The organism is Erwinia sp. HDF1-3R (genome assembly GCF_039621855.1).
GTDB lineage: Bacteria > Pseudomonadota > Gammaproteobacteria > Enterobacterales > Enterobacteriaceae > Erwinia.
The window spans coordinates 2,067,862-2,183,204 of the sequence record NZ_CP155071.1 but is presented as its reverse complement, the minus strand read 5'-3'; the positions used below and the strand labels follow the sequence as shown (position 1 = coordinate 2,183,204).

At 54.3% G+C, this 115,343-nt stretch carries 102 protein-coding genes, 3 tRNA genes and 6 pseudogenes (2 of these 111 only partly in view); 50 read left to right on the top strand and 61 right to left on the bottom strand.

All coding sequences use genetic code 11. The annotated features are described in order from the left end of the window. The 3 genes from AAGR22_RS10070 to rnt form a co-directional block, all read left to right on the top strand. Positions 1 to 65, top strand: partial view of an alkene reductase gene (locus AAGR22_RS10070; RefSeq protein ID WP_067703605.1) — the 3' portion only. It extends 1,039 nt beyond the left edge of the window; the window shows 65 of its 1,104 coding nt (coding positions 1,040-1,104); its start codon lies beyond the left edge, outside the window; the stop codon is at positions 63 to 65. A 135-nt stretch (positions 66 to 200) separates the two neighbouring features. Then, positions 201 to 608: a lactoylglutathione lyase gene (gene gloA / locus AAGR22_RS10065; protein WP_067703602.1), complete on the top strand. Its 408-nt coding sequence runs from the start codon at positions 201 to 203 to the stop codon at positions 606 to 608. A 104-nt stretch (positions 609 to 712) separates the two neighbouring features. After that, positions 713 to 1,363, top strand: a complete 651-nt coding sequence (gene rnt / locus AAGR22_RS10060; protein WP_067703599.1) for a ribonuclease T — start codon at positions 713 to 715, stop codon at positions 1,361 to 1,363. 46 nt (positions 1,364 to 1,409) lie between these two features. Here the strand turns inward: rnt and AAGR22_RS10055 are convergent, their stop codons facing one another. After that, positions 1,410 to 1,748 carry a Grx4 family monothiol glutaredoxin gene (locus AAGR22_RS10055; RefSeq protein WP_067703596.1) on the bottom strand — a complete coding sequence of 113 codons (339 nt, stop codon included), beginning with the start codon at positions 1,746 to 1,748 and terminating at the stop codon, positions 1,410 to 1,412. A gap of 379 nt (positions 1,749 to 2,127) precedes the next feature. Between AAGR22_RS10055 and AAGR22_RS10050 the strand changes: the two genes are divergently transcribed. Both AAGR22_RS10050 and AAGR22_RS10045 read left to right on the top strand, forming a co-directional pair. After that, positions 2,128 to 2,958, top strand: coding sequence for a C40 family peptidase (locus tag AAGR22_RS10050; RefSeq protein WP_067703593.1), 831 nt, complete (start codon positions 2,128 to 2,130; stop codon positions 2,956 to 2,958). A 408-nt stretch (positions 2,959 to 3,366) separates the two neighbouring features. Beyond that, on the top strand, positions 3,367 to 4,179 hold the full coding sequence (locus AAGR22_RS10045; protein WP_345831405.1) for a hypothetical protein: 813 nt from the start codon (positions 3,367 to 3,369) through the stop codon (positions 4,177 to 4,179). A gap of 193 nt (positions 4,180 to 4,372) precedes the next feature. On the opposite strand, the gene AAGR22_RS10040 is transcribed toward AAGR22_RS10045, so the two are convergent. Further along, positions 4,373 to 4,462: a YnhF family membrane protein gene (locus AAGR22_RS10040; RefSeq protein ID WP_156484948.1), complete on the bottom strand. Its 90-nt coding sequence runs from the start codon at positions 4,460 to 4,462 to the stop codon at positions 4,373 to 4,375. 284 nt (positions 4,463 to 4,746) lie between these two features. Here AAGR22_RS10040 and purR point away from each other — a divergent pair, with 284 nt between their 5' ends. Continuing rightward, positions 4,747 to 5,772: an HTH-type transcriptional repressor PurR gene (purR, locus tag AAGR22_RS10035; protein WP_345831404.1), complete on the top strand. Its 1,026-nt coding sequence runs from the start codon at positions 4,747 to 4,749 to the stop codon at positions 5,770 to 5,772. A gap of 17 nt (positions 5,773 to 5,789) precedes the next feature. Here the strand turns inward: purR and punR are convergent, their stop codons facing one another. Continuing rightward, positions 5,790 to 6,707 carry a DNA-binding transcriptional activator PunR gene (punR, locus tag AAGR22_RS10030; RefSeq protein WP_345831403.1) on the bottom strand — a complete coding sequence of 306 codons (918 nt, stop codon included), beginning with the start codon at positions 6,705 to 6,707 and terminating at the stop codon, positions 5,790 to 5,792. Between the two features lie 113 nt (positions 6,708 to 6,820). Here punR and punC point away from each other — a divergent pair, with 113 nt between their 5' ends. Then, a complete protein-coding gene (punC, locus tag AAGR22_RS10025; RefSeq protein ID WP_067703581.1) occupies positions 6,821 to 8,011 on the top strand; it encodes a purine nucleoside transporter PunC in 1,191 nt (396 codons plus the stop codon). A 413-nt stretch (positions 8,012 to 8,424) separates the two neighbouring features. Continuing rightward, positions 8,425 to 9,573: a cyclopropane fatty acyl phospholipid synthase gene (gene cfa, locus AAGR22_RS10020; RefSeq protein ID WP_067703578.1), complete on the top strand. Its 1,149-nt coding sequence runs from the start codon at positions 8,425 to 8,427 to the stop codon at positions 9,571 to 9,573. A gap of 95 nt (positions 9,574 to 9,668) precedes the next feature. On the opposite strand, the gene AAGR22_RS10015 is transcribed toward cfa, so the two are convergent. Continuing rightward, entirely contained in the window at positions 9,669 to 10,325 is a 657-nt protein-coding gene (locus AAGR22_RS10015; RefSeq protein ID WP_345831402.1) for a riboflavin synthase subunit alpha, read from the bottom strand. A gap of 231 nt (positions 10,326 to 10,556) precedes the next feature. Between AAGR22_RS10015 and AAGR22_RS10010 the strand changes: the two genes are divergently transcribed. The 6 genes from AAGR22_RS10010 (at position 10,557) to AAGR22_RS09985 (ending at position 14,719) form a co-directional block, all read left to right on the top strand. Beyond that, positions 10,557 to 11,930: an MATE family efflux transporter gene (locus tag AAGR22_RS10010; RefSeq protein ID WP_345831401.1), complete on the top strand. Its 1,374-nt coding sequence runs from the start codon at positions 10,557 to 10,559 to the stop codon at positions 11,928 to 11,930. A gap of 148 nt (positions 11,931 to 12,078) precedes the next feature. Beyond that, positions 12,079 to 12,155, top strand: a tRNA-Val gene (locus AAGR22_RS10005). Between the two features lie 4 nt (positions 12,156 to 12,159). Then, positions 12,160 to 12,236, top strand: a tRNA-Val gene (locus AAGR22_RS10000). Positions 12,237 to 12,244: 8 nt separating this feature from the next. Beyond that, positions 12,245 to 12,321 (top strand) — tRNA-Val (locus AAGR22_RS09995). A 443-nt stretch (positions 12,322 to 12,764) separates the two neighbouring features. After that, positions 12,765 to 14,177: a pyruvate kinase PykF gene (gene pykF / locus AAGR22_RS09990; protein WP_345831400.1), complete on the top strand. Its 1,413-nt coding sequence runs from the start codon at positions 12,765 to 12,767 to the stop codon at positions 14,175 to 14,177. Between the two features lie 305 nt (positions 14,178 to 14,482). Further along, positions 14,483 to 14,719 (top strand): major outer membrane lipoprotein, encoded by a 237-nt coding sequence (locus tag AAGR22_RS09985; RefSeq protein ID WP_016169824.1) that lies wholly within the window; start codon positions 14,483 to 14,485, stop codon positions 14,717 to 14,719. A gap of 261 nt (positions 14,720 to 14,980) precedes the next feature. Here the strand turns inward: AAGR22_RS09985 and AAGR22_RS09980 are convergent, their stop codons facing one another. The 7 genes from AAGR22_RS09980 to sufA all read right to left on the bottom strand — a co-directional run bounded on the left by AAGR22_RS09980 (position 14,981) and on the right by sufA (position 21,701). Next, a complete protein-coding gene (locus tag AAGR22_RS09980; protein WP_345831399.1) occupies positions 14,981 to 15,976 on the bottom strand; it encodes a L,D-transpeptidase family protein in 996 nt (331 codons plus the stop codon). 72 nt (positions 15,977 to 16,048) lie between these two features. Continuing rightward, positions 16,049 to 16,465 (bottom strand): cysteine desulfuration protein SufE, encoded by a 417-nt coding sequence (gene sufE, locus AAGR22_RS09975; RefSeq protein WP_345831398.1) that lies wholly within the window; start codon positions 16,463 to 16,465, stop codon positions 16,049 to 16,051. 83 nt (positions 16,466 to 16,548) lie between these two features. Then, positions 16,549 to 17,772: a cysteine desulfurase SufS gene (gene sufS / locus AAGR22_RS09970; RefSeq protein ID WP_345831397.1), complete on the bottom strand. Its 1,224-nt coding sequence runs from the start codon at positions 17,770 to 17,772 to the stop codon at positions 16,549 to 16,551. Further along, complete coding sequence (sufD, locus tag AAGR22_RS09965) at positions 17,769 to 19,052, bottom strand: Fe-S cluster assembly protein SufD (RefSeq protein WP_345831396.1); 1,284 nt, start codon at positions 19,050 to 19,052, stop codon at positions 17,769 to 17,771. Before sufD ends, sufS begins: the two co-directional genes overlap by 4 nt. Further along, positions 19,027 to 19,773 (bottom strand): Fe-S cluster assembly ATPase SufC, encoded by a 747-nt coding sequence (gene sufC, locus AAGR22_RS09960; RefSeq protein ID WP_067703554.1) that lies wholly within the window; start codon positions 19,771 to 19,773, stop codon positions 19,027 to 19,029. Before sufC ends, sufD begins: the two co-directional genes overlap by 26 nt. Positions 19,774 to 19,830: 57 nt before the next feature. Then, on the bottom strand, positions 19,831 to 21,321 hold the full coding sequence (gene sufB, locus AAGR22_RS09955) for a Fe-S cluster assembly protein SufB (protein ID WP_345831395.1): 1,491 nt from the start codon (positions 21,319 to 21,321) through the stop codon (positions 19,831 to 19,833). 5 nt (positions 21,322 to 21,326) lie between these two features. Continuing rightward, complete coding sequence (gene sufA / locus AAGR22_RS09950; protein ID WP_067703548.1) at positions 21,327 to 21,701, bottom strand: Fe-S cluster assembly scaffold SufA; 375 nt, start codon at positions 21,699 to 21,701, stop codon at positions 21,327 to 21,329. Between the two features lie 393 nt (positions 21,702 to 22,094). Here sufA and AAGR22_RS09945 point away from each other — a divergent pair, with 393 nt between their 5' ends. After that, positions 22,095 to 22,499 carry a hypothetical protein gene (locus tag AAGR22_RS09945; RefSeq protein ID WP_067703545.1) on the top strand — a complete coding sequence of 135 codons (405 nt, stop codon included), beginning with the start codon at positions 22,095 to 22,097 and terminating at the stop codon, positions 22,497 to 22,499. Between the two features lie 132 nt (positions 22,500 to 22,631). Here the strand turns inward: AAGR22_RS09945 and AAGR22_RS09940 are convergent, their stop codons facing one another. Together AAGR22_RS09940 and AAGR22_RS09935 are read right to left on the bottom strand one after the other, a co-directional pair. Next, the gene (locus AAGR22_RS09940; RefSeq protein ID WP_345831394.1) at positions 22,632 to 23,063 is read right to left on the bottom strand and encodes a hotdog fold thioesterase; all 432 of its coding nucleotides are present in this window, start codon (positions 23,061 to 23,063) and stop codon (positions 22,632 to 22,634) included. After that, a complete protein-coding gene (locus tag AAGR22_RS09935) occupies positions 23,063 to 26,116 on the bottom strand; it encodes an FAD-binding and (Fe-S)-binding domain-containing protein (protein ID WP_067703541.1) in 3,054 nt (1,017 codons plus the stop codon). Before AAGR22_RS09935 ends, AAGR22_RS09940 begins: the two co-directional genes overlap by 1 nt. A 234-nt stretch (positions 26,117 to 26,350) precedes the next feature. On the opposite strand from AAGR22_RS09935, the gene ydiK reads away from it, so the two are divergent. Continuing rightward, complete coding sequence (gene ydiK, locus AAGR22_RS09930) at positions 26,351 to 27,475, top strand: AI-2E family transporter YdiK (protein WP_067703539.1); 1,125 nt, start codon at positions 26,351 to 26,353, stop codon at positions 27,473 to 27,475. 432 nt (positions 27,476 to 27,907) lie between these two features. Here ydiK and ppsA read toward each other — a convergent pair whose 3' ends face one another. Beyond that, a complete protein-coding gene (gene ppsA / locus AAGR22_RS09925; RefSeq protein WP_067703536.1) occupies positions 27,908 to 30,289 on the bottom strand; it encodes a phosphoenolpyruvate synthase in 2,382 nt (793 codons plus the stop codon). 475 nt (positions 30,290 to 30,764) lie between these two features. On the opposite strand from ppsA, the gene AAGR22_RS09920 reads away from it, so the two are divergent. Both AAGR22_RS09920 and AAGR22_RS09915 read left to right on the top strand, forming a co-directional pair. Next, positions 30,765 to 31,592 (top strand): pyruvate, water dikinase regulatory protein, encoded by an 828-nt coding sequence (locus AAGR22_RS09920; protein ID WP_067703533.1) that lies wholly within the window; start codon positions 30,765 to 30,767, stop codon positions 31,590 to 31,592. 171 nt (positions 31,593 to 31,763) lie between these two features. Then, positions 31,764 to 32,810 (top strand): 3-deoxy-7-phosphoheptulonate synthase, encoded by a 1,047-nt coding sequence (locus AAGR22_RS09915; RefSeq protein ID WP_067703530.1) that lies wholly within the window; start codon positions 31,764 to 31,766, stop codon positions 32,808 to 32,810. A gap of 1,099 nt (positions 32,811 to 33,909) precedes the next feature. Here AAGR22_RS09915 and AAGR22_RS09910 read toward each other — a convergent pair. The 17 genes and pseudogenes from AAGR22_RS09910 to AAGR22_RS09830 form a co-directional block, all read right to left on the bottom strand. Further along, entirely contained in the window at positions 33,910 to 34,137 is a 228-nt protein-coding gene (locus AAGR22_RS09910) for a hypothetical protein (protein ID WP_345831393.1), read from the bottom strand. A 981-nt stretch (positions 34,138 to 35,118) separates the two neighbouring features. Next, complete coding sequence (locus AAGR22_RS09905; RefSeq protein ID WP_345831392.1) at positions 35,119 to 36,558, bottom strand: protein adenylyltransferase SelO; 1,440 nt, start codon at positions 36,556 to 36,558, stop codon at positions 35,119 to 35,121. Positions 36,559 to 36,791: 233 nt separating this feature from the next. Continuing rightward, positions 36,792 to 37,532 carry an EAL domain-containing protein gene (locus AAGR22_RS09900; RefSeq protein ID WP_067703526.1) on the bottom strand — a complete coding sequence of 247 codons (741 nt, stop codon included), beginning with the start codon at positions 37,530 to 37,532 and terminating at the stop codon, positions 36,792 to 36,794. A 383-nt stretch (positions 37,533 to 37,915) separates the two neighbouring features. Continuing rightward, positions 37,916 to 38,374, bottom strand: coding sequence for an NlpC/P60 family protein (locus AAGR22_RS09895; protein WP_067703524.1), 459 nt, complete (start codon positions 38,372 to 38,374; stop codon positions 37,916 to 37,918). 74 nt (positions 38,375 to 38,448) lie between these two features. Then, positions 38,449 to 39,195 (bottom strand): vitamin B12 ABC transporter ATP-binding protein BtuD, encoded by a 747-nt coding sequence (gene btuD, locus AAGR22_RS09890; RefSeq protein ID WP_345831391.1) that lies wholly within the window; start codon positions 39,193 to 39,195, stop codon positions 38,449 to 38,451. Then, positions 39,196 to 39,741 (bottom strand): glutathione peroxidase, encoded by a 546-nt coding sequence (locus AAGR22_RS09885; RefSeq protein ID WP_067703519.1) that lies wholly within the window; start codon positions 39,739 to 39,741, stop codon positions 39,196 to 39,198. It abuts the gene before it with no gap. A gap of 40 nt (positions 39,742 to 39,781) precedes the next feature. Next, positions 39,782 to 40,765 (bottom strand): vitamin B12 ABC transporter permease BtuC, encoded by a 984-nt coding sequence (gene btuC / locus AAGR22_RS09880; RefSeq protein WP_345831390.1) that lies wholly within the window; start codon positions 40,763 to 40,765, stop codon positions 39,782 to 39,784. 84 nt (positions 40,766 to 40,849) lie between these two features. Continuing rightward, positions 40,850 to 41,149: an integration host factor subunit alpha gene (gene ihfA / locus AAGR22_RS09875; RefSeq protein ID WP_017802142.1), complete on the bottom strand. Its 300-nt coding sequence runs from the start codon at positions 41,147 to 41,149 to the stop codon at positions 40,850 to 40,852. Positions 41,150 to 41,153: 4 nt separating this feature from the next. Next, on the bottom strand, positions 41,154 to 43,541 hold the full coding sequence (gene pheT, locus AAGR22_RS09870) for a phenylalanine--tRNA ligase subunit beta (protein WP_345831389.1): 2,388 nt from the start codon (positions 43,539 to 43,541) through the stop codon (positions 41,154 to 41,156). Positions 43,542 to 43,556: 15 nt separating this feature from the next. After that, positions 43,557 to 44,540 carry a phenylalanine--tRNA ligase subunit alpha gene (pheS, locus tag AAGR22_RS09865; protein ID WP_067703510.1) on the bottom strand — a complete coding sequence of 328 codons (984 nt, stop codon included), beginning with the start codon at positions 44,538 to 44,540 and terminating at the stop codon, positions 43,557 to 43,559. Between the two features lie 151 nt (positions 44,541 to 44,691). Then, a pseudogene (locus AAGR22_RS09860) lies at positions 44,692 to 44,733 on the bottom strand (hypothetical protein). A 132-nt stretch (positions 44,734 to 44,865) separates the two neighbouring features. Continuing rightward, positions 44,866 to 45,222 carry a 50S ribosomal protein L20 gene (gene rplT / locus AAGR22_RS09855; RefSeq protein WP_013201905.1) on the bottom strand — a complete coding sequence of 119 codons (357 nt, stop codon included), beginning with the start codon at positions 45,220 to 45,222 and terminating at the stop codon, positions 44,866 to 44,868. Between the two features lie 63 nt (positions 45,223 to 45,285). After that, a complete protein-coding gene (rpmI, locus tag AAGR22_RS09850; protein ID WP_004157374.1) occupies positions 45,286 to 45,483 on the bottom strand; it encodes a 50S ribosomal protein L35 in 198 nt (65 codons plus the stop codon). Between the two features lie 97 nt (positions 45,484 to 45,580). Beyond that, positions 45,581 to 46,132: a translation initiation factor IF-3 gene (infC, locus tag AAGR22_RS09845; protein ID WP_073980966.1), complete on the bottom strand. Its 552-nt coding sequence runs from the start codon at positions 46,130 to 46,132 to the stop codon at positions 45,581 to 45,583. 3 nt (positions 46,133 to 46,135) lie between these two features. Then, positions 46,136 to 48,064 (bottom strand): threonine--tRNA ligase, encoded by a 1,929-nt coding sequence (gene thrS, locus AAGR22_RS09840; RefSeq protein WP_067703506.1) that lies wholly within the window; start codon positions 48,062 to 48,064, stop codon positions 46,136 to 46,138. Between the two features lie 331 nt (positions 48,065 to 48,395). Then, on the bottom strand, positions 48,396 to 49,151 hold the full coding sequence (locus AAGR22_RS09835) for a DUF481 domain-containing protein (RefSeq protein ID WP_067703503.1): 756 nt from the start codon (positions 49,149 to 49,151) through the stop codon (positions 48,396 to 48,398). A 360-nt stretch (positions 49,152 to 49,511) separates the two neighbouring features. Beyond that, the gene (locus tag AAGR22_RS09830) at positions 49,512 to 50,603 is read right to left on the bottom strand and encodes an ABC transporter substrate-binding protein (protein ID WP_345831577.1); all 1,092 of its coding nucleotides are present in this window, start codon (positions 50,601 to 50,603) and stop codon (positions 49,512 to 49,514) included. 176 nt (positions 50,604 to 50,779) lie between these two features. Between AAGR22_RS09830 and ghoS the strand changes: the two genes are divergently transcribed. Both ghoS and AAGR22_RS09820 read left to right on the top strand, forming a co-directional pair. Beyond that, entirely contained in the window at positions 50,780 to 51,070 is a 291-nt protein-coding gene (ghoS, locus tag AAGR22_RS09825; RefSeq protein WP_345831388.1) for a type V toxin-antitoxin system endoribonuclease antitoxin GhoS, read from the top strand. Positions 51,071 to 51,185: 115 nt separating this feature from the next. Further along, complete coding sequence (locus AAGR22_RS09820; RefSeq protein WP_067703497.1) at positions 51,186 to 52,070, top strand: fructosamine kinase family protein; 885 nt, start codon at positions 51,186 to 51,188, stop codon at positions 52,068 to 52,070. 92 nt (positions 52,071 to 52,162) lie between these two features. Here the strand turns inward: AAGR22_RS09820 and AAGR22_RS09815 are convergent, their stop codons facing one another. Next, a complete protein-coding gene (locus AAGR22_RS09815) occupies positions 52,163 to 52,702 on the bottom strand; it encodes a YniB family protein (protein ID WP_345831387.1) in 540 nt (179 codons plus the stop codon). A 161-nt stretch (positions 52,703 to 52,863) separates the two neighbouring features. Here AAGR22_RS09815 and hxpB point away from each other — a divergent pair, with 161 nt between their 5' ends. The 6 genes from hxpB (at position 52,864) to AAGR22_RS09785 (ending at position 60,612) form a co-directional block, all read left to right on the top strand. Further along, positions 52,864 to 53,550 (top strand): hexitol phosphatase HxpB, encoded by a 687-nt coding sequence (gene hxpB / locus AAGR22_RS09810; protein ID WP_067703492.1) that lies wholly within the window; start codon positions 52,864 to 52,866, stop codon positions 53,548 to 53,550. 105 nt (positions 53,551 to 53,655) lie between these two features. Beyond that, positions 53,656 to 54,246 carry a metal-dependent hydrolase gene (locus AAGR22_RS09805; RefSeq protein ID WP_067703490.1) on the top strand — a complete coding sequence of 197 codons (591 nt, stop codon included), beginning with the start codon at positions 53,656 to 53,658 and terminating at the stop codon, positions 54,244 to 54,246. A gap of 164 nt (positions 54,247 to 54,410) precedes the next feature. After that, positions 54,411 to 55,808: an L-cystine transporter gene (locus AAGR22_RS09800; RefSeq protein ID WP_345831386.1), complete on the top strand. Its 1,398-nt coding sequence runs from the start codon at positions 54,411 to 54,413 to the stop codon at positions 55,806 to 55,808. 242 nt (positions 55,809 to 56,050) lie between these two features. Then, positions 56,051 to 58,315, top strand: a complete 2,265-nt coding sequence (katE, locus tag AAGR22_RS09795; RefSeq protein ID WP_067703485.1) for a catalase HPII — start codon at positions 56,051 to 56,053, stop codon at positions 58,313 to 58,315. 419 nt (positions 58,316 to 58,734) lie between these two features. Continuing rightward, entirely contained in the window at positions 58,735 to 60,066 is a 1,332-nt protein-coding gene (locus AAGR22_RS09790) for an MFS transporter (protein ID WP_345831385.1), read from the top strand. Between the two features lie 129 nt (positions 60,067 to 60,195). Next, positions 60,196 to 60,612: a DUF6515 family protein gene (locus tag AAGR22_RS09785; RefSeq protein ID WP_067703479.1), complete on the top strand. Its 417-nt coding sequence runs from the start codon at positions 60,196 to 60,198 to the stop codon at positions 60,610 to 60,612. 61 nt (positions 60,613 to 60,673) lie between these two features. On the opposite strand, the gene osmE is transcribed toward AAGR22_RS09785, so the two are convergent. Then, complete coding sequence (osmE, locus tag AAGR22_RS09780; protein WP_067703476.1) at positions 60,674 to 61,009, bottom strand: osmotically-inducible lipoprotein OsmE; 336 nt, start codon at positions 61,007 to 61,009, stop codon at positions 60,674 to 60,676. A 242-nt stretch (positions 61,010 to 61,251) separates the two neighbouring features. Between osmE and nadE the strand changes: the two genes are divergently transcribed. After that, the gene (nadE, locus tag AAGR22_RS09775; RefSeq protein WP_067703473.1) at positions 61,252 to 62,079 is read left to right on the top strand and encodes an ammonia-dependent NAD(+) synthetase; all 828 of its coding nucleotides are present in this window, start codon (positions 61,252 to 61,254) and stop codon (positions 62,077 to 62,079) included. Between the two features lie 194 nt (positions 62,080 to 62,273). Beyond that, positions 62,274 to 63,137, top strand: a complete 864-nt coding sequence (cho, locus tag AAGR22_RS09770) for an excinuclease Cho (RefSeq protein ID WP_345831384.1) — start codon at positions 62,274 to 62,276, stop codon at positions 63,135 to 63,137. A gap of 99 nt (positions 63,138 to 63,236) precedes the next feature. Here cho and spy read toward each other — a convergent pair whose 3' ends face one another. The 8 genes from spy to AAGR22_RS09730 form a co-directional block, all read right to left on the bottom strand. Beyond that, positions 63,237 to 63,725, bottom strand: coding sequence for an ATP-independent periplasmic protein-refolding chaperone Spy (gene spy / locus AAGR22_RS09765; protein ID WP_345831576.1), 489 nt, complete (start codon positions 63,723 to 63,725; stop codon positions 63,237 to 63,239). Positions 63,726 to 64,034: 309 nt separating this feature from the next. Further along, positions 64,035 to 65,027: a succinylglutamate desuccinylase gene (astE, locus tag AAGR22_RS09760; protein ID WP_067703464.1), complete on the bottom strand. Its 993-nt coding sequence runs from the start codon at positions 65,025 to 65,027 to the stop codon at positions 64,035 to 64,037. Between the two features lie 84 nt (positions 65,028 to 65,111). Beyond that, positions 65,112 to 66,440 carry an N-succinylarginine dihydrolase gene (astB, locus tag AAGR22_RS09755; protein WP_067703460.1) on the bottom strand — a complete coding sequence of 443 codons (1,329 nt, stop codon included), beginning with the start codon at positions 66,438 to 66,440 and terminating at the stop codon, positions 65,112 to 65,114. Further along, complete coding sequence (gene astD, locus AAGR22_RS09750; RefSeq protein ID WP_345831383.1) at positions 66,437 to 67,906, bottom strand: succinylglutamate-semialdehyde dehydrogenase; 1,470 nt, start codon at positions 67,904 to 67,906, stop codon at positions 66,437 to 66,439. Before astD ends, astB begins: the two co-directional genes overlap by 4 nt. After that, a complete protein-coding gene (gene astA, locus AAGR22_RS09745) occupies positions 67,903 to 68,937 on the bottom strand; it encodes an arginine N-succinyltransferase (RefSeq protein ID WP_067703455.1) in 1,035 nt (344 codons plus the stop codon). Before astA ends, astD begins: the two co-directional genes overlap by 4 nt. After that, positions 68,934 to 70,154, bottom strand: a complete 1,221-nt coding sequence (locus AAGR22_RS09740; protein WP_345831382.1) for a bifunctional succinylornithine transaminase/acetylornithine transaminase — start codon at positions 70,152 to 70,154, stop codon at positions 68,934 to 68,936. Before AAGR22_RS09740 ends, astA begins: the two co-directional genes overlap by 4 nt. Positions 70,155 to 70,792: 638 nt before the next feature. Next, positions 70,793 to 71,698 (bottom strand): bestrophin family ion channel, encoded by a 906-nt coding sequence (locus AAGR22_RS09735; protein ID WP_067703446.1) that lies wholly within the window; start codon positions 71,696 to 71,698, stop codon positions 70,793 to 70,795. 275 nt (positions 71,699 to 71,973) lie between these two features. Then, a complete protein-coding gene (locus tag AAGR22_RS09730; protein WP_345831575.1) occupies positions 71,974 to 73,377 on the bottom strand; it encodes a YchO/YchP family invasin in 1,404 nt (467 codons plus the stop codon). A gap of 270 nt (positions 73,378 to 73,647) precedes the next feature. Here AAGR22_RS09730 and AAGR22_RS09725 point away from each other — a divergent pair, with 270 nt between their 5' ends. The 9 genes from AAGR22_RS09725 (at position 73,648) to AAGR22_RS09685 (ending at position 83,525) form a co-directional block, all read left to right on the top strand. Continuing rightward, positions 73,648 to 74,199 (top strand): YbhB/YbcL family Raf kinase inhibitor-like protein, encoded by a 552-nt coding sequence (locus AAGR22_RS09725; RefSeq protein WP_345831381.1) that lies wholly within the window; start codon positions 73,648 to 73,650, stop codon positions 74,197 to 74,199. A gap of 250 nt (positions 74,200 to 74,449) precedes the next feature. Next, positions 74,450 to 74,947: an SH3 domain-containing protein gene (locus tag AAGR22_RS09720; protein WP_156484947.1), complete on the top strand. Its 498-nt coding sequence runs from the start codon at positions 74,450 to 74,452 to the stop codon at positions 74,945 to 74,947. 114 nt (positions 74,948 to 75,061) lie between these two features. Continuing rightward, on the top strand, positions 75,062 to 76,291 hold the full coding sequence (gene icmH, locus AAGR22_RS09715; protein ID WP_345831380.1) for a type IVB secretion system protein IcmH/DotU: 1,230 nt from the start codon (positions 75,062 to 75,064) through the stop codon (positions 76,289 to 76,291). Next, complete coding sequence (tssM, locus tag AAGR22_RS09710) at positions 76,291 to 78,384, top strand: type VI secretion system membrane subunit TssM (protein ID WP_067703435.1); 2,094 nt, start codon at positions 76,291 to 76,293, stop codon at positions 78,382 to 78,384. Before icmH ends, tssM begins: the two co-directional genes overlap by 1 nt. A gap of 28 nt (positions 78,385 to 78,412) precedes the next feature. Continuing rightward, positions 78,413 to 79,111, top strand: coding sequence for a type VI secretion system-associated protein TagF (gene tagF, locus AAGR22_RS09705; protein WP_345831574.1), 699 nt, complete (start codon positions 78,413 to 78,415; stop codon positions 79,109 to 79,111). A 38-nt stretch (positions 79,112 to 79,149) separates the two neighbouring features. Continuing rightward, positions 79,150 to 80,322: a type VI secretion system-associated FHA domain protein TagH gene (tagH, locus tag AAGR22_RS09700; protein ID WP_067703432.1), complete on the top strand. Its 1,173-nt coding sequence runs from the start codon at positions 79,150 to 79,152 to the stop codon at positions 80,320 to 80,322. Next, positions 80,312 to 81,106 (top strand): PP2C family serine/threonine-protein phosphatase, encoded by a 795-nt coding sequence (locus AAGR22_RS09695; RefSeq protein WP_067703730.1) that lies wholly within the window; start codon positions 80,312 to 80,314, stop codon positions 81,104 to 81,106. The genes tagH and AAGR22_RS09695 overlap by 11 nt, the downstream gene beginning before the upstream one ends. Beyond that, on the top strand, positions 81,103 to 82,053 hold the full coding sequence (locus AAGR22_RS09690; RefSeq protein WP_067703429.1) for a hypothetical protein: 951 nt from the start codon (positions 81,103 to 81,105) through the stop codon (positions 82,051 to 82,053). The genes AAGR22_RS09695 and AAGR22_RS09690 overlap by 4 nt, the downstream gene beginning before the upstream one ends. A 23-nt stretch (positions 82,054 to 82,076) precedes the next feature. Next, positions 82,077 to 83,525, top strand: coding sequence for a serine/threonine-protein kinase (locus tag AAGR22_RS09685; RefSeq protein ID WP_067703426.1), 1,449 nt, complete (start codon positions 82,077 to 82,079; stop codon positions 83,523 to 83,525). Between the two features lie 12 nt (positions 83,526 to 83,537). Here the strand turns inward: AAGR22_RS09685 and AAGR22_RS09680 are convergent, their stop codons facing one another. Continuing rightward, on the bottom strand, positions 83,538 to 84,215 hold the full coding sequence (locus tag AAGR22_RS09680) for a gamma-glutamylcyclotransferase (protein ID WP_067703423.1): 678 nt from the start codon (positions 84,213 to 84,215) through the stop codon (positions 83,538 to 83,540). Positions 84,216 to 84,777: 562 nt separating this feature from the next. Here AAGR22_RS09680 and AAGR22_RS09675 point away from each other — a divergent pair. From AAGR22_RS09675 to AAGR22_RS09665, 3 genes are read left to right on the top strand one after another with little or no spacing between them, the layout of a single operon-like run. After that, on the top strand, positions 84,778 to 85,260 hold the full coding sequence (locus tag AAGR22_RS09675; RefSeq protein ID WP_345831379.1) for a type VI secretion system tube protein Hcp: 483 nt from the start codon (positions 84,778 to 84,780) through the stop codon (positions 85,258 to 85,260). A 25-nt stretch (positions 85,261 to 85,285) separates the two neighbouring features. Further along, the gene (locus AAGR22_RS09670) at positions 85,286 to 85,885 is read left to right on the top strand and encodes an N-acetylmuramoyl-L-alanine amidase (RefSeq protein WP_345831378.1); all 600 of its coding nucleotides are present in this window, start codon (positions 85,286 to 85,288) and stop codon (positions 85,883 to 85,885) included. Beyond that, positions 85,879 to 86,310, top strand: coding sequence for a hypothetical protein (locus tag AAGR22_RS09665; protein WP_345831377.1), 432 nt, complete (start codon positions 85,879 to 85,881; stop codon positions 86,308 to 86,310). Before AAGR22_RS09670 ends, AAGR22_RS09665 begins: the two co-directional genes overlap by 7 nt. A gap of 156 nt (positions 86,311 to 86,466) precedes the next feature. Here the strand turns inward: AAGR22_RS09665 and AAGR22_RS09660 are convergent, their stop codons facing one another. Both AAGR22_RS09660 and chaB read right to left on the bottom strand, forming a co-directional pair. Then, the gene (locus tag AAGR22_RS09660) at positions 86,467 to 87,675 is read right to left on the bottom strand and encodes an IS256 family transposase (protein WP_345831376.1); all 1,209 of its coding nucleotides are present in this window, start codon (positions 87,673 to 87,675) and stop codon (positions 86,467 to 86,469) included. A gap of 137 nt (positions 87,676 to 87,812) precedes the next feature. Then, positions 87,813 to 88,040 (bottom strand): putative cation transport regulator ChaB, encoded by a 228-nt coding sequence (gene chaB / locus AAGR22_RS09655; protein WP_345831375.1) that lies wholly within the window; start codon positions 88,038 to 88,040, stop codon positions 87,813 to 87,815. A gap of 393 nt (positions 88,041 to 88,433) precedes the next feature. Here chaB and chaA point away from each other — a divergent pair, with 393 nt between their 5' ends. Further along, a complete protein-coding gene (gene chaA, locus AAGR22_RS09650) occupies positions 88,434 to 89,525 on the top strand; it encodes a sodium-potassium/proton antiporter ChaA (RefSeq protein ID WP_345831374.1) in 1,092 nt (363 codons plus the stop codon). An 84-nt stretch (positions 89,526 to 89,609) separates the two neighbouring features. Here chaA and kdsA read toward each other — a convergent pair whose 3' ends face one another. The 6 genes from kdsA to hemA form a co-directional block, all read right to left on the bottom strand. Next, positions 89,610 to 90,464 (bottom strand): 3-deoxy-8-phosphooctulonate synthase, encoded by an 855-nt coding sequence (gene kdsA / locus AAGR22_RS09645; RefSeq protein ID WP_345831373.1) that lies wholly within the window; start codon positions 90,462 to 90,464, stop codon positions 89,610 to 89,612. Between the two features lie 87 nt (positions 90,465 to 90,551). Then, positions 90,552 to 91,361, bottom strand: a complete 810-nt coding sequence (sirB1, locus tag AAGR22_RS09640) for an invasion regulator SirB1 (RefSeq protein ID WP_067703406.1) — start codon at positions 91,359 to 91,361, stop codon at positions 90,552 to 90,554. Next, positions 91,358 to 91,756 carry a SirB2 family protein gene (locus AAGR22_RS09635; RefSeq protein ID WP_067703402.1) on the bottom strand — a complete coding sequence of 133 codons (399 nt, stop codon included), beginning with the start codon at positions 91,754 to 91,756 and terminating at the stop codon, positions 91,358 to 91,360. Before AAGR22_RS09635 ends, sirB1 begins: the two co-directional genes overlap by 4 nt. Positions 91,757 to 91,758: 2 nt before the next feature. Then, positions 91,759 to 92,601, bottom strand: a complete 843-nt coding sequence (gene prmC / locus AAGR22_RS09630; protein ID WP_345831372.1) for a peptide chain release factor N(5)-glutamine methyltransferase — start codon at positions 92,599 to 92,601, stop codon at positions 91,759 to 91,761. Then, positions 92,601 to 93,683 (bottom strand): peptide chain release factor 1, encoded by a 1,083-nt coding sequence (gene prfA, locus AAGR22_RS09625; RefSeq protein ID WP_067703396.1) that lies wholly within the window; start codon positions 93,681 to 93,683, stop codon positions 92,601 to 92,603. The genes prmC and prfA overlap by 1 nt, the downstream gene beginning before the upstream one ends. 38 nt (positions 93,684 to 93,721) lie before the next feature. Then, positions 93,722 to 94,978 (bottom strand): glutamyl-tRNA reductase, encoded by a 1,257-nt coding sequence (gene hemA / locus AAGR22_RS09620; RefSeq protein WP_067703392.1) that lies wholly within the window; start codon positions 94,976 to 94,978, stop codon positions 93,722 to 93,724. A gap of 225 nt (positions 94,979 to 95,203) precedes the next feature. On the opposite strand from hemA, the gene lolB reads away from it, so the two are divergent. From lolB to prs, 3 genes are all read left to right on the top strand, one after another. After that, positions 95,204 to 95,827: a lipoprotein insertase outer membrane protein LolB gene (lolB, locus tag AAGR22_RS09615; protein ID WP_345831371.1), complete on the top strand. Its 624-nt coding sequence runs from the start codon at positions 95,204 to 95,206 to the stop codon at positions 95,825 to 95,827. Further along, positions 95,824 to 96,717, top strand: a complete 894-nt coding sequence (gene ispE, locus AAGR22_RS09610) for a 4-(cytidine 5'-diphospho)-2-C-methyl-D-erythritol kinase (protein WP_345831370.1) — start codon at positions 95,824 to 95,826, stop codon at positions 96,715 to 96,717. Before lolB ends, ispE begins: the two co-directional genes overlap by 4 nt. 131 nt (positions 96,718 to 96,848) lie before the next feature. Continuing rightward, positions 96,849 to 97,796 (top strand): ribose-phosphate diphosphokinase, encoded by a 948-nt coding sequence (gene prs / locus AAGR22_RS09605; protein WP_156484946.1) that lies wholly within the window; start codon positions 96,849 to 96,851, stop codon positions 97,794 to 97,796. Between the two features lie 209 nt (positions 97,797 to 98,005). Here prs and ychH read toward each other — a convergent pair whose 3' ends face one another. Beyond that, the gene (gene ychH / locus AAGR22_RS09600; RefSeq protein WP_067703379.1) at positions 98,006 to 98,293 is read right to left on the bottom strand and encodes a stress-induced protein YchH; all 288 of its coding nucleotides are present in this window, start codon (positions 98,291 to 98,293) and stop codon (positions 98,006 to 98,008) included. 272 nt (positions 98,294 to 98,565) lie between these two features. Here ychH and pth point away from each other — a divergent pair, with 272 nt between their 5' ends. Continuing rightward, a complete protein-coding gene (pth, locus tag AAGR22_RS09595) occupies positions 98,566 to 99,150 on the top strand; it encodes an aminoacyl-tRNA hydrolase (protein WP_345831369.1) in 585 nt (194 codons plus the stop codon). Between the two features lie 7 nt (positions 99,151 to 99,157). Here the strand turns inward: pth and AAGR22_RS09590 are convergent, their stop codons facing one another. Continuing rightward, positions 99,158 to 100,639 carry a SulP family inorganic anion transporter gene (locus tag AAGR22_RS09590; protein WP_067703374.1) on the bottom strand — a complete coding sequence of 494 codons (1,482 nt, stop codon included), beginning with the start codon at positions 100,637 to 100,639 and terminating at the stop codon, positions 99,158 to 99,160. A gap of 342 nt (positions 100,640 to 100,981) precedes the next feature. Between AAGR22_RS09590 and ychF the strand changes: the two genes are divergently transcribed. Both ychF and AAGR22_RS09580 read left to right on the top strand, forming a co-directional pair. Then, positions 100,982 to 102,073, top strand: a complete 1,092-nt coding sequence (ychF, locus tag AAGR22_RS09585) for a redox-regulated ATPase YchF (RefSeq protein ID WP_067703371.1) — start codon at positions 100,982 to 100,984, stop codon at positions 102,071 to 102,073. Between the two features lie 213 nt (positions 102,074 to 102,286). Further along, a pseudogene (locus AAGR22_RS09580) lies at positions 102,287 to 103,474 on the top strand (integrase arm-type DNA-binding domain-containing protein). A 100-nt stretch (positions 103,475 to 103,574) separates the two neighbouring features. On the opposite strand, the pseudogene AAGR22_RS09575 reads toward AAGR22_RS09580, so the two are convergent. The 4 genes and pseudogenes from AAGR22_RS09575 to AAGR22_RS09560 all read right to left on the bottom strand — a co-directional run. Further along, positions 103,575 to 103,799, bottom strand: a pseudogene (locus tag AAGR22_RS09575) (integrase core domain-containing protein); the annotation flags it as partial. 51 nt (positions 103,800 to 103,850) lie between these two features. After that, positions 103,851 to 104,456, bottom strand: a pseudogene (locus AAGR22_RS09570) (NIL domain-containing protein); the annotation flags it as partial. A 158-nt stretch (positions 104,457 to 104,614) separates the two neighbouring features. Next, positions 104,615 to 104,833 (bottom strand): hypothetical protein, encoded by a 219-nt coding sequence (locus AAGR22_RS09565; RefSeq protein ID WP_345831368.1) that lies wholly within the window; start codon positions 104,831 to 104,833, stop codon positions 104,615 to 104,617. A gap of 106 nt (positions 104,834 to 104,939) precedes the next feature. Beyond that, positions 104,940 to 105,760, bottom strand: a pseudogene (locus tag AAGR22_RS09560) (MFS transporter); the annotation flags it as partial. 369 nt (positions 105,761 to 106,129) lie between these two features. On the opposite strand from AAGR22_RS09560, the pseudogene AAGR22_RS09555 reads away from it, so the two are divergent. Together AAGR22_RS09555 and AAGR22_RS09550 are read left to right on the top strand one after the other, a co-directional pair. Then, positions 106,130 to 106,580: pseudogene (locus AAGR22_RS09555) on the top strand (integrase family protein). A 235-nt stretch (positions 106,581 to 106,815) separates the two neighbouring features. Then, positions 106,816 to 107,409: a LuxR family transcriptional regulator gene (locus AAGR22_RS09550; protein ID WP_345831367.1), complete on the top strand. Its 594-nt coding sequence runs from the start codon at positions 106,816 to 106,818 to the stop codon at positions 107,407 to 107,409. 40 nt (positions 107,410 to 107,449) lie between these two features. Here the strand turns inward: AAGR22_RS09550 and AAGR22_RS09545 are convergent, their stop codons facing one another. The 4 genes from AAGR22_RS09545 to AAGR22_RS09530 form a co-directional block, all read right to left on the bottom strand. After that, positions 107,450 to 108,607 carry a CfaE/CblD family pilus tip adhesin gene (locus AAGR22_RS09545; protein WP_345831366.1) on the bottom strand — a complete coding sequence of 386 codons (1,158 nt, stop codon included), beginning with the start codon at positions 108,605 to 108,607 and terminating at the stop codon, positions 107,450 to 107,452. A gap of 9 nt (positions 108,608 to 108,616) precedes the next feature. Then, the gene (locus AAGR22_RS09540; RefSeq protein ID WP_345831365.1) at positions 108,617 to 111,355 is read right to left on the bottom strand and encodes a TcfC E-set like domain-containing protein; all 2,739 of its coding nucleotides are present in this window, start codon (positions 111,353 to 111,355) and stop codon (positions 108,617 to 108,619) included. Between the two features lie 76 nt (positions 111,356 to 111,431). Continuing rightward, on the bottom strand, positions 111,432 to 111,935 hold the full coding sequence (locus AAGR22_RS09535; RefSeq protein WP_067703360.1) for a CS1 type fimbrial major subunit: 504 nt from the start codon (positions 111,933 to 111,935) through the stop codon (positions 111,432 to 111,434). A gap of 178 nt (positions 111,936 to 112,113) precedes the next feature. Continuing rightward, on the bottom strand, positions 112,114 to 112,911 hold the full coding sequence (locus AAGR22_RS09530) for a fimbrial protein (protein WP_345831364.1): 798 nt from the start codon (positions 112,909 to 112,911) through the stop codon (positions 112,114 to 112,116). 501 nt (positions 112,912 to 113,412) lie between these two features. Here AAGR22_RS09530 and AAGR22_RS09525 point away from each other — a divergent pair. Next, positions 113,413 to 114,267 (top strand): hypothetical protein, encoded by an 855-nt coding sequence (locus tag AAGR22_RS09525; protein ID WP_345831363.1) that lies wholly within the window; start codon positions 113,413 to 113,415, stop codon positions 114,265 to 114,267. Between the two features lie 398 nt (positions 114,268 to 114,665). Here the strand turns inward: AAGR22_RS09525 and AAGR22_RS09520 are convergent, their stop codons facing one another. Further along, on the bottom strand, positions 114,666 to 115,343 hold the 3' portion of the coding sequence (locus AAGR22_RS09520; protein ID WP_345831362.1) for a serine hydrolase domain-containing protein. Its footprint extends 513 nt past the window's final position; 678 of the gene's 1,191 nt are visible here — the last part of the coding sequence; the start codon falls outside the window, past its right edge; its stop codon occupies positions 114,666 to 114,668.

Genomic DNA, 115,343 nt, shown 5'->3' with positions numbered 1-115,343 from the left:
GCCCGGAGACCTTCTACGGCGGCGGTGCTGAGGGTTATACGGATTACCCTGCGCTCGGGGATTGAAGCTTTAGCCTCAGGGCTGCCTGGATTACGTCCGGCTGCGAACGCCGCTATACTGAATATTTACCGTTGTCGGATGATAACGCTTACCACATATTTACCGTTATCGGATGATAACGCTTACCACAAGAGGATGTTATGCGCTTACTTCACACTATGCTCCGCGTTGGCGATTTGCAGCGTTCAATAGATTTTTACACCAACCTTCTGGGCATGCGCCTGTTGCGCACCAGCGAAAACAGTGAATACAAATACACGCTGGCTTTTGTGGGCTATGAGGAAGAGAGCGAAGGGGCAGTGCTTGAGCTGACCTGGAACTGGGGCGTTGAAAAATATGACCTCGGCGATGCTTATGGTCACATCGCGCTGGGCGTTGATGACGTTGCCGCCACCTGCGATCGCCTTCGTAAAGCAGGCGGCAGCGTGGTGCGTGAAGCCGGCCCGGTAAAGGGTGGCTCAACCATTATCGCTTTTATTGAAGATCCGGACGGATACAAAATCGAGCTGATTGAGAACAAGCACGCCGGCCACGGCCTGGGTAACTGATACCCACGGGTGCTTTCGGGCACCCTCTCCCCCTCTTCCCCTGCTGCATCCCGTACTGAAATTTGCCATAATACGCGCTGCATTTTTTCGCCTGTGAGATCCTGATGTCTGAATCGAACGAACTTAACGCCCTGAGCAGCCGTTTTCGCGGTTTTTATCCGGTGGTCATTGATGTGGAAACCGCCGGGTTTGACGCTAAAACCAATGCGCTACTGGAAGTCGCCGCCGTCACGCTGAGAATGACTGAGGATGGCTGGCTGGAGAAAGACGAAACGCTTCACTTCCACGTTGAGCCGTTTGAAGGATCTATCCTGATGCCAGAAGCACTGGCGTTTAACGGCATTGACCCCGGCAATCCGCTGCGCGGCGCGGTCAGTGAATATGAGGCGCTGCATGCCATTTTCAAAATGGTGCGTAAGGGCATCAAAGAGCGGGGCTGCAATCGCGCCATTATGGTGGCCCATAATGCGACCTTTGATCTTAACTTTATGAATGCGGCGGCGGAGCGGTCAGGCCTGAAGCGTAATCCGTTTCATCCCTTCGGGACCTTTGATACCGCTGCGCTAAGCGGGCTGGTGCTGGGACAGACGGTGCTGGCTAAGGCCTGCCTCGCGGCCGGTATGCCTTTCGATAGCAGCCAGGCGCACTCCGCGCTGTACGACACCCTGCAAACCGCCGATCTGTTCTGCGAACTGGTTAACCGCTGGAAGCGACTGGGTGGCTGGCCGCTGCCCATTGCCGACAGCGAGGCATAAAAAAAGCGGGGATCGTCGATCCCCGCTTTGCAAACCCAGCGAAAACTTACTCAGCCGCGTCAGACGGATATTTTTGCGCCGTCTCTTTAATCAGCTGCAACAGTTCACCGCGCTGATACATCTCGATGATGATATCGCATCCGCCCACCAGCTCACCGTCGATCCACAGCTGTGGAAAAGTCGGCCAGTTAGCGTATTTAGGCAGCTCGGCACGAATATCCGGGTTCTGCAGGATATCAACATAGGCAAAACGTTCGCCACAGGCTGACAGCGCCTGAACGGCCTGCGCTGAAAAGCCACAGCTTGGCAGTTTCGGAGAACCTTTCATATAAAGCAGAATCGGGTTTTCTGCTATCTGGCGCTCAATTTTCTCAACAGTACTCATAAATGCCTTCCTATAACGGATACTTCGTGTTTATTTATTGTAGCGACTCTGGCCCCCTGATGAAAACGACATTTTCAGTAAGGGAATTATTCTGGAGGTTCCGCGTGGCGAATTATCCAGCGGTAAAAACAACAAAATAACATTTGCCTGAGCCTGACGCCGCTGCTGTCCCGGCTTACCCCGGGTTGATGAGCACATAACCAGCTGATTATGCTGAAATTGCCAACAATTACTTGTTGTACATCATTGAAACAAAAAAGACCTTACCTTTTGTTAAAGAGTTAGATTAGAATTGCGCTCACCTGTCTGCCGTATAGCAGATATCCTAATTTAGCCGAGCTTCTGCCTCTGGCGGGAGCATAAACAGTTAATGGTAACGATGCGTTTACTTATCACGCTCCTGATGCTGGCCTTCGCGCAGCTCTTTTTTAATGTGGCGCACGCATCGCCACATGCTCCAGTTAATGCAAACCACCATAAGGTGGAAGGCAGTGCCGCACGTGAGGACGATCGTCGTAAGCGGCGGCAGGTCAAGGGTAGCGTAACGAAAAAAGTTAAAGAGTCCACCCGCAAGTCACGCCGTATACCCGCCACCCGCCTCAAGGCCAAAAAAACGCTCGCGCCGCAGCCTGTATCGTCCCACTCCCGGAAATCTACCCTCAGGCATAAAGCGGCTTTACAGGCCAGTCTGGGTAAAAAACACTATGGTCACCGTCGTGGCAAATCCGTCGAACAGGGTGAAGAACTGACCGCCGAGGTGCTTAGCGCCCCGCTAAAAATGAGCAAGGCACACCGGGCGCGTTATCAAAAAGCACGCCAGACGGCGATGAACAAGCTGATGGGCCAGTTGGGTAAACCCTACCAGTGGGGCGGAACATCGCCTAAAACGGGCTTCGACTGTAGCGGCCTGGTGTGGTATGCCTACAAGGATCTGGTGAAGTTTAAGATCCCCCGCACCGCCAATGAGATGTACCACCTGCGCGATGCGGCGAATATTAAACGCGGCGAGCTGGAGAAAGGCGACCTGGTTTTCTTCCGCATTAACGGACGCGGCACGGCGGATCACGTAGGCGTTTATCTTGGCGGCGGGAAATTTATTCAGTCGCCTCGTACGGGAAAAGATATTCAGGTTAGCGCGCTGGCTGATGAATACTGGCAGAGTCACTACATCGGCGCACGTCGGGTGATGACACCCAGAACGATCCGCTAATCTCCGTGTCGCGTAGTGAATAAAAAAGGCCGATCTGACGATCGGCCTTTTTATTTTCCTGGGCTAATGATTTCTCCGCATTCTCTTTCTTTATTGATTACGGATAGTGAATTCAGGCCGCATCATGAATTATTTATGGATTGCAAAAAAAACATGTGATGAGGTAAAAACAATTTTTACCTGAATAGTACGCTAGGCAAACAAACAAACAAACAAACAAACAAACAAAGAACTAAAATACGATGATCAACGTTCAGAAAAAAACATCAATCCTGTAAATCGCGCATGGATTCTTGCGTCAACCTGAATTATGCTTTTTTCATACTTAATTAGTATCGTCTCAGTACTCTCAATTATGTGAGTCAATATCAATTTTTATTACCTGAAACAAATATTGAAGAGGTAAGTATGAATAAGCATTTTAAACTTGAATCCACAGCCAGCGATATGCAAAAGGTTTTAGTAAAAAATGGCGATGATGCCAAGGGTTTCATCAATCAGGAGTATTTCTACGGTCCTGTCAGCGTGACTAATAATAGTAATGTAGATCTGACCGAATTATCAGTCCATGTTGAGCGTTACTACGGAGGGATAAGCACTCATGTAAACTGGGAAGAATACTTTGAAGTCTACTATACGCCTGAAAAATTTGACTTACAAAAAGGCAAAACAACATTTGTTTCTATGGTGTATAAACCAAAGAAGGTTTCTATGCCGGGCTGGGTAATTACTGGTGTGACGTGGGAATGCCAGGTTACTATTGTAGATAAAAATGGGAATAAAAGCCGAAAGTATTATCCTCATGTTGTATTTGTTATGCCTCAGGAGGACATCAATATTACCCAAAAGTTTTTGAGCAAGTGGAAGCCTGACCATACCAAAAATGAATATATCTATAGCTATCGATTGAACCTAACCAGTGATTATGAAACTGTTACTGACTGGTATGTTTTCCTGGATATACCTGGAAACGGTGTTGTATATCCGGCATGGCTTGATACTGTGAGTAGCTGGGTTAAACTCAGCGACTACCAGACCCCGGTCAACAACACCACATTTGTAAGCATTGGCGATGCCAGCCACGCTATTCTGCCAGACACAAGCGTTACTCTTGATATCCAAATATTGTATCCTGATGAATCTGAGAAATACGAAACGCTGGGTAATATCGGGCTTAATGGTAAATTTTTCGGACAAAAATCAGCGCGATTCGAGAAATAAACAATGCCTGACGTAAGCTGGTTTTATTTTAGGTTAGTCAATACTAGAAAGTGGATCAGCACATTCTTTTATCTCTTATCTCGCAGAAATAGCAAAGCGCCTGTCGGTTTCTGAGGAGTGTCCCATCGACGCGGTAGCGGCACGATATCGCTAAAGTAAAAAACAGGCCGATCTGACGATCGGCCTGTTTTTTTTAGTGCATGACGGCGGTAAAGCTGAAAATAATAATCATTAACAGCGCACTACCGGTGGTCAGCAGAGACAATTTCAGATCGGTGTCCACAGAAACTCCTTTATACCCTTACAGTTTGTGTCGCCATCAATTTTCCCACACCCGGCGGTAAAAATCTCGTTTTCTCTGCTCAGCCTTGTTAGAATTCCATTTCGTTGCGCAACGGGTTGCGTTCGCGGTCTGCAACCGACGCAACAGGCCTGGCTGACTGCCCCCTTTTCCTTACTGACGCCACCGAATATTCATAAAAAACGGCGACGGATTTTGCCGTTTCAGGCAATCGTTTAACAATATACTTATCAGCATGTTGCGGTAAGTGCAGGAGTAGTAATTTCATGGCAACAATCAAAGATGTGGCTAAACGCGCCGGGGTGTCGACCACCACGGTGTCCCACGTCATTAATAAAACGCGCTTTGTGGCCGAAGCCACGCGGGAAGCAGTATGGACTGCCATCCGCGAACTGCATTATTCGCCAAGTGCCGTCGCCCGCAGTCTCAAGGTTAATCACACCCGGACCATCGGCCTGCTGGCAACGTCCAGCGAGGCGCCCTACTTTGCCGAGATTATTGAAGCCGTGGAGAACAGCTGCTTTGCCAGCGGTTACACCCTGATTCTGGGCAATGCGCACAACGATCTGGTCAAACAGCAGGCGTATCTGTCAATGATGGCGCAAAAGCGCGTCGATGGCCTGCTGGTGATGTGCTCCGAGTATCCTGATGAACTGATCCAGATGCTTGAAGATAACCGAAATATTCCTATGGTCGTCATGGACTGGAGCGAGTCACGCGGTGATTTTACGGATACGGTGCTGGATAACGCCTTTGAGGGGGGTTATCTGGCAGGCCGCTATCTGATTGAGCGCGGCCATCGCGATATTGGCGTCATTCCCGGTCAGCTGGAACGTAACACCGGCGGTGGCCGTCATGCCGGTTTTCTAAAGGCGCTATCCGAAGCGGGGATCACCCTGCGCGATGAGTGGCGGGTACAGGGTGATTTCGAACCCGAATCTGGCTATCGTGCCATGCAGCAAATTTTATCCCAGAAGCAGCGTCCTACCGCCGTATTCTGCGGCGGCGATATTATGGCGATGGGGGCGATTTGTGCCGCTGATGAGATGGGTCTGCGCGTACCCCAGGATATCTCGGTCATCGGCTATGATAACGTGCGCAACGCGCGCTACTTCACCCCTGCCCTGACCACCGTTCACCAGCCAAAAGAGAGGCTGGGCGAAACGGCCTTTGAAATGCTGCTGGATCGTATTACCAGCAAGCGTGAGGAGCCACAGACGATTGAAGTTCATCCCAGCCTGATCGAGCGTCGTTCAGTGGCGGATGGTCCCTTTGTAGACTATCGCCGCTAACGCCATTAGCCGCCTGCTCACTCCTCTGCCCCCTCGTTCAGCCACTCATTATTGAGCGTCCCGGTGTCGCCAAGATAGTCGAGCAGCCAGCCCAGCGCGGGGCTGGCCTGCTGCTGCGACCAGCTGACGCAGCAGGGGCTGTCGGGAAATGTCGCGGTGAGCACAAGTTCCGTCAGTGCGCCGCTGCTCAGCAGCGGACGGGCAAAATGTCCTGGCACCATTCCGACGCAAAGCCCGGCCAGCAGGCAGTCCGCAGCGCTTTCCCAATCGGGCACCACCAGCCGACGCTGATTATCCAGCGTCCAGGTAGTGCGTTTGGGCAGCGCGCGGGACGTGTCTTCCAGCGTCAGAGAGGGCCATTCGCGGATGGCTTCCTCGCTGACCGGTCCTGAGATTTCTGTCAAAGGATGGCGGGCGCTAACCACACAGCGCCAGTTCAGCGCGCCCATATTGCGAAAGGCAAAGCGCCCGCCAACGGGTATTGCCTGAGTTGCGCCAATCGCCACATCTACCCGGCCATCCGCCAGCGCATCCCACACGCCATTAAACACCTCCGGGGAAAGGTGTAATTCCATATCCGGGAAATGACGGTAGAAATCGACAACCAGCTGCCGGGTGCGCTGGGGTTTCACTATCCTGTCTACGGCGATATTTAGCTGCCCGCGCCAGCCGTTTGCTACCTGCTGGCACTGACGCCGGGTGGCAAGCATTTTTTTGATTACGCTCCGCCCCTCCTGAATGAAGTAGCGTCCCGCCTCGGTCAGTTCGACATCGCGATGACGGCGTGTAAACAGCGGAACGGCCAGCCACTCTTCCAGCTGACGTACGGTATAGCTGATAGCGGAGGGGACCCGGTGCAGCTCAGCAGCAGCGGCGGTAAAGCTGCCATTTCGGGCAACGGCATCAATCACTTCGAGGGAATGTTCTGACCACATTTTCTGCCTGCAAATTTTTTGAACGCAATGGACAAATATTAGCGTTTCACAACGACTCTGACACGCACTTACACTCTGCGCCGTTATATTCTTCTGAAATTAAGAGCAAAAAAATGCCTGCAAAACTTTTTACCCTTTACCTGGCGCTGCTTAGCGTCATCGGCTTTCTGGCCACCGATATGTATCTGCCTGCCTTTACGCTGATGCAGCAGGATCTGCAAACCGACGCGGGAGCTATCGGTGCCAGCCTGAGTCTCTTTCTGGCGGGCTTTGCCTGTGCGCAGCTGATATGGGGCCCTCTCTCCGATCGAATCGGCCGTCGTCCGGTGCTGCTAATGGGTCTGAGCCTGTTTGCCATCAGCTGTGCCGGAATGTGGTGGGTGCACAATGCCACCCTTCTGCTGGTGCTGCGCTTTGTGCAGGCCATTGGCATCTGCGCGGCCGCCGTAACCTGGCAGGCGCTGGTGATTGACCGCTATTCCGCCACCCAGGCCAGCAAGGTTTTTGCCACAATCATGCCGCTGGTAGCACTCTCTCCGGCACTGGCTCCCCTGCTAGGCGCCTGGCTGCTCAACCATTTCGGCTGGCGCGCAATTTTTATTGCCCTGATGGTCATTACGCTACTACTGCTGGTTTGCACGCTCTTTTTGACAGCAACACCACGCGTTATGCCAAAAAAAGGCGATAAGAAGACGGGTTTTCTAACCCTGCTGAAATCTCCTGTTTACAGCGGTAACGTGCTGATGTACGCCGCCTGCTCTGCCAGCTTCTTTGCCTGGCTGACCGGTTCGCCGTTTATCTTATCCGCGCTGGGCATGTCACCTGGCAGCATTGGCCTGAGCTACTTCCCTCAGACGCTGGCCTTTCTGACCGGCGGCTATGGCTGTCGAACCCTGCTTAAGCGTACGGAAGGCGGCTCACTTCTGCCCTGGCTGCTTGGCCTGTACAGCCTGAGCATTATTGCATTTTTTATCGCGGCTCAGCAGGCGACCCCCTCTGTGTATGCGCTGCTGCTGCCGTTCTGCGGCATTGCCCTGGCGAACGGTGCGCTGTATCCGATTGTTGTCTCGAATGCCCTGCTTCCCTTCCCGCAGGCCAGCGGTAAGGCCGCGGCGCTGCAAAATACGCTCCAGCTGGGGCTTTGCTGCGTGGCCAGCCTGCTGATCTCCTCATTTCTTACCCGCCCGCTGTGGTCTACCTCGCTGGTTATGCTGTCGACTGTCCTTTTTGCCATAATCGGCTATATTTTACAGCGTACAAAAGCGGCAGAAACGTCACTGCATCGCGCTGAAAGTAGTCGTTAACGTGCTGAATACTCTTAGTTAGCAACCTAACAATAAACATTTGAATATTGTCAGGGGTGAGCATATACTCGTTTCGCTGGGTAAAAAAATAACAATTTCCGCCTGATAACCCTCCGCTTTGCTGGCAGATAACCTGCCAGCAGGGTGAAGGATATCGGGAATACCTGCCAGGCCTCTTATGCTTTCAGCAAGTCTGACGGTTAAACGAGAAATAAAAGGTAAATTTTCAATTCTGACAGGGTAGTCTGGATTTAATCCGTGCATCCCCGTTGCTCTACTCTGCTAATATTTATATTCAATCCTCTGTAACGCCGGAAATCAGACGTACGCTAGCGTGTGCGTATTCTCAAAATCCCGTAGGAATTGTTTTTTCTATTTCTCGGGTATCAACCACACAGGGTGATGGAGAGACTATGAGTTCATCGTGTATAGAAGAAGTGAGCCTGGAAGAGAATCAGTGGTACAGAATCGTTCAGGAGATGTTGCGCAGTGCAGATATCGACGTTAATGGTACGCGCCCGTGGGATATTCAGGTAACCAACCCTGCCTTTTTTAAGCGCGTGCTACAGGAAGGCTCACTGGGGCTGGGTGAAAGCTATATGGATGGCTGGTGGGAGTGTGAAAGAATGGACATGTTCTTTCATCGCGTATTACTGGCGAAGCTCGATGAGAAACTCCCCCATCATTTCAAAGATACCTTACGTATTGCCGCCGCAAGACTAACCAATCAGCAGTCAAGAAAGCGCGCGTGGATAGTAGGAAAGGAACATTACGACCTCGGCAACGATCTGTTTTCTCTGATGCTTGATTCCCATATGCAGTACTCCTGCGGTTACTGGAAGGAAGCCCGGACGCTGGAGGATGCGCAGAATGCAAAATTAAAAATGATTTGCGAAAAGCTGCAATTAGCGCCCGGTATGTCCCTTCTGGATATCGGCTGCGGCTGGGGCGGGCTGGCAGAATATGCAGCGCGTCACTATGGCGTTCGCGTTTCTGGCGTCACTATCTCTGCCGAACAGCAAAAAATGGCTCAGCAGCGCTGTGAAGGATTGGATGTCACTATCCTTTTACAGGACTACCGCGATCTGAATGAACAGTACGATCGGATTGTTTCCGTGGGGATGTTTGAACATGTCGGCCCTAAGAATTACGCCACCTACTTTAACGTGGTGAACCGAAATCTTAAGCCGGATGGGCTTTTCCTGCTGCATACCATTGGGGCGAATACGACCGGCGAGAATGTTGATCCCTGGCTGGACAGATATATATTCCCTAATGGTCGCCTGCCCTCGGTAAGCCATATTGCTGAGGCCAGCGAACCTCACTTCGTTATGGAAGACTGGCATAATTTCGGCCCGGACTATGACACCACGCTGATGGCGTGGATTGATCGTTTTCTTGCAGTGTGGCCTGAGCTTTCAGAAAAGTACGGTGAGCGCTTTAAACGCATGTTTATTTATTATCTTAATGCCTGTGCAGGGGCCTTTCGTGCACGCCATATGCAGCTCTGGCAGGTGATGTTTACCCACGGAATTGAAGGGGGACTTCGCGTCCCACATTAATCCTGGTCCGCTAAAAGGCCGGCGTTATTTACGCCGGCCTTTTTATGCCTGTCATTTCGCTACGGCGCTTTTATCAGCTATAGCTTACAGGCGGTTTAGCGTGGTTCTGGGGCGTCCTGAGCGACAGCCTGGCTAAGCAGGGCGTCACGCTGTGCCAGTACGCGTTCGACGGTTTCAACGATCGCCTGAGTGTGCGGATCGATTTCAATATTTACGCGATCCCCCAGACGTTTGGCCCCCAGCGTGGTCCTCGCCAGCGTTTCAGGAATAAGGTGTACGCAGAAACGGGTTTTTGTCACTTCTCCAATCGTCAGGCTTATTCCATCAATGCCAACAAATCCTTTATGCAGGATATATTTCATCTGCTCCGCATCACGCGGTTTAAACCAGATTTCGCGGTTATTTTCTGAGATAAGAATTTTGCAAATCTCTGCCGTGGTCATAATATGGCCAGACATGAGATGACCACCAATTTCATCACTGAATTTTGCTGCCCGCTCGACGTTGACGTAATCGCCAATACTGAGATCGCCCAGATTAGTGATGCGCAGCGTCTCTTTGACCAGATCGAAATTTACCCGGTCGCCGTTTATTTCCGTCACCGTCAGGCAACAGCCATTATGAGAAACGGACGCGCCCAACTCCAGACCTGGCAGCATGTCGGGCGGAAGTCGCACGGTGTGGGTGCGGAAATTAGGCTTATCGTCAATCGCGAGCAGTTCGGCGGTGCCCTGCACAATACCGGTAAACATGGTTATCACCTCAAATAGAGTATTCTACCTGTTAGTTTGCCCTGGCTTACGCGTAAATCCAAACGCCCACGGTTTTTTTACTCCGACAGTCTGCGCTATTTTTCCGGCTAAGATTGGCTATTTGCTCTGCGAACATTACACTGATCGGCCAGCCCTGCTGTTAAACGCGGTGTTCAGTGCGATATTGCGGCAGCCAGGCTCCCTTCTACATAAATATAAACAGGTGTTCGTGTGCAGAAGTACCTTATTGAGGCGCGTCAGTTATTAGCGCTGGCGATCCCAGTGATCTTTGCTCAGGTGGCTCAGTCCGCTATGGGATTCGTCGATACGATTATGGCCGGCGCTGTTAGCGCCACGGATATGGCCGCGGTTGCCGTGGGCACCTCAATCTGGCTGCCCGCCATTCTCTTTGGACACGGTTTGCTGCTGTCACTGACGCCGGTGGTGGCGCAGTATAATGGTTCGGGTCGTCGGGAGCGCATTGCGCATCAGGTACGCCAGGCATACTGGCTGGCGGCGGTGGCGGCCGCCGTGGTGATGGTGCTGCTTTATAACGCCGGTTTTGTCATTCGCAGCATGCACAATATTGACCCGACGCTGGCGGACAAAGCGACAGGCTATCTGCATGCGCTGCTGTGGGGCGCGCCAGGCTATCTGTTCTTTCAGGTGGCGCGCAATCAGTGCGAAGGACTGGCTAAAACCCTGCCCGGCATGATTATTGGCTTCCTGGGTTTGATGGTAAATATCCCGGTTAACTATATCTTTATCTATGGCCATTTTGGCATGCCCGCGCTGGGCGGCGTGGGCTGTGGAGTGGCGACGGCTTCGGTCTACTGGGTAATGTTTGTGGTAATGAAACTCTGGATCCACCGCGCGCATTCAATGCGTGATATCCGTCTGCCGACGCGCCTGAGTGCGCCAGATAGCACAGTGCTCTGGCGTCTGTTTACATTAGGCCTGCCGGTTGCGCTGGCGCTGTTTTTCGAGGTCACGCTGTTCGCGGTTGTCGCGCTGCTGGTCTCCCCCATGGGGATCGTCGAGGTTGCCGGGCATCAGATCGCGCTGAATTTCAGTTCGTTAATGTTCGTTATGCCGCTTTCACTGGGCGTGGCGACGACGATCCGCGTGGGCTTCCGGCTTGGGCAGGGATCGGCCGACGCGGCTCGGGTGTCCGCCTGGACGGCACAGGGCGTCGGGATAACCATGGCCTGTATGACCGCATTGTTTACCGTGATGTTTCGCGAGCAGATAGCGCTGCTTTACAACGATAATCCGGCCGTGGTTACGCTGGCCGCTCAGCTGATGCTGCTGGCTGCGGTGTATCAGATTTCCGATTCAATCCAGGTGATTGGCAGTGGCATTCTGCGCGGTTACAAAGATACGCGTTCGATCTTCTTTATCACCTTTACGGCTTATTGGGTGCTCGGCCTGCCCTGTGGGTATGTGCTGGCGATGACAGACTGGGTGGTTTCACCGCTGGGCCCGGCGGGTTTCTGGATGGGGTTTATCATCGGTCTGACCTCCGCTGCAATCATGATGGTCTGGCGTATCCGCCGCCTGCAGCGTCAGCCAGCCGAGCGGATTCTGGCACGTGCAGCACACTAATTTTCCGACATTTTTTGTGCAGGCATGCTTAAATATGCTGCGCTTCGCACAGTTGCGCAGCAGTCACACAGAAAAAAGCGGATTCTGCTTGCCAGGCGGTAACGCTGTCGTTAATATTCGTCCCCGCTGTTAGCAATACAGTAATGATGCGTTCTTAGCTCAGTTGGTTAGAGCACCACCTTGACATGGTGGGGGTCGGAGGTTCGAGTCCTCTAGAACGCACCACAGTGCGTCCGTAGCTCAGTTGGTTAGAGCACCACCTTGACATGGTGGGGGTCGGTGGTTCGAGTCCACTCGGACGCACCAGTATTTATGCGTTCTTAGCTCAGTTGGTTAGAGCACCACCTTGACATGGTGGGGGTCGGAGGTTCGAGTCCTCTAGAACGCACCACTCCTGATAGCCACTTCCTGCGTTACCTTTTTCTGTGTTTCTCCCTCAACCAATCTCCCGCTTGCACTATGCTCGTCCCTTGCTGTGACGCCCCTGCGCCCGTTTTTATTGCGCAACACCATGCGCTAACGCAATAATTGACGGATAAGATCATGCTTTTTAGTTGGTTTTCGTCTACCCGAATCGCTATAATCACCGACGTTGTTTCATTTGAATGGTTTCAGCGTATGGTTGGCCCTTTACAAAAAACGATAGCGTCCTGCGCCCTTCGCTGCGCATGCGCTGAAACTGCGTCTCAACTTCCTCTGCAAACGACCCTACTGTCACCTATTCTTAATCTGTACCGCAGTTTACGACTCAAGCAAAAATTCTTCTCCGGGGCTTTTTTACCGGCGCCGGGATTGCCACTCTCACATCCATTACAACTTAATAGATAACTCGTCATGAAAAAGACCAAAATTGTTTGTACTATCGGACCAAAAACCGAATCGGAAGAAATGCTGACTCACCTGCTGGATGCGGGAATGAACGTAATGCGCCTTAACTTCTCTCACGGCGATTATGAAGAGCACGGCAAACGCATTGCCAATCTGCGCGCCGTAATGAGTAACACCGGCCACCAGGCGGCGATCCTGCTGGACACGAAAGGCCCGGAAATTCGCACCATGAAGCTGGAGGGTGGCAACGATGCCGCGCTGAAAGCAGGCCAGACCTTTACCTTTACCACCGACCAGTCCGTGGTGGGTAACACCGAACGCGTTGCGGTCACCTATCCGGGTTTTGCCTCAGATCTCAAAATCGGCAATACCGTGCTGGTGGATGACGGCCTGATCGGCATGGAAGTGGTTGAAGTCACAGAAAACACCGTGGTCTGTAAAGTCCTTAACAATGGTGACCTGGGTGAAAACAAAGGCGTTAACCTGCCGGGCGTTTCTATCCAGCTGCCTGCGCTGGCCGAAAAAGACAAGCGTGACCTGATCTTCGGTTGTGAACAGGGCGTTGATTTTGTTGCGGCGTCATTTATCCGTAAGCGCTCAGACGTGCTGGAGATCCGTGAGCATCTTAAGCAGCACGGCGGCGAGCATATTCAGATCATCTCCAAGATCGAAAACCAGGAAGGCCTGAATAACTTCGACGAAATCCTTGATGCGTCCGACGGCATCATGGTTGCGCGTGGCGATCTGGGCGTTGAGATCCCGGTTGAGGAAGTTATCTTCGCTCAGAAGATGATGATCAAAAAATGTAACCGCGCACGTAAGGTGGTTATTACCGCCACTCAGATGCTTGATTCGATGATCAAGAACCCGCGCCCTACCCGTGCGGAGGCAGGCGACGTGGCTAACGCCATTCTCGATGGTACCGATGCGGTCATGCTGTCGGGCGAAAGCGCGAAAGGACGTTATCCCCTGGAGTCAGTCACCATTATGGCGACCATCTGCGAACGTACCGATCGCGTTATGAAGAGCCGTATCGATTCGCATCATGACAACCGTAAAATGCGCATTACTGAAGCAGTATGCCGTGGCGCGGTAGAGACGGCGGAAAACCTGGAAGCCCCCCTGATCGTGGTTGCCACAGAAGGTGGTAAATCGGCCAAATCCGTGCGTAAATACTTCCCTAACGCCACCATTCTCGCGCTGACCACCAATGCACTCACCGCTCGTCAGCTGCTGCTGAGCAAAGGCATTGTGACCAGCGTCGTCGACGTAATTGCCTCAACCGATGACTTTTACCGCCTGGGTAAAGAAGCCGCGCTTGCCAGCGGCTACGGTCAAAAAGGCGATGTGGTGGTGATGGTTTCTGGTGCCCTGGTGCCAAGCGGAACAACCAATACCGCATCCGTACACGTTCTGTAATTTCAGATTAGGGTTTGAGATTAAAAAAGCGCCCGAGTGGCGCTTTTTTTATAGTCATCATCTGGAAATACCACAAAACATCTGCCTGAAATTATCCCCTCAAAATTTTATAAACTTAAGAAGTGTCCGATTAAACGCGCCTGTTTTAGCTAATTTTTTTGTACTTAAGTGCAAAGACGATGCTTCTTTGAGCGAACGATCAAATTTAAGCACCTTCTCATCAAAAATTTATTCTCATTAGAAAATACTTTGTGTAATACTTGTAACGCTACATGGAGATTAACTCAATCTAGAGGGTATAAATAATGAATCGTACTAAACTGGTACTGGGCGCGGTAATCCTGGGTTCAACTCTGCTGGCTGGTTGCTCAAGCAACGCTAAAATCGACCAGCTGTCTACCGACGTTCAGACTCTGAACGCTAAAGTTGACCAGCTGAGCAACGACGTGAACGCAATCCGTTCTGACGTTCAGGCTGCTAAAGATGACGCAGCTCGTGCAAACCAGCGTCTGGACAACCAGGCTCACTCTTACCGTAAGTAAGAGTTCTGGTTATGAAAATGGCGCACAGTGTGCGCCATTTTTTTTGTCTAAAATGCCCCCTCACTTAAGCCGCCCGCCAGTAGTGAGTCGTCTTAATTTACCGTACAGCTACCGCTGATTAATCCCCTGTAGCGCCCCGAAGCTTCTTATCCATACCCTGTCCTGCAAACCTACCTGTTACTATTCATCACGCGGCTTAAGATGCTGCCCCGGCTTAAACGCTCTACAAGCCATGCTAACGTGCCTGCGGCATGCGGTGGCTCAGGGTGTCGATTGTGACGGTAATGCGTCTGAATCCTGCTGGTTGCGGCTGTAAGGCAGAGTTGCCTGCTCTGGCTCACCGCTATTCACCAGCACCGGCATCCCTGAGCGGCGTTTCAGTGCGTCACCGATAACCTGCCCGTCGCTCAGCCCACTGTTGATAAATTTTTTCGCGCCAGAAGTGAGCAAAATGGGCATGGTCTGCGGATCGTCGCGATCGCTATGCGAAAGCGGCTGATGCACCTCGATATAGCGCTTGCCGTCCGGCTCTGTGGCATATTTCACCGGCTGGTTAACTATCTGTACGCGTGTCCCCGTGGGAACACTGTCAAACAGGGCTTTAATGTCATCGGGCCGCAGACGAATACAGCCCGAACTGACGCGCATCCCAATACCAAAATCCGCATTAGTCCCATGTATCAAATAGTGCCCCGCCCCCCAGGCAAGGCGCAGAGCGAAAAGCCCCATCGGGTTTTGCGGACCGGCGGGCACGGTAACGGGCAACGTTTTCCCCTCTGCGGCATAGCGTTTACGGATATTGGGCGTCGGTGTCCATGAAGGGTTTGGGATTTTCTGACTAATGCGGGTTACCATCGGTGGCGTATTCGCCCCCAGCTGACCAATACCAATCGGGTAAACAATGACCCGGTCCCCACCTTTAGGGTAATAGTAAAGGCGCAGCTCGGCGACGTTAACCACTATCCCTTCCCGCCGGGTATCGGGCAGAAGCATCTGCAAGGGTATAGTCAGCTTTGTACCGGGTGTAGGTAGCCAGGGATCGGTACCGGGATTAGCCTCCAGCATTCCCAGCAGCCCGGTTTTATAGGCGGCCGCGACGCTTTCAAGCGGGCGACCATCATCAGGAACGACGTAGGTAGTGTTCTCGCCGATCAGGCGGCTGTTTTCGGGCGGCAGCGGGTACTCTGTGGCATTAACGCAGGAGGAGGCGATCAGGAGCAGCAACAACGATGAAAGATGCGTCAGACAGCGTTTCATAGAGGCTTCTCGATGAGCAGGAGAGAAACCTCCCGACAGCAGTGCGGGAGGCCTGCCGGGAAGGCGTAGTGATTAGCTTAGCGTAGCGGCCTTCTGGCGAATTGCACGGATCATTGCTTCTAAACCCTGTGAGCGGGAAGGCGTAAGATGCTGCGCCAGCGCCAGCTGCTCAAAGAAAGGACGAACGTCAAAGCCAACGATATCAGCAGGCGTCATATTCTGATAGAGGATGAAAACCACCGCCACCAGTCCCTTAACAATCGCCGCGTCACTGTCGCCCTGCAGGGTGACGTAGCCGCCGCTATCGGTATCCATAATTATCCATACCTGGCTCTGGCAGCCCGATATGGCATTCTCGGGCTGGTGCAGTGCATCAGGCAGCGCGGGCAACAGGGCACCCAGCTCGATGACATACAGGTATTTCTCTTCCCAGTTCGCGCAGCGGGTAAAGTTGCGCACCAGTTTCTCTTTATCTGGCAAACTTGCCATTACTCTCTCCCTTATCGGTGGGCAGCCCTGAACAACTGCGCCTGACCACTTCATGCAGCGGTCAGGCGCGTTGGAACAGCTATTTAGCCGCCCAGCAGACGGTGTATACGTGTCAGGCCTGCCGCCAGTCGATCGGCCTCTTCTTCGCTATTATACAAAACGAAAGAAGCGCGGCACATTGCCGGTACGCCGTAATGCGTCATCAGCGGCATCGCGCAGTGATGACCCGTGCGAATCGCTATTCCATAACGATCCAGAAAGCTGCCGACGTCATAGGCATGATGCTGACCCAGATTGAACGCGATCACGCCTGAACGCGCCTGAGGACCATAGATAACCAGGCCAGGGACCGAAGCCAGTTTATCCAGCGCATAGCGCATCAGCGCCTGCTCACGCTGGTGGATGACATCCAGACCCAGTGCAGTTATCCAGGAGAGTGCCGCACCCAGTCCAATAATGCCGCCCGTATTGGGCGTGCCTGCCTCAAAGCGCCACGGCGCAGCGGCAAAGCGCGTGCCTTCCGTGAGGCTGACGGTGGCTATCATCGACCCACCGCCTTCCCACGGTGGCATCTCATCCAGCAGGGCCTTACGCCCGTAAAGGATGCCAATGCCGGTGGGGCCGTAAATTTTATGGCCGGAGAAAACGTAAAAATCGCAGTCCAGATCCTGGACGTCGACCTGCTGATGCATCACCGCCTGCGCACCGTCAATCAGCGTGGTCACCCCGGCCGCTTTTGCCCGCGCTACCAGCTCTTTCACCGGGTTAACCGTGCCCAGAACGTTTGAGACGTGGGTGACTGCCAGCATACGGGTGCGGCTGTCTATCAGCGTGGAGAGGTTGGACTGGTCCAGCTCACCGGTTTCGGTCAGCGGGATAAAGCGTACTTCTGCGCCAACACGTTCGGCCAGCATCTGCCAGGGAACGATATTGGCGTGATGCTCCATCCCGGTGATCAGAATATTGTCACCGGCCTGCAGCTGACGGCTTCCCCAGCTGCTCGCCACCAGGTTGATCCCCTCGGTGGTGCCTTTGACGAAGATAATCTCTTCCGGCGATGCGGCATTCAGAAAGCGTGCCGCCTGAATGCGCACGTCTTCCATTGCGGTAGTCGCTTCCGCACTCAGGGTATGAATACCCCGATGCACGGCCGCGTAGCCATGCGCGTAGAAATGACTCTCGGCGTCGATGACCGCCTGCGGCTTTTGTGCGCTGGCCGCACTGTCAAGATAGGCCAGCGGTTCGCCATTCACTTCTCGCGCCAGAATAGGAAAATCAGCCCTGACGCGTGTCAGGTCAAAACTCATTGAATGCCTCCGGGAAAACGCTGTGCGATACGTTGCATTACCGCCTCTTTCAGCACGTCATCCGTAATGGCTTCGGTTAATTCTGCGGCAAACGCATAGATAATCATACGCTGCGCTGACGCTTCGCTAATGCCGCGCGCGCGCAGATAAAACATCTGCTCGTCATCAATACGCCCGATGGTGGCACCGTGGCTGCACTTAACGTCATCAGCGTAGATTTCCAGCTGGGGTTTGGTATCCACCTCAGCCAGCCGGCCCAGCAGCAGGTTGTTGTTGTTCATCTGGCCGTCGGTTTTCAGCGCATGCTTAGCCACTTTTATCAGGCCGTTAAAAACCGCGCGCGCCTTATCGCGGACGATAGTTTTATGCAGCTGTCGGCTCTGACAGTAGCCTTTGTTGTGCTCAAGCCAGGTGCGGCTGTCACAAACTTCTTTCTCGATCGGCAGCATCAGGCTGTTAATGCCCAGCTCACTGCCCTCACCGTTCAGCTGAACGCTGGTATTGTGCCGGGTCAGACCCGCTCCCAGCAGGAAGCTGTGGCTCTGAACGCGCGCGTCACGGCCAATAACCAGATCGTTGTGGGCAAAGTGGAAGCTGCTGTTGTGCTCAAAGGCCAGCTTGTAGTGCGTCAGCGCGGCATTGTCGCCCACTTCTGCGGTAAAGCGGCCGCCGGTAAAGTGACTGGCTTCGTTCAGGCTGACGTAGTGCTCAATCACCGAGGCCTGTGCGCCATCGTCCAGCTGGAGATGATGACGATAGTGTGACGTATTCATCTCTGCCTGGGCGCTGCCGCTGCTGATATGCAGCAGGTAAAGCGCGCGCGGCGCCTGTTTTCCACGCGTCAGGCGGACCAGCGTCACTTCTTCTGCCAGACTTTCCGTCAGGTGCAGGAATACCTCAGGCTGTAGCGGCGCGTTAAGTTCGCGGCGCTCACCCGCCTGAGAAATCTGGATATCAAACAGATCATAGCTGCTGTCACTGAGGGCTTTGCTGAAACGCCCGTCGACAAACACCAGTTTGACGGCGTCGATCTCCAGGGCGCGTTCTGTAACATCAGCCGCGCTCAGTTCAGAGGAGTGCGTTTGCACAAAGTTCTGCCCAAACAGACTCTCCAGCGGGGTATATTTCCAGTTTTCCTGCTTGCGCGTCGGCAGTCCGAGACGCAATACCTGCTGCCAGTGGTGCTGTGCCTGAAGCGAACGGCTTGCGCCGTGGCTTTCAAACAGGTGATGCCACTGCTGCAGGGTGTTGTCACTACTCCTGGTCGGTAAGCCAGCCATAGCCTTGCTCCTCCAGTTGTTTCACCAGCGTAAAGTCGCCGGATTTGACGATTTTGCCCTGATACAGAACGTGAACGAAGTCCGGCTTGATATAGTCCAGAATGCGCTGATAGTGCGTCACAATAATGAATGCGCGCTTACCGTCACGCAGCGTGTTAACGCCGTTAGCGACCGTTTTCAGCGCATCGATGTCCAGACCTGAGTCGGTTTCATCCAGGATGCACAGCTCGGGTTCAAGCGCTGCCATCTGCAGAATATCATTACGCTTTTTCTCACCGCCCGAGAAGCCAACGTTAACTGAACGCGTCAGCAGGTCTTCCGGCATTTTCAGCAGGTGAATTTTGTCTTCAATAAAGTCCTGGAAGTCGAAACGATCCAGCGCTTCGCTGCCGCGATACTGACGCACCGAGTTCACTGCGGTTTGCAGAAAGAACTGGTTGCTGACGCCCGGGATCTCAACCGGATACTGGAACGCCATAAAGATGCCTTCCCCGGCCCGATCTTCGGGAGAGAGTTCAAGCAGATCTTTACCTTTAAAGCTAACGGAACCACCGGTCACTTCATACTCTTCGCGCCCGGCCAGCGTGGCAGAGAGCGTACTTTTTCCTGAGCCGTTAGGGCCCATGATGGCGTGGACTTCACCCGGTTTTACTTCAAGATCCAGCCCACGCAGGATCTCTTTGTCTTCAATGCTAACCTGTAAATCTTTAATACTTAACATAGTGTTTCCCTGGCAGTGCCGTCCAGCACTGCGCTCAGTGACCGTACGCGTGGGCCATTAGCCCACGCTGTGTTCAAGGCTTATCGCCAGCAGTTTTTGTGCTTCCACCGCAAACTCAAGCGGCAGCTCGGAGAAGACGTCTTTACAGAAGCCGTTAACGATCATTGAAATGGCATTATCTTCGCTAATGCCGCGCTGCAGGCAGTAAAAGAGCTGGTCTTCGCCAATACGTGACGTTGTCGCTTCGTGCTCAAGCTGGGCAGTATTATTCCGCACTTCAACATAGGGGAAGGTGTGCGCACCGCACTCGGCACCAATCAGCATCGAGTCACACTGGGTAAAATTACGTGCGTTGGTGGCCGTCGGCATGATCTTGACCAGACCCCGATAGGTGTTCTGGCTTTTACCCGCCGAGATCCCTTTGGAGATAATGGTCGATTTGGTATTTTTACCGATGTGGATCATTTTGGTGCCGGTATCGGCCTGCTGATGACCGCTGGTCAGCGCGACCGAGAAGAACTCACCAATAGAGTTATCACCGCGCAGGATCACGCTTGGGTACTTCCAGGTGATGGCCGAGCCGGTTTCTGACTGAGTCCAGGACATTTTGCTGTTTTCACCTTCACACAGCGCACGCTTGGTCACAAAGTTCAGAATACCGCCTTCAGTTTCGCCGCCGGAGAACCAGTTCTGCACGGTGGAGTACTTCACTTCGGCATCTTTATGGATGATCACTTCCACCACCGCCGCATGCAGCTGATAGCTGTCACGCACCGGGGCTGAACAGCCTTCGATATAGCTAACGTAGCTGCCTTCATCGGCAATCAGGATGGTACGCTCGAACTGACCGGTTTTCGCCGCGTTGATGCGGAAATAGGTCGACAGCTCCATCGGGCAGCGCACGCCTTTAGGAATGTAGACAAAGGTACCATCGGAGGCGACGGCCGAGTTCAGCGCAGCGAAAAAGTTGTCATTCGCGGGCACCACCGTACCCAGATACTGTTTTACCAGCTCCGGGTGGTCGTGGATGGCTTCACCGAACGAACAGAAGATAATGCCCTGCTCTGCCAGCTTGCCGCGATAGGTGGTTGAAACTGAAACAGAGTCAAAAATCGCATCAACCGCGACTTCCTGCCCCTCACGCACCGGCACACCTAACTGTTTAAAAGCGTTCTCCACTTCTTCTGTCAGGTAGTCGGGCGCCTGTGAACCAGAGGCCTGCGTTGCACCCGGCTCGGAGGCACAGCTGTCATCACAGTTGCCGCAGGAGGGCGCGGAATAGTAGCTGTAATCCTGATAGTTCAGCGACTTATAGTTGGCTTTCAGCCAGTGCGGCTCTTCCATCTCCAGCCAGGCAGCGTAAGCTTTCAGGCGGAATTCCAGCATCCACTCCGGCTCGTTGCGCTTGGCAGAAATGGCGCGCACAACGTCTTCGCTGAGGCCATTTTCGAACTCTTCGGTTTGCAGCTGGGTGAAGAAACCCTCTTTGTACTTCTGGTTTCCTTCCCAGATCTGCACATCATCCGATGTTTCAGTAATTCGGGACATAAAGTTTACTCAACGCCAAAGCTCTCACCACAGCCACAGGCGTGTTGAGCTTTAGGATTATTAAATTTGAAAATCTGATTCAGGCCTTCACGAACAAAATCCAGTTCCGTTCCGTCGATGAAAGGCATTGCCTGTAACGGCACGTAGAGATGCGCGCCCTGATGAATAAAGACCAGATCGTCTGCGGCGGGCTCTTTCACCAGATCCATGGTGTAGCCAAAGCCAGCACAGCCGGATGTCTTCACACCCAGCTTCAGGCCCTTCACATGCGGGTCGTTGGCTGCCAGCGCAATGATTTGCTGGGCTGCACTATCAGTGAGCGTCAGGCCTTTCCAGACGAAGTCATCCGGTGAAAAAGAAGCAGTAGTTGCTGATGGCATAAAGTTACCTCGCGAGTCGATAGCCCTGAGGGCTAATGTCTCTATGTTAGTGATATTGAATATCGCTTCAACCTCTTGTTTTGCAGGGATTAAGGCCAACGGGACTTTTTTAGCCCTTTTTATACAGTTTAGACCCTGTGAAGAGGATGACGATCGGCATTACACTCCGATTTAACGAAATTATAACACATTGAAAAAAGGCCAGTAAATAACGGCCACGCTGTGATGACCGTGAATTATAGATATTTTACCGCTTTCAGACATGCCGCGTATCGTTATTACCAATTTTCATGAGAGGCAGCATTTATGGGTAAAAATTTTCCGCCGGAAACGTTGAATAATGCGTCATTTATAATATGATAATGATTATCATTAGCACGAACGAGCCCTGAGATGAATCTTTCGATAAGCGCCTGGCTGCACCAGAAGATTGACGACTACAAGTTTTCAGTTCGCGATATCACCGTTGATTTCTACATGGCTCAGGCCAAACTCAACCGGCCACAGTGCAGCCTTGAACACCTGCGTCGATTCAATGACATTTGCCTGGACATGGCCGAGCTGTGCCAGCTAAACGGCGATGACCGCAGTTACCTGCACGCGCTGGGTAAGCTCCATCACCGCTTACTGGTCGAGCTGGGTAACCCCGAACGCGACAGGCTGTTTCGGATGCAGGCCTGGCAGCTGGCACGACATTCCCTTACCCGTCTGTGCCACGAGCTGGCGCTAACCGGCGACTGGGATCGCGCCACCCGCCTGCAGAGCGATTTTGTTAAGCATGCCGCGTGGATAATTTGACAACCGGGCTGCCTTAACCCGACCCGACCTTATCCCGGTGAGCACATCCCGACCTTGCCGCTATTCTGGCCCGGCCCCATGCCTTACCACTCCCACAGCTGGCCCCCCTCTTTCAGGAGGGGCAACATGATATCACTCTTTGCCCCTGGCTGACAAAACTGCGGTGGTTAGTCTGACCGAGCAACACAGCCGCTGTCGGGGGTCAAAAATGTCTATCTGCCAGCGCTGGTGGTTACGCCCGATGTGCAGCGCACGACACACGCCGCGCACCTCCCCTTCCCTTACCGGGCGCAGATGACTGGCGTTGATCTCCAGCCCGACGATCCGCTCCTCCCCGGACGTACATAAATAACCAGCCACCGATCCCAGCGTCTCGGCAAGCGCGACCGAGGCACCGCCGTGCAGCAGACCAAAGGGCTGACGGGTGCGAGAATCGACCGGCAGCGTCGCCTCCAGCGTCTCCTCGTTGATGGCGGTAAAGACGATCCCCAGCGTTTCTGCCAGGTTGCCCCGTCCCAGCTGGTTAAGCTCTGCCAGGGTCATCTTGCGTTGCCAGATAGCCATTAAATAATCTCCAGCAGCGCCTGAAGGGGATGGCGCACGCCGTTCCCTTCCACGCGCTTCACCTGACTGCGGCACGAGTAACCCGTCGCCAGGCAGCGCTGCCTGGGCAGCTTTTGCAGCGCCTGATGCCAGGAGAGCTCATAAATACCGAGTGAATTTTTTAGATTCTGGCTTTCGTGACCATAGGTCCCCGCCATGCCGCAGCAGCCAACGCTGACGTTCTCCAGCCGGGCGCCAAAACGGGCAAAAATGCTCTCCCACTGTTTAGTCGAGCCAGGCAGCGCCGTCACTTCCGTACAGTGCCCGAACAGATACCAGCACTCCCCGCTTTGCGGCCTGGGGTGGCTCTCTGGGAGAGCCTGCTGCAGCCACTCGTGCACCAGCTGAACGTGGAAATCACCCCGCTGCTCGCCCAGGGTCAGGCGGTACTCATCGCGATAGCACAGCACCAGCGCCGGATCGACGCCCACCAGCGGTAATCCCAGCTGCGCCACGCGATTAAGGAAATCGGCGGTTTTCTGGGCCGTGCGCGCAAAGCGTTGCAGGAAGCCCTTCACATGCTGGGCCTTTCCATTCGGTGAAAACGGCAGTACCACTGGCTGGTAGCCCAGCTTTTCGATCAGGCTGACAAAATCAGCGACCAGTCGGGCCTCGTAATAGCTGGTGAAGGGATCCTGCACCACCAGCACATAGCGTTCGCGCTGTGCGTTGCTCATCGCCTCAAGCTGTTCGAGGGTGGTGGTCATTGCCTGCTGTCCCGCCAGCTCTTTTTTAAGTGACGGAGAGGAGAGCAGGGGCAGATCCACCATGCCAATATGTTTTCTGCTCAGATCGCGCAGCAGCGGCTGACGCAGAAAAAAGTTAAACACCCTGGGGGCTTTCGCCATCAGCGGGGCATAACTCTCCACGCTGGCGACCAGATAGTCGCTGGCCGGACGCAAATAGCGGGTGTGATACAGCTGCAAAAAGCGAGACCGGAAGCCGGGCACGTCAATTTTGATCGGACACTGAGTCGAGCAGGCTTTACAGGCCAGGCAGCCCGACATCGCCTCCTTAACCTCATGCGAAAAATCATACTCCCCACGCTGGGCATGCCAGCTGTTTCGCGTTCGCGCAATCAGCCCGCGCAGGCTGACCTTCTCCTTCGGCAGGTTTTTCTCCAGTGCCACCGGATCAACCCCCTGCTCGGCCAGCAGGCGAAGCCATTCGCGGGTGAGCGTGGCGCGCCCCTTCGGCGAGTGAATACGGTTAGCGGTGATCTTCATCGAAGGGCACATCGGGCTGCGGACGTCAAAGTTGAAGCACAAACCATTACCGTTGCACTCCATCGCCCCGCGCCAGTCGGCTCTGACATTAATGGGGATCTGCCGATCCCAGGTTCCGCGTTTAACCGCATCCACGGCCATCATCGGTGCATCAAGGCCAAATGGGGTGCAGATTTTCCCCGGGTTAAGCCGGTTGGCCGGATCGAATGCCGCTTTGATACGCCTGAGTTCATTGAAAAGCGCTTCGCCAAAGAATTCCGGGCTGTACTGCGCGCGAAATCCCTTGCCGTGCTCGCCCCACAGCAGGCCACCAAAGCGTGCCGTCAGGGCCACCACTTCATCGGAGATCTGCTTCATCATCATCTCCTGCTGCGGGTCGCACATATCCAGTGCGGGGCGAACGTGCAGCACCCCGGCATCCACATGGCCAAACATGCCGTAGCTCAGGCCATGTCCGTCCAGCAGTGCGCGGAACTCAGTAATATAATCGGCCAGATGCTGCGGGGGCACGCAGGTGTCTTCCACGAAGGGAATAGGCTTGGCACCGCCTTTGGCATTTCCCAGCAGGCCTACCGCCTTTTTACGCATGGCATAGATACGTTCAATACCGTCCAGATCGCTGCAAATCTGATAGCCGATAATGCCTGCCTCATGGGCGGCGATCAGCGCATCCAGCCGCTGGCAAAGCGCAGCGACCTGTTCAGCAATCGCGGCGCCGTCGTCACCGGCAAACTCAACAATATTGAGTCCCGCCACGTCGCTGCCCGGCACATCAGTAATCAGTTCGCTCACCGAATGCCAGACGATATCCTCCCGCGCCAGGTTCAGCACCTTTGAATCGACCGTCTCTACCGACAGCGCCTTTGCCTCCACCATAAAGGGGGCGCTGCGCAGGGCGGAATCGAAAGAGTCATATTTGATGTTAACCAGCTGGCGCACTTTAGGGATACGCGTGATATCAAGCCGGGCCTCGGTAATAAAGGCCAGGGTTCCCTCTGAGCCACACAGCAGTCGCGTCAGGTCAACCTGTTGCAGATCGTCACTCAGCACATGGCGCAGATCGTATCCGGTCAGGAAGCGGTTAATTTTCGGGAATTTATCCAGCACCAGCTGGCGATTATCGCGGCAGCTTGCCAGCACGGTGCGGTAGATTTTTCCTTCCGCCGTCGCCTCCGCTGCCAGCTTTTCTGCCAGTGCGACGGGAATGCTACGCGTGTCGAGGATGTCACCACCCAGCAGAATGGCGCGCAGGGCCAGCACGTGATCGGACGTTTTACCATACACCAGCGATCCCTGACCCGACGCGTCGGTATTTATCATCCCGCCTAGCGTGGCCCGGTTGCTGGTGGAAAGCTCAGGGGAGAAGAAAAAACCATAGGGTTTAAGAAATGCATTCAGCTGATCCTTAATCACACCCGCTTCAACCTTTACCCATCCCTGCTCAACGTTAATATCAAGAATGCGGTTCATATGGCGGGACATATCCACCACAATTCCCTGATTAAGCGACTGCCCGTTGGTACCGGTTCCCCCTCCGCGCGGGGTAAAGATGAGATCGCTAAAGCGCGCCTCTCCCGCCAGGCGGGCTATTAGCGCCACATCGGCGGTGGACCGGGGAAAAATAACGGCGTCAGGGAGAAGCTGGTAAATGCTGTTGTCGGTGGAGACGCTAAGGCGATCGGCATAGTGAGTAGCGGTATCGCCAGTGAAACCCTGCTGCTCTAACGCCTGCAAAAAATTCAGCACCAGTTGGATCAGGCCTGGCGCCTGAGAAATTTGTGGGATCATTTTCGGGTGACCAAATGTGGATTATGCATTTCTGTTGATTTAACGGTTTTATCATATTTTTTTATAAACTGTCGCGGTTTCAAAAACCCGTGGATAAAAGAATCCTGCACGGCATCTGTCGTAAACGCGTTTAATACATCATGATAAGGAGGCGGGTGCAGCGCACTGGCTGCCTGCCGCTGCCCGCACCATTATTCCGCATCGTTCTTATTTTACCCGAGGTAATGTTTACGCATGAAGAACGTAGAAAAAGGCTGGGATTTGCCGCAAATCGTCTTCTCCCTGATGTTTATAACCCTGATGATTGTTGCCTGTTTCTGGGTGGTTCAGCCGTTTGTGCTGGGTTTTGCCTGGGCCAGCATGGTCGTTATCGCTACCTGGCCACTGATGATCAAACTTCAGCACTGGCTCTGGGGGCGACGCTCATTGGCAGTGATTGCTATGACGCTGATTCTGATCCTGCTGTTCATTATTCCGATTGGGATTCTGGTCAACAGCCTGATTGAGAACAGTGGCCCGGTGATAGCCTGGGCCACCTCCGGCCATTTGCTACTGCCGGATATGCACTGGATGACCAGTATTCCCCTGGTAGGCAGAAAGCTCTACTCCGGCTGGCATCATCTGGTACAGGGCGGCGGCAGCGCGATGATGACCACCATTCAGCCTTATATCGGCCGCACCAGCGTGTTCCTTTTTGCCCAGGCAGGACATTTTGGCCGCTTTATGCTGCACCTGGGTCTGATGCTGCTGTTCAGCGTGCTGCTCTACGCACGGGGGGAGCAGGTTGGCCATGGTATTCGCCATTTTGCCTTCCGCCTGGGTTCACGACGGGGTGACGCCGCCGTGCTGCTGGCCGGTCAGGCCATCCGCGCCGTGGCGCTCGGGGTGGTGGTCACCGCGCTGGTTCAGGGCATTCTGGGTGGCATTGGCCTGGCCATATCCGGCATCCCTTACGCAACTATCCTCACGGTCCTGATGATTTTCTCCTGCCTGGTGCAGCTCGGCCCGCTGGTCGTACTGGTGCCGGCCATCGTCTGGCTCTACTGGAGTGGTGACACCACCTGGGGAACGGTACTGCTGGTATGGAGCTGCGTGGTCGGCACGCTGGACAATGTACTGCGTCCGATGCTGATCCGTATGGGTGCCGATCTGCCGATGATATTGATCCTCTCCGGCGTCATTGGTGGCCTGGTCGCATTCGGGATGATTGGTCTGTTTATTGGACCCGTGGTGCTGGCGGTTTCTTACCGCCTGGTGTCGGTGTGGGTGCATGATGTCCCCGCTCCCGAAGAGGATCCGCTGGAAGTGGTGGAAGAACTGGCGGAAATAGAGCACGAAGCGCACATTAACGCAAAATAATTTCCCCTGGCGGTCATTTTTGTGACCGCTCTCACTACATGGATAAAATGATCGCCCCCAGCGCTTAACGCGCTTTGATTAGGGCCGTTTATCATAAAAGCTTCTTTTTAAGCCTTTTCAATTCTTCACTCCCCGTAATGATTACCTTTAATACAGTTTCAATTCCGTTTCTGTGGCTGACAGCCCACGAAAGATTATCGCTTTTAAACTAATGAGAGGATTCTTAATGACTCGTCAGGCCCATCTGAATATTATGAATCATACGCTTACGATCAAGCTGCTGATTTTTAAACAACCTTTTACACCCCGGGTTAAATAAAGAATTGCTGTGTGTAGTCTTTGCCCATCCCATGTGGTGGGCTTTTTTTTGCCTGTTATCTACCTAAAAGGCCAGATAATCTGGCCTTTTAGGTGTTTTGCTAATAAATCGCGCTATTTTTCAGCTATTTCCGCCAGGCTGAGCCAGGTTTGTACCACCGTATCTGGGTTAAGTGACAAACTATCAATTCCCTCATCCATCAGCCATGCGGCAAAGTCTTCGTGATCGGAGGGGCCCTGCCCGCAGATGCCAACATATTTCCCCTGTTTCTTCGCCGCCCGGATCGCCATCGACAGCAGCGCCTTAACCGCGTCATTGCGTTCGTCGAACAGCGCCGAAACAACGCCAGAATCCCGATCGAGGCCCAGCGCCAGCTGCGTCATATCGTTTGAGCCAATGGAGAAACCATCGAAATAATGCAGAAACTGCTCCGCCAGCAGCGCGTTCGATGGGATTTCACACATCATAATGATTTTCAGCCCATTTTCGCCGCGCTTCAGCCCCTGACGCTCCAGTTCCTCAACCACGGCCTTCGCCTGGTCTACGGTTCTGACAAAGGGCACCATAATTTCAACATTGGTCAGCCCCATATCATTACGCACCCGCTTCACTGCGGCACACTCCAGGGCAAAGCAGTCGCGGAAGCTGTCGGCCACATAGCGACCCGCGCCACGGAAGCCCAGCATGGGGTTTTCCTCTTCAGGTTCGTAGCGTTCACCGCCCACCAGATTGGCATATTCGTTAGTTTTGAAATCAGAGAGGCGCACGATAACGCGCTTAGGCGCAAAGGCCGCCCCCAGGGTGGCAATCCCCTCAGTCAGGCGGCCGATATAAAACTCAACCGGATCGTCAAAGCCTTTCATCATCAGGCGGATCTGCTGCTGCAGTTCCGGCGTCTGCTGGTCAAATTCCAGCAGCGCTTTGGGATGCACGCCTATCATGCGGTTAATAATAAATTCCAGTCGTGCCAGTCCCACACCCTCATTGGGCAGGCAGGCGAAATCAAATGCACGGTCCGGATTCCCTACGTTCATCATGATTTTTAGCGGTAGCGGCGGCATTTCATCGACCTGCGAGCTTTTCACCTCGTAGTCGAGCAGATCGTTGTAAACGTAGCCGGTGTCGCCTTCGGCGCAGGAGACGGTCACCTTGTGGCCATCTTTTAGCACGTCGGTCGCATGACCACAGCCCACCACGGCGGGAATACCCAGTTCACGGGCGATAATGGCTGCATGGCAGGTTCTGCCACCGCGATTGGTCACAATCGCGGACGCTTTCTTCATAATCGGTTCCCAGTCCGGGTCGGTCATATCCGTTACCAGCACATCACCTTTTTCGATGCGATTCATCTCGCTGATATCGTGAATAACCTTGACCTCCCCCGCGCCGATACGGTGCCCAATCGCGCGTCCTTCGACCACGACCTGACCTTTACCCTGCAGCGTATAGCGCTCCATCACCTGGCCGTTAGAACGGACGGTTTCCGGGCGGGCCTGCACAATAAACAGCTTACCGGTGTGGCCGTCTTTGGCCCATTCAATGTCCATGGGTCGCTGGTAGTGTTTTTCTATCTGCACGGCCTGGGCAGCCAGCGCCTCTACCTCTTCCTGAGTCAGGCAGAAACGATCGCGATCCGCCTCCGGCACATCTTCGATTTTGACCTGCTCACCATGTTCCTGCGAATCGGCATAGACCATGCGTATTTTTTTCGAGCCCATAGTTCGGCGCACGATGGCCGGGCGGCCAGCGGCCAGCGTGGGCTTGTGCACATAGAATTCATCAGGGTTTACCGCTCCCTGTACCACCATTTCACCCAGCCCCAGCGCAGCCGTAATAAATACCACCTGATCGAAGCCCGATTCCGTGTCGATGGTGAACATCACGCCAGCAGAGGCCAGGTCTGAACGCACCATGCGCTGGACCCCCGCCGAAAGCGCCACGCCACGATGGTCGTATCCCTGATGCACACGGTAGGAAATAGCGCGATCGTTAAACAGCGAGGCGTAGACGTGTTTTACCGCGACCAGCACGGCATCGAATCCCTGTACGTTGAGGAAGGTTTCCTGCTGACCGGCAAAAGAGGCATCGGGCATATCCTCGGCCGTGGCCGATGAGCGCACGGCAAAGGAAGCCTCAGCGTCATCAGCCGATAGCTGCTGGTAGGCCTCGCGGATCGCCTGCTCCAGTGCAGGCTGGAATGGGGTATCCACAATCCACTGGCGGATCTGTTTGCCCGCTTTGGACAGTTCGTCAACATCATCAATATCGGTCACATCGAGCAGCGCGTAAATCCGCTGATTAACGCCGCTTTGATCAAGGAACTGGTTGAACGCCTCCGCCGTCGTCGCAAAGCCGTTGGGCACGGATACGCCCAGCGAAGACAAATTAGTAATCATTTCTCCCAGAGAGGCATTTTTGCCCCCCACCCGATCAACATCGTTCATGCCAAGCTGGTTATACCAAAGCACGAGCGGCAGTTCGCCATTATTGGACATCGAAGCAATCCTTTTTGATTTAATTAAGATGATGAGGACTGAGTATGACGTTATGAGCCTGGCATATTCGTACCACGGAATAAAACTGTTGAATCGATCAAGCAGCCAGAATGTCCATCTTTTCAGAAAACTCCGCGCCCTACGCAGGCGTTGCGCAACAGATAAATAAAATATTTATAATTTAATCAATAAGATAGTTATCATCTTAATTTCAGGAGATTTTACCCGTTGCGCAACGTGCATTAATTCCCTTTAAGAATGATATCTTTTTAAAGTGCTATTTTTAGGAATGAACAAGCGGTTTTTATTAAGCATCAGTAGCTTTTATGAAGATGTAAGGACTTTATAAAAACAAATAGTTCATATCAACTAATTATGAACTATTTGTTTTATTATGCTGTTGTTATCACAATTTGCTTTGTGCCACCGGCTTAATTTAGTCTGCAGTAATGATAATAACGGGAGAGAAACTGACGTGAACAATGAACGAAGTGTGTTTTATATCTCTGATGGTACGGCCATCACCGCCGAGGTGCTGGGTCATGCGGTTCTTTCACAGTTTCCCGTTGCTATTAACAGCGTGACCCTGCCGTTTGTGCAGAACGTGCAGCGCGCCCAGGCCGTCAAGGCACAGATCAACGCTTTATACGCCACAAGCGGGGCACGTCCACTGGTTTTTATTTCGATAGTCACACCTGAAATACGCGAGATTATCCTGCAAAGCGACGGTTTCTGTCAGGATATCGTCCAGTCGCTGGTAGGCCCGCTACAGCAGGAGCTGGGCATTGCGCCTTCGCCCGTCGCCAACCGCACTCATGGCCTGACGGCTGGTAATCTGGGTAAGTATGACGCGCGTATCGCGGCAATAGACTATACCCTGGCACACGACGACGGCATTTCTCTGCGTGGGCTGGAAGATGCTCAGGTTATTTTGCTGGGCGTATCACGCTGCGGTAAGACGCCCACCAGCCTCTATCTGGCGATGCAGTTTGGTATCCGCGCGGCCAACTATCCCTTTATCGCCGATGATATGGATAATCTGAAGCTCCCCCCTGCCCTGAAGCCCTTCCAGCATAAGCTGTTTGGTCTGACTATCGACCCCGAGCGGCTGGCCGCCATTCGGCAGGAGCGCGCAGAGAATACCCGCTACGCCTCAATGCGTCAGTGTCGGCTGGAGGTCGGTGAGGTTGAAGCGTTGTTCCGTACCCATAAAATTCGCTACCTCAACAGCACGAACTATTCGGTAGAGGAGATCGCTACCCGCATCCTGGATATCACCGGGCTGACGCGCCGCATGTATTGACGTAGCCGATCAGGATAGCCACTCAAAAGCAGCGGGCGTAAAAAGTGATATTTATCGCGTTACGCCCGATTAGCCTCCGTTTGCTGTTGAATTCATCGCCATTTGGTTTATTGTGATCGCCATCACTTCCCGGCACTTTTGCCGCAGCGAAGACAAAATTTAGAGAGTGCAATGAACAAAACAGATGAACTGCGGACCGCGCGCATCGAGAGCCTGATTACGCCTGACGAGCTGGCGCAGCGGCATCCGATCACGCCAGCGATAGCCTCCAACGTTACCGCCTCACGCCAGCGTATCGCCCGTATCCTGTCCGGCGACGATCCGCGATTGCTGGTGGTTATCGGCCCCTGCTCTCTGCACGATCCGCAGGCGGCGCTGGACTATGCCGCCAGGCTTAACCTGCTGCGCGAGAAATATCACTCCCGACTTGAAATTGTTATGCGCACCTATTTTGAGAAGCCGCGTACCGTCGTCGGCTGGAAGGGGTTGATCTCCGATCCTGACCTCGACGGCAGCTATCGGGTAAATCACGGCCTTGAGATCGCACGTAAGCTGCTGCTGGATATTAATGCGCTGGGTATGCCGACCGCCACCGAATTTCTGGATATGGTGGTAGGTCAGTTTATCGCCGATTTGATTAGCTGGGGCGCGATTGGCGCACGCACCACCGAGAGCCAGATACACCGCGAGATGGCCTCAGCCCTTTCCTGCCCGGTGGGCTTTAAGAACGGTACCGATGGCAATATTCAGATTGCCGTGGATGCCATTCGTGCTGCGCGCGCCAGCCATATGTTTTTGTCCCCCGATAAATACGGTCAGATGACGATTTATCAGACCAGTGGGAATCCCTCGGGGCATATTATTATGCGCGGCGGCAGGCAGCCAAATTACCACGCAGAGGACATTGCTGCTGCGGCAGTGTTGCTACGCGAGGCCCGGTTACCGGAACAGCTGGTGATAGATTTCAGTCATGGCAACTGTCTTAAGCAGCATCGTCGACAGATGGAGGTTGCCGCCTCGGTGGCTCAGCAAATTCGCGATGGCTCACGGGCGGTTGCCGGCGTGATGATTGAGAGCTTTTTGCAGGAGGGTACGCAGAAGGTGCAGGCGGGTATTCCACTGGTGTACGGTCAGTCTGTAACCGATCCCTGTCTGGGCTGGGAGGATAGCGAGGAAGTGCTGGCTTTGCTGGCCGGGGCCGTTGATTCACGTTTTTGATGGCGATCGGTTTCGCTGATGCCGAAATGTTGCTCTGTGCCCCCCTGGGGCGGGGCCGGCGCTGCAATGGCTGGAGATGTCGCCTACGTGTGGGGCCCGGTGCCTGATGCACAACGCTAAAGGCTAAGTGCTGTCGCCTACGGGTGGGGCCCGGTGCCTGATGCACAACGCTAAAGGTTAAGTGCTGTCGCCTACGGGTGGGGCCCGGTGCCTGATGCACAACGCTAAAGGCTAAGTGCTGTCGCCTACGGGTGGGGCCCGGTGCCTGATGCACAACGCTAAAGGTTAAGTGCTGTCGCCTACGGGTGGGGCCCGGTGCCTGGCGGTCCTCGCGCCGCGCGTTGCGCGGTTCCTTCGCTCCGTTCGTCGACCTTTCGGACCGGGCATGACGGGACGTCCCTGTCCCGGCATGCCCTTGTGCCAGCATCCCTGCTGGCCCATCCGGGTCTTCCTCCCTGCGCTCAGCGCTGTGGATTGCCTGTCACCGGCCCCCACCCGTCTGCTCCTATCGCATGTGCTCGCTGCGGGTAAGAGCGGTTCGGAGCTTTAACTGGTCCCCTTGCATGGATGCCTCTTCGTTCATCGCTGTGGATCGCCTGTCACCGGCCCCCACCCGTCTGCTCCTATCGCATGTGCTCGCTGCGGGTAAGAGCGGTTCGGAGCTTTAACTGGTCCCCTTGCATGGATGCCTCTTCGTTCATCGCTGTGGATCGCCTGTCACCGGCCCCCACCCGTCTGCTCCTTTCGCATTGTGCTCGCTGCGAGTAAAAGCGGTTCGGAGCTTTAACTGGTCCCCTTGCATGGATGCCTCTTCGTTCAGCGCTGCGGATTGCCTGTCACCGGCCCCCACCCGTCTGCTCCTTTCGCATTGTGCTCGCTACGTATAAAAGCGGTTCCGGGGGTAACATAAACTCTTTCGGCAGGTTTGGAAGAGGGAGAACTCTGCAAAAAACTCAGCGCTATAGGCTGGGCAGGCGCTATCAAAAGCACATTACCGGATTACCTGCCAGTGGGCCGGGCGGGCTACAAAGCCTGAGCGTTTTTAGGGCTTAACTGGAAGTCGTGCTGATGATACCTGCGGAGAGCTAAACGGTTTTACTCAAAGCAGCTCAGCAGCCTGAGAGGTGGACAATCCCTGCGGTTGACGGGCATCCCGCAGCGCTGCGGCGCAGACGGAGGGCCAGGCGAGGGCAGCAGGGATGCTGCACTCAGGGAGCGGCGGGCAGGGATGCCCGCTCGCGACCGGGCCGTCCGGCCCGGAGTCGGAGCCAAAGGCACCACGCGGAGCGTGGCGCGAGGACGCCCGGCACCCGCTGGGATTGTCCACCGACACCGCAGCGATGGCAGCCCAAACAACTAATCGGCAAACTCAGGGATTGCCCCCAGAACTAATGGTTACTGCGGCTGTTTAGCCGCATAGCAGGGCTGCCGGGGGTGGCAGAAAAAAGCGACGTTGTTAAATCAAAACAGCTTAAATACCTGCACACACAGAGCTTAACTGGAATATTCGCACAGATACCTGAGGCAGGATAAACGGTTTTACTCGAAGCAACGCAGAAGCCCGAGAGGAGGACAATCCCTGCGGTTGACGGACATTCCGCAGCGCTGCGGCGCAGACGGAGGGCCAGGCGAGGGCAGCAGGGATGCTGCACTCAGGGAGCGGCGGGCAGGACGCCAGGCAAACGCTGGGATTGTCCACCGACACCGCAGCGATGGCAGCCCAAACAACTAATCGGCAAACGCAGGGATTGCCCCCAGAACTAATGGTTACTGCGGCTCTTTAGCCACATAGCAGGGCTGCCAGGGGTGGCAGAAAAAAGCGACGTTGTTAAATCAAAACAGCTTGAATACCTGCACACACAGAGCTTAACTGGAAAATTCGCACAGATACCTGAGGCAGGATACACGGTTTTACTCGAAGCAGCTCAGCAGCCCGGGAGGTGGACAATCCCTGCAGTTGACGGGCATCCCGCAGCGCTGCGGCGAGGACGGAGGGCCAGGCGAGGGCAGCAGGGATGCTGCACTCAGGGAGCGGCGGGCAGGACGCCCGCTCGCGACCGGGCCGTCCGGCCTGGAGTCGGAGCCAAAGGCACCACGCAACGCGTGGCGCGAGGACGCCAGGCAAACGCTGGGATTGTCCACCGACACCGCAGCGATGGCAGCCCAAACAACTAACCGGCAAACGCTGGGATTCTCCACCGGTATCGCAGGTATTAAAGCGCAAACAACTAACCAGAGAGCGCTGGGATTGCCCTCCGACTCAGCAGATATTGCCGCCTACACCTGCAACAACGGCTCTAAGCACCACTCAGCTGGAACAGCTCACTTCCAGCTTCTTGCCCCAGTCAGGTGGTCGACGCATCAGGTCGGTGAACTCCGGTGAGTCGGTGAAAGGATCGCTCAGCGCACGGTGCAAGCGTGACAGCACGCTAATATCATCCTTCTCCGCCTGCTCTATCGCCTGTTGCGCCAGATAATTTCTTAATATAATCGCCGGATTAGCCTGCTTCATCTTCTGCTGACGTTCCGCATCGCTCACGCCTTCCTGCAGCAAACGCTGACGATAAATGTTGTACCAGCTGTCAAAAGCCTCCCGATCGACAAACTCATCGCGCAACGGGGAGTGAGACTGTTGCTGCTCGGTCTCGCACAGTAGCCGGAAAGTCAGAGTATAATCACTCGCCTCCTTCGTCATCAGCGACAGCAGCCCGGTCAAAATATTATTGTCGTCCTTATCCGCCGTCATCAGTCCCAGCTTCGCGCGCATCTGCTCGCCCCAGCAGCGCATCAGTTCTTTTTCATATCCGGATAGCGCCAGCTTCAGCTGTTCGGTCGTTAACAGGCCCGACAGCGCATGGGCCAATCGGTTAAGATTCCACAGCCCCACCATCGGCTGGTTTTCAAAACTGTAGCGCCCCTGATAATCGGAGTGGTTACAGATAAAGTCAGGCTGGTAATCATCCAGGAAACCATAGGGCCCGTAGTCCAGCGTCAGACCCAGAATGGACATATTATCCGTATTCATCACCCCATGGGCGAAACCAATGCTCTGCCAGTGAGCGATAAGGCGCGCGGTGCGCTTCACGACATCGCTAAACCAGAGCAGATAGCGGTCATTTTCCTGCTGCCACTGCGGCCAGTGATGACGGATAACATAGTCAGCGAGCTGACGAACCTTTTCCGGCTGTTGGGCATAGAAAAAATGCTCGAAATGCCCGAAACGCACGTGACTTTCTGCCACGCGCAGCAGCATGGCACCGCGTTCCTGCGTCTCGCGCCACACCGGCTCGTCGCTGGTTACCACCGTTAGCGCACGGGAGGTGGGAATACCGAGGTGGTGCATCGCTTCCGAAGCCAGAAACTCACGCAGTGACGATCGTAAAACCGCCCGACCATCTCCCATACGGGAATATGGAGTCAGTCCTGCACCTTTCAGATGCCAGTCTACCTTGCGACCATCAGCAAGCTGCTGTTCCCCCAGCAGCAGGCCGCGCCCGTCACCAAGCTGCCCTGCCCAGACGCCAAACTGATGCCCGCTATAAACCTGAGCCAGCGGCTGCATGCCCGCCAGTAGCGTTTCACCACTCCAGAGGGAAACATGCTGCTCGTCAAACCAGCTTTCATCCAGGCCGAGATCGGCAGCCAGTGTCTGGCTGTGATACAGCAGCCGTGGATTCTTTAACGGCGTGGGTTTAAGGGCGGTGTAGAATCCCTCAAGCTCCTGATGCCAGGTATTAGTAAATTGCATGGCGTTACCTTCGGTCGTCACTCCCGACGCTGCGTTATCAGCCGCGCCTGAGTACGCTCTGTCAATATTCAACATAATGAGGATTGCATGACGACACAATGCGGCAAGCCCTCCCGGGAGCTTACTCTGGGCAGTATCGGGAATGAGCGATAAAAGCCAATCGGCATGCAACCTACAGATTGATGAGTATAAACCTCCGCGGGGGTGCTTAACACGGAGTCAGTGAAGGGTTATTAATGCAATAATTCCGCAAATCCCTCAGGGGGATCAATCAGAGTAGAGAGGGAATCTTCACCTACCGGTGAAAATAGAGGGCTCTGTATGCCGTCAAAATCAAAGCGGCTAACTTTCTTCAGGCCTGATACATTGTCAATGCCCTGCACTATCACCTGTTCGCAGTGAGGCTTAATGTGCTCCAGCACGGTGCTAATAAACGGCTTAAACGAGAGTCGGTTTAAATTCCGCTGAATAAAGCCCTTATCAAGTTTTATTCTGAAGAAAAGGTTGTCGTAAATGGCTTTCGACGAGGAACGTCCCGCGCCGTAATTTTCCAGACTTAAGTCAAAACGCTCACTTAATGCCAGCAGTGAAGGATTTTCTCTCCCCAGGCTTAAATCAGGAAAACGTTCATTAATCTCCAGGGCGAGCCATTCGATCGACTCCATTTTTCGCGCGAGAAATTCACTTTTAAGTATTGTTTCAGCGAGCGTTGCGTCGATATTTAGCGTCGCCTTTACATTGTGCTGGCAGAAAAAATCCTGATGCTTTTCGATACTGTTTATTTGTTTTTGTAACAGTAAAACCCGTTGTTCATTATCAAGCTGCGGCAGCAACATATCCTGAGGAATAGCAACATTTGCTGTGGTGTGAGAAAAGTGTGTCACTAGCTCAACGGAGATAAGCTGACCCGCAAAGCTATAGATCGGGTAAAATGCGGTGGAACTTTTATAATCCGCTTCCAGATGGATTTTCATTTTATTCAGCCATGATGAAGTGGCAATCTGCGCATCCTATATCAACGAAATACGACAATCAACAGTGCCATTATAAAGTGTTGTTTCTACACGTTAACCCGGAATGAGACTTTACGCCCGGAAAAAACGTTACGCTACCACATAACTCAGATAAATATGTGCCTGGTCAAAAAGATAATATCGCAAAAAATCCTTCGTCCTCTGATTACTTTACAGCATCTTTACTAAAATTTGAGTAAACGGCGGGAGTATTGCCAACTTAAGCCCAATTGCACCTCAGTCCCGGCAGTCTTAGCGTTTATGCTAATTAGCATCTCATAAACCAAATGATGAAGAAATGGGCTTTTTCTTATAATTATTAGCAGGCTATAAAAATGGGCGACCTAAATACGCCGCGCCTGCCAGAATACCTTTTTCCAGTACACATTTTCCAGCGAGGAACGAATCACCCCCTGGCTGGTCGAGGCGTGGATAAACTGGTTATCCGTATCGTATATTCCAACATGCAGGCCGTTTTCCCCACGCCCCGTTTTGAAAAACACCAGATCGCCCGGCAGCAGATCGTCTTTATCAATGCGCGTACCAATATCCGTTTGCGCTCGCGTTGTCCTTGGCAGCTGAAGTTCAAAGCGATCGCGAAAGGTTAAATAGACGAAACCCGAACAGTCGACGCCACCGCGTCCCAGACCGCCATAGCGGTAGGGCGCACCACGCCACTGCCCCAGCTGTTCGTTGAGTTGTGCAATAACGGTAATCGAATCAGAAAGTCGGCCGTTCGGGGGAGGCGCATGGCGGCTACAGCCCGCAACGGTGAGAATAAATACCAGAAGCCAGAAGCGCATCAGACGGGGATCCTTAGGGTGTTGTTTTTTACTCTACTCGCAAAAGGGTATTGCAGGCAACATTCTAAGGTTAATCAGAGGAATGTGGTGAGAATTTCCTGGTTCTCAACCTTCAGACGACGAAAAGGCAACTGGTAAATCTGGCTGAGCAGATCGGGTTGAAGCACCGCTTTCGCCTCACCCTGGCAGATCATGTTACCCTCTTTCATCAGCCAGACGTGCTGGGCATGGTGCAGCGTATGATTGATGTCGTGGCCGCTAACCACCGCCGTCAGCCCCGCCGCCACCCGCTCTGCCAGATAGCGGTCCAGAACGGCCTGCTGCGCAAGATCAAGCCCGGTCATTGGCTCGTCAAGCAGCAAAAGCCTTCCTTCCGGCTGCGATATCTGCGCAAATATTGCCACGAGCCTGACCCGCTGCCACTCGCCACCGGACAGGTTGCTCAGCGGGGAGGCCAGCTTCTGTTCCAGCTGAAAGCGCTGGCACAGGGCAAGTAGCGTTCGGTCTCGTTCTTCCAGGCTGGGGGGGTGGGACTGGTGCATGCTCAGATAATGCCAAACCGGCATTCTGCCCGAAAGCGCCTGCTGCTGCGAAAGCCAGGCACGCTGACGCGCCAGCACGGCGGGAGACCATTCACCTATCGGACGGCCCGCCAGCATCAGCCGCCCACGAGCGGGAAGCAGTCCGGCCAGACAGGCCAGCAGCGTACTCTTCCCTGCGCCGTTTGGCCCCAGCAGATGGATCAGCTCCCCCTGCCCTACCTCGGCATCAAAGGGAGCAAGGCGCTGCGCTACCGCAACGCCCTGGCACTCAAGCAGCACTTATTTTGCCAGCGCCAGCTTGATGCTCTCCATCACGATGGGATCTTCTGGCTGCATATCCGGTGCGAAACGCTGCACAATGGTGCCATCACGCCCAATCAGGAATTTCTCAAAGTTCCACAGGATATCGCCAGGGGCTTTGGGTGCCTGCCCTTTGCTGCTTAACTTCTCCAGAAGACCGCTGTTTTCCGGCTCAACCGCCTCGGGTTTGGCGGCGATCAGCTGCTGATAAAGCGGGTGACGATCGGGCCCGTTGACCTCCGTTTTGCTGAACATCGGAAAGGTCACGCCGTAGGTGGTGCTGCAAAACGTTTTGATCTCATCATCACTCCCCGGCTCCTGGCCCAGAAACGCATTGCAGGGAAAGCCCAGTACCGTGAAGCCCTTGTCATGCCAGGCTTTATGAATGTTTTCCAGCTGTTCGTACTGCGGGGTCAGGCCGCATTTAGAGGCAACATTGACGATCAGCAGTACATTACCCTGCCATTTCGCCAGTGAGGTCTGTTCGCCATCCAGCGTGGTCAGTTTTGTGTCGAAAATACTCATCAGTTTTTCCTGTTTAAGTGGGAAGGTTCAGGCCCTGATTTCAGGGACGGTTTCTCAATAGTAGCCAGATAAATAGGGGTGCGCCCAGCGTAGCGGTTACCACCCCAACGGGAAGCTCTGTGGAGGCAAGCGCCAGGCGAGCAAGGATATCTGCCGCCAGCAGTACGCTACCACCACCCAACGCACAGGCAGGAAGCAGAATACGATAATTGCTGATGCCATTGAGGCGCAGGATATGCGGTATGACCAGACCAATAAAGCCGATAGCACCGGCCAGCGCAACGCCAGTGCCGGTTAGCCAGCCGATAGCGACCACCAGCAGGTTACGCCAGAGCACCAGCGGCAACCCCAGCTGGCGCGCAGACATCTCGCCCAGCGCCAGCAGGTTGAGCACCTGCCAGCGCGAGCATAGCCAGAGCAAAACCGGCACCTGTGCCAGCATCAGCCAGCCGTTTCGCCAGTCAATACCGCTAAAGCCCCCCATCATCCAGTACATAAGCTGGCGCAGGTCCAGACTGGTACTGAAACAGACCAGCCAGGTCATTGCTGCACCCCCTATTATACCCAGCGCAACGCCCGCCAGCAGTAACCGACTGTTGGAGAGCTGTTTACGCGACAGGTGCAGCAGAATCAGCGTAACGCTTAACGCCCCAAGTACCGCAGCAACGCTAAGCTGCCAGATGCCGTCGGCACCGGCGAACATTGCCACCACCAGGCCGACACCGGCACCGTTAGAGACGCCCAGCAGCCCCGGCTCGGCCAGCGGATTGTCAAACAGAGCCTGCATCACTGCCCCCGTGGCTGCCAGCGACGCCCCCACCAGCAGCACAGCCAGCGAGCGTGGCAGACGCAGCTGCCAGACGAACAGCCGGGCGTCAGGATCCATCCAACGGTCAGGCAAAATCCAGCGGTCACCTGCGCACAGGCTGAGTATCAGCATCAGCAGAGCAATCAGGGCCAGCGCGCCCAGCCAGCGCCTATCGTGCCGTCTGGCACGTTCCCGCAGTAGAGATAACGACGTCATCAGCGTAATTCAGGACCCGCAGAAAATAGTTCGTGGCTGATAATGAAAAAGGCCGCATAAATGCGGCCTTTTATAGTGCAGGGATTAATCTTCTTTTGGCGAAGCGTTCTCAACCCGGCTTTTAAGCTTCTGCCCCGGGCGGAAAGTCACTACCCGACGTGCCGTAATTGGAATATCTTCACCGGTCTTAGGGTTACGTCCTGGACGTTGATTTTTGTCGCGAAGGTCGAAGTTGCCAAAACCTGACAGTTTGACCTGTTCGCCATTTTCCAAAGCGCGGCGTACCTCTTCGAAAAACAGCTCTACCAGCTCTTTGGCATCCCGCTTGCTAAGCCCCAGCTTCTCAAACAGGTATTCGGACATTTCAGCTTTTGTAAGCGCCATAGGTTCAATCCCTCAAGGATGCTTGGAATCGCTCTTTCAGTGCCTCTACACATCCTGAAACGGTAGCGGCAATCTCATCTTCTTCGAGTGTCCGGCCGGTATCTTGCAATATCAGGCTGATAGCAAGGCTCTTAAAACCTTCTTTAACGCCCTTACCGCGGTACACGTCAAACAAGTTTACGCCAACTACCTGATTTACGCCAACTTTCTTACACACATCAATAACATCTGCTGCCGGGACGCTTTCAGCCACCACAATGGCGATGTCGCGGCGGTTAGCCGGGAAGCGTGAAATCTCGCTCGCGTCAGGCAGGACGCGGTTTACCACCCTGTCCCACTTCAGCTCAAACAGGACGGTACGACCGTTAAGATCCAGTTTCCGTTCAAGTTCCGGATGCACCACACCGATATAACCAATGCGTTGATCGTGCAAATAAATTGCCGCGCTCTGGCCCGGATGGAGTGCTGGAGTGGCTTCAGCACGAAACTGAACGTCGTCCATTTTGCCCGTTAAATCCAGAACCGACTCTAAATCACCTTTCAAATCATAGAAGTCTACCGCCTGACGCGCCAGATCCCAGTGTTCTTCATTTCGTGTACCGGTGATCACACCCGCCAGCATAACATCCTGACGAACGCCAAGAGGTGCCGCTGTATCAGGCACAAAGCGCAGACCGCTTTCAAACAGACGCACGCGGCTCTGTTGACGATTCTGGTTATTCACCACCGCCGTCAGCAGGCCGGTCCACAGTGACAGGCGCATCGCCGACATATCGCTGGAGATAGGGCTGGGCAGAATCAGCGGTTCCACACCCGGATGCAGTAGTGCCTGGATCTTAGGGTCGACGAAGCTATAGGTAATCGCTTCCTGATACCCTTTATCAACCAGCAGCGTCTTAACACGTTTTAGCGACAGGCTGGCTTCATTATGACGGGTCATGATCAGACCTGCCTGCACCGGCACATCTGGAATATTGTTGTAGCCATAGACGCGCGCGACCTCTTCTACCAGGTCCTCTTCGATTTCCATATCGAAACGCCATGACGGCGGCACCGCTTTCCACTCACCGGCGGCAACGCTCACGTCACAGCCCAGACGACGGAGAATATCGGTCACGGCCTCATCGGCAATCACGTGACCAATCAAACGATCCAGCTTTTCACGGCGCAGCATAATCGGGGCACGCGCGGGCAGGCTGTCCGGGCTGGACACATCGATAACCGGGCCAGCCTCACCGCCGCAAATGTCCAGCAGCAGGCGCGTTGCCCGATCCAGCGCACGATATTGCATCTGAGGATCAACGCCGCGTTCGTAGCGATGAGAGGCATCGGTGTGCAATCCGTGACGACGGGCGCGACCGGTAATCGACAGCGGGCTGAAGAATGCACACTCAAAGAGCACATTAGTCGTCTCTTCATTCACGCCGGAGTGTTCGCCACCGAATATCCCGGCCATGGCCAGCGCTTTTTGATGATCGGCAATCACTAAGGTATCGGCGTTCAGTTTTGCCACTGTTCCGTCAAGCAGCGTCAGGGACTCACCCTCTTCCGCCATGCGCACCACAATACCGCTTTCGATGCGATCCAGATCGAAAGCATGCATTGGCTGGCCCAGCTCAAGCAGAACGAAGTTAGTGATATCCACAACCGGATCAATAGAGCGAATGCCGCAGCGGCGCAGCTTCTCCTGCATCCACAGCGGGGTGGCTGCCTTAACGTTGATCCCTTTGATCACGCGGCCCAGATAGCGCGGGCAGGCATCCGGGGCATCCACGCGGATGGGGAAGCTCTCCTGGAGGGTTGCCGCTACTGGCGTAATGTCAGGCTCAGTGAGGGACATTTTATTCAGCACGGCCACGTCGCGCGCCACGCCAATAATGCCCAGGCAGTCGGCACGGTTAGGCGTTACGCTTATCTCAATGGTGCTGTCGTCGAGCTGCAGGAATTCACGGATATCCGTGCCTGGAACGGCATCAAACGGCAGCTCAATAATACCATCCTGTTCAACGGAAATGCCCAGCTCAGAAAAGGAGCACAGCATCCCTTCGGAAGGCTCGCCGCGAAGCTTCGCGGCTTTGATTTTGAAATCGCCAGGCAGTACCGCACCCACGGTGGCCACGGCCACTTTCAGACCCTGGCGACAGTTGGAGGCACCGCAGACGATATCCAGCAGACGGTCGCCGCCAACGTTAATTTTTGTCACGCGCAGCTTATCGGCATTAGGATGCTGGCCACATTCGACCACCTCACCCACCACCACGCCGTGGAAAACGCCGGCTACCGGCTCTACGCCGTCAACTTCCAGACCTGCCATGGTAATTTGTTCTGACAGTGCCGCGCTATCAATGGCCGGGTTAACCCACTCACGTAACCAGAGTTCACTGAATTTCATTGGTGTTACCCGCCCTTATTTAAACTGTTTGAGGAAACGTAAATCATTTTCGAAGAAGGCGCGCAGATCGGTTACGCCATAGCGCAGCATGGTCAGACGCTCCATGCCCATACCAAAGGCAAAGCCTGAATAGACTTCAGGATCGATGCCTACGTTGCGCAAGACGTTGGGGTGCACCATGCCGCAGCCCAGCACTTCCAGCCACTTACCGTTTTTACCCATCACATCCACTTCTGCGGAAGGCTCGGTAAACGGGAAGTAGGACGGACGGAAGCGAATCTGGAGATCCTCTTCAAAGAAGTTGCGCAGGAAGTCGTGCAGCGTTCCCTTCAGATTGGTGAAGCTGATATTTTTGTCTACGATCAGCCCTTCCATCTGGTGGAACATCGGGGTATGGGTCTGATCGTAATCATTACGGTAGACGCGGCCCGGGGCGATAATGCGGATTGGCGGCTGCTGATTTTTCATGGTGCGGATCTGCACCCCAGAGGTCTGGGTCCGCAGCAGGCGAGTGGCATCAAACCAGAAGGTATCATGGTCAGCACGCGCCGGATGGTGGCCCGGAATATTCAGCGCATCAAAGTTGTGGTAGTCATCTTCAATTTCAGGGCCGGTTTCCACCGCAAAGCCCAGTTCACCGAAAAAGGTTTCGATGCGATCGATGGTGCGGGTAACCGGGTGTAAACCGCCATTTTCGATGCGGCGTCCCGGCAGCGAGACGTCAATGGTCTCTTCCGCGAGGCGCGCATTGAGGGCAGCAGACTCCAGCGTGTTTTTGCGTTCGTTGAGCGCTTCCTGCACCTGCTGTTTGGCATCGTTGATCACCGCACCGGCGGCAGGTCGATCTTCTGCTGGCAGCTCGCGCAGCGTGGTCATCTGCAGCGTCAGATGCCCTTTTTTCCCCAGATATTCAACGCGTACCGTGTCTAACGCGGCAACATCATGGGCATCAGTAATGGCCGCTTTCGCGTTCGCCACCAGTTCTGCGAGATGTGACATGCTTTCCTCTTCTTCCAGCCATCAGAGCTGGTTTGTTTTTATGGGGACGAGGTGTCGTCCGTTATTCGCTTCGCCAGAAATAGAAAAGCCTCCACGAGGGAGGCTTTTAGCGCGATTTTTCGTTTCTTCTCTTTGCGCCAGCCCCCGATCCTCAGGTGCTAAAGTAAAAAAAGAAACGAAAATAAGCGTTCATGCAGGTGTTACCTTGTGGATTTAAGGGGCCTCATGTTCCCACGCCATACTGGCTGCCCGGGGTCAGAGAACGGAATTTGTGACGATATCGCGGATAATAAAAGAGGGAGACGAGCTCCCTCTTCCACCTGACTTACGCCAGAGCTGTTTTCGCTTTTTCAACCAGTGCTGTGAAAGTCACTTTGTCGAATACGGCGATGTCAGCCAGAATCTTACGGTCGATTTCGATCGAAGCCTTTTTCAGGCCATTGATGAAACGGCTGTAAGACATACCGTTAGTGCGGGCCGCAGCGTTAATACGCGCGATCCACAGCTGACGGAACTGACGCTTACGCTGACGGCGGTCACGGTAAGCATACTGACCAGCTTTGATAACAGCCTGGAAGGCAACGCGGTAAACACGTGAACGTGCACCGTAATAGCCTTTAGCTTGTTTTAAGATTTTTTTGTGACGTGCGCGAGCAACTACACCACGTTTTACACGAGCCATTTAGCTCTCCTGTTTAATATTCTGTTTTACCCGATGTGACTCGGGTACTAAAAAAGGGACTACTTATGCGTAAGGCAGGCAGGCAATAACCAGACCCAGATCGCCTTTAGATACCATGCCTTTAGGGCGCAGGTGGCGTTTACGCTTAGTCGATTTTTTGGTCAGAATATGACGCAGGTTAGCGTGTTTACGCTTGAAGCCACCAGAGGCGGTCTTCTTGAAGCGCTTAGCCGCGCCACGTACAGTTTTAATCTTTGGCATTTAAAACATCCACTTCGCATTGTTAATAAAATGAATCAGACAGGCGAATAAAAAGCCGCACGGCACGAAACCGCGACGGCTTTTATTACTTTATGGCCTACTGCTTCTTCTTCGGAGCGAGCACCATGATCATCTGACGTCCTTCAATCCTTGAAGGGAAGGATTCAACAATAGCCAAATCCATGTCTTCACACAGATCTTTACGGACGCGGTTAAGCACTTCCATGCCGATCTGCTGGTGCGCCATTTCACGACCGCGAAAACGCAGCGTGATTTTGGCTTTATCGCCCTCTTCGAGAAAGCGAACCAGGTTGCGTAGTTTTACCTGATAGTCGCCATCATCGGTTCCAGGGCGGAATTTGATTTCCTTAACCTGAATAACTTTTTGCTTTTTCTTCTGTTCTTTAGAAGATTTGCTTTTTTCATAAAGGAACTTGCCGTAATCCATGATACGACAAACGGGCGGCTCGGCGTTAGGGCTGATTTCAACTAAATCAACACCTGCTTCTGCTGCTTTTTCCAAAGCTTCATCCAGACTGACAATGCCAATCTGCTCGCCATCGATGCCCGTAAGACGAACCTCAGTGGCGCGAATTTCTCTGTTAATGCGATTAGGACGCGCCGGTTGAACTCTTTTTCCGCCTTTAATACCTTATTCCTCCAATTGATGAAGATTGCGACTGCGTATTTCTGCCTGCAGCTTCGCGATTACGTCATTTACGTCCATGCTTCCCAGGTCTTTACCACGGCGGGTGCGAACGGCAACTTTGCCTGCTTCCACCTCTTTATCACCACAGACCAACATATAAGGGACACGACGTAAAGTGTGCTCACGGATTTTAAAGCCAATCTTCTCGTTTCTCAAGTCCGCTTTTGCACGAATGCCCGCATTCTGCAATTTTCGGGTCAATTCTGCAACATATTCGGACTGGCCATCGGTGATATTCATCACCACAACTTGTACAGGAGCCAGCCAGGTAGGGAAGAAACCGGCATACTCTTCGGTAAGAATACCGATAAAGCGCTCCACTGAACCCAGAATTGCACGGTGAATCATCACCGGCACCTGACGCTCATTATTTTCGCCCACATAAGAGGCGCTCAGACGACCCGGTAAAGAGAAGTCCAGCTGGACCGTGCCGCACTGCCAGGCACGATCGAGACAGTCATGCAGGGTAAATTCAATTTTCGGACCGTAAAACGCGCCCTCACCCGGCTGATAGTCAAACGGAATGTCGTTCTCCTTCAGCGCGGCAGCCAGGTCGGCTTCAGCACGATCCCACTGTTCATCCGTACCAATACGCTTCACCGGACGGGTTGAGAGCTTGACCGCGATTTTTTCGAAGCCGAAGGTACTGTACATGTCGTACACCATCCGGATGCAGCTATTCACCTCGGTACGCACCTGCTCTTCTGTACAGAAGATATGGGCATCATCCTGGGTAAAGCCGCGTACGCGCATCAGGCCGTGCAGCGCACCGGAAGGTTCATTACGGTGGCAGCTACCAAACTCAGCCATTCGCAGCGGCAGGTCGCGGTATGATTTTAGACCCTGATTGAAAATTTGCACGTGACCAGGACAATTCATGGGCTTGATGCAGTATTCACGATTCTCCGAGGAGGTGGTGAACATTGCTTCCTTGTAGTTTTCCCAGTGTCCGGTTTTTTCCCACAGCACGCGGTCCATCATCAGCGGACCTTTCACTTCCTGGTAGTCATACTCGGTCAGCTTGCTGCGAACAAACACTTCCAGCTCGCGAAAAATGGTCCAGCCGTCATTGTGCCAGAATACCATACCCGGTGCTTCTTCCTGCATATGATACAGATCAAGCTGCTTGCCAATTTTCCGGTGGTCGCGCTTTGCAGCCTCTTCCAGCCGCAGCAGATAGGCCGCCAGCTGTTTTTTATCCGCCCAGGCAGTACCGTAGATGCGCTGCAGCATTTTGTTATTGCTGTCGCCGCGCCAGTAGGCACCGGAGATTTTCTGCAGTTTGAAATGGTGACAAAAGCGCATATTCGGCACGTGCGGGCCACGGCACATATCCACGTATTCCTGATGATGATACAGGCCCGGATGGTCATCACGGCTGATATTCTCATCAAGAATGGTCATCTTGTACGTTTCGTTACGGGCAGCAAAGGCGTCACGCGCTTCCTGCCAGCTCACTTTCTTCTTGATGACGTCGTAATTCGTTTCGGCCAGCTGATGCATACGCTTTTCGAGCTGTTCGATATCTTCCTGAGTCAGAGTGCGGTCAATATCAACGTCATAGTAGAAACCGTTATCGATCACCGGGCCAATCGCCATTTTGGTATCAGGCCACAGCTGCTTGATGGCATGCCCCAGCAGATGAGCGGTTGAGTGACGAATAATTTCCAGACCCGCTTCGTCTTTTGCGGTAATTATCGCGACACTGGCATCGGCAGTAATGGGATCGACGGCATCTACCAGTTCACCGTTCACGCGGCCAGCAATGCAGGCCTTCGCCAGGCCCGGACCGATATCCTGGGCAATGTCCATCACGCTGACGGCGTGGTCGAAAGTACGCTGACTTCCATCAGGAAGAGTAATAACAGGCATCATACATCCTTAATTGCAGTGGTAACCCATACGCAAGGCTACATACAAAAATGAGTTAATTCATATACTTCAGACCATGGTGACTTGAAACCGACTCACAGTTGTCAGTTTGGTCCCAGCCTGGTACACGGGTAAAACGTTTCTTTCAGCAAAAACGCCTTAAGGGCGAACATCTTACACGCTATGACCCCCAGGTCAAAGAAAGCGAAGGCAGAGTTTTTTTAGTTTGCAATAAAAAGAGTCAGTGAGGGGAAATAACGGAGAAAGAACGGACTACAGATTAGCGGGCCGGCACTGCCGACCCGTCACAAAAACAGCGAACCGGGACGGTTTACATGGCGTAGGACAACATGACGGTCGTCTTGGTATCCGTTTTATCCGGCGCAGAGGAAGGTGGATTCTGGTTCCAGGTGACGTTGTAAGCTACCTTCAGCGAGAAGTGCTGGTTAATAGCGACCTGCAGGCCCGTTTCGGAGTTAACAGTGGTGTCATCACTGCCCAGTACCGATACACCCTGAATGAACTTAGTGGTATCTGTCAGCTGCCACTGATAGCTCAGCGCGCCGTATGCCAGGGCCTGCGTTTCACTGCCACCGTCGTGGTAGTCGTCATAGCGTACGCCCGGGCCGGCTTCTATGCGCAGTGAATGCACGGGACCGTTAAGCAGTTGGCGACCATAACCGGCTACCAGAATTGAGCGGCCGTCATACCCGTTAAAGCGGTCGCTGAGCCAGCTTGCCTGACCGAACAGGTAGTCAAAGTCGGTCATGTTGTAACGCGTACGTCCACCCAGCTGATAGGTTTCAGAAGAGCGTTCGTCGTTAGAAGAGGTGTTACTGGCGCTGCCCCACAGGCTGTATGCTGTTTTTGGCTGATACCAGGTCATGGTGGTATTAGCCGTCAGCGAGGAGCTGGTAGTGTTTCCGGTCTGAGCCAGATAACCCGCAGAGGCATTGCCATCGAAAGATTTCTTCGCCGTGGAGGGATCATCCATGACCGTAAAGACGTTATTGTCCGCGAGCGCCTGGTGGCACAAAGTTCCGCAGGAGAGCAAAAGAGCTACAGACAGCTTGTTAAAGGCTTTCATTAAATGTGATCCGTACGACAGTTTGAGATGAGTGAGTCTGAAGATTTTTAAAAGACGATCAACGCAATTTACGGAAATAATCGTAACATTTTGTTTGATCGCTCTTTTAACTAAGCAACCTGTCAAAAAGGTGTTCTGAATGAGAGAAGTCTGATTAACGTCGCGTAGTATAAAGGTTAATTGAATGCTTTACAGCCAGCAGTAAATAAGATTTATTCCGCAAAAGTGAAAATAAAGTGTCTGGATGTTACAAGGTGTCTCGGCTGACGGAATAATTCTCACACCCTGTTTGGGGTTTAAAATGGACGCGGCAGAACCACCGTTTTACACCACTGGCCCTGTCGCGCCCCTGTTGCTGCCCTATTTTGCCGGGGCCTGTGCGCCTAACACACCTTCCCCCAGTGGGACTGCGGTAAAGTGGGTGACAATTTCTTTCCAGGTGTTAGCCGGATCGAGCGTGGCAAATTGCTGCGGGTAGATAAACTTCGCCAGATACTCCAGCCCAACAATATTGTAGGGGTGGTTATAAAAATTATGGTAAATGCCGTAAAAGCGGTTATTGCTGATGGCGGAGACCTGTGAAAAACCGGGCCGCTGCTTCATTTTGTCGAAAGCGGCGTTAACCTGATTTTGCGTGACGTTGTAACCGAAAGGAATAGCAGCATTATTTTTACTCGCCCACTGCGAACCCGACACGATATAAACATCCGGTTTAAGCGAAATCACCTTTTCCAGGGAGATATCGCCAGTGGCACCCGGCAGCAGGCCGGTAGCGAGATTTTTCGCGCCTACGGCTTCGACCATTGCGCCCCAGCCGACGTTAGCATGGGTAAAACAGCATGATTCCAGCCCGCCCAACCCGGCCTTTGCTTCAATAAAGACCCGGGGCTGTGGCGTAACACGGCGGGTTGCGGAAAGGATAGCCTGATAGTGGCGCTGATAGAAATCCGTGTAGGCGCGGGCTTCCGACTCACGGTTAAGTGCGATGCCCAGCAGGGTGATACTTTTGGGAGTATCCTTGACCGGATCCTTAAAGGTGTCGATAAACAGCACGGGGATACCAAGCTGATGCATTTTATCCAGCACCCCGGTCTGGCTAAGTGAAGGTTTGGCGCGAAGCTGGGCGATCATTAAGTCGGGATGCAGGGCAACCACACTTTCCAGATTGACATCCCCTTTATCACTGAACCCCATATCAACAATTTTCTGCGCAGCGGGCCACTTCTTCGCCATCAGCTCCCAGGTCGGGCGGTCGCTTTTTTTCAGCAGGTTATTCCACGCCACCAGGCGCTGAAAGGGGTCATCGCGGTCCAGCAGCGCCAGCGCGAGGATGTCGCGACCATCCTGCAGAACAACCCGCTGCGGCTGATGAGAAAGGGTGACCTGCTGCCCGTCGCTGTCGGTCAGCGTGACCGGGAAGGTAGTCGCAAAGGCTGGAACGGCACAGGCCATCAGGGCGAAGGTGGTAGCAAAACGAGCAACAGACAGCACATCAGACTCCAATAACTCTCGGGATAAGGGCGAAGATAATAATGATAATTAATTGCATTATCAATCAGCGCTTTCCGGCCTCCTCTTTTACGTCAGTGGGCTATGCTAAAACATTATGCTTAACAAAGAGGTGAATCATGAGTGCATTAGACGTCGAGCAGTATGTGGTGACTTTTCACTATCAGGAAGAGGGCCTGACCGATGTGCTGGAACTCACCAGCGCGCTGGTTAATGGGGGTTTTACCACCACGTTGCACGATAAAGAGGGTCATCCACACGAGCTGGGTACGAACAGCTTTGGTATCGTCAGCGCGCTGGAAAAGGATGCCGTGCGTGAACAGGCTGAGGGTCTGGGTGAGCTGGCGCTGGGCGACAAGCCTCAGGTGGTGATTCAGACGTGGCAGGAATTTTTAAAAGCGGACCAATAAATAATAATTAATCCGGTAAAAGTTGCTCTGGCCGTGCGCAAGCGCAGGTTTTGATTATTATTTAGGCGTTAACATCAGCGCATCCTGCAGTAAACAGCGAATGGGAGAAACCCAAATGTGGTCAGCCATTGGTCGTCTGTTAAATGAGCAGTTGGGTAACGCCGAAATCAGCCAGCGTACCGAGTTACCCGGTGGGGATATTCACCCGGCGTGGCGCATCCGCTACGGCGAATATGACGTATTCGTTAAGTGCAACAGTCGTGATATGCGGGATCTTTTCGCCTGGGAGGCCGAGCAGCTCCAGCTTCTGGCCCGAACACAAACGGTGCGCGTCCCTGCCGTGTATGGCACAGGCAGCGATCGTGACGTTAGCTTTCTGCTGCTGGAATACCTCCCACTCCGCCCGCTTGAAGGTCGGGATGCCCGGGAGCTTGGCAGTGCGCTGGCGCGTCTGCATCAGTGGAGCGAGCAGCCTCAGTTTGGTCTGGACTACGACAACAACATCACCACCTCCCCGCAGCCCAATAGCTGGCTTAAGCGGTGGTCACTCTTTTTCGCCGAGCAGCGCATTGGCTGGCAGCTACAGCTGGCGGCAGAAAAAGGGATACTCTACGGTGATATCGACCTGATTATTCGCTGCGCGCAGCGGGTTTTGTCTGCACATAACCCACAACCCTCGCTGCTGCACGGCGATCTCTGGCCCGCAAACTGTGCCGCCAGCGACCAGGGACCCTGTATTTTCGATCCCGCCTGCTACTGGGGTGACAGAGAGTGCGATCTGGCCATGCTGGCCTGGCATCCCGAACTTCCTGCTGAGATCCTGGCGGGCTACCAGTCGGTCTGGCCCCTGCCGGAAGATTTCGGCAAACGGCAGCCGGTCTATCAGCTCTACTACTTGCTTAATCGGGCCAATGTTTTTGGCGGTCACTGGCTGGCAGAAGCACAACGTGCGATCGGCAACCTGCTGGATGAGGATGCGGGAGAGGAGCAACGCGCTTGAACGGCCTGATGCCAGTGGTCGGCATGGCGTGTGCTGCATGGGTAAAAAGTGACACGCGTGAACGGCCTGATGCCAGACATCAGGCCGCTTGATCAATAAATAAAGCCCAGCAGCTTTAAGACAAAATAGCCCGCGACGGCAACGGCAATCGGCAGGATGTACAGGGGGAAAATCTGCAGGAAAATCGTATGCCGTGGAACCACGATTTTCTCTTCCAGCTGCTGCCGCGTTCGCCCTTCCGTGCCCCGGGCATTTTCCAGAATCAGCTGATCCTCGATCCCTTCCCGCAGATGGCGCGTCTGACGCCACATTCTTGCACCCGACGCCTGTAAAGCGAGACCGACAAAAATCAGCACATATATCACCCAGAAGGAGACGTTGCTGCCGTGATTGAAATCAGGCACGGGCGAATTTTCCCAGAATGACTTCAAAAAACCGGTATTGAAACGGATCATGTCGATCATGACGTGCGAGAAGTCCTGCATTACGGCATTAATCCCTTCTCGCTTCTCACGGCTTTGTTCTAAAAAACCCATCAGCGAAATAAGCGTGGAAATCAACGCCGGAATGAATACGATCCAGCCAGCAATGCGCTTAAGTACGGCAACTCTGCCAGCCTGTTGATAAGTCATGCTTTCTCCTGTCCTTCTGTGCCAGGGGTGTAAGTTTACCTTCAGGCAGCAAATGTGCCTGAAAAAAGTCGGCTTGTCCCTAATATTGACGAAAATAAGGCGATTTCACCCGCGAAAGCTTCATGCTACTGTGAGGATAACCGGTCAAATGGAGTGATAGAATGCCTTATTTTCGTCCTGTACTTGCGGCAATTTTCGATATGGATGGGCTGCTAATTGACTCTGAGCCGCTGTGGGATCGCGCGGAAAGGGATATTTTTTCCTCACTGGGCGTCGACCTGTCGCGCCGCAACGAGCTGCCGGATACGGTAGGGTTGCGTATCGATCAGGTGGTGAGGATGTGGTATGAAACTCTGCCCTGGCAGGGGCCGGATCAGCAGGAAGTTACACGCAGAATTATCGTGCGAGCGCAGGCGCTGATTGAGGAGACGCGCCCGCTGCTTCCCGGCGTAGAATCAGCGATAAAACTTTGTAAGGCTGAAGGACTGAAAATTGGCCTGGCGTCAGCTTCGCCTCTGCATATGCTGGAACGCGTGCTGCACATTTTCAACCTGCGCGACTATTTCGACGTGGTTGCCTCGGCAGAAACGCTGCCGTGGAGCAAGCCCCATCCGCAGGTTTATCTCAACGCTGCGGAAGGCCTGGGGGTGGATCCGCTTAACTGCGTAACCCTGGAGGACTCGTTGAACGGCGTCATCGCGACCAAAGCCGCCCGCATGCGCTCCGTGGTGGTCCCTGCTGCTGAACATGCCGCAGACCCGCGCTGGGCACTGGCTGACGTCAGGCTCTCCTCGCTGAGCCAGCTCAGTGCAGCACATCTCCACGGTAACCGCCTGAAGGAAAACTAATCCTTTTACCCCCTATTTATCTTTCGTTACAGCGTCACATATTTATTCTACTGTACATATCACCTATACTGGATGGATTGACAGCTATCCAGCCAGGTGTTTTCCATGACGGCCGAAGGCCATCTTATATTTGCGCTTGCCAGCGCTATTTTTTCCAAACGCGCCGAACTCACGCCGGTACTGGCTAACGGTGACTGGTGGCATATTATTCCGGCAACGCTGCTAACCAGCCTGCTGCCGGATATCGACCACCCTCAATCCGTGCTGGGCCGTCGTTTTCGCTGGCTTTCACATCCTATTGCCCGCGCCTTCGGTCATCGTGGATTTACCCACAGCCTGCTGGCGGTGATCGGAGGTATTGCGCTCTTTAACCTGAAAGTTCCGCAGCACTGGGTGGTGCCTGCCGATGCTTTTCAGGGCCTGGTACTAGGCTACCTGAGTCATATCGTCGCCGATATGCTCACGCCCGCTGGCGTGCCGCTGCTCTGGCCCTGTCGCTGGCGCTTCAGGCTGCCGCTACTTGCCAGCCAGAAGGGTAACCAGATGGAGCGAATTTTCTGCCTGGCGCTGGTCGGCATCGCCATGTGGTTCTCTCCCGGCATGCCCCCCTTTGGTGCAGACGGATGGCCAGCGCAGATGGTCAGCACGGTACAAAGTAACATTAATCGGCTAATTGATAGCCATGGTGCGCAATAACCCGTCATAAAACGACGATTGGTTATAACCCATTCCATTTGGATATATAGACACCCCGGATCAGCTGCTACCATGCACTCCAGGGCGCATTTGCGTGCGCAATAAAAAATAACGGTAATAGCGCGGTGCCTGATATAGCGCACCGCTTCATTGGAGATCTGGGGATGAACCTTCCATTAATCGCTAACCTTGCGGCATTTGTCGCCCTGTTAGTTATACTGGCTAAAAGTGGTAGCACCCGCTGGAGCCTGTCAAAAAAGGTCCTGCTGGGCCTGGTGACCGGTGTGCTGTTCGGCCTGGTCCTGCATACTATTTATGGCGCCGACAGCGCGACGCTGAAAGAGTCCATTAGCTGGTTTAATCTCGTCGGTAACGGCTACGTTCAGCTGTTGCAGATGATCGTTATGCCGCTGGTCTTCGCCTCAATACTCAGCGCCGTGGCCCGGCTGCATAATGCCTCCTCGCTGGGGAAAATTAGCGTATTAACGATTGGCGTACTGCTGTTTACCACCGCTATCTCTGCGCTGGTCGGCGTGTTCGTCACCTGGCTGTTCAAGCTGGATGCCGGCGGGCTGGTCCAGGGCGTGCAGGAAACCGCTCGCCTTGCCGCGCTAAAAAGTAACTACGTCGGCAAAGTTGCCGATCTCTCCACGCCGCAGCTGCTGCTCTCGTTTGTGCCAAAAAACCCCTTTGCCGACCTGACCGGGGCCAGCCCGACCTCGATTATCAGCGTGGTGATTTTTGCCGCCTTCCTGGGTGTTGCAGCCCTGCATCTGCTGCGGGATGATCGGCCGAAAGGCGAACGCGTGCTGGCTGCCATTGATGTTTTACAGGCCTGGGTCATGAAGCTGGTTCGCCTGATCATGAAGCTGACGCCGTTCGGCGTAATGGCCCTGATGACGAAGGTGGTGGCCAGCTCAAACGTGAGCGATATCGTTAAGCTCGGCAGCTTTGTCGTGGCGTCCTATCTGGGCCTGGCAATCATGTTCGCCGTCCATGCCCTGCTGCTCACCGTTAATGGCGTTAATGCTAAGCGTTTCTTTAAAAAAGTCTGGCCGGTCATCACCTTTGCCTTTACCAGCCGTTCCAGCGCCGCAACCATTCCGCTGAGCGTTGAGGCCCAAACGCGTCGCCTGGGTATTCCGGAGTCTATCGCCAGCTTTTCCGCCTCATTTGGTGCGACCATAGGGCAGAACGGCTGCGCGGGGCTTTATCCCACCATGCTGGCGGTGATGGTTGCGCCGACGGTGGGCATCAACCCATTCGACCCGATGTGGATTGCGACCCTGGTTGGCATCGTAACCCTCAGTTCAGCGGGCGTAGCAGGCGTTGGCGGCGGTGCGACCTTCGCCGCGCTGATTGTGCTGCCCACGATGGGCCTGCCGGTGACGCTGGTAGCGCTGTTGATCTCTATTGAACCGCTCATTGATATGGGCCGCACCGCCCTGAATGTGAACGGCTCGATGACGGCCGGCATGCTGACCAGCCAGTGGCTGAAGCAGACCGATAAAGCACTGCTTCACGCCGATGCAGAGCGTGACTTCGAGCTGGCGGAACGCTGACAGCCTGCTCCGTTGGGAGCCTACAGAACGCGAATATCCTCTCAGGGCTGGCCTCCGCCAGCCCTTTTTTTATCCCCGCCCCGCTTCCCCAGCCGATTTTTACCGCGCTATGCGCGTTTTATCATCCTTTATCATGTTTTAAACACGATTTTAAACACTTAACCCTGCTGTTTTAAGGCGTATCTCACTCACTGTTCTATAGTTACTGGAGTCTGAAATGACAACAACAGGAGTAAGTGAGAATGTCGAAAGAAACAGATAATAAGGAACTCAGCCACAACGCCCCGTCTACCGGGCCTGATTCAGCTAAACCCGGCATGGATTCGCTGGCGCCCGCAGATGGGTCGCATAAACCTTCGGCGGAACCTACGCCACCCGGGAAGGAGCCAACGGCTCCCGGTAGCCTGAAAGCCCCGAATACGCATAATGCCAAGCTTGATGCGCTGGAGTCCTTCCGCAAAGGGGGTGAAAATTTCCCGCTGACGACCAATCAGGGCACGCGTATTGCCGACGACCAGAATTCACTACGCGCGGGTACTCGCGGTCCTACCCTGCTTGAAGACTTTATCCTGCGCGAAAAAATCACCCACTTTGACCACGAACGCATTCCTGAGCGTATCGTGCATGCCCGCGGTTCTGCGGCACACGGCTACTTCCAGCCGTATCGTGATATGAGCGATATCACCAAAGCGGACTTCCTGCGCGATCCGGGTAAGCAGACGCCGGTATTCGTGCGCTTTTCAACCGTTCAGGGCGGTGCAGGCTCGGCGGATACCGTACGTGATATTCGCGGCTGGTCGACCAAGTTTTATACCGATGAGGGCGTGTTTGACCTGGTGGGCAATAACACCCCGGTGTTCTTTATCCAGGATGCTCACAAATTTCCCGATTTTGTCCACGCGGTGAAACCCGAACCCCATAATGAAATCCCTCAGGGACAGAGCGCGCACGATACCTTCTGGGACTATGTGTCGCTCCAGCCGGAAACGCTGCACAATGTCCTCTGGGCGATGTCCGACCGCGGTATCCCACGCAGCTACCGCACGATGGAAGGCTTCGGTATTCACACTTTCCGCTTTATCAATGCCGAAGGTAAAGCCACCTTCGTCCGCTTCCACTGGAAGCCGGTTGCCGGTAAAGCCTCTTTACTGTGGGATGAAGCGCAAAAACTCACCGGGCGCGATCCCGACTTCCACCGTCGCGATCTGTGGGAAGCCATTGAGGCTGGCGACTATCCTGAGTATGAGCTGGGCGTACAGCTGATTGCCGAGGAGGATGAGTTCAAATTTGACTTTGACCTGCTGGATGCGACCAAGCTTATTCCCGAAGAGCTGGTGCCGGTTGAACTCATCGGTAAGATGGTTCTCAACCGTAACCCGGATAACTTTTTTGCCGAAACCGAGCAGGTTGCTTTCCATCCAGGGCACATCGTCCCGGGGATGGATTTCTCCAACGATCCGCTATTGCAGGGTCGCCTGTTCTCCTATACGGATACTCAGATCAGCCGCCTGGGTGGACCTAACTTCCACGAGATCCCGATCAACCGCCCGACCTGTCCGTATCACAACTTCCAGCGTCAGGGCATGCACCGGATGGATATCGACACCAATCCGGCGAACTATGAGCCAAACTCGATCAACGATAACTGGCCGCGTGAGACGCCTCCAGCCCCGCACCGTGGCGGGTTTGAAAGCTATCAGGAGCGCATCGAAGGCCATAAAGTTCGCGAGCGTAGCCCGTCGTTTGGCGAGTATTACTCGCAGCCGCGCCTGTTCTGGAACAGCCAGACGCCGGTGGAGCAGCAGCATATTATTGATGCCTACTCCTTTGAGCTCAGCAAGGTGGCCCGTCCTTATATCCGCGAACGCGTGGTCGATCACCTGGTCCATATCGACGTCTCGCTGGCAAATGGCGTGGCAAAAAACCTGGGGATTGCCCTGTCCGACGAGAAAATGCATACCGCGCCGCCTAAAGACGTTAACGGTCTGAAAAAGGATGCCAGCCTGAGCCTCTATGCGGTACCCAGCGGGACCATCAAGGGCCGCCAGGTCGCGTTGCTGCTCAGCGATGGCGTATGTGCTGCTGACGTGCTGGCGATCCTCCAGGAGCTTAAAGCTCAGGGCGTTCACGGCAAGCTGCTGGCACCGCATATGGGTCAGGTACGCGCCGACGACGGTTCAGACCTGCCTGTTGATGCCACCTTCAGCGGTCTGCCGTCGCTGACCTTTGATGCGGTCATCGTCCCGGATGGCAACATTGATGCCCTGCTGCTGAGCGGTGATGCCCGCTACTTCCTGCTGGAAGCCTATAAGCACCTGAAGGTTATCGGGCTTAGCGGTGACGCCCGCCGCTTTAAGGCGCAGTTTGGCCTGGGCGACAGCGAACAGGAAGAAGGTATCATCGAAGACAGTAAGGCCGAAGGCGTGCTGATGAGCGAGTTCCTGTTGGCGATGGGTGCACACAGGATCTGGTCGCGCAGTCAGAAAGCACTGACCGTGCCAGCCTGACGGCATGGTGATATGGCACTTAATCGGGCGCAACGTTTCAGCCCGATTAAGTGTCGATTAAGCATTAAATCGGGCGACAGGTTTTCGCCCGATTTTTCATTCAGGAAAGCGTTAAACCCGCCCGATACCTTCTGCTCAACTCCCCCTGAAGTGGCCCGGCGTTAATCCGAAGCAGCGCCGCGCCGGGATGCCTTATGGTAAGGCAGGTAGTCTATGTGGAACGTTCTCCCACGGTGCAGCCAGCACCGCGTCAGACATCATGGTCAGGCCCATCGGGTGCCTCCCGGCTTTAACGTTAATTAAGTCGGTCACTTATCATCCGTTTATCACCCCGATATTGTCGGTCACTGACCATCCGCTATCACCCTGGCATTGATGTTGCTTATTTACCTTCACACCCGTTGTGCTGGAGATAAACCATGAATGCCACCCTGACCGTTAGCCGCTATCGCTACCGTATTTTCGCCATGCTGTTTTTCATCGCGCTGATCAATTACATCGATCGGGGGGCGCTCTCATTTGCGGCCAATGCTATCTCAACGGAATATCAACTCAGTAAGGTGCAGCTCGGCGCAGTGCTGAGCTACTTCGGTTTTGGCTATCTGCTGGGTTCGCTGTGCGGCGGTTTTCTTGCCGATCGCCTCGGCACCAGAAGAGTGTGGCTGATGGCGGGCGTCGCCTGGTCGCTGCTGGAGGTCGCTACGGCCTGGGCGGGTGATGTGGGGTTGGCGCTGTTTGGCGGATCGGCCATTATGGGGTTTGCGGTTATGCGCGTACTCTTTGGCCTGGCGGAAGGCCCGGCTTATGCCCTCATGAATAAGGCTATCGCGCACTGGTCGCCTGACCACGAGCGCGGAACCGCGCTGGGAATTGGTCTGCTCAGCACCCAGGTGGGCGCACTGCTCACCGCCCCGGTTGCCGTCGGCCTGCTGCTGCTCACCGATGACTGGCGAAGCATGTTTATTCTGCTGGGGTGCTTTTCGTTGATTGCCATGGTGATTTTTGCCCGCGTATTTACCGATACGCCCGAACAGCACCCCAAAGTTAGCCCGCAGGAGCGGATGGTCATCAGCTGCGGCCAGGCTGAGAAGGCCAGCGGCCCGCGCCTGCCCTGGTGGCGCTTCTTCAGCAATCGTACGCTGGTCTGTAACGCGCTGGGCTACTTCTCCTTTCTCTATATCACCTTTACCCTGGTAAGCTGGGGACCGAAATATTTGCAGGACAGCTTTCACTACGATTTGCACTCGCTCTGGTACGTCGCGATGATCCCATGGAGCGGCGCCTGCGTGACCGTGCTGTTGGGGGGCAGGATCGCCGATGCGCTCCTGAAACGCTTTAATAATCTGCGGCTGGCGAGGAACGTTTTTGCCGCCGTCACGCTGCTGATGACTGCGCTCTGCTTTATGGCGATCCCCTGGATGCCCTCACCTGCCACCATTATTCTGATGATGACGCTGGGCAATGCTCTGAACGCGCTGGTGAATAATGTGTACTGGTCGGTGGTAATCGACGTCACGCCAAAATCCACGGTAGGCACCTACAGCGGCATCACCCTGGCCATTGCCAATCTTGCTTCCATTACCTCTCCGCTGCTGAGCGGGTGGCTGGCGCAGCACTATGGTTACAACGCCATGTTCAGCGCCACTGCCGCCGTGGCATTTATCAGCATGCTGGCCATGACCCTGCTACAGCCGGAGAAGAAACTTCAGCCGGAAGTACGCTTTGCAACCCGCCAGGAGGGCGCAATATAAGAGGCATCGTGGAGGGAGCGTTAAGAATGCGTTAAGTGCTGTAAGCAGCGGACAACCGTGGCGATTCAGCGCTTGCGTTTTCGCTGGCCGGGCGTAATGTTAATCTCAGTCAGAACCAGGAGAAACCCTATGAAAAAGGTGCTCAGCGCTCTTTTCGCTGTAACATTACTTTCCCCAACGCTGGTCCTCGCGCAACCCGGCTGGGGTCCAGGACCAGGCCCTGGACCGGGCTGGCATCACGGCTGGGGCGGTGGGCCCGGCGGACACCGTGGCTGGGGCGGTGGGCCAGGCAGATTAAACTTTCTACCCGATGCCGCCGTGGGCGTGCTGATTGGTGGCCTGACTTACTATGCCCTTAACGGCAGTTACTATCAGCGCGCCAACGATAATACCTATGTGATGGTGCAGCCACCGGAGCAGCGCTATAGCGGCAGCATGCGTACGCTCGACTACAATGGCGACCGCTTCTACGTCCAGGATGGCCACTATTACCGTCGCGATATTGACGGCCGCTATCTGGAAGTTTCCCGCCCGCCCGGTCTGTAAAAGACAGGCAAAAAAAAACGGTCACCGAGGTGACCGTTTTTCATGTTATCTCAACAGGAATTTACTGCGAAACCTGCGGATCGGTGTCATATTCCTTACAGCTCTGGAAGCCGTAGTTCATTACGCGACCGGTATCGCTATAGCTAACGAAGTAGGTCTGTAATTTACCGTTACGCTCACCCAGAACATAGGTCTGGCAGGTACCGCGAGCGTGTACCATGGTAATTTCAGTTGACGCCGGGCCTGCGATATCACGAACCTGCTGGCGCGTCATACCCTTTTTAACGTCCTGTACCACTGGCTTGGTAACGTAACTTTCCGCGCGATCGTACGCCGAACAGCCCGATAAAACGGCTAAAACCACGGCAGCACCAATAGCTCCTGCAAACTTCTTCATGTTTTTATTCCTCTTTTATTTTCCATGTAAGCTTAAGCCTGGAACAGAAATGCTGATTTATCAACTTTATGGCAAAAAAAATCGCACTTTTTCCTCTCTTTATTGTCATGCAAGCCATGCGAATGACAGATAAAGGAAACATCAGAATTCAATCTTGTTGTTTAACGCCAGCCGCGTTAGCTTTAACGCAACCATTGAAAACACGGCTGCCTGCTTAAGGCAATGAATCTCAGGAGATACAAATGACTTTGCAACAGGAAATAATCGAAGCACTGGGGGTCAAACCTGTCATTGATGTTCAGCAGGAGATCCGCAACAGCGTTGAGTTTCTTAAGTCCTATCTCAGAACCTATCCCTTTATTAAAACGCTGGTGCTGGGGCTCAGTGGGGGCCAGGACTCTACCCTGGCCGGTAAACTGAGTCAGACCGCTATTTCAGAACTCCGTCAGGAGACAGGAAGCGCCGACTATCAGTTTATCGCCGTCCGCCTGCCCTACGGCATTCAGGCCGACGAACAGGATTGCCAGGACGCGATTGATTTCATCAAACCTGACCGCGTGTTAACGGTAAACATCAAAGAGGCGGTGCTGGCCAGTGAGAAAGCCCTGCGCGAGGCGGGCGTGACGCTGTCCGATTTTGTGCGGGGCAATGAGAAGGCTCGTGAGCGAATGAAGGCCCAGTACAGCATCGCCGGGGTGACCTCGGGCGTGGTGGTGGGAACCGACCATGCCGCAGAAGCCGTCACCGGTTTTTTCACCAAGTATGGCGATGGCGGCACGGATATTAATCCGCTGTTCCGGCTGAACAAAGGTCAGGGTAAACAGCTGCTGAAAGCGCTGGGCTGCCCGGCGCATCTGTATCTGAAACACCCGACGGCGGACCTGGAAGATGACCGGCCCGGCCTGCAGGATGAAGTGGCGCTGGGCGTCACCTATGAGCAGATCGACCACTACCTTGAAGGCAAAACCATTGCTGCCGATGCGGCAAAAACTATCGAAGGCTGGTATCTGAAGACGGAGCATAAACGCCGCCCGCCCATCACCATCTTTGACGACTTCTGGAAGAAATAATCTCGCACCAGTGAGTGACAAACTGAAGCCAGGGAAGCAGGTCATCGCCCCGGCTTCAGGCGTTATATCAGCATAATCCTGAGCATAGCCACGGCCGTTCGAACATATTTCTGGCGCACAATGCGCCAGGAGACGCTTTTTTATCCTCCCCGCCCCTGTTACACTGTACAAGTAACCAGTAACCGGAGTGCAATGTGGTCAGACGTGCAGCAGCTCAACGCCTGGAATTTGAACCAGCGGCTATCTATCAGTATCCCGAACATCTTCGCCCCTCACTTGCAGGGCTACCTTCACTCCCTGGGGTCTACACCTTTCACGGCGACAGTGAAACGATGCCGCTGTATATCGGTAAAAGCATCAATATCCGCAGCCGGGTCATGTCCCATTTTCGCACGGCGGATGAAGCCAAAATGCTGCGTCAGACCCGCCACGTCAGCTTTATTCAAACTGCGGGTGAGCTGGGCGCGCTGCTGCTTGAGGCGCAGATGATCAAGGTGCAGCAGCCGCTGTTTAATAAGCGGCTGCGCAAGAATCGTCAACTCTGTTCGCTGCATATCAGCCAGAACAAACCAACCGTGGTCTTTGCCAAAGAGCTGGACTTTTCGCACACGCCGGACCTGTTCGGACTCTATTCCAGCCGCCGGTCGGCGCTGGAGACGCTGCAAAAAATCGCCGATGAGCAGCAGCTCTGTCTCGCACTGCTGGGGCTGGAGAATCTGAGCCGCAACCGCGCCTGCTTCCGCGCCAGCCTGGGACGTTGTGCCGGTGCCTGCTGCGGTAAAGAGTCCCCCGAGGCGCATCATCAGCGCCTGCTGGCCGCGCTGGAACGCGTACGCGTACAGTGCTGGCCCTGGGAGGGTGCCGTCGGCGTGGTTGAGGAAGGCGTAAACCAGACGCAGATCCACATCATCAATAACTGGTTTTATCTGGGATCGGTTGAGGATTTGGCGATGGCAAAGGCGCTAACCTCGACGCCCAAAGGCTTCGACAGCGACGGCTATAAAATCCTCTGCAAGCCGGTCATTAGCGGAAAGTACCCGATAGTACCTTTGTATTAACAAAAAACCGCCGACGCTGCCCACATCCCATTGGCAGGGAGTGGGCAACGCCGGCGGTTTCTGTTTGCGACCGCTAAGCGTTGATTACGTCGCTAAGACTTAATCGTCAGCAGGAGGCATTTTGCCTTCGTGGTGCGGTTTTTCAGCCAGACGCTTTTCGAAGTTCTGGTTGAACTGTTTTTTCTGCTCAGGCGTCAGCACGTTGTACAGTTTGTTTTGCGTTTCCATCATTTTCAGCGCTCGGCCTTTGCCGTCTGCCGCCATCTGGGTGGCCTGAGCTTCGGCTTTAGCCTGGTCGAAGCTGTCAGAGGCGATAATGTCATGCATCGCGCGGCGCTCTTCCAGCGATGGACGCTTCATGTCTTTGTGTGCGTTATCCATGATGGTACGCATCTGCTGCTTCTGTGCATCGGTCAGATTCAGCCCTTTAAACATTTCATGCATACCACCATGACGCGGCGGCTGGTGCATCATCGGCTTGTCGGCACCGGCCGGTGGCGGGGTCAGCGTATCAGCCGCAGCGTGAACGATATTAGCGGCGCCCAGGGCCAGAGTCATGGCGATTACGGTAGAAGTTAATTTACGCATCATTTTTATCCTTACTTTTCGGTTCTGAGGCGACAGCTTTGTCGCGATGTCGGAACTCAGTTTAGTGCGCTGAACGTCAAGTACGCTGAGCGTGAGTAAAGCCCTGAAAGCATAAAAGACAAATTAGCGCCAATCATGAAGAGAATGCGAAGATTACCGTGAGGAATTGCTAAGAAGTATGAATTTAAAGGGATTAATGCAGAAAGAGTGGAGAAGTGTAATACAAACGCAAATAGCTGGAAAGGAAAAAGTAAGGGGCGTTAACCCCTGGAGTACGCAACAGAGTGGAGCGCCATTGCGCGCTGCTATTTAGCGTAGCGCCTGATTATGCGCATTGTCCTCAACCAGCATCAGGCCCGCCCGCTGCCCCAGCGCAACGTCAGGATTAGGGAACATCACATATTCCCGCGCCTGTTGCACGTAGTAGCGCTTTTCACCATCTTCTGCCAGCAGCGTCCCCTGAGGGAAGACGGTAAAGTTCAGAGTTTCACGGCTCATATGTAGCCTGAAATCATCCGTCTGGCGGGTCAGCTGCTGGGATACCCGATAGCGGAGCGGCGGTTCCCCCACCTCGGGCAGGCTGCCTCCGGTCAGTATGGCCCTTAGCGCCTGATGCGTCGCGGCGAACTGGCTGAGATCGTTACTGCCGAAAGGGAGCGCCTTACCCAGTTCGAGCGTACAGCTTGCTGCGCCAAAGTGGCGGGAGCTGTAGTGGGTGAAAGTACCTCCCGGTGCACGATGAAATACCAGCGCCTCCAGCCCGGCGGCGGCCAGCCAGTGCAGAAAATCGTCCGGCCATGGCGTTTCGCGCATCGGCATAACGCCAAAGCGGGTATGCCAGGATCCACGGATTGCCGTATGCAGGTCAAGATGCCAGCGGATCTCGTCGCTGTTGCCCGCCTGCCAGAAGGTCTCCATCGCCTGCTCAAGGCGCCATGCGCGTCGCGCCTCCATGCAGTCTTCATACTGCTGCCAGCGGCCGCCGAACAGCCGGTTCAGGTCGCAGCGAAGATAGCGTTTATCTGCCCGCAGCGCAGTGGGATTACCATAGACCACCAGCAGGCGCGGAAGCAGCGGCAAATCGCCCGCCAGCAGCTCACTGACCAGTGCATTGAGGATCTCGACCGGGGCCGTTTCATTGCCGTGAATGCCCGCCGAGATAACTACCGCCTGGGTAGTCGCCTCCAGCGGCGTGATTTCGAGGATGCCGTCGTCGAGCCACTGCCACTGCATAAATGCATTGCGACCCGCGCGGGGGGATGGACGTTCACCGCTAAGCGTTAATGTAAGCAAGTCCAGCATGCATTCTCCTTGTTATGAATTTGTGCTCCTTTGTCGGGCTCAGACGCGCGGCTCTTCAGGAGACGCGCGTCGCTTCATCCGTGATTACTGCTGAAAATTATAGACATTCCCTAAGTTTAGCACTTTTGTGAGCTCATCGAGCGCCTGACGTCCCTCTGTTAGCAGCTGCGGATCGGCCAGGTCAGCCGGTGAAAGGCGATCGCGGTAGTGACGGGCCACCCAGTCGTTAAGCGTGGTAAACAGCCTGTCATTCATCATCACGGCTGGATTAACCGCCGCGTACTCTGCCGCGTTTAGCACCACGCGCAGGCGCAGGCAGGCGGGCCCACCGCCGTTAAACATACTTTCGCGCAGGTCAAATACCTTTAGCTCGTCCACCGGGCCCCCACTCTCCACCAGCCCGCTCAGATAGCGCCAGACGCCCGCATGCTGTCGGGCCTCTTCCGGCAGCACCAGCAGCATTTTACCGTCAGCCTTGCTCAGCAGCTGGCTGTTAAACAGATAGGTGGAGACGGCATCGCCCACGCTCACCTCGTTATCCGGCACGACCAGCGGGGTAAAGCCCGGCACATTTTCTTTCAGTTCGTCCAGCAGCCGGGGCTGGTTCAGAAAAGCCCGCTGATGGCAAAAAAGAACCTGCTGGTTACTCACGGCGATAACATCGTTATGAAATACGCCTTTATCAATGACGTCAGGATCCTGCTGTGCAAAAAAAGTCCGTTTGGCATCGAGCTGGTGGAGCCTGGCCACGGCCTCGCTGGCCTCACGCGTTTGACGGGCGGGATAGCGTGTCGGTGCCAGGCCCCCCGCCCCCTCCGCGCGGCCGTAGACAAAGAGCTGAACGCCAGGTTCGCCATATCCGGCGCTAAAGCGGTTGTGGTTAGCAGCGCCTTCATCACCAAACATCCCCACCTGCGGGAGCGCATCATGAACGGTAAAGTGCGCGCCGTCACGGAATATAGCCCGCAGCAGCGCCGCCGTGGTGGGTGCTTCCATCGCCCGATGAAACTTGTTGTTAAGGTTGGCTACCGTCAGATGGACGCGCCCGTCGGCGCTGTCCGCCGAGGGGGAGACGGTCGCCGCATTGGCGACCCACATTGCCGAAGCCGAGCTCGCTGCCGAGAGCAGCGCCGGTGCCTGCGATGCCGCCTTCGCGATGACCTGCGCATCGCTGCCGGTAAAGCCAATCTGGCGCAGTGCGCCGACGTTAGGTCGCTCGTGGGGCGGGATCACCCCCTGCGCAAAGCCCCTGTCCGCCAGTGCCTTCATTTTCAGTAGCCCCTGCTGGGCTGCCAGCCGCGGATTTGACATCTGGTGTTGATGACGGGTGGAGGCTTCATTGCCAAACGACAGCCCGGCGTAGTGGTGCGTCAGCCCCGGCAGCCCGTCAAAGTTAACCTCGCGCGCGCTCATTGCGGCTCCTCCCCAACGCTAAAATCCAGGCCAGGCGACAGCTGATCCGGGAGCGTCAGGCTGTCAGACTCCAGCGAGGCCATCGGCCAGGCACAGTAGTCGGCGGCGTAGAATGCGCTGGCGCGGTGGTTACCGGACGCGCCAACGCCGCCAAAGGGCGCGCTGCTGGCTGCGCCGGTCAGCGGTTTATTCCAGTTAACAATCCCCGCGCGGGCTTCAATCAGCAGACGGTCAAACAGGTCACGCTGCGGGGAGATCAGGCCGCATGAGAGGCCATAGCGGGTGTTATTGGCCAGGCGGATCGCCTGGTCGAAATCGTCATAGCGCACCACCGACAGCAGCGGGCCAAAAACCTCTTCGTCCGGGACGTTTTTTAGCGAGGTGATATCCATGATGCCCGGCGTCAGGATCGCGCTGCTGCGATCGGGCCAGCGCATCGGCAGCAGGACCTTACCCCCTGCATCAATTCGCGTTTGCCATTCACTGTAAATATGCTCTGCTGCCTGGCGTGAAATCACGCTGCCCATAAAGGGCTGGGGTTCATCATCCCAACGGCCAGTCTGGATACGCCCGGCAACCTCAACCAGGCGCGCCAGAAAAGCGTCACCCTGCGCACCGCGCTTAACCAGCATGCGTCGGGCACAGGTACAGCGCTGTCCGGCAGTAATAAAGGCCGACTGGATAGCAATATGCACGGCGGCATCAATATCCTCCGGGTCCTCGACGATAAGGGCATTATTCCCCCCCATTTCCAGCGCCAGCATTTTATCAGGCTGACCGGCAAACTGGCGGTGCAGCTGGAAACCGGTCGCGGCGCTGCCGGTAAACAGCAGGCCGTCTATATGCGCATCCTGCGCCAGCGCCTGTCCAGTGTCCCGGCCGCCCTGCACCATATTTAGCACGCCGTCAGGCAGTCCGGCGCTCATCCACAGGCGGACGGTTTTTTCAGCGGTGACGGGCGTCAGCTCACTCGGCTTCAAGACCACCGTATTCCCGGCCAGCAGGGCGGGTACAATATGGCCGTTTGGCAGATGCCCCGGGAAATTGTAGGGGCCAAACACCGCCATTACGCCGTGGGGGCGGTGGCGCAGCGCGCTTTCGCCGGAGAGGGTTTCCCCGGTGCGTGCGTGCCAGGCCTTAACGGATATTGCCACCTTATTGATCATTGCCTGTACTTCGGTACGGGCTTCCCAGCGGGGTTTCCCGGTTTCCTGCGCAATCGCTGTGGCCAGATCCTCGCTGTTCTTTTCCAGTAGCGCAGCAAACTTCTCCGCAATGGCCTGGCGCTCGGTAAAGGGCCGCCGCGCCCAGCCCACAAAAGCCGCGCGCGCTGCCTCGCAGGCTGAAGAAACCTGCCCTTTGCTGGCGGCCTGGCCCTGCCACAGCGTCTCACCGCCGACCGGGTCGGTTTTGGTGAATTTCTCTGCGGCCCCGGTAAGCCATTGTCCATTAATGCAGTGGGTCATGCTTTTTTCTCCTCAGGGCTTAGGGTAACTACGCGCAGGCTGTCGCCCGGCTGGCATTGCAGGGCTTCTGCCTGCTCGGGGCTGAGAGTGATGCTTTCCAGGCGCGGGTCGGCGTTCACCAGGATCGCCCGGAAATCCTGATAGCGATCGTTACCGACCAGGCACAGGGGCAGAGACTCACTGCCCTCCTCCCCGACTTCCACCGTCTGCCGATGGCTTTTACGGATAGCCCGGACGCGGTCAATGTCGCACTCCAGCGTCGGGCCTCCGTCAAAAATGTCAACGTAGTCGTTATAGCGAAAGCCCTCTGATTCCAGCACGGCACGGGCGGGCGCGGTTTGCGGGTGAGTCTGGCCAATCACGCTTTGCGCCTCTGCCGACAGATAATCCAGATAGAGCGGGTGCTTCGGCATCAGCTCGGCGATAAACGCTTTCTGCCCGGTGCCGCACAGATAATCCGCTTCGCTGAAGGACATGGAGAAAAAGCGGCTGCCAACGCTCTCCCAGAACGGCGAGTGCCCGTGTTCATCAATCACGCCGCGCATTTCGGCCACCACCTTTTGCATAAAGCGATCGCGAAAGGCGGCCATAAACAGAAAGCGCGATTTCGACAGCAGATAGCCGTTTTTGCCATTACGGTGATCGGGATCGAGGAACAGGGTGCAGAGCTCGCTGCTGCCGGTGTGGTCGTTGCTGAGCGACAGCGTCGGCAGCGAGTTGTAGACATTTAACTCGCGGGAGGCATGCACCTGCGTACCCACGCGAAAGTTATACCAGGGATCCTGCAACCCGACGGCCACTTCAATCGCACAAATACCCACGGCCCTGCCGCTTTCACTCTCCTCCAGCACAAAGACATACCCCTGTTCGGCGCGCGGCAGCTCGCCCTGCCAGGTAAGCAGCGAGCGATCGATACGTGCCGCCAGAGTGGCGCTGTCGGCAGGCAGTGACGTCAGCCCGCCGCCCGTCTTGCCCGCCAGCAGCAACAGTTGCGCGAGATCGTCACGCTCAACCGGGCGAATAAGCATCATGATTGCGCTCCGTCGATCACCGCGCGACAGGCTTTTTCAAAGCGGGCCAGCCCCTCTTTTACTTCGGCTTCGCTAATAATCAGCGACGGCGCAAAGCGGATGACGCTGGCACCGGCAATCAATACCATTAGCCCTTCGCGTGCGGCGGCCTGGTTGAACAATTTTGCCTGACCGCTGTAGTCCTGATTCAGCACGCAGCCGAGAAGCAGTCCGAGGCCGCGGATCTCGCTGAACAGGTGTAGCCGCTGATTGATCTCATTCAGCCCTTCAGCAAACCAACGGTGACGCTCGGCAACACCCGCCATCACCTCAGGACGGTTAATCAGCTCCATCACTTTCCCCCCCACGGCCCCGGCCAGCGGGTTACCGCCATAGGTGGTACCGTGGGTACCGACGCCCAGTACGCGGGCATACTTTTCAGTGGTGAGCATCGCGCCAATGGGAAAGCCGCCTCCCAGCGCCTTCGCGGTGGTCAGCACATCTGGCGTCACGCCGTAGTGCATATAGGCGTAAAGCGAACCGGTACGGCCAACGCCGCTCTGGACTTCATCGAAAATCAACAGGGCCTGATGCTTATCACACAGCTCACGCAGCCCCTGCAGAAAAGCCGGTCCGGCAGGCACCACGCCGCCTTCACCCTGGATGGGTTCAACGATGACCGCGCAGGTTGCATCGTCGATCATCGCTGCCGCAGAGGCCAGGTCATTAAATACCGCGTGGCGGATGCCGCCGGGCAGCGGGGCAAAGTCTTTTGAATAAGCCGGCTGGCCCCCGGCGGTGACGGTAAACAGCGTGCGACCGTGAAAAGCATTACTGAAGGCAACGATGCCACTCTTCTCTTCGCCCACGGCATCATGAGCCACCTTACGGGCCAGCTTAAGCGCTGCCTCATTAGCCTCTGCCCCGGAATTACAGAAGAACACGCGTTCGGCAAAAGTGGCGTCAATTAACCGTTTCGCCAGCTTCAGCACCGGTTCATTGGTGTAGCCGTTACCGGTATGCCACAGCAGCGCCGCCTGCTGCACCAGCGCCTGCTGGAGTTCCGGATGAGCATGCCCGAGCGCATTAACGGCAATGCCGCCCGCAAAATCAATATACGACTTTCCCTGTTGGTCCCACAGCGTTGAGCCCGATGCACGTACGGGGATAAAGCCGGCAGGGGCATAGGTAGGAACAATCCATTGGTCAAAGTTTGCGCGGGTAACTTCTGATTGCATGACGGCCTCTGTTTTCAGCGCCCACCGAAAGGTGAACTAAAGGTTTAATTTATGTTAATAAAATGATTCATCACAGCTTCACTGTAATTTGCACAGTTCATGCCAGCCAGCGAATAAATTGCATAAATCACTTTACCTGACACAATATCAATAAGTTACCGGTCATCATTATTCACTAATAATGCATAAAAAGTGAATAAAACTACGGCAGGCGCAGGTTTGCCGAATAAAAAACAGAGGATTTATGCATTCAGAAAATAAAATATCGCTTTTGTGATCGGAGCGGAGATTGGCGCCTTCCAATCAGGGAGTTATGCACCTCTTTGACGCGTACTGCACTGTTTGGAGGCACGAGCCCGGTCTCAGGCATGAGCATGGTCGCAGGCGCGTGCATGGTTTCATGCATGAGCATGGTCTCAGGCATGAGGTGAATCGCAGGCGTGAGAGGGGTCGGGGCTGTGAAAATGATTGCAGCCGCGAGAATGATTAGGGGCGTGAAAAGGGTCTACTCCGGCCTGAGATCAGCAATAGTGCGCATCAGGCCAGGGCTTTAAACATTGGCGCTAGTCAGCCCTGGTCCTGGTCCTGGCTTTGGCTCTGGCTAAGGCTAAGGCTCAGGCTCAGGTTCAGGTTCAGGCTCAGGTCAGACGATAGTGCGCGTCGGGGACGGGCGTAGCCGGCAGGTCGCGCTGGTTATTCATCTCCAGCAGGTTGATTTCGATATTGGTGCACAAGGCGTCCATCGGCAGGTGATTATTGGCGTAGCCAAAGGGCATCTCCAGCTCTTCGGCCAGCGTATCCAGCGAGAGAAAGCTGTAGGCGATAAACACCGACACCAGCGGCGTCATGTAGTGCAGATCTGGCACCAGTGCAAACGGCAGCAGCGTACAGAAAAGGTAGACCGTGCGATGCAGCAGCAGACCGTAGGCAAACGGCAGCGGCATGCTGGCCAGCCGCTCGCAGCCACCCAGTACCTGAGAAAGCTGGTGGATGCTGTTATCCAGCTGGGCAAAGACAATATCGGATACCGCACCGCTGCGGCGAAGATCGCCCAGCCACTGGGAAATTTTCATTTCGATAGCGTTAGTCGGCGCACGGCGGCGCAGGACGTCTTCGGCCTCATCCCCGAGATAGCGCTGCAAATCCTCCCGTGGATCGGTCCGTCGCAGCTGGTGCTTGAGGCTGTAGCAAAATGCCATCAGCAGCGCGGTGACCCGCGTGGCATCCGCCGGTGAAATCGCATGCACCTGACGCAGCAGGGTTCTGCTGGCAATCAGCAGGCCGCCCCAGAGCTGACGGGCTTCGGTCAGACGCGCATAGCAGACGCTGTTGCGAAACCCGAGGAATATGGCGATGGAGACCCCCAGCAGGCTGAACGGCGCCAGGGTCAGCTTAACCCCCAGCGTTTCGTACCAGTCGAGGCAAAAGATCGCCACAATCGACATCAGTAGATTAAGGGCAAGTCGGAACAGGATGCCGGGCAGCACGGAGCCGTGCCAGGAGAACAGACGGACAAACCAGTGACGCGATGGGCGAAGGATCATAGTAATCGGCTGCGTGGTGTTTTTTGAAATTCTGGCAAATTACCCTGACTATTCACAGCTGTTTTTTGTGATTTTACTCACATTTTTTAGCCTGGGCGATCTTGACAGCCTGTCTCAGCCAGGCTTCTCCCGCGCCAGACCACCAGGCTGCGTATCAACGCCTGGCCCCCTCATATCGCAAGGCTGAGCATCCTTTATGGCCGGACAATCACAGCTATGGCCGGACAATCATCACAGCGGCAGGACAATCATCACAGCGGCAGGATGAGCATCACCTAGGGTGCCATGAGATCGAAAGTCGGCGGCCTATCGTCCTGCAGCGTCACCGGCGGCACCAGCTTAAGCGTTATCCAGTTCGAGGTCACACGCTGCTGCCTGCTGTCCTCGAGGGTGACGGAGAGGTGATAAGTATTTGTGGCATCCGGGGAGCTGTCCCAGGCTGGAATAATAATGCTCCATCCTTGCGGATCAAGATTGTTCCCCGGCGGCGTCAGGCTTAGCGCCTGCGTGTCGCCCTGCCAGTTAACGGCCTGAAGCGGGTTAGCGTTGCGGATTTGCAGCCGCAGCGGCAGCGTTTCGCCCGGCTGGACCTGCCAGGGCGGCGTGGCCAGGAATACCGACAGCGTTTTGCGCTGACGAAAGGCCATTACCGGCGTGTCATTGCGGTTAACCTCATCGTAACGGCTGCCGCTCAGCGAGCGCGCCGCCGCGACATTTTCGGCCGAAAGCTGTTTGCTCAGCGCGACGCCAATCTGGTAGTTCATTTTTAAACCAAACTGATCCTGGGTTTCACCGGTATCGGCGGTTTTATGGGTGGCGGTAAAGGTAAAGAGCGGCACCGGCGTGTAGCTTACGCCAAGCTCGATAGCCGACGGGTTATTACCCTGCGTACCGCTGTTAAACAGGTCAATGTTGTTACCCAGATACTGCTCGTAGCTTAGCGAAACGCCCAGCTGGCGATAGAATGGCAGATAGCCCTTGCTGGTGATGTCGTAGCCGCGCGCCAGCCGCATTTGCCCATATTCACTGCGATCCCGCCAGCCGGAAAGCGGCTGATAATAGTTGGCGGAAAAACGCAGGAAGTCGCCCCAGGCCTCCGCGCCCAGCGATCCTCGCTGCTGATGGGATTCAAACATCTGGTCAATAAAACCGTTATATCCCAGCCGCCAGTTGCCCGCCAGCCAGCGCTGGCCCACGCCAGCATTGCCCACTACGCCATAATCCGTCTGCTCAACACCGACCTGACTGAAGGTCAGATACTGATAGTTGTCCTGCCAGGGGGTAACCAGCTGAGCCGAGGTTCCCGCAAAGCTGCCATGCAGGTCGACTTTCAGCGACAGATCGGCATGACCATAAGGAGAGAGTAGTCGCTCTCCCCCATTCTCAGCCCGTTGGGCGGCTTCGTCGCGAAAATGATTAAACGCCCACTGCCCCGCCTGATTACCGAGCGATTTGTCGGAGTCGCTGTCCATGCTGGCCTCGCCAATACTCTTCACCGCTTCCGCAATGCGCTTTTCGGTGGCGCTGTCTGCGGCCGTCGTGCTGCCAAGGTCGGGCAGCGAAGCGTTCAGGTCGCTGAACCTGGCAGGATCGTCAAAGGGCGCGTCGGCAACCCGCGTTTCCGTCATCATCGCCAGAACGTCAGGACAAACGATGGCCGCGGAGAATAACGCCAGCATCGGTATGCGGTTCAAAAGATAAAGGGCATTGAGTCTGCTCATAACCTCACTAATTTCTGCTAGCACAGTTTTCTGATTAAAAATGCAGGCTTTCTCACAAAATCATTCGACGTTTACTTTAGCATATTTCTCTGACTGCGCGGGCAGTGCCACGCTGAAAGCGGCGGTGGTTCAGCCAGGATATTGTTCCGTGTCAGACGATCGCGGTTGCGGTGGTGGATAACGGGATTATCGTCCAGGCTTTATTTCCACCCGTTCAGGAGTTATCCGATGAAGAAAATAGTGCTCTCTGCTTCACTGCTGCTCTGTGCCAGCGCCCTGAGTGCCGCGCCGGTTTTTACCCTGGTCTCGCCCGACTTTAACGATAACGCGCTGCTGGCAAAAAAGTTTGCTGGTAACACGCCTGGTAACGTCAGCTGCACCGGTGAAGGCATCTCACCCGCGCTGGGCTGGTCCTCTCCCCCCGCGCTGACCAAAAGCTTTGCGCTGACGATAACCGATCCGGTGGGTGCCAAAGGCCTTGGTGTCGATCATCTGGTTGCTTACAACATTGCCCCCCAGCAGACGCAATTCTCTCAGGGCGAGCTCGCCCAGGGTAAGGGCTTCACCGGCGGCAAAAATAGCATCGGGACGCAACGCTACGCTGGCCCCTGCCCCCCCGCAGGCAGCGGCGCGCATCACTATAACTTCACGCTTATCGCCACCGATCTTGCGCCTGATGCGCTGCCCGAAGGGCTCACGCGAGACGCGCTGATGGCAAGGCTCAAAGGGCATGTGCTGGGGGCGACGGGGCTGATTGGCCGCTATGGCAATGGTCTGTAGCCCTGGCGATTTTTCAGGTTTCAGGAACAAAAATGTCCCCCTCTTCTCAGGCCCGCAATAACATGTAATCTTGCGGGCCGCAATGGTTCCCAATCCCAAAAGTGTCAGGTAAACTGACTGCGGTTTTATCTTTCTGTAAACGTGAATGATTTTTTGTGCGGCTGCGTGCGGTTTTTTCACCTGCCGGTAAAAAAATCATTTTTAAACCGCTGGATTATCAGACTCACTGATGAGACTCACGAGGAGCACTGTGAAAACAAGCATTGCGTTAACCCTGCTGGCAGCACTGACCCTGAGCGGATGTAAAGCGCCTCCCCCCGCTGTGACGGATGACACCCTGGTGACCAGTGAAGTTGACGGCGTCAGGCTGACGCATCGCTATGCCGTTCAGGCCCCCCACGCCTTTACGCCAGTGAATGAAACTTACCGTGCGCTATACGCTGCCTCGGTAATGCCTCGCCCGGAGTTTGGCGGGAAAATTGTACGCTATCTGGATAACGGCAAGCCCTTTACCGTGCTCGGTGAAGTTGAAAATCACTGGCTGGCGATTGCGGACGACGACAGCCAGCAGCTCATTGGCTATGTTCCTTTTAAGGCTGGCGTAAAGGCGGACCTCTACGATGCAACGGTGCGCAGCGATCGTCCGCGCCCGCGCAAAAATACGAATGCGAAAAAAGTCTGTGTGGATGTCGGTGGGCAGAGTAAAGCCTGTCGCAATAACAGCACGGCCACGTGGATTCTGGAATAGATGTTGTTTCACCCCGGATCAATGTGAGTCAGGACAGGCGATGATTCTCTATTCGATGATAAGCACAGGGTGGCTGCCCCGCAGCTGCCCCCTGGCTGAGACAGTGATATCCTGATGACACTGGAAAATACGACCGACCTCCCAACCTCTGTCAGCCAGGATAATCCGCTGCTAGCCGCCGCCTCGCCGCTGCTGAATGCGATTGTGCAAATCCGCCTGTCGGCAACGCATGACGACCCCGCCGGTCTGCGCCAGCAGCTGATTGATGAGATCCGCCAGTTTGAATCCCGCAGCAAGCGAGCTGGCCTGCCTTTCGACATGATTATGGGCGCCCGCTACTGCCTGTGCAGCGTTCTGGATGAAGCCGCCGCGCAGACGCCGTGGGGAACGCGCGGCATCTGGTCCGGTAATGGCCTGCTGATCACCTTTCATAATGAAAGCTGGGGCGGGGAGAAGGTCTTTCAGCTCCTGTCACGGATTTCACAAACGCCGACGCAGCATTTATGGCTGCTGGAGGTTATCCACTACATTCTGTTACTGGGATATGAGGGCCGCTACCGGAGTATCGATCAGGGCCGCACTCAGCGTGACGGGGTGCGAAGCCGCCTGGGACAACTGATCGCTAATACGCGTGGCGTCCAGCCTCCGCTACCCGCCATGCAGCCCCTGCTTCCCACCGTGCAGCATAGCCTGTGGCGGCCGCCCGTGCCGCTCTGGGCCTGTATCACCCTGACCGCCTTTATCGCCTGCCTGATCTACACCGGGCTGAACTGGCGGCTGGGTAACGCGGCGGAACCTCTGCTGCGCGCTATCTGGGAAACGCCGCTGCCGAAAGGCGAAATTGGCCGTCGCAGTGCGTCAAGCCAGGCCCTGCTGGATCTGCGCGATCGGCTGGGCGACCTGATATCTGCCCGCCAGCTCGACGTAACGGATGGTACGGAAGGCAGCAGGGTGATTATTCCCCTGGATACGCTCTTTTCCCGTGACGGCAGCGACCTGATGCCTCAGGGACGGGCGATTATCTCCCGGGTGGCGGCGGCGATGGACAGCATCCAGGGCCGCGTGCTGGTCAGCGTCTTCACCGATGACCGCCCTGCCCGCAACAGCCATTACTCCTCAAACTATGAATCATCCCAGGCGCAGGCGCAGGTGATTACTGCCCGGCTGCACCAGCAGATGAAGCAGCCTGGCCACACCATCCGGGGTGAAGGGAGAGGCGACAGCAGTCCGCTTCTGCCTAACGACAGCATTGAGAACCGTACGCTAAACCGACGGGTGGAAATCACGCTGCTTCCTGCACCACAGATACAGGCCAGCACCACCAGCAAAACGGGAAAATACTGATGCCAGGCGCCCTCTCAACCCTGTTCTTAAGCCGACTGTTGTGGAGTTTCATCGGCATTACCGCGCTCTCCGCGCTGATCTGGATCATGGGTCCGCTGCTCTCCTTCAGCGGTATGCACTGGCTGGAAAGCAGCATGAACCGCCAGGTGGTCATAGGGATGTGCTATTTCCTGTGGATCATGTTTCAGCTTATCCCGCAGCTTTATCGGACCTGGTTCAACAATAAACTGCTGACTAATTTGCAAAAGCAGAGCGTCGATCACGCTGAACAGGCCGCCACGGAAGAGCTGTTAAGCAGCCGCTTTAACGAAGCGGCCACGCTGCTGAAAAAAGCCCATTTCCCGACGCGCCAGCAGAAAAAATCGCAGGGCTGGCTGTCGCGCGTTAGCGCACAGCATCTGTATCAGCTGCCCTGGTACATGATCGTAGGCGCGCCGGGAGCCGGTAAAACGACCGCGCTGATTAATTCCGGTTTACAGTTTCCTCTTAGTGACAGCCTGGGTAAAACTGCGCTGCGCGGCGTGGGTGGCACCCGCCACTGCGACTGGTGGTTTACCGATGAAGCCGTGCTGCTTGATACCGCAGGCCGCTATACGCTTCAGGAAAGTCAGCGGGCGCGCGATGCCAGTGAATGGCAGACCTTTATCACGCTGCTTAAACGCTACCGTACCCGCCAGCCGATTAACGGCGTGATTATGACCATCAGCGTGGCCGACCTGCTGAGTGATTCAGCTGAGGCACGCTTTGCCCAGGCCACCGCACTGCGTCAGCGCATGGCGGAGCTGCACCAGCAAACCGGTATTCATTTTCCGGTCTACATCATGGTGACGAAGACGGATTTGCTGAAGGGCTTTATGAGCTACTTTTCCAGACTGGATAAGGATCAGCGCGAACAGGTGTGGGGCTTTACCTTTCCCTGGAGTGCGCAGAGAGAGAGCGAAGCCGCACTTCACACCCTGTTCGACAGCCAGTTCAGAGCGCTATCCAGCCGTCTGACAGACAATCTTGCGGGGATTATGGCCGAAGAGAGGGATCTCGCCCTGCGCGCCGAGAGTTTTCTGTTCCCGCAGGAGTTTGCCACGCTGCGTACGCTGCTGGCGGAATACCTTGATATCGTCTTTTCTGCCGATAACGAGCCCGTCTCGTGGCCGGTACGCGGGGTGTTTTTCACCAGCGGAACGCAGGAAGGTCTGCCGTTCGACCGCATTATGGGTCAGCTAACCCGCAAGCTACAGCTGCCGCAACCCGGCTCCCACTCCATCGCCAGCTGGGACCAGGTTAATCGCAGTGCTCCCATTCCAGCCAACAAAGGCCAGGGCTACTTTATCCACCAGCTATTGAGCGGGATTATTTTTCAGGAGAGCGCCCTGGCGGGAAGCGATCGCTCATGGGAGCACAGAAATCGCCTGCTGCACTGGGCAGGATATGCCTCAATGGCGCTGGCGCTGGTGATCGCCACCCTGCTGTGGGGCACCAGCTACTATAAAAATCAGCAATATTTGCAGCAGGTTGATATGCGATTAAAACCGATCAATCAGCAGGCAAAAGGGCTGGTCAGCAGCAACAGCGGCGATATCCTGGATCTGCTACCCTTTTTAAACGGTCTGATCGCCCTGCCGCAAAGCAACCAGTTTTCCCTGGATGCGCCACCTCTGAGCATGCGTGCCGGGCTGTACCGGGGCAATCAGGTGAGCGACGCCGCCTGGGGCATTTATCAGAATGCGCTGAAAACGCTGCTGCTGCCGCGTGTGGCACAGACGATAACGGCCACGCTGCGCAATGATAATGGTCAGGATAGCGAGTTCAGCCGTAATGCGCTGCGCGCCTATCAGATGCTATATCAGCCCAGAAGCTATGACGGCGAGTTTCTGCGCGGCTGGGTGATGCAAAATCTTCAGCGTAGCCTGCCTGCCGACGTGACCACGCGCCAGCTGCAACAGCTTGACTGGCACCTCAGCCAGCTGCTTGACCGTCAGATTCTGACTTCGCCGTATGCGCGGGACAATGTTCTGATGATGGGAAGGTTGTCGCTAAAACTGAACGGTACCGATCCTCAGCCTGCTGCGCCCGCCGCCGAACAGGGCTCGCAGTAATTGATCGCTAATGAATAAGGCCATCGCGATGTCAGAAAAATATGACCTGGGATGGTATGGCAAACTGCCTGGAACCGGTGACTTTCTGCAGCGCCGACTGTCAGCGAGCACGGTAGCAAGCTGGTCTAACTGGTTTCAGCTGGGCATGGCCCACTGGCACCAGCACAGTGAAGGGGGCAGCCAACTCTTCCGTCGCGCACCGGTATGGAATTTTGCCCTGCCCGCTACGCTGGGCGTACAGCGAATACAAATTGGCTGCCTGCTGCCCTCCTGTGACCGCGTCGGGCGCACCTGGCCGCTGTTGGCGTTACAAAGCGTACCGGTAAGCCTGTGGCATCCGGCCCAGCTGGCCGTCTCCGGTGAGTGGTTCCGAACGCTGGGGGAAACCCTTTATCAGGGCGTGGTCCAGTCGGCTTCCCCCGATCTGCTGGAAGCCGCGCTTTCCACATTAACGCCGCTGGCCCTTCCCGATACCGGTCGTTCGGATATTATGGACGTGCTTGGCTATCAGGATCTGCCCTGCACGCTGGCATGGCGCGAGGTCGCCCTCCGTTTTGATCCGATGCAGTACACCAGCTACTGGTGGACAAACCAGAGCGATGGATATCCGCTGGCCAGCCATAAGCACAGCGGCAATCTGACCGCCCAATTATTTTCGCAACTGTTCGACCCGGACGCCGTGGCGCAGCCGGGTCGAAATGGACTCTATCCACCGATGTTTGAGTAATGTTAGCTGGCCTTATGGCCCTGGCTCAGGAAAAGCGAATGCGATTTACCATTGTTGAAAGCCGCACCGAGGTCCCCGTTACCGCCTGCGAATTTGTTTCGCCCGGCGGAACGATTGGGCGCAGCGCCGATAACGATCTTGTGCTGCCCGATGCCGATCGTGCGATATCGCGCCTGCAGGCGGTGGTGCAGGTTACCTGCAACGGCGAGTGTCGTCTGACTAATCACGGCAGCGTGATTGCCGTGCTGCACAACCATATGCCGCTGGCGCGCGGCAGTCAGACGACGCTTCAGCATGGCGATCTGCTGGGTATTGGTGATTATCAAATCGCCGTCTGTGACCCGGCCCGCGAGCATGAAGAACCCCAAAACCCTCTCGACCCGCTCTCATTATTTACCCCCCTCAACGAATCCGGCGACGATCCGCTGGGCATTCTGGAAGACGAAGCGCCGATCGTCATTCATCCTGCCGATACCTTAAGTCCCGAGCAGCTGGCTGCCCGTATGAACCGACAGCACTCCGCCCGGCTGGGTATTGATCCGGTCAGCCATACCCCTCCTCCAGCCGGGCATTATCCTGCTCAGGGTAACGAGCAGCGCCTGCTGGCCGCACTTATGGAGGGTATGGGGCTGGATTATGGCCCGGGTAAAAGCCAGGTGACCGAGGATCAGATGCGCATTACCGGCCGTATGCTCAGCCTGTTTTCGCAGGGGACGGTCGCGCTGCTCTCATCGCGTTCGATCCTCAAGCGGGGCGTAAAAGCCGAGATGACCATGATCCTCAACGAAGCCAACAACCCGTTTAAGATCCTGCCTTCCGGTAAAACGGTCCTGATGCAGATTTACCAGAGCCAGATGCCGGGCTTTATGCCGCCTGAACAGGCGGTCAGGGATGCGCTGGTCGATTTACAGGCGCACCAGCTGGGAATGATTGCCGGCATCAGAGCGATCATTGCCGCCATGCTGCAATCGTTCAATCCTCAGCGCCTGGAGGAGAATGCGAAACGCGACGGTAATCTCTCGCGCATGGGCCTCAGCATCACCCGCAAAGCAGCGATGTGGGATTATTTCATGCGCCATTATCAAAAGACCTCAGGTGAGGTTGAAGATGATTTCCATACGCTTTTCGGTGAAGCGTTCCTTCAGGCGTATGATATGGAAGTTAATCAGTATAAAGACTCGCAAATTCAAGCGGATGAAAATGAACATTAATTTTGCCTCGACCTCGCAAACGGGTGCGCGCGAAACCAATCAGGATGAAACCGGCGCGTTGCCGGGTGAGCACCGCGCCTGTTTTCTGGTCTGCGATGGCGTGGCAGGGAATGAAGGTGGCGGTAAAGCGGCTGAGCTTGCCCGGGATGCCCTGCTTACTCAATTAGCCGTTGATGCACCGCTTAACCCGGAAGAGACCGCAGGCTGGATCGCTATCGCCGAGCAGGCCATCCACCAGGCGCAGCAGAATAATCCGAATTTTGCGCATATGAGTACCACCCTCGCGGCGTTGTTTATTGATCGTGATGACCCGCGCGCATGGTGGGTGCATGCCGGGGATAGCCGCATTTATCACTTCCGCCGGGGATTTATTCATCGGGTCACGCGCGACCATAGTCTGGTGCAACAGATGAAGGATGCGGGCTATGAAAATACCGGAATTAACAGTAATTTACTTTATAATGCGCTCGGCGTAGCGGGAAGTCAGCCGGTAAGCTACAGCGAGGTGATGCCGCTTGAGGATGGCGACGTTTTTTTACTCTGTACCGATGGTTTCTGGTGCAGCCTGACATCCCAGGAGATGGAGCAGGCCCTGCGCATGGTGAACTCTCCGCAGGAGTGGCTGGCGCTGATGCAGAAAGCGATCAATCGCAGTGAGAAAAATGACAATTTGAGCGCCGTTGCGGTGTGGGTCGGCTCACCCCAGGAAACCACCCTTTTTCAATCCATGGCGGATTCCGCTCGTTTTCTACCGCCGCGTAAGTCACAACAAGGAACGCTATGAAATTTTGGTTGCCCGCCACCCTGATAGTGTTATTTGCTGCCACTGCACAGGCAGAGGATTATCGCGCGGTTTACTCGCCCAGTCTCGCGCTGGAGGTGTATATCGACAACGTTGACAGCAACGCACCTGAAGACTGGTGTCATGAGAATATTCATCTGCGTATCGTCTCAGGCAAGGCCAGCGAGTCCAGCGTGCTGAACACCTTTCTGCCCAGGGTAGGCAATCTGCTACAGAACCAGTGTAGCAAGCTTCTTGAGCTTCCCTGGCAGATGACCACAGAGACCGGGGCCGTTCTGGCTACGGGAACGGCGGCAAAGGAGCAGAAATGGCACCCTATCGTGCTGGCGGACGGCACCCCTGCGGCAACTGCCGGTAACGCCGAGCCGCTGGACCTGTCGCAGCCGGCCAACGCCGAGCCTTTACAGCACTTTGACCTGCCCGGCGGCTGTCATTTCCGCACCTGGTGGGACAAAAACGGCCAGTCGCTGTTTATACCGGATGGTAAAGGCCTGCGCTGCCCCGCCCAGGGGTGGCTGGAAGGAAAAAGTGAGCTGACTCTCACTCATGACGGTAAAAATGAGCGGGTAAACGTGGAGTTTTACGAGGGCTTTCCGCTGCAAAATATTCATCCGGCGGCGGGATCGCTGGATATCACTGCCGCCAATAACCAGCGGCTGGTTGTCAGCAGGAAAGGTGCGCCGGACAGCTGGCTGCTGCTGCCCTTTGATACGGCACACCATGTCTGGTCATTTGATGGCACCCTGCTGGTGAAGATGGACAGACGCCAGGCAACGGATGCGGGTGCAGTCAGGACGCGCGTGGAAACTATGCGTAAAGCCTGGGCTGCGATTATCGATCCGAAAACAAAAGTTACCGTGCTGCTGGTTGATGACCTGCATGCCGATCTGGCCGATCCGGCAATTGGTGCCTGGCGCACCGTTAACTGACCCGCACTTAGAGAGTGGTTACTATGTCGGCGAACGAAAAGACAAAAAATGTGCCCAGCGCCCTTCCGGCGGGCCACCGTTTTAACGAGTTTGAGATTAAAGAAGTGATTGGCGGGGGCGGCTTTGGGATTGTCTATCGCGCATGGGATCACCTGCTTGAACGCACCATTGCAATAAAGGAATATTTGCCGATCTCTCTCGCTTCGCGCGGGGAAGATTTAGAGATTGTTCTGCGGGGCGAGCGCTATCAGAAACTTTTTGCCGCTGGCCTGAGCAGCTTTATACGCGAAGCCCGCCTGCTGGCGCGCTTTAACCATCCTGGCCTGCTGCACGTCCTGCGCTTCTGGGAGGAGAACGGCACCGCCTACATGGGGACGCTGTACTACAGCGGCACCACGCTGAAAGCCTGGCAGTCGGCCAGACCGGAGTCGATTGATGATGCCTGGATACGGCATCTGCTGCCGCCGCTGTTTGGCGCGATCAATACCCTGCATCAGGGCGGATTTCTGCATCGGGATATCTCGCTGGATAATATCCAAATCCAGGATAACCAGCTGCCGGTGCTGCTGGACTTCGGCTCGGCCCGAAAAGAAATTGGTAACCTCTCCGACCAGACCGAAATTATGCTTAAGCCGGGCTACGCGCCCATTGAGCAGTACAGCGAGGAGAGTGACAGCGACCAGGGGCCGTGGACCGATATCTATGCGCTGGGTGCCGTACTGCATACGCTGGTCACCGGAGCGCCGCCGCCGGTTAGCGTGGTGCGCTGTATTGAGGACCGCTATCAGCCGCTGACGCAGCTGCGCCCGGCGGGCTTTTCCCTGTCGCTGCTCAATGCCATTGATCGGGCGCTGATGATGAAACCCCAGGACAGGCCGCAGTCAATTGATGAACTCGCCGCCCTGATTGAGTTACCGGTCAGCACCGTCGAAGAGCTGGTTTGCGCGCCGTCGCACCTGACGCTGGCAGACGAGATATTTGAGCCGCTGCCGGATGCGGAACCCGAACCGGTAGCCGTGGCGATCAACCCGGCTGCGCGGCCAGTGACGGCAGATACCCCGCAGAGGATCCGCAAGCTGTCCAGGCCGCTGCTGATCCTCTGCGGCGTTGCCGTGGTGGCGGTGGTGGCGCTGGTTTCTATGCTCAACCAAAGCGGGCCGACAGAGCGCGCTGAACAGTCTGCTTTCCCCTCGGGGACCGAATCCTCTTCCCAGGCTGCCAGCGCGTCTGCCACTGCCTCAGTGCCCCACTCCGCCCCCATGCTGGCGACGGTTTATCTGAGGCTGGCCCATGGCGAGACCGTGATGCTAAACGGCGCGCCGGTAGACGTTAAGCCCAATAATAGCGGCTACGCCTCGCTCAACCTGGCGGCGGGCCATTATAAAATTGAGGTGCATTCCGGCGAAGGCGTTCATGCTCAGCAACTGGAGATCGATCGCGCAGGCACCTGGCTGATTAATCCCGGAGGGTGACTGGGGGTGGGGTTAACCCACCCGCCCGACGTGGCACTGCTGTAGCTCACGAACGCGCTGAACCAGACCGGTCAGGCAGTCGTCATAGAGGCCGCGCTTGTTCAGTTCCTGCTCAAGTGAAAACAGGTATTGCGCATTGCTCCCCAGTGGGCCGCTGGCCTGGGCGATCAGCGGCGCGGTGGTCGTGGGGCAGGTATCGGACTCGTACAGCGCATGGCGCGGATCCATTACGAAGGCCAGCGCGGTGACCCGACGCCCATCGTTAAGCGCCAGTTCGCACCAGGTGGGCAGGTAGCAGCCCGTCACCATTTCACGCTTCCAGAGCAGCGTCAGCTCTTCATGCAGCGTCTCTTCCGGCAGCCTGAACGCCACTCCCGTCGTCTGGCCACCATCCTTCAGGGCCAGCATGCGTCCGGGCTGCGTGGCCGTCCCTCGCCCTGCGGTAAGGCGCAGGCAAAAGGCACGATGCCAGCCGCGTAGCGTGCCTTCCGCCGTCTCTTCTGACTCAAAAATAGGGTTCCACATCAGCGAGCCATAGCCAAAAATCCATACCGGGCTGTGGTCGGGGCGACAGGCCAGTGTGGCGGCCAGCGAAGCAGCCCGCTGTTCGCAGGTCCATAACAACGATTCTTCAATGGTGCCAAAAGCCGTTTTACAATCCGCCTTTAATAAGAAATCCCGCGTCAACATAGACCTTCTCCCCTGCCCGTGAGCATCAATGCTGCATGATATGCTCAATGCTTTAACTATGAATAATTAACCCACTTATCGTTTGGTTATGAACACTGACCCTATGTCATTCAGACTTTGCAATCAAGGGTGATGGTCATCACAAAAGTAAATCTTTCAATACTGAGATCATCGGCAGCACTAAGGCAAACTTAAGCGCCCGGTTGCCGGGCGGCTTCTGAGTGTCGCTGAAGGGCGTTAAAGCGCACTGTTTCGCATAATGGATGCAATGCTGGGGTATAGATCCGTTCAGTCATATAGCGTTTTCACTGGTCAGAAGCGCGTTCACTACCTGTTTTGTTTCTGTGCTGAGCGCCGGAAAATAATATCAACCCGCCGCTGCCAGTCTGCCGATAACGCTTTACTGATTATTTTCTGAACGGTAGAGTGTCCCGGACAGAGGGAAATGTTTTTCACGTGCTGGCAACCTTTGCTGAATTCGAAGGCGATCTGATACGCCTGCGAACCCGAAAGGAATGGCAACAGCATGGGTAAATTATTATATATACAAGGATGAAGGATCATGGCTCAGGGTATTTTTATAAAATTTAATGGTATCGATGGAGAATCTCAGGATTTCACACACAAAGGGGAGATCGAGATACTAAACTGGGACTGGTCTGTTAGTCAGACATTGAATATGCATTCGGGCAGTGGCGGTGGTACGGGAAAATGTACTTTTGATGACCTTCATTTTGAACACTATATTGACAAATCCAGCCTCAACCTTCTTCAATTTTGCCTGACCGGAAAATATATTCCTGAAGCGCTTATGACTATACGCAAAGCCGGATGCTCACATCTGGAGTTTCTGCGCCTTACGCTTCAGGATATTCTTATCACTGGAGTGCATCCCGTTTACTACAATACCATGCGCGTACCGCGCGAGGCTGTAAGTCTGACTTTCTCCAGAGTAGCAATGGATTATATTCTGCAGAATGCAGTGGGAAATGCCGCAGGTACGATTTCCTCAGAGTATGACATTAAAGCCAATACGGTAATTTAACTACTGGTAATACAAGGAAGGATAAATGTTATTCATTGATGAAAATGGTTTAATGGATGCGGAACGTATTATTGTAAAGCGATTCATTACGATAGAGCGCTCAAAAATGGATAAAGTTAACGGGATTGTTGTACATCAGACGGGAGGCTCCACTGCAGAAAGCTCTTTTAATAGTTATAAAAATACGGGTGCAAACGGAGCTCATTTCCTGATAGATAAAGATGGTACTAATTACCAGATAGCTTCTGTATTTAAAGTCACCAACCATGTCGGTAAGATAAGATCCAGGTGTTATATGGAAAAGACATGCACACCTTCAGCATTTACCACATTAAACCCGCTACTTAATAAGTATAAACAACTCTCCCGGTTAGAACAGAAGAAGCCTTATCCGGAAAGATACCCTGCTAACGGTGACTCTCCGGGAATAGAAATTGTAGGGAAACCCACTTCAGGAGAAGGGGAAAACGCAGTTTATGAAAAAGTATGTGATGCACAAAACCGCTCTTTAAGATGGCTCATAGCTGAACTTACTGACACGCTGAAAGTATCAATGACTGAAATCTTCAGACATCCAGAAGTATCATATAAAGTTAAGACAGAAGCAGGTACAGCCCGATGGTAAAAGAAATACTTTCCATATTGGGTTTGATTTTTACCATGAATGTGGCTTTTGCAGACCATACTGCAACCAGGACAATAATAAAAATCAAAATTCACGAAACAGGAAAAAGTGAAGATGAGTCAGAAAATGTGAAGGAGGGTTGCCGTGTTTTTAAAATCACAGAAAAAGATGTGGGAGAATTCTTTTCTTATGCCTATCCTGTGCCTCTGAATTTCACTACCCATGAACGTTACTCCCCCTGTTATGCTAAGGGAACCATTGAGTTTAGCAACAATACCCGTGGTAAATGGAAGATTGACTCCAGTGGAGGCGGAACACTACTCTGGGATACGGGTGATGTAGCAACGTTATTTTATAATAACTATAAGTGGACAGATCCTTTTGAGGGAACATACACGTCTGAGGATGAATCCAGTCCAGAATAGAAAGTCAGGTTGTTATAATTAAAGTACGTCTCAACAGACGTACTTTAATTTCTGAGTGATTCAAGATATTAACATGATTTGACGGAGCTACAGTGAAGTAAACAGTAGCAACTTTCTGGCAGAGCCTGTAAATAATTCTGTGTAACTGCCACCACATTAAAGGTGATCGCTCAGGCGGTCACCGAACTCGATAATAAAGCGACTCATCGCCAGCCGCCAGTTTCGGATCGGCATATTCCATTTTTTTGAAGCATCCCCGATCGCCAGATAAATGACTTTCCGCACCGAGTCATCCGTCGGGAACACCTTGCGTTTCTTTATTGCCTGACGGATCACGCTGTTCAGCGATTCGATGGCGTTCGTAGTGTAAATAGCTTTACGGATATCCGGTGGATAATTGTAAAACGTATTGAGATTTTCCCAGTGTGCATACCAGCTTTTACTGATTTGCGGGTATTTATCGTCCCAGCCCCCTGCGAACTGCTCCAGAGCCATTAACGCCGCCTCTTCTGTTGGAGCCTGATATACCGCTTTCAGCCCGCCAGTCACGGCTTTGTAGTCCTTCCACGACACGTATTTCAGGCTGTTACGCACCATGTGAATAATGCACAGCTGGATATGCGTTTGGGGATAAACGCTGTTTATCGCATCCGGGAAGCCCTTCAGACCGTCCACGCAGGCAATCAGGATATCCTGAAGGCCCCGGTTTTTAAGCTCCGTCAGCACGCTGAGCCAGAACTTTGCGCCTTCGTTTTCTGCCAGCCACATGCCCAGGAGCTCTTTCTGGCCTTCGGTATTAATGCCCAGTGCGAGGAAGACGGCTTTATTAATCACGCTACCACCGTGGCGAACTTTTACAACAATACAGTCAAGATAAACAATGGGATAAAGTGCATCCAGGGGGCGATTCTGCCACTCTGTGACCTGCTCTTTAACCGCATCGGTGACTTTAGAAATCAGCGTGGGTGAAACATCCGCGTCGTACATCTCTTTGAAGGTGGCGACGATTTCTCGCGTGGTCATGCCTTTGGCGTACAGGGACAAAATCTGGCTGTCCATCTGGGTGATACGTGTCTGATTTTTCTTTATCAGTTGCGGTTCGAAGGTGCTTTCACGATCGCGTGGCGTACTGATTTCAATCTCACCATCATCACAAAGCAAGGTTTTTGACGAGTAGCCATTACGGGTATTGGAGCCTGTTTTGGGGGCGTTCTTCTCGTGGCCGATGTGATCAGTCAGCTCAGCATTAAGCGCTGTTTCAACGGTAAGCTTTGTCAGCATACGGGAAAACTGATTGAGATCGGCTTCGGTTTTAAGGCCTTTAGCCAGTTCAGTCGCAAGGGCCCTGAGTTTCTTTTCGTCCATAATTTGCCTGTCTCCGTTGTTGGAGTGAAGATATCAAAAACAGGCAGATACACAATTTAAATTACAGACTCTTCTGGCAGCTTCCTGCTTACAACCCCTTCACACTCCACCTGTCCCCTGCTCCAGGTTTGGCCGTATTACTTCTTATGCCACTTATCGTCATCACCCTTTTGATACTGGTGCTTTACCGCAGCCCAGGCAACTTTATGTGCGACCTCTTCCTGAGACTCATCGCCGCGACGCTCTTTTTTATCCTTATACTCTTCCCAGGCGCTGTTAAAGGCTGCCTGATAAATGTCCTGCGCATGTGCGGGCAGCACATTTTTAACGCTATCCGGCAGGGACGAACGGGTTTTATATGGCATTGGTGATCTCCTCTTTTATCACTGTTACCAGCCTGGTATCGATCCTGTCAGATCGCCATTTAGTGCTTTACAGGCCGTTAAGCTTCTAAAACCGATAAAGCCCGCAACACGGGTACAAACCACGGCTGAAAAAGCATTTTTTCTGCGTATAATTCGCAACAAATAATTTTAATATCCGATTAGATACAGTGAGATAAGATGCCAGACCGCAAAAATAACGCCTTCAACTAAAAAAAGTGCCATTCGGTAATATTTCGTAAAATATTAGGTAATTTACCCCGTCAGGCCTTATACTGCGACCGCTTGTATTATCACCACTTATTACCATTATTGTAGAAGCTTACGCAGCCATTGCCTCCCGGGTTAACCATTAAATAAAAGGGTCAAATGCCTATGAGTTCGAACGACAGCGGCAAAACACGCCACACCGAGTACTCGCTTATTCTTCCCCTCGCCGCGCTGGCCGTACTCTGGTTTTGGGGTGCATCAGGTTCACTATCCGTTGTGGTAGGAATTAACCTGCTGGCGCTGGTCGCCATCCTGGGCAGCGCCTTTAGCGTGGTGCGTCACGCTGACGTGCTTGCCCACCGACTGGGTGAACCCTACGGCTCCCTGATCCTCAGCCTGTCGGTAGTCATTCTTGAAGTTAGCCTGATTTCAGCCCTGATGGCGACGGGTGATGCCGCGCCCGCGCTGATGCGCGACACGCTTTACTCAATCATCATGATTGTGACCTGTGGACTGGTGGGGGCCGCGCTGCTGCTGGGGGGGCGTAAATTTGCGACCCAGTATGTCAATCTGGCCGGGGTGAAGCAGTATCTGATCGCCATTTTTCCACTGGGTATTCTGGTGCTGGTGTTTCCTAACGCGCTGCCCGGCGGAAACTTTACGCCGGGACAGGCGCTGTTAATCTCAGCCCTTTCTGCGGCGATGTATGGCGTATTCCTGCTGATCCAGACCAAGACCCATCAGAGCCTGTTTGTTTACGAGCATGAAGACGAGGGCGACGATCCCCATCATGGCAAGCCTTCAGCCCACTCCAGCCTGTGGCATACCCTCTGGCTGATTGTCCATCTGGTCGCGGTCATTGCGGTCACCAAGATGAATGCCAACACGCTGGAATCACTGCTAACCGAATTACATGCGCCTGAGCAGTTTACCGGCTTCCTGGTCGCGCTGCTTATCCTCTCCCCCGAAGGGCTGGGCGCAATCAAAGCCGTGCTGGCAAATCAGGTGCAGCGCGCCATGAATCTCTTCTTTGGTTCCGTGCTGGCGACTATCTCTCTGACCGTACCGGCCGTCACCATTATCGCTACCCTCACCGGTCAGCAGCTGATATTTGGGCTTGAGTCATCGCAAATGGTGGTGATGGTTGCCGCCCTGCTGCTGTGTCAGATCTCTTTCTCGACCGGACGAACCAATGTACTGAACGGCGCGGCACACCTGGCGCTGTTTGTGGGGTATCTGATGACCATTATGCTGTAGCGGTAAGGAAGGGATGTAAAGCTTCTGAAGCGCGGGAACGTGCACAATAAAGCGGGCTCCGGGATGGAGCCCGCTTTATTTCAACTAGCTGCTGGTATCCAGCGCGGGGAAGTTCTTCACCAGATCGTCGATAGCTTTAATCTGTGCCAGGAATGGCTCAAGCTTATCAAGCGGCAGCGCTGACGGGCCGTCGCATTTTGCATTAGCCGGATCCGGGTGCGCTTCAATAAACAGACCTGCCAGACCCACGGCCATGCCAGCACGGGCCAGTTCGGTGACCTGACCACGACGGCCACCAGACGCGGAGCCAAAGGGGTCACGACACTGGAGCGCATGGGTAACGTCAAAAATCACCGGGCTGCCGTTAGAGACCTGCTTCATAACGTTAAAGCCGAGCATATCCACAACCAGGTTATCGTAGCCAAAGTTGGCACCGCGATCGCACAGGATCACCTGCTCATTGCCGCCCTCGGCAAACTTCTCAACAATATTCCCTATCTGCCCGGGGCTGACGAACTGCGGTTTCTTCACGTTGATCACCGCGCCGGTTTTCGCCATGGCTTCTACCAGATCGGTCTGACGGGCAAGGAAGGCGGGCAGCTGGATAACATCCACCACGTCCGCCACGGCCTGCGCCTGGCTGGCTTCATGCACGTCGGTAATGATTTTCACGCCAAACGCCTGCTTCAGCTCCTGGAAAATTTTCATCCCCTCTTCCAGACCTGGCCCACGGTAGGAGCGAATGGAGGAGCGGTTGGCCTTATCAAAAGAGGCTTTAAAAACGTAAGGAATACCCAGCTTCTGCGTAACGGTGACGTAATGCTCGCAAATACGCATCGCCAGATCGCGCGATTCCAGCACGTTCATACCACCAAACAGGACGAACGGCAGATCGTTACCGACCCTGATATCACCAATGTTAACCACTTTTTGTTTCATGTAATCGCCTTATCCATGCAGAAAATAGTCGCCCGTCACTTTCACACAGTCGCGCGCTGGCACCCGGGTGACGGCGGCAAAAACAGATTAGTGCAGCGTAATCTGCTTTTGTTCAATTGAGTGGATCTGTAGCTTAATCATTTCGCTAACCGGATCTTCCGGGCACTGTTCAACAAAATAGGCCAGATCGTTTAGCGCAATATGTTCGCAATCCAGCTGGGCAAAAATCAGCCCGCGATCGCGGATTTCATAGGGATCTTCCGGATCCATCTGCACCAGCACCTGGCTGACCTGCAGCGCCAGCTCCATCTGCTTCTCTTCCATCAGCGCCGACTTTAAGGTGTCCAGCATTTTGCTTAACACCAGATGCGACTCCGCTTCCTGCAGATCGTCATCATACAGCTCGGCTATCGGACCAATATTCCCTTTCAGCCACACTTCCAGCGTATGTTCGCTCAGCGTTTCGCCGTCGAATGGGTTAATCAGCCACATCTCTTCATCCAGCCAGTCCGCCCGCAGGATCAGCTGCGTGGGGAAAATCACCGGCATCAGCGGCAGAGAGAGCTCTCTGGCAATATGCAGGAAAATCACCCCCAGCGACACGGCCGTGCCCTGCCGCGTTTTCAGTACATTGTCCAGCCACAGCGTATCCGACAGGCGATAAACGCCGCTCGCGCCGCCAAAACCCCATGTCTGCCAAAACAGCTCAATCAGCTTTTCCAGCTTTTGATCCTGTTCTAACTGACCCGGTAGCTGGTCGCGGGCCTCTTTCACCAGCGCAGCCAGCTGCTTATTAACGTCATCAGCAGGAAAATCGGGGCGAATCGCCTGCATCGCGGCGATCACCGCCTCACAGAGCGGAAGCGCTGTGAGATCTACATTTGCTATCGACGTCATAAAATCCCCAACAGTGGCACTTTGGTTGTAGCCAGTCTGTAAATAATCACCAGCGTCGCAACCGCCACAATAAATGCAATCCAGCGTACTTTTTGCGCCCGGGGACGCCGCCCGAGGGCCACAAATCCGAGCGCGATATAGATGATAACGCCAAACAGCTTCTCAGTCAGCCAGGCTCCCTGAGGCGTAAACGGGTAAAAATGCGTTATCACCACCAACAGAATACCTGAAAGCAACAGCAGCGTATCGTTCAGATGCGGCACGATGCGCACCCAGCGCTGCTGTAGCATCGCCGAACCGCGCTGGAGCCAGTAAAAACGCAGCACAAGCATCAGCGCGGTGATCCCCACGGTCAGAAGATGAAGGTTTTTAATCAGGCTGTACCATGCGATCATGTTTAGTTCCTCTGTAAGGGAGTCTGTGCACGGGTGACGCGGTCATTCCCGCCGTAATCCTGCAGGGTGTCCACCTGTACAAAGTGATTTTCAAGTAAAATACGCCGTACCCGCTTCGCCTGCTGCCAGCCGTGCTCAACCAGGAGCCAGCCGCCAGGGAGCAAATACCTTGCGGCCTGAGCCGCGATCAGCGCGATGTCAGCCAGGCCATTATCGTCAGCGATCAGCGCGCTGGCTGGCTCAAAGCGTACATCGCCCTGCTGCAAATGAACGTCATCGCGATCAATATAGGGTGGATTACTGACAATAAGATTGAAGTGCGACGCCTCCAGGGCGGTAAACCAGTCGCTGAGGGAAAAGGTGGCGTTGGTAATGCCCAGGCGCTGCGCATTGCATTCCGCCAGCCTGACGGCGCCAGGGATGCGATCCACACCGATGACGCGGCAGTCGGGCCGCTCGCTGGCGATAGCCAGCGCCACGGCACCTGTACCGGTGCCTAAATCAAGCACCGCCGCAGGCGTGGCAGGCAGATGCTGCAATGCCTGTTCAACCAGAAGCTCGGTGTCAGGACGGGGGATCAGCGTCTCAGGGGAAACCAGCAGGGAAAGGGACCAGAATTCGCGCTCGCCGGTCAGATACGCCACCGGCTCGCCGGCAGCCCGGCGCAGCAGCAGCGCCTCCAGCTGCGTCAGCTGCTCAGGGCTGAGCAATTGGTCGTCAAAGGCCATCAGCCAGCTGCGGGATTTGCCGGTGACAAACCCCAACAAAATTTGTGCATCGCGCTTCGCGCTGTCACTGCCCGGCAGGCGGGCGATGGCGGCGCGCAGCCACTGACGAATCTCCATCAATCCTGCTCGGACAGCGCAGCCAGCTGGTCCGCCTGATATTCCTGAACGATAGGTTCGATCAGCATATCGAGCTTACCCTGCATCGCCTCATCCAGACGGTAAAGCGTCAGGTTGATGCGGTGATCGGTAATGCGCCCCTGCGGATAGTTATAGGTGCGGTTGCGGTCCGAGCGGTCGCCGCTGCCCAGCAGGTTGCGGCGCGTGGAGGCCTCTTCCAGCTGGCGTTTGGCCATTTCCGCCGCGCGAATACGCGCACCCAGCACCGCCAGCGCTTTGGCTTTGTTTTTATGCTGGGAACGCTCATCCTGGCACTCCACCACGATGCCGGTTGGCAGGTGGGTAATACGGATGGCGGAATCGGTGGTGTTAACGTGCTGACCGCCCGCGCCCGAGGAGCGGAAGGTATCGATTTTCAGATCGCCCGGATTGATATCCGGCAGTTCTGCTTCCGGCAGCTCGGGCATAATCGCCACGGTGCAGGCGGAGGTGTGAATACGTCCCTGCGATTCCGTTTCCGGTACGCGCTGAACGCGATGGCCGCCGGATTCAAACTTCAGGCGGCCATAGGCGCCGTCGCCGATCACTTTAGCAATCACTTCTTTATAGCCGCCGTGCTCGCCTTCGTTGGCGCTCAGCACTTCTATCTTCCAGCGACGGGCTTCCGCGTAGCGGCTGTACATGCGGAACAGATCGCCTGCGAAAATCGCCGCTTCATCGCCGCCGGTTCCCGCGCGCACTTCCAGGTAGCAGTTGCGCTCATCGTCAGGGTCCTTCGGCAGCAGAAGAACCTGTAGCTCCTGCTCAAGCCCTTCGCTGGCCGCCTGCGCCTCTTTCAGCTCATCCTGAGCCATATCGCGCATTTCAGGGTCCGCCAGCATCTCTTCCGCGGTGGCGATATCATCCTGAGTCTGCTGCCAGCGACGGAAACACTGGCTCACGTCGGTCAACTGAGCATATTCCCGCGAGAGTGCACGAAAACGCTCCTGATCGGCAATTACGCCCGCATCACCCAGCATGACCTCCACTTCTTCATGGCGTTCCTGCAGGGCTTCCAGTTTGGCAACAATAGAAGGCTTCATTAATCTTGTTTTACCTTGTATTCAAAGAGGCGAAAACGCTAATCCAGCCCGAGGCTGTCGCGTAAAATCTGCAGGCGTTCGGTATCCCCATCACGGGCAGCCTGCTGAAGAGATTTTGTTGGAGCGTGGATCAAGCGGTTAGTGAGCTTATGCGCCATTTCGCGCAGCACCTGCTGAGGGTCGCCCCCCTGCGCAAGCGCGGCCAGCGCCCGCTCTTCAAGCCCGGCACGCACTTCGTCAGCCTGAGCACGATAGTCGCGGATGGTCTCAACGGCGCTTTGCGCGCGCAGCCACGACATAAACTCGCCGCTCTCCTGCAGGACTATCGTTTCGGCTTCTACCGCCGCGGCCTTACGCTGGGCCATATTACTTTCGATAATCGCCTGAAGATCATCCACGCTATAAAGATAGGCATTCGCCAGCTTGCCGACTTCCGGCTCGACGTCGCGCGGAACCGCAATATCGACCAGCAGCATGGGCTGATTGCGGCGCTGCTTAAGCGCGCGCTCAACCATGCCCTTACCGATGATCGGCAGCGGGCTGGCGGTGGAGCTGATGATAATATCGGCTTCGGCCAGACGCGAGTCGATCTCCGCCAGGCCAATCACTTCTGCCCCCACCTCGCTGGCCAGCGTCTGTGCGCGCTCACGGGTGCGGTTGGCGATAATCAGTTTCTGCACGTCATGCTGGCGAAGATGCCGGGCCGCCAGCTCAATCGTTTCGCCTGCCCCCACCAGCATGACGGTCACGGTCGCCAGGGATTCGAAAATTTGCCGCGCCAGCGTACAGGCAGCAAAAGCAACGGACACGGCACTGGCGCCGATCTCGGTTTCCGTCCGCACGCGTTTGGCGACGGAGAAGGATTTCTGGAACATTCTCTCCAGCTCGCTGGAGTGGGAGTGTCCGCGATGGGAGTCGGCATAGGCCTTCTTCACCTGCCCGAGGATCTGCGGCTCGCCCAGCACCAGCGAGTCCAGCCCGCTGGCCACGCGCATCAGATGACTGACCGCCTCATCGCCCTGATGCCAGTAGAGACTTTTGCGCACGTCATCGGCGCTCAGGCCGTGGTAGTCACACAGCCACTTCACCAGCTGTTCCTGCAGATTTTCCTGCTGCTCGACGCTTAAGTATAACTCGGTCCGGTTACAGGTAGACAGCACGACGCCGCCCTGCACCAGCGGCTGAGCCAGTAGGCTGTTAAGGGCCTGATCCAACGTCTCCGGCGAGAACGTAACGCGTTCACGCAGGGCGACGGGAGCCGTTTTATGATTTATTCCGAGTGCCAGCAACGTCATGGTGATTGGTTGGGGATATCCCACTGTTGATAGGGTTTTGTGAGGCGCATTCTACAAGATGCGCGAGATCAAGAAAAGCCATCCTTCGCCACAGGCTGTAACAAGATATAGTCATTGAGGGGCAAATAAGACAAATTGAGCATTGACCGCATGCCGTTGAGTAGATAGCGTGGACGGTTACTTTGGGCATGAACGCCCGTGATAAGTCTGAGGAGCTGACCCCCTATGTTTATGCAGAATCGCCGCCTGATGCGGCTTCTCCCGCTTGCCAGCGTCCTGCTGGCTGCCTGTAGCGTTAATAAACCCCAGGGGCCAGGGCAGAGTGTTACCTCTCCACAATGGCAACAGCACCAGCAATCCGTAGAGAAAATAACCCATTATCAAACCCGGGGCGCTTTTGCCTATCTCTCCGATAGCCAGAAAGTTTATGCCCGTTTTAACTGGCAGCAGACCGCGCCCGATCGCTATCGCCTGCTGTTGACTAACCCGCTCGGCAGCACTGAACTCCAGCTGGACGCACAGGGCAGCGTGGTACAGCTGGTGGATAACAAAGGCAAGCGCTACGTCAGCAACGATGCGGAAAAAATGATCTCGCAGCTTACCGGTATGGACATTCCATTAAACAGCCTGCGCCAGTGGATCCTCGGCCTGCCGGGCGATTCAACCGACTATGCCCTGGATGATCAGTACCGCCTGCGCCAGGTGAACTACAGCCGTAACGGTCAGAAGTGGACCGTCACCTATCAGGGATATGACAATAAACTTAATCCTACCCTGCCCTCTAATCTGGAACTCCAGGAAGGCAACCAGCGTATCAAGCTGAAGATGGACAGCTGGACGGTAAAATGAAACCTGGCGATATTCAGCCGGCGCTGAGCCGCACGACGTGGCCTGCACCCGCTAAACTCAACCTGTTTCTCTATATCACCGGCCGTCGGCCAGACGGCTATCATGACCTGCAAACGCTGTTTCAGTTTCTGGATTACGGTGACGAACTGACGTTTGAACCGAACGTTAGCGGCAAAATCAGCCTGGTCACGCCCGTTGCGGGCGTGGCCGAAGAAAATAATCTGATCTTTCGCGCGGCTTCGCTACTGAAGGAAAGCGCCCTGCAGGCAGGGCGTATTTCAACCGGGGCGGGCGTCCGAATCAGCCTTGAAAAACGGCTGCCAATGGGCGGAGGTCTGGGCGGCGGGTCGTCCGATGCGGCCACCGTGCTGGTGGCCCTGAATCATCTGTGGCAAACGGGCTATACGCCTGAGCAACTTTCGGCGCTGGGCCTGACGCTGGGCGCTGATGTGCCGGTTTTTGTTCAGGGCTTTGCCGCCTTTGCAGAAGGGGTTGGCGAACGGCTTACGCCGGTCCATCCGGAGGAGAAATGGTACCTGGTGCTGCATCCCGGCGTGAACATTTCCACCCCTGTCGTTTTCAACGATCCCGAGCTTCATCGCACCACACCCGTACGTGAAATCAGTCAGTTATTACGGGCTGATTTCAGCAATGATTGTGAGCCAGTAGTAAGAAAACGTTTTCGTGAGGTTGAACAGCTTGTTTCCTGGCTGCTAGAATACGCGCCGTCGCGCCTGACTGGAACGGGCGCTTGTGTGTTTGCCGAATTCGACACCGAGTGCTCTGCCCGCCAGGTGTTTGAGCTGGCTTCGGAAAAGTGGCCGGGGTTTGTCGCGCGAGGCGTTAATATCTCGCCGCTGCACCGCCGCCTTTCTGAGTCATCAGAGTAATTTGTCGCATCGCCCGTTCCTGATGCGCAGGCTACTCTTTACTACACCCGTATGAACCCGTCAGCGGTATACCGCCCAGTGCCGCTAACGATGTTGTTCATTCTCTGGACGCAAAGCCTGAGGTTCTTCTCGTGCCTGATATGAAGCTTTTTGCTGGTAACGCCACCCCGGAACTAGCACAACGTATTGCCAACCGCCTTTACACGAGCCTGGGCGACGCCGCCGTCGGTCGTTTCAGTGATGGTGAAGTGAGCGTACAAATCAATGAAAATGTACGCGGTGGTGATATTTTCATCATCCAGTCCACCTGTGCCCCTACCAATGACAACCTGATGGAACTGGTTGTGATGGTTGATGCCCTGCGTCGCGCTTCCGCCGGCCGTATTACCGCCGTCATCCCCTACTTTGGCTATGCCCGTCAGGATCGTCGCGTGCGTTCTGCCCGCGTCCCCATTACCGCCAAAGTGGTTGCTGACTTCCTTTCCAGCGTCGGTGTTGACCGCGTCCTGACCGTGGATCTGCATGCAGAGCAGATTCAGGGCTTCTTTGACGTCCCGGTTGATAACGTATTTGGTAGCCCAATCCTGCTGGAAGATATGCTGCAGATTGGTCTGGTGAATCCGATTGTGGTTTCCCCGGATATCGGCGGCGTGGTTCGCGCCCGTGCTATCGCTAAGCTGCTGAATGATACCGACATGGCGATCATCGACAAGCGTCGTCCGCGTGCTAACGTCTCTCAGGTGATGCACATCATCGGTGACGTGGCGGGTCGCGACTGCGTGCTGGTTGACGATATGATCGATACCGGCGGCACGCTGTGTAAGGCTGCCGAGGCGCTGAAGGAACGAGGTGCCAAACGCGTATTTGCCTACGCCACGCACCCTATTTTCTCAGGCAATGCGGTAGAAAATCTGCGTCATTCGGTGATTGATGAAGTGGTGGTTTGCGACACCATTCCGCTGCCGGAAGAGATTAAGGCGCTGCCAAACGTGCGTACCCTTACGCTCTCTGGCATGCTGGCTGAAGCGATTCGTCGCATCAGCAATGAAGAGTCTATTTCTGCGATGTTCGAGCATTAATAAACGTGGGACGGGTTCGCCCGTCCCACTTCTTTCGCGCTAGCTGAACAGCAAACGCTGATCGTCCCTGCCACCCGGTTCCCACCGGCGAATACTAATTCCCTTCAAACGCTGGCTTTTATGCCCTCCTGCCAGGACGTGATTTACAGCGCCACTTTTACGGTGAGCTATCACGACAGTTCCATAAAAACGAAGCTGTGGGGGCAGAATTACTGATGTCCGTGATGGTTGCCGGAAGGGCGACGGCAGCGCTCATCGCCATAATGGCGCACCCAGTAGTAGTGATCGGTTATCTTTTCACGTCCGCTAATGCGCGCGCCAACCAGCCACAGCAGCGCGCCGATGAAAATGCTAAGAATTGAACCTTGGATCATCAGCTGCGGCATCTGGAGCTGAGGAAGCTGGTTCAGTACGGCAAAAGCAATGCCAGCCAGCATCACCACCAAACCCAATACCATCAGCGCGTTACCCGCGTAATGTGCATGTTTACGTTTCATAATCCACCTCCAGAAGCAAAGCGGGGCAGAATCCACCCCAAAGTAAGATAAGTTTACCTAATGGATATGCAGTCTGGTGCGGGTCCGATCACATTTATTGCTTAAAGTTTGACATAACTTTACGTCTAAAGGGTTGTTTTACTATAGAAAACTTATTATCACGCAGGGCGATTAGTGTGGCTTTCGTCACATCACTGCGCGTTACTTTGAGTTCTGCCGTTCTGCCAGGTACACTAGCCCCCTGATAACGCATTCTTCAGGAACAGAGACAAGTGAGCAGCATTAAACTGATTGTGGGCCTTGCCAACCCCGGCGCCGAATATGCCGCAACCCGCCACAACGCCGGAGCCTGGTACGTTGATCTCCTGGCTGAACGACACAACCAGTCCCTAAAGGAAGAGAGCAAATTCTACGGCTACACCGCCCGCCTGAACCTGAGTGGCAACGATGTCCGCCTGCTGGTGCCCACCACCTTTATGAACCTGAGCGGTAAAGCCGTCGCCGCGATGGCAACCTTTTACCGTATCGCGCCGGAAGAGATTCTGGTAGCGCACGATGAGCTGGACCTGCTTCCCGGCATCGCAAAATTCAAACAGGGAGGCGGCCATGGCGGGCACAACGGTCTAAAGGATATCATCAGCAAGCTGGGGAACAGCCAGGACTTCCACCGCCTGCGCATTGGCATCGGGCATCCTGGCGATCGTAATAAAGTGGTGGGATTTGTACTGGGAAAACCTCAGGCCGCCGAGCAGACGCTCATCGACAGTGCGATAGATGAGGCTGCCCGCTGTACCGAGCTCTGGCTGAAGGAAGATAAGCTCAAGGCGATGAATCGCCTTCACGCGTTTAAAGCCTGATGCAATATTAGTCGCTGTCTGCGGCCACCTGATAGTTGGGGTCATCCAGCTCATGGCTGCAGAACGGGCCCGCTTTCTTCAGTAGGCTGATGCAGTCACGGCTGAGATGACGCAGCCGGACGCTGCGTCCCGCCTCCACGTAGCGGCTGGTGAGTTTATCAATCGCCTCCACGCCGCTCGAATCCATCACGCGCGTATGGGCAAAATCAATCACCACCGCCTCGCAATCCTGCTCCGGGTGAAACAATTCGTTAAAGCTGGCAGCCGAACCAAAGAATAGCGGCCCTTCAAGCCGGTACGTCTTCACGCCCTCTTCTTCCCGCTGCTCTACGATGGTAATGCGTGCATGCTGCCAGGCAAACACCAGCGCCGAGATAATCACGCCGCAGATAACCGCCATGGCCAGGTCGGTATAGATGGTCACCAGGGTAACGGCCACCATAATCACCGCGTCCGGCTTTGGCATGCGCTTAAGGCGACGCAGCGATGTCCATTCAAAGGTATTGATGCAGACCACAAACATAATACCCGCCAGCGCGGCCACCGGCAGCAGCGCGATATATTTCGACAGGCTGATAACAAACAGGATCAGCAGAACGGCCCCAACCAGATTGGAAATCCGTCCGCGACCGCCGGAGGTAAAGTTAATAATCGACTGACCGATCATCGCACAGCCGGCGAAGCTGCCGAAGAAGCCGCAAAGGGTATTGCCAATGCCCTGTGCGACGCACTCCCGGTTACCGTTGCCCTTTTTACTGCCCATATCGTCCAGTACCGCGAGGGTCAGCAGCGACTCAATCAACCCCACCAGCGCAATAATCACCGAATAGGGCAGCACCACTTTTAGCGTGGCCCAGCTCAGCGGTGCCTCCGGCAGGTGGAAAAAAGGCAGCGTGCCGGAGATATCGGCCAGATCTCCAACGCGTTTCGTATCCAGGCCAAAACCGATGGCAATGGCGCTGATAGCGATCAGCGCGGCCAGCGAACCGGGGATGACGCGGGTGAACTTTGGAAACAGCCAGACAATCAGCATCGCCAGCGCGACCAGGCCGTACATCACGGGTCCCTGATGTTTAATCATCGGGATTTGCGCCAGAGCGATAACAATCGCCAGCCCGTTCACGAAACCGTAAATCGCGGGCTGCGGCACCAGCCGGATAAACTTGCCCAGCCGGAACAGACCAATTGCCAGCTGGATAACACCGGCGAAAATCGTTGCCAGCAGCACATACTGATAGCCATGGGTTTGGATCAGACCGATCAGTACAACGATTATCGATCCGGCTGCGCCTGAAATCATGCCCGGCTTACCGCCAAAGAAGGCGGTGACCAGCCCGAGGATAAACGCGGTGTGCAGACCGATCGTGGGCGACAGACCGGCCAGCAGCGAGAAGGCCGTCGCTTCCGGGATTAGCGCCACCGAGACAACGGCACCGGCCAGCACGTCGTTTTTAACGTCCGTTGCCTTAAGGTTGCTGAAATTAAACATACTTTTTCCAATATTATTAAGTTATGCCACGCCTGCACCGGTTTAAACATTACGGTGAGAAATATCACATTTGGGGAGAGCCGTGCGGTGAAAGGAAGCACTCAGGATGGCGTAAGCAGGAAGCCCGGCATCCGCTTGCGTCTCCGTTAATTGTAAAGTCCGGTCAGTATCAGGAAATGTGAAGTGGATCTCAACTCATTTCCTGACGGGCCGGAGAGAAATCGCCCCCATCGCAGCGATAATTACGTGTATAATGCGCGGAAACTTTTAGTGTTACTCAACATCGACCGTCCGGAATCGGTTATATCTGCCGGGCGATCAAGCAATTAAGGTGATTCAAACATGGGATTCAAATGCGGTATTGTGGGCCTGCCGAACGTCGGAAAATCGACTCTGTTCAATGCGTTAACCAAAGCGGGCATCGAAGCAGCTAACTTCCCGTTCTGTACCATTGAGCCAAACACCGGCGTGGTGCCAATGCCTGATTCCCGCCTGGATAAGCTGGCTGAAATCGTTAAGCCGCAGCGTATCCTGCCGACCACCATGGAATTCGTGGATATCGCTGGCCTGGTGAAAGGTGCCTCGAAAGGTGAAGGTCTGGGTAACCAGTTCCTGACCAATATCCGCGAAACCGAAGCTATCGGCCACGTGGTACGCTGCTTCGAGAATGACAACATCATCCACGTGAATAATAAGGTCGATCCGGCTGACGATATTGACGTTATCAATACCGAGCTGGCGCTTTCTGACCTGGATACCTGCGAACGTGCGCTCCAGCGCGTGCAGAAAAAAGCCAAGGGCGGCGACAAGGACGCTAAGGCCGAGCAGGCCGCACTGGAGAAGTGTCTGCCGCACCTTTCCAATGCCGGTATGCTGCGCTCGCTGGATCTTAACGACGATGATAAAGCGGCCATCCGCCACCTGAGCTTCCTGACCCTGAAGCCCACCATGTATATTGCTAACGTTAACGAAGACGGCTTTGAGAACAATCCTTACCTCGACAAAGTGCGTGAAATCGCCGATGCCGAAGGCTCAGTGGTGGTTGCCGTGTGTGCGGCAGTTGAATCCGATATCGCCGAGCTGGACGACGCCGACCGCGAAGAGTTTATGGCCGAGCTGGGCATTGAAGAGCCAGGCCTGAACCGCGTGATCCGCGCGGGCTATGCCCTGCTGAATCTGCAAACCTACTTTACCGCAGGCGTGAAGGAAGTACGAGCCTGGACCATCCCGGTCGGCGCTACCGCTCCACAGGCCGCCGGTAAAATCCACACCGACTTCGAGAAGGGCTTTATCCGCGCCCAGACCATCGCCTATGAAGATTTCATCACCTACAAGGGTGAACAGGGCGCGAAAGAAGCCGGTAAGATGCGCTCCGAAGGCAAAGAGTACATCGTTAAAGATGGCGACGTGATGAACTTCCTGTTTAACGTCTAAATAAAATCTGCTGTCTCATGGGGTTTCGCTGAATCTCATAGCAACGGTAAAACCCTATAAAATCCACGCAATTGCGTGGATTTTTCATTTCATAACATCTCAAGTTATCTCGTAACAACGCAGTCAGAAATGAGTACATGGATGAGTACAACATTCTTCCATCTTCATGTTAAGTGAGTACAATAACGGTATAATAAATAAACAAGGCCCGTTATGCTCACCGATACGCAATGCCGCACTGCCAAGCCGAAAGAAAAACTCTATCGGCTCAATGATTTCAACGGTCTCTACCTCGAAGTAAAACCCAATGGCAAAAAGGCATGGCGCTATCGGTTTAAACTCAACGGTAAATCCAGCATGTTTGCGCTGGGTGAGTACCCGACGGTCAAACTTGCCGAAGCTCGCGGGAAGTGTGCGAGCAAGCGCGTAAGCAAGTCGCAGAGGGAGTTAGCCCGACACAGGCTCGTCAGTTAGATAAGATTCGCAAGATCAATGACTCATCTAACACCTTTGAGCTGATTGCTAAAGAGTGGTTGCAGATGAAAGACTGGGCCGAAATTACCAAAACGCGGCGACTTGATATGCTTGAGCGTGTGGTTTTTCCTGCAATCGGTAAGCTCCCAGTCAGAGAGATCACTCCACATCACATTCTTAAAATTCTTCAGGAAACGGCTAAACGTGGGGCACCGACAGTTGCCGCTGAAGCCCGTCGAACCATTTCATCGGTTTTCGAGTTGGCAGTAGCGACACTTAGAGCTGATAGCGATCCTGTATGGCCTGTCCGCAAGGCCCTTCCCGCCAATAAGACACAGCATAAACAGGCACTGAATCCTCAGCAAATCGGAAAGTTATTAAGCTGTTTTGACAATAGTCGTGGCTCGTACCAGGTTAATTATTGCATGTGGCTTATGTGGTGGACATTGGCGCGTCCTGCAGAAGCAACCGAAGCAGAATGGGCAGAATTCGATCTTGATAACGGCCTGTGGACCATTCCGGCAGCGCGAATGAAAGCCCGCAGAGAACACGTTATTCCCCTACCCTTCCAAGCAGTCAAAATGCTCAGAACACTACAGGGATTAACCGGGCATAGGCAGCACCTTTTCCCGGGCAGAGATAATCCGCTAGGTCCAATGACATCGCACTCTCTGCGCCAGCTACTTAAAATCCTCGGCTGGAGTGGGACATACAGCCCCCATGCCACCAGAACTACAGGGAGTACGCGTTTAAACGAAATGGGTTATCGAGCTGATGCAATCGAGGCTCAACTTGCACACGCTGACACTAACAATGTTCGTCGCACATGCAACTTCTATCGATGAGCGTAAAGTGATGATGCAGGAATGGGCTGATTTGCTTGATGGATGGGTAGGAAGCACACACAGCAATATTGATGTTTCGTAAACATAATGCATTGGTGGTTAAAACTGATTATTAACGATTATTTGTATTAGCTCAGACCTGATCTGACAGTTACCGGTTATTTATACAGGTATCTGTCAGATTACATCTGGCTTAAATTCTTCTCAGCCCAGATGCGTTTTCCATCAAGTAATGTTTCCATCGGCGTCCGGCCACAGCACATTTTCCCCTGATGGGTTCGCTCATTATTATAGTGAGCCAGCCATTCATCAAGATCCGATTGTAATGTATCGAGTTCGCCATAGAGTTTCTTGCGGAACACTACCTGATAAAATTCCTGCAATATCGTCCTGTGGAACCGTTCGCATCGTGCAGCGCACGCAGAAACTGCTCGCCGGTGACGGCGGTATCAAATAATTTAAACAGCGCTGCTTTTCACTCTTGCCTGGTGGAGATAGCGAATGGCCGCCTCGGTATCTGCCGTTTTGCAGCCAATCTGCACAATCATAAAACCCAGGATTGTGCTTTGTACTTCAGACATATTGGCAAACAGGATATTCACCTCAACCGGAAACTTGCGCATCAACTGACTGATGATCGGCTGCTGAGCCTTCTGGCCGATAAACTCCAGCCGCAGCGCGCGACTGTGGCCCTTCTGCCTAATCCGCGCCAGAGTTTGCCCCGGTAAGCGATCGTGTATCACCGATCGCACAAAGCTGCCGGTGACGACGTCCTGGGGCTGACCGAAAAGCGACAGCACGCTATCCTGCTCAACTATTCGCCCGTGCATCATCACGGCAACTTTTTGACAAATTTTCTGCACCACCGACATTTCGTGTGTCATTAGCACTATGGTGATGCCGTAGCGCTGATTAATCCCTTGTAATAACAGCAGAATTTGTACCGTCGCGTTCGGATCGAGTGCCGATGTCGCCTTGTCACACAGCAAAATTGACGGGTTTATCGCCAGCGCGCGGGCAATGCCGCCCCCCTGCTTCTGCCCACCCGACATCACATTGGGATAGACGAAATGCGGCGCAGCTTCAGTATCGGGCTGCGCCGAAGGAACATTAGCGATAGCGTTAAGGCCAGATTTGTCCGGGCGCAACATCTCACGCTTCCGTAATCAATTTTTCGCCTTTGGGCCAGCGGCGACGTTAGCGCATTAGCTAGCGCGGGGTTTTAGGAAATTCGTTTTACCACCGGATGTTTTTCGGTCGCCATTTCATGAAAAATATCGTCCAGCCACTGAGCTAAACCTTCTGTTTCCACATCCGCAGGGATCACATAGTCATGCAGGCGAGAACTTTTGTTTTCATTGAGATCAACCCGATACAGTTCCCACCCAGAACTCACCGCTTTCACACCCATCGGACGGCCAAAAACATTAAACATAAGCATGGTTAGATCCTCTATTTGAGACCCGGCTACGTTACCCGGCATCGTTTTTAACCTCAGGTCAGACAATGAAGAATTGGAGCGAGGTCAGGCTTTCTGCTTCGCACTTTTATTCCCGTATTGCTTGGCGCTGTTCCAGTCGCATTATCGATGGTACCAAGCTTGCGGCTACAGAGACCACGATTACTGCTATCGCGCAGTCCACCATCACGTGGGCGTTACCATAGCGCAGCGCCAAAGGGTCGGCGGCAAGCTCGCCCACCGGGATGGCGATAAAAGATCCCATCGCATCCCAGGCATAAACGCGCACGAGCTTATCGACAGGAATGTGGGTTTGCAGATGATGCGCCCAGATCACGCCAAACTGCCCAAACCCAATTCCGGCCAGGAAGAAAGCCGCCATCAGAGCCGGTGTAGCGGCCATTTTACTAAGTAAGAAAAAGGCGACGGCGCTAAGCGCCACCAGCATGACGCCCATCAACATGTCGCGGTTTGGACGCCAGCGAAGCGCCATAAAAGAACTAACAATCAGGCCCACGCTTTCCGCTGCGATGCTGATTCCCCAGCCGGTTCGTCCTACTGATGCATCCACCACGACAGGACCCAGCACCATCATCCCCCCGCTAAAAGCCGCATTCACAATGGTGAACTGGATGACAACCGTCCAGACCCAGCTGCGGGCGATAAACGCCTGCAAGCCCTCTCGCAGATCGTGCAGAAAATGGCTGCTCACTTCCCGCTGGCTTGCGCTTATTCGGATGCAGTAATAAAGAGGAGCGGAAATAGCGAATCCCAGCGCGTCGATAGCAAGTTCCCAGCCCGGCCCCACAGCACCAACCAATACGCCGCCCAGTGAAGCGCCTGTGATAGTACCGGCATAAACGCCAGCTGTATAAAAGCGTTAGCCTGCCTGAGTTTGGTCGCGGGAATGAATGTTGCGATAATAGGAGTCTAACCTACGAACTTCGCATTACGAAAGCGAGCCAACTCCAAAATGAGTACAAGCATGAGTACGTGAAATATAAAATTTTAAATAAATAAAAAATATCAATAAGATAAAATTTAAATCACGGTTCAACGTCTAAATAGCTTCTGTTGTCTTATGAGGTTTCACTGCACCTCATGCACATCAAAAAAAACCTTCAAAATCCACGCACATGCGTGGATTTTTCATTTCGTAAAGGCTCACCTCATTTCGTAATAACGCAGTCAAAAATAAGTACGTGGATGAGTACAACATTCTTCCACCTTGATTTTAAGTGAGCTCAATAACGGTATAATAAATAAACAAGGCCCGTTATGCTCACCGATACGCAATGCCGCACTGCCAGGCCGAAAGAAAAATTCTATCGGCTCAATGATTTCAACGGTCTCTACCTCGAAGTGAAACCCAATGGCAAAAAGGCCTGGCGCTATCGGTTTAAACTCAACGTTAAATCCGGCATGCTTGCGCTGGGTGAGTACCCGACGGTCAAACTTGCCGAAGCTCGCGGGAAGTGTGCGAGCAAGCGCGAATGTAAGTCGCGGATGGAGTTAAGCCGACGCAGGCTCGCCAGGTGTGCGTTTAAACGAAATGGGCTATCGACCTGATGCTATCGAAACTCAGCTTGCGCACGCCGATAGCAACAATGTTCGCCGCACCTATAACCATGCGACCTATCTTGATGAACGTAAAGTGATGATGCAGGATTGGGCTGATAAACTTGATGCATGGGTAAACAGTACTAGCAGCAGTGCTGATGTTTCGTAAACTATGATGTATTGATGTTTTATCATTGATTAATATATGTTTTTATAACTGCCCTTTTAAACTTACAATTCAACCTACAATATATGTTGACCTGCCCCCCGTATGTGATCCAGCCATAATCAGGAATAACCTGCTTGGAAGTAGCAGAAAAACTTAGCACCAAAAATGGACAGTTAACTTTCACCATGAAACCGATATTATTCGGAGAATAAGGAAAACCTCATCGGAAATTAAAATGGATGCTATTTATTTGGATCAGTCCTACTTTCACCAGCAGGGCCTGACTGCGTTGATCGGTGAATCACTGTTATGCTGTTGCAGCGATATTCGTGAAATAAAAAACAGGCTTAATGACCGAAAAAGTCAATCCATGTCGTCGCCGTTGATTATTTTTGATTTACCAGCCAATTTCCGCACTACGCTGACATACATCGATTATCTGACACGAATTAAAATCAATCGAAACGCAACGTTGATTTTCTTCTCCGACTTCGAGAGGAATATTTTTAACTATAGTGAATACGGCATCAAAGCCGACTTTTTTATCGATAAAAAATCCTCCACAGACATGATTATTAGTAAACTTGCGGAGATGCTGTTACTTCACAAAAACGGCCTGTCATTTCCCTCATCCGTGATGAGTAATGATTTAACAAAACGCGAATTCAGTTTCCTGTGTTCTTTATTCACCCAAGGTTCAATTGATGGGGTGGCGAAAATAACCGGTAAAAACAAAAAAACGCTCTACAGTTATCAGGCGAATGTGGTTAAAAAACTCAACCTCAAAAACAGCCTTCATCTGTATAAGCGTCTTATTCATAACTACTAAGCCAACAATTTTTTCAGTAGAAAATAAATCTTTCGGGGAATTATTGCGTGGTCGGGGTATAAATAATCCTCAGGGTACCGCGATATCGCCCGGCCGTTTTTGACGACAAAGTGAAAGACGGCGTAATCAACTCCATCGGTGCGGGAACGCACAGCACGGAATTGCGCTGTCCCGGTAATACGACGCGTCGTAATACGCCTTTATTGGTGCCGCTCCAGATGACCTCGGTGCCGTTTTGCACTGTCTGCCGCGCTTTGGTCAGCGGGTTAATCACCTCTATCGAATAATCCAGACGATCTTGCGCCAGATTTTTATTCCCACCAATGAGATATAACGAAAACAACCCGCTGGCTCTGGAGGGCGCGGCAGAACCTTCGTCCTGAAATATCAGGCTTACGCGGTTGCTGTCCGAATTATTGCCATCATAAAGACACATATCCAGCGAACGGCTGCCGCTTACGGTGGTGGTGGCACGTGCGCCGGGGAGGATTTTCAGCCCGAGATCCACATTCGCCGCCGCATTGCCAAACTCGGGCAGATAGATCTGCTGATTACCGTAATCCGTCACCTTAAACGTCATGCTGGCGATCCAGTCAGCCAGCTTGATCGCGTTGGTACAGCCCACGTTCACGTTCTGCGGATTCCCGGTACAGGTTACGGGCCATTGCATCAGCGACATTTTGAGCGTTCCGCTCCAGGTTCCGGCGGCGGGAAATTTACTCAGCTCCGACGAAGTTACATATGCTGAATAATCCGTACCGTCGCTCCTCGGCGTAACCTCGCCGCCAAAGGCATTCAGCGGAACCAGATTGGTTGCCACTACCACATTATTTAGCGATCTACGTTTGGTCATATAGACATTGAGCACCAGCGTCTGTTTAGTGGTGCTTTCGGTAAACAAGACCGGCACGGGATACGGCGCGGGGGACGCTTCCAGCCAGACCGGAAACGTCAGGCAGGCACCGTACTGATTGCTGGTTCCTGACTGACAAACCAGCGTGTTCCGCCCCCATTTTGGTGCATCGTTGGTGTCATAACCGCCGTTTTCGTTGGTCCAGATGGGCAACTGCGCCGGTACAGACATCCGGTCAAAGGACACGGCGATGCTGGTATTGCGTCCTGACGGCGTGAGCGAAGCCGCCTGCGCGCCAGCCATCAGGCATATCAGCGCCAGACAGGCGAGAAATCTACTTTTCATACAAAATCCCTATTGTTGTTCCTGCGAGGAAAACTCTGCCCGCGCAAGAGGACCTTCATCCGTCCGGCGGGTAGCGATCAGCATTTTTGCCTGCTGCTGAACGCCCTGCGGCACAGACGCGAGTTCGACCGTTTTACAATCGCTGTCGCCGACATAACGCACGACGTCATGCGTGCTTTTCACCTTCAGTTCGCAGCGGTAAATCTGCATGCCACGTGCCATATATAAATTTTCCATGCGGCGATCGGTTTCCGCCGTGAATCCGCCCTGCCCTAATCCCGACCAGCTGGCGACATTTAGCGGCGTAGCTCCTTCCAGCGGCGTTTGCTGATTGATCATCAGTCTGCCGAGATAGGTGTAGCGCGAGACGATATTCACCTTGCTGACCAGCATCCGTCCCGGCGCGATAAACAGCGTCCGGCGTCCGGCACCCTGCGTGATTTCACTGCGCATACCGGCGGTGGATTCGATGGAGTCATTAATGCTGATATTACTTTGCGTATACGCCGGCACGCTGAACAACGTTCGGCCGGTACCGTGCAGACTGGCGCTGCCCGCGCCGTCAACGGAGACATCCACGCGGGTATCCCTGCTGTCATCGGTGCTCTCGACGTTCAGCCCGACGGCAGCACCGGGCAGGCCGTTACCCCATTTCCCCCAGTACAGACCAGATTTTGCTACCGCCATTGAGGAGTTATAGCTGCCGCTACTGCTTAAACGCTGGCTTGACGCGCCCGAAGAGGCTGAACTGAACGCCAGACTGCCGCTGCCGTACTCGCCGCTGGTTTTGCCGTAGACCGAAGCATTCAGCGTATTGTCCTGATTCCCGTTGAGATTCACGCCGATCTCCTGCTGGTTCTGCGCATCGAAATACCAGTTTTGCGCGACGTTATAGCTAACCTGATCTTTACTGCTGCGGTCAGTCTGATAAGTCATGCCCACCGAGCTGTAGTTCGAGCGCGCATTAATCGTCGGCGTGCTGACCCTCGAGAGCGAAACGGAGAGAAATCCGCCATTATCGCGCTTCATGCCGGTGCTGTTGGTACGCGTAAAAAGGTTGGCGCTGGTATTGATATTGATGCCGCCGACGCTGTAACCGCGCCCCAGCCCGGCCTGCCAGGTGGCTGTCTGCGTTTTGTTATAGCTGCTGCGGCGTGTCCACACCGGCACCACGTCTTTATCATCGAGCTGCGCCGGGATCACGTTGCGGCCTTCATTTTTGCTGGCGCTGTAACCGGCGTTCACATACCAGCTTTTCACCGGCACGCTGAACATCAGGCTGCTGCTCTGATAGCAACCGCTAAAACCGTATTGGCCGCCGTTGTTGCTGTAACAATCCTGCGCATACAGCGCGCTCCGGTAAAAGCTGAGGGAAAAACCGTCGTTATAGGTGACCTGCTGAATGTTGCCGCGCGAGCCTTCGCTGCCCTTCAGGTAACTGAAGCGGGTGGTGAGAATGCCGTCGAGCAGCGGGTTATCAAATCCGTGACTCCAATCGAGTGCGCTTTCGATAAAATGGTGGCGATTGGTCGCGGCCACACCACCGGTGAGCGCGGCTTCACGGGTGAGCGGCACTTTGATCCCCGCCTGCATCACGCGGCGATCGGTACCGTTTTTTGATTCTGCACCGTTGCCCTGTACCTCGTGGTCAGGAATGGCACCGCCCTGCACAAACCATTCGATGTTCTGGCTGGTGGCATTGCCCGTACGGCTAAAAAGCACCTGCTCGGTGCGCGACAACTGGTTATCTTCGTAAACGCGCAACGTCACGGTGTAGCTGCCGTTAGGGAACGCGGTGGTATTGAGGTTCTGCGTCCCCTCATTCAGGTAAAAGGTGCCGAGCAACTGCCGATCGCGATAGGCATCAATGCGCGACGGGCGGGTGATAAACACCGTCACCGGCGTGCCCAGCGCGGTCTGTGAGTTGTTCATCCAGGCGAGCGTGGAACCAACACGCGCACCTTCGATGGTGCTGAGCGGCAACTGGCTTAGGGTAATATTTCCGCCTGCGTTGCTGAAAATATCCCGCGAGTCCATGCGCCCCGCCTGAACGTAATAGCGTTTGCCGACGTCACGGCGCAGGAAAACGTTGTTAAAATGCACATCCTGATGATTTTGCTGGCGATATTTCTGCGCCAGATAATCCCAGTCAATACCGGCATAACTATTTTCCGTCAGCCCGAGCGCGCCCGCGCCCTGCACGGATAACGTCTGGTCATCGTTGTTGGTAACGAAGTTAATATTCTGCTGATGGATAAACGCCGCTTCCGTTTCTGCCGTCTGTTCGAAGTATGGCGAGCTCTTGTCTGCGGCAAGCGGCACAAACTCAGGGCCGAGGAACAGCGCGACTTTGGCATTATTTTCATCATAGATAAGCGCAACGGAATCCGTTGCCAGATAGTCACACCCTGCCGCGCCGCCGTTACTGCTGCACGCCAGATTTCCATTACGTGCCATAGGCTTGCCGATCAGCCGGTCCAGTACCGCTTGCTGCTGAGAACTCTTTTGATAATGCGCCATCACTGCCTGCGCCACGTCTTCCGGTTTGAGGAAAGTGACAGTATCGAGGTTAACGGAAGCTTCAAAAAGTCCGAGCGATTGCCCGTAGACAGAAAGATTGAGCCACAGCGTCTGGCCGGTGACCAGCGATTCAAAACCAGGCGGAACCTGGGTGGCGGCACGGGCTGAAAGAAAGGGGGTCAGGGTAATGAAAGAGGCGATTATAACGATGCGGAAATTGACCTTCATTACAGCGTCCTGCTGAAAAAGAATAACAAGGGGGCAAACTGCCCCCCGAAATAATCGATCAGTCAACTCAGGCAAATCAGCTCGACGTCGTTGCCTGTGTGATTAACAGGCTGACCACGCCGGAATAGGTGCCGGTCGTCAGAGGCGCTACGGTTGCCGGGGAGATTTTCAATGGCAGAACGGAAGAACCGTTCTCAGTGCCCGCCGGAAACAGGGATGCGTAAGTCAGGGAAGTCGCCGTGGTGGTGATCGGTTTCAGATCTGCACCCAGCGTGACTTTCAACGGAACGGCGGTACCGGTTACGGTTTCGTTTAACTGGGCAGTGTTCACCAGCGCCACGTTGATATTGGCGGTAGAAGAATTCGACCAGATTTTGGTATCCAGTGAATAAGTAGATAAACCAAGGCCAGGAATATATTGCATATTAATGGTGCCCGGCAGTGCAGTACCATCTGCCTGAGTCATATCAACCGTCGAATCAACGTTGGCATTGACAGTAATATCTTTCTGCACCGCCTGTGCATTAAATGCAGCCGTTAACGCGGCAGCGATTAAAAGGGGTTTGATTAATTTTTGCATTTGTAGCTCCATGAAAATCCATGTGGTGGTCACAACGCTAAAGAGTTCGAGCTGCAGGAAGGTGACTTAATACAGCCAACTCACCTGCGGCTTGAAGAATGCCGCGCATCCATGACCGTTTTATTGATAATGAACTGCTTAATAACAAACAGGTTGTTATTCTTTTAGAATAAGTTGATTATTTCCCGAGAACGTATTCGTTCATACTTCTCGTTTTCTGATCAACATATTTAATTCTTATTTCCCGTGCAGCGTTTATTTCAGCTGGCGCCCATGATTTGAGCCGCAATGTCTCATCCGGATATACCGTGGCGTGTTCTTGTTTCCACCGGCAGCTGCCGCTGTTATTTTTTTGCAAGCAGAGAGCGACTTCACGGATCACCACTCGCACGGTGCCATTGTTTTTAACGTCGCTCGATGATAATGAAATGAGTGATAACACAGCGTGTTTCGGCGGAATATGAACCAGCACGCCCCAGACTAAATTGATGCCCACCTGGTTGCTGATTTTATTCTCCTTACCAGTGTTATCCTTCAATTCCTCCGGCGCACCGACGGCCTCGAAGTAAACACGCCAGGCAGTCTCTTTCTCCGGGGGTTTTAACGAAATAAGACGAATGATACGTTGCGAACCCGATGCCAGCGCGAATTTATCCGGGGTAGCAATTAGCGAGCGTGAAACCGCATCTTCTATCAATATTTCTTTTTCAGATTGTGTGGCAGGGTGATCAATTCGCTTAATGCTGACTTTAATAAACTGCGCCTCGCCGCTTTGCGACAAAGTCTGTACCTGCGCTGCGCCCTGGCTATTTAGCGTCACCTCCATGGGATAAACGCTCATATTTGCCAATGCAGCAGGCATGGATAAAAAAGTCATTACTATCAGTAAGAAACACCGTAGCGTGGCGCACTTCTTTTTACAAAAGAACGCAAAAGAATTGCCGTAACGCAGGGTCTGATGACGTGACTCTTCCATGATAAATCCTTATAAGATCCATTAAAAAAACGTGCCGGTAATTTCCCCTCCTGAGAGTACCCCTGTTAACCCGGACATCTGAGCTCACGGGTATAACCTGGCGATAAGAAAATTCTCACACAGCCTCTGATATGTCACTGTCCATTTTTGTGGTTAATTTTTTAAGAGAAAGGGCAGAAAGATCCATGCTGTAATAAAAATCGCCTAACTCAATGAAATAGTTAATTAAAATACACACAATAAAAGTAAGGGTATCGGGTTTTTAAACTATTTTAACCGGTAAGAATGAAATCAGGGTTTATGAGAAATAGACACTTTAGTGCTAGGATTATCCTGAGAAGGGCAATAAAGACCCTTATTAATTTTAACATAAATCGCTAAACACCCACTGTCGCCATATAGTGCAACTAACCATTTCTCAACGAATTTTAAATTAACACTAAAAAACAATGGCGATATTTTTCTATTTGTATTATGGAACCAGGCAAAGTAAGCATCAATATGAAGAGCAAACAAAAACTCACAGAATTAATTTCCCTCCGTGCAGAAGTAATTAAATATCATAAAGATATTGAGGCAGCCATACAGAAGCACTATAAACTTCTGTTTAGACTTTATCTGACTAAGCCTCTCTATTTTAAGGTTATTTTTAAAGCAAACCGTTTTATTATCGGTTCGGCCATCATGGCGTATTTTTTTACGACAGAAAAACCGACGCTTCGCCACGTAAAAGATTTTTGTAAAAAAACGGGGTTAATCAGTGACAATACGATCGATTCCTTTCTGCTCTTTATCCGGGTAGGTGGCCGTATGGACGTCAAAAAGGATCCCCAGGATAAACGAAAGTTAAACTATCAGGTGACGTCAAAAGCGCTTGATGAAACCCGTGCGTTAATTAATACCATGATGATCCCCTATGGGATGCTTTATCCTGATTTCGATGTATCCGGATGTCTGAAAATGGAAAATTTCACCGCTGCTTATTTCCAAAAATATGCCGAAATCACCCTCAGTCAGGTGTATATCTTCGATATGGTGCCGGATTGTAAGGCGTTCATTTTCAGAGATGCCGGGCATATGCTGCTGATGGATCTCTATATCGAGAGCATCAAACAGCAGACGGCGGTGATCAAATACAACTACCTGAAAGCCTCGCTCAAGTGTGGTGTGTCACGCTCGCACATCAGACGATGCCTGAAAGCCGCAGAGGTTGGCGGATTACTGACGCTCGATACAGAGAACAACACCATCATCCTGCACCTGACCTTCATGCAAATGGTGCTGAACTACTTTGCGGTTTACATGGCGATGGTCGAGCATGGATTGCGAGGTTTGCCCCAGAGTCAAACGATCTGAGTGGCAAATTTACTTCATTTCAGGCGCTTCGCGAAGTATGTCGCGGCCTTTTGGAGGATGCGTTCTGCAAGCTTAAGGGCTTCGTTGCGGAACTCAGGCGTATGTTGCATACGTGGCTTCTTACTGGTTGATGCTGGCTTTGTCATGTGAGCGACCTCTGGTTAAGAGTTTACTCACTTAGTCGCGTGTGCACTATTGGCGGGTAAGATGACATCAAAAAAAACCTATAAAATCCACGCGCATGCGTGGATCTTAGTAAGGTTTATTTCCCCCGAAGCGTCCCTCCCTTCGCCCCATCCACCCGCCTCTTCTCACCCACGCCGTTCCCATCCCACTTCCCGCCAAACACCAACTCCAGCCCTCCACAACCCCAGCCTTACCCCAACCAAAACCCAGCCTTACCCCGGCTCCAGCCCGGCATAAACGGCATCCCGTAGCTCGGTGACAAAACTGCCGGACATCCCTTCGTACAGCGTATTGGTTAATGCCACCACGCTTAGGCCCTGCTCCTTATCCACAAACCACGAATGACCATAAACGCCTCCCCAGCGCCAGGTACCGGCTGACTGCGGCGAGGCGGCCTGCTGAGGATCACGCAGAACGGCAAACCCCAGGCCGAAGCCGAAGCCCGGATTGTCGGGGAGGTTTATGCCGCCGGTCTGATCGCGGCCCATTTCTGCAACCAGATCGGCGGGCAATAGCTCTCCGCCCTGCTGGCGCAGCGTTTCCAGCAGGCGCATAACATCGCCTGCGGTGCCCGCCATACCCGCTCCACCCGAGGGGAAAGCGGACGGTTCGAAGATCCGCCCCGGGCTGAAGTGTACGCCGAGGGTCTCATCGTCAAAAGGAACGGTTTCCCCCTCTGCCAGCCGGTGCGGCTGCGGCGTATCGTTTACGTAGGGGGTGGCGACAGATTGGGTGTCGTGCATCACAAATCCGCTATCGGTCATACCCAGTGGACCCGTCACCAGATCCCGTACCGCCACATCCAGCGTCGTACCCTGAACGCGGGCGATCAGCGCACCCAGTACGTCGGTCGCCAGTGAGTAACGCCAGTCCGTACCCGGCCTGAACAG

Bases quoted from the DNA above. Each gene is read 5' to 3' on its own strand.
- rnt (WP_067703599.1), top strand. From the start codon at position 713: ATGTCTGAATCGAACGAACTTAACGCCCTGAGCAGCCGTTTTCGCGGT.
- AAGR22_RS09690 (WP_067703429.1), top strand. From the start codon at position 81,103: ATGAAATTTTGGTTGCCCGCCACCCTGATAGTGTTATTTGCTGCCACT.
- astE (WP_067703464.1), bottom strand. From the start codon at position 65,027: ATGCTGGACTTGCTTACATTAACGCTTAGCGGTGAACGTCCATCCCCC.
- AAGR22_RS09785 (WP_067703479.1), top strand. From the start codon at position 60,196: ATGAAAAAGGTGCTCAGCGCTCTTTTCGCTGTAACATTACTTTCCCCA.
- ispE (WP_345831370.1), top strand. From the start codon at position 95,824: ATGAAACCTGGCGATATTCAGCCGGCGCTGAGCCGCACGACGTGGCCT.
- AAGR22_RS09915 (WP_067703530.1), top strand. From the start codon at position 31,764: ATGAACAAAACAGATGAACTGCGGACCGCGCGCATCGAGAGCCTGATT.
- katE (WP_067703485.1), top strand. From the start codon at position 56,051: ATGTCGAAAGAAACAGATAATAAGGAACTCAGCCACAACGCCCCGTCT.
- btuC (WP_345831390.1), bottom strand. From the start codon at position 40,765: ATGACGTCGTTATCTCTACTGCGGGAACGTGCCAGACGGCACGATAGG.
- AAGR22_RS09905 (WP_345831392.1), bottom strand. From the start codon at position 36,558: ATGCAATTTACTAATACCTGGCATCAGGAGCTTGAGGGATTCTACACC.
- AAGR22_RS09940 (WP_345831394.1), bottom strand. From the start codon at position 23,063: ATGGCTATCTGGCAACGCAAGATGACCCTGGCAGAGCTTAACCAGCTG.
- AAGR22_RS09945 (WP_067703545.1), top strand. From the start codon at position 22,095: ATGAATCTTTCGATAAGCGCCTGGCTGCACCAGAAGATTGACGACTAC.
- AAGR22_RS09830 (WP_345831577.1), bottom strand. From the start codon at position 50,603: ATGGCCTGTGCCGTTCCAGCCTTTGCGACTACCTTCCCGGTCACGCTG.
- astB (WP_067703460.1), bottom strand. From the start codon at position 66,440: ATGAGCGCGCGCGAGGTTAACTTTGACGGGCTGCCGGGGCTGACGCAC.
- AAGR22_RS09550 (WP_345831367.1), top strand. From the start codon at position 106,816: ATGGATGCTATTTATTTGGATCAGTCCTACTTTCACCAGCAGGGCCTG.
- AAGR22_RS09980 (WP_345831399.1), bottom strand. From the start codon at position 15,976: ATGAAACGCTGTCTGACGCATCTTTCATCGTTGTTGCTGCTCCTGATC.
- AAGR22_RS09805 (WP_067703490.1), top strand. From the start codon at position 53,656: ATGACGGCCGAAGGCCATCTTATATTTGCGCTTGCCAGCGCTATTTTT.
- AAGR22_RS09820 (WP_067703497.1), top strand. From the start codon at position 51,186: ATGTGGTCAGCCATTGGTCGTCTGTTAAATGAGCAGTTGGGTAACGCC.
- AAGR22_RS09740 (WP_345831382.1), bottom strand. From the start codon at position 70,154: ATGCAATCAGAAGTTACCCGCGCAAACTTTGACCAATGGATTGTTCCT.
- AAGR22_RS10015 (WP_345831402.1), bottom strand. From the start codon at position 10,325: ATGTTTACCGGTATTGTGCAGGGCACCGCCGAACTGCTCGCGATTGAC.
- tagF (WP_345831574.1), top strand. From the start codon at position 78,413: ATGTCAGAAAAATATGACCTGGGATGGTATGGCAAACTGCCTGGAACC.
- AAGR22_RS09895 (WP_067703524.1), bottom strand. From the start codon at position 38,374: ATGCGCTTCTGGCTTCTGGTATTTATTCTCACCGTTGCGGGCTGTAGC.
- sufB (WP_345831395.1), bottom strand. From the start codon at position 21,321: ATGTCCCGAATTACTGAAACATCGGATGATGTGCAGATCTGGGAAGGA.
- AAGR22_RS09675 (WP_345831379.1), top strand. From the start codon at position 84,778: ATGGCTCAGGGTATTTTTATAAAATTTAATGGTATCGATGGAGAATCT.
- ychF (WP_067703371.1), top strand. From the start codon at position 100,982: ATGGGATTCAAATGCGGTATTGTGGGCCTGCCGAACGTCGGAAAATCG.
- AAGR22_RS09985 (WP_016169824.1), top strand. From the start codon at position 14,483: ATGAATCGTACTAAACTGGTACTGGGCGCGGTAATCCTGGGTTCAACT.
- pykF (WP_345831400.1), top strand. From the start codon at position 12,765: ATGAAAAAGACCAAAATTGTTTGTACTATCGGACCAAAAACCGAATCG.
- sufS (WP_345831397.1), bottom strand. From the start codon at position 17,772: ATGAGTTTTGACCTGACACGCGTCAGGGCTGATTTTCCTATTCTGGCG.
- gloA (WP_067703602.1), top strand. From the start codon at position 201: ATGCGCTTACTTCACACTATGCTCCGCGTTGGCGATTTGCAGCGTTCA.
- pheS (WP_067703510.1), bottom strand. From the start codon at position 44,540: ATGTCACATCTCGCAGAACTGGTGGCGAACGCGAAAGCGGCCATTACT.
- AAGR22_RS09935 (WP_067703541.1), bottom strand. From the start codon at position 26,116: ATGATCCCACAAATTTCTCAGGCGCCAGGCCTGATCCAACTGGTGCTG.
- AAGR22_RS09680 (WP_067703423.1), bottom strand. From the start codon at position 84,215: ATGTTGACGCGGGATTTCTTATTAAAGGCGGATTGTAAAACGGCTTTT.
- cfa (WP_067703578.1), top strand. From the start codon at position 8,425: ATGAGTTCATCGTGTATAGAAGAAGTGAGCCTGGAAGAGAATCAGTGG.
- hemA (WP_067703392.1), bottom strand. From the start codon at position 94,978: ATGACGTTGCTGGCACTCGGAATAAATCATAAAACGGCTCCCGTCGCC.
- sufC (WP_067703554.1), bottom strand. From the start codon at position 19,773: ATGTTAAGTATTAAAGATTTACAGGTTAGCATTGAAGACAAAGAGATC.
- astD (WP_345831383.1), bottom strand. From the start codon at position 67,906: ATGACCCACTGCATTAATGGACAATGGCTTACCGGGGCCGCAGAGAAA.
- sirB1 (WP_067703406.1), bottom strand. From the start codon at position 91,361: ATGACGTCGATAGCAAATGTAGATCTCACAGCGCTTCCGCTCTGTGAG.
- chaA (WP_345831374.1), top strand. From the start codon at position 88,434: ATGAGTTCGAACGACAGCGGCAAAACACGCCACACCGAGTACTCGCTT.
- AAGR22_RS09800 (WP_345831386.1), top strand. From the start codon at position 54,411: ATGAACCTTCCATTAATCGCTAACCTTGCGGCATTTGTCGCCCTGTTA.
- ihfA (WP_017802142.1), bottom strand. From the start codon at position 41,149: ATGGCGCTTACAAAAGCTGAAATGTCCGAATACCTGTTTGAGAAGCTG.
- AAGR22_RS09535 (WP_067703360.1), bottom strand. From the start codon at position 111,935: ATGCAAAAATTAATCAAACCCCTTTTAATCGCTGCCGCGTTAACGGCT.
- AAGR22_RS09790 (WP_345831385.1), top strand. From the start codon at position 58,735: ATGAATGCCACCCTGACCGTTAGCCGCTATCGCTACCGTATTTTCGCC.
- spy (WP_345831576.1), bottom strand. From the start codon at position 63,725: ATGCGTAAATTAACTTCTACCGTAATCGCCATGACTCTGGCCCTGGGC.
- purR (WP_345831404.1), top strand. From the start codon at position 4,747: ATGGCAACAATCAAAGATGTGGCTAAACGCGCCGGGGTGTCGACCACC.
- rplT (WP_013201905.1), bottom strand. From the start codon at position 45,222: ATGGCTCGTGTAAAACGTGGTGTAGTTGCTCGCGCACGTCACAAAAAA.
- prfA (WP_067703396.1), bottom strand. From the start codon at position 93,683: ATGAAGCCTTCTATTGTTGCCAAACTGGAAGCCCTGCAGGAACGCCAT.
- tssM (WP_067703435.1), top strand. From the start codon at position 76,291: ATGCCAGGCGCCCTCTCAACCCTGTTCTTAAGCCGACTGTTGTGGAGT.
- punC (WP_067703581.1), top strand. From the start codon at position 6,821: ATGCCTGCAAAACTTTTTACCCTTTACCTGGCGCTGCTTAGCGTCATC.
- AAGR22_RS09660 (WP_345831376.1), bottom strand. From the start codon at position 87,675: ATGGACGAAAAGAAACTCAGGGCCCTTGCGACTGAACTGGCTAAAGGC.
- osmE (WP_067703476.1), bottom strand. From the start codon at position 61,009: ATGAAGAAGTTTGCAGGAGCTATTGGTGCTGCCGTGGTTTTAGCCGTT.
- AAGR22_RS09835 (WP_067703503.1), bottom strand. From the start codon at position 49,151: ATGAAAGCCTTTAACAAGCTGTCTGTAGCTCTTTTGCTCTCCTGCGGA.
- sufE (WP_345831398.1), bottom strand. From the start codon at position 16,465: ATGGCAAGTTTGCCAGATAAAGAGAAACTGGTGCGCAACTTTACCCGC.
- AAGR22_RS09695 (WP_067703730.1), top strand. From the start codon at position 80,312: ATGAACATTAATTTTGCCTCGACCTCGCAAACGGGTGCGCGCGAAACC.
- AAGR22_RS10050 (WP_067703593.1), top strand. From the start codon at position 2,128: ATGCGTTTACTTATCACGCTCCTGATGCTGGCCTTCGCGCAGCTCTTT.
- AAGR22_RS09530 (WP_345831364.1), bottom strand. From the start codon at position 112,911: ATGGAAGAGTCACGTCATCAGACCCTGCGTTACGGCAATTCTTTTGCG.
- ppsA (WP_067703536.1), bottom strand. From the start codon at position 30,289: ATGTCCAATAATGGCGAACTGCCGCTCGTGCTTTGGTATAACCAGCTT.
- nadE (WP_067703473.1), top strand. From the start codon at position 61,252: ATGACTTTGCAACAGGAAATAATCGAAGCACTGGGGGTCAAACCTGTC.
- prmC (WP_345831372.1), bottom strand. From the start codon at position 92,601: ATGGAGATTCGTCAGTGGCTGCGCGCCGCCATCGCCCGCCTGCCGGGC.
- pheT (WP_345831389.1), bottom strand. From the start codon at position 43,541: ATGAAATTCAGTGAACTCTGGTTACGTGAGTGGGTTAACCCGGCCATT.
- AAGR22_RS09670 (WP_345831378.1), top strand. From the start codon at position 85,286: ATGTTATTCATTGATGAAAATGGTTTAATGGATGCGGAACGTATTATT.
- chaB (WP_345831375.1), bottom strand. From the start codon at position 88,040: ATGCCATATAAAACCCGTTCGTCCCTGCCGGATAGCGTTAAAAATGTG.
- kdsA (WP_345831373.1), bottom strand. From the start codon at position 90,464: ATGAAACAAAAAGTGGTTAACATTGGTGATATCAGGGTCGGTAACGAT.
- thrS (WP_067703506.1), bottom strand. From the start codon at position 48,064: ATGCCTGTTATTACTCTTCCTGATGGAAGTCAGCGTACTTTCGACCAC.
- icmH (WP_345831380.1), top strand. From the start codon at position 75,062: ATGACACTGGAAAATACGACCGACCTCCCAACCTCTGTCAGCCAGGAT.
- ghoS (WP_345831388.1), top strand. From the start codon at position 50,780: ATGAGTGCATTAGACGTCGAGCAGTATGTGGTGACTTTTCACTATCAG.
- AAGR22_RS10055 (WP_067703596.1), bottom strand. From the start codon at position 1,748: ATGAGTACTGTTGAGAAAATTGAGCGCCAGATAGCAGAAAACCCGATT.
- AAGR22_RS09815 (WP_345831387.1), bottom strand. From the start codon at position 52,702: ATGACTTATCAACAGGCTGGCAGAGTTGCCGTACTTAAGCGCATTGCT.
- ydiK (WP_067703539.1), top strand. From the start codon at position 26,351: ATGAAGAACGTAGAAAAAGGCTGGGATTTGCCGCAAATCGTCTTCTCC.
- ychH (WP_067703379.1), bottom strand. From the start codon at position 98,293: ATGAAACGTAAACATGCACATTACGCGGGTAACGCGCTGATGGTATTG.
- AAGR22_RS09545 (WP_345831366.1), bottom strand. From the start codon at position 108,607: ATGAAAAGTAGATTTCTCGCCTGTCTGGCGCTGATATGCCTGATGGCT.
- AAGR22_RS09565 (WP_345831368.1), bottom strand. From the start codon at position 104,833: ATGCTTATGTTTAATGTTTTTGGCCGTCCGATGGGTGTGAAAGCGGTG.
- AAGR22_RS09725 (WP_345831381.1), top strand. From the start codon at position 73,648: ATGAAGAAAATAGTGCTCTCTGCTTCACTGCTGCTCTGTGCCAGCGCC.
- AAGR22_RS09900 (WP_067703526.1), bottom strand. From the start codon at position 37,532: ATGAAAATCCATCTGGAAGCGGATTATAAAAGTTCCACCGCATTTTAC.
- lolB (WP_345831371.1), top strand. From the start codon at position 95,204: ATGTTTATGCAGAATCGCCGCCTGATGCGGCTTCTCCCGCTTGCCAGC.
- sufD (WP_345831396.1), bottom strand. From the start codon at position 19,052: ATGGCTGGCTTACCGACCAGGAGTAGTGACAACACCCTGCAGCAGTGG.
- sufA (WP_067703548.1), bottom strand. From the start codon at position 21,701: ATGCCATCAGCAACTACTGCTTCTTTTTCACCGGATGACTTCGTCTGG.
- AAGR22_RS09635 (WP_067703402.1), bottom strand. From the start codon at position 91,756: ATGATCGCATGGTACAGCCTGATTAAAAACCTTCATCTTCTGACCGTG.
- AAGR22_RS09685 (WP_067703426.1), top strand. From the start codon at position 82,077: ATGTCGGCGAACGAAAAGACAAAAAATGTGCCCAGCGCCCTTCCGGCG.
- AAGR22_RS10045 (WP_345831405.1), top strand. From the start codon at position 3,367: ATGAATAAGCATTTTAAACTTGAATCCACAGCCAGCGATATGCAAAAG.
- AAGR22_RS09885 (WP_067703519.1), bottom strand. From the start codon at position 39,741: ATGAGTATTTTCGACACAAAACTGACCACGCTGGATGGCGAACAGACC.
- AAGR22_RS09540 (WP_345831365.1), bottom strand. From the start codon at position 111,355: ATGAAGGTCAATTTCCGCATCGTTATAATCGCCTCTTTCATTACCCTG.
- AAGR22_RS09590 (WP_067703374.1), bottom strand. From the start codon at position 100,639: ATGTTTAATTTCAGCAACCTTAAGGCAACGGACGTTAAAAACGACGTG.
- AAGR22_RS09735 (WP_067703446.1), bottom strand. From the start codon at position 71,698: ATGATCCTTCGCCCATCGCGTCACTGGTTTGTCCGTCTGTTCTCCTGG.
- tagH (WP_067703432.1), top strand. From the start codon at position 79,150: ATGCGATTTACCATTGTTGAAAGCCGCACCGAGGTCCCCGTTACCGCC.
- hxpB (WP_067703492.1), top strand. From the start codon at position 52,864: ATGCCTTATTTTCGTCCTGTACTTGCGGCAATTTTCGATATGGATGGG.
- AAGR22_RS09730 (WP_345831575.1), bottom strand. From the start codon at position 73,377: ATGCTGGCGTTATTCTCCGCGGCCATCGTTTGTCCTGACGTTCTGGCG.
- AAGR22_RS09665 (WP_345831377.1), top strand. From the start codon at position 85,879: ATGGTAAAAGAAATACTTTCCATATTGGGTTTGATTTTTACCATGAAT.
- punR (WP_345831403.1), bottom strand. From the start codon at position 6,707: ATGTGGTCAGAACATTCCCTCGAAGTGATTGATGCCGTTGCCCGAAAT.
- astA (WP_067703455.1), bottom strand. From the start codon at position 68,937: ATGATGCTTATTCGCCCGGTTGAGCGTGACGATCTCGCGCAACTGTTG.
- rpmI (WP_004157374.1), bottom strand. From the start codon at position 45,483: ATGCCAAAGATTAAAACTGTACGTGGCGCGGCTAAGCGCTTCAAGAAG.
- AAGR22_RS09525 (WP_345831363.1), top strand. From the start codon at position 113,413: ATGAAGAGCAAACAAAAACTCACAGAATTAATTTCCCTCCGTGCAGAA.